Below are 115,343 nucleotides of genomic sequence, written 5' to 3' on the forward strand. Positions count from 1 at the left end.
TGTGAAGTTCGGGTGCGAATCGAGCCCGAACTTCACACGCTGGGTTGGCGGGTGCGGGGTTGTCCACAGGGCTCCAGCGCATCGGGTGGCAATCTGCCACCGTGTCGCGGTGGTCGTTTCTCCCGCACCGGACGACGAATTCGGCTGGACATGCTTCGCCCAAGCCGGCGTACTCACCATTGAACAGGCGGTCCAGTTCCTCGGCCGCGGTCGCGCCCGCGGTCGTGTCCGCGCCGGACGCTGGCGCCGGGTGTGCCGGGGCATCGTCGTCACGACGAACGGCCCGCTGCTGAGGCCCCAGCAATTGTGGGTGGCGGTGCTGGCCGCGGGCGCCGAGGCGCTGCTGGCCGGCACGACGGCGCTGACCGAGGCAGGGGTCCGCGGCCTGCGGGAGAGCGGGATTCGGATCGTGGTGCCGGCCGCGCGCAACCGGACTCAGCTTCTCCCGGCGATGCCCGCCGACATGCCCCCGATCCGGGTCACCCGCACCCGATTCCTTCCGGACGAGCATCGCCAGACCGGCAGTCCGCCGCGAGTCGTGACCGCTCGCGCGGTGGTCGACGCCGCAGCATGGGCGTCGAGCGACGCGGCCGCCCGCATCATCATCGCGATCACCTTGCAGCAGCGCCGGGTCACGGTTGACGAAGTCTTCGAGGTGCTGGCCATGCGGCGACGACTGCCCCGCTTCGGCATGATCAATAGAACCGTGCTCGACATAGCCGGTGGGGCGGAGGCGCTGTCCGAGATCGATTTCATGGATCTGTGCCGACGGTTCCGACTCCCCGCGCCGAGCCGTCAGGAGACGCGCCGGGATGCCGCGGGGCGCAAACGGTTCCTCGACGCCTACTGGAGACAGTGGCGGCTGCACGCCGAGGTCGACGGGGCCCATCACGTCGAAGTCGGCGAGTGGGAGGCGGACATGCTCCGCCAGAACGATGTGTGGATCGAGGGCGATCGGATCCTCCGCTTCCCCGCCGGCCTGATTCGCTCACGACCGGACGTGGTCGTGGGCCAGCTACGCGCAGCCCTCGAGGCAGCCGGCTGGCAACCCTGACCGTGTGAAGTTGAGGCACGGATCGAACCGCAACTTCACACGCTGGGGCGTGCGCTTGCGAGCGTGTGAAGTTGAGGCGCGGATCGAACCGCAACTTCACACGCTGGGGGTGCGCTTGCGAGCGTGTGAAGTTAGGGCGCGGATCGAACCGCAACTTCACACGGTGGGTCAGGCGGCGGGGGACATCGGGTGGGAGTTGCCGTGGACGGGGTCGACCTCGTACATGCGGGCCTCGGCCAGGTCGAAGTACATGCCCGTCAGGTGGAGGCGGCCGGCGGCCTCGGCCGCGCGGACGGTCGGGTAGGTACGGAGGTTGGCCAGCTGGCGCACCACGTTCTCAGTGACGCAGCGCTCCTCGTCGGAGACGTCGGTGAAGTGGACCCCGGAGTGCCCGAGCCACTCGCCGAGCCCGGTGCCGGGACGGGCGGCACCGGTCATCAGCGCACGGACGGCGCCGCAGCCGGAGTGGCCGCAGACCGTGATCGTGGTGACGCCGAGGACGTCCACGGCGTATTCGATCGCGGCGCCGACGGACGCGTCCTCTGCGTCGTACGCCGGCACGATGTTTCCTACGTTCCGGACGCAGAAGAGGTCTCCCGGCCCGCTGGCGGTGATCAGGTTGGGGACGAGGCGGGAGTCGGCGCACGTGATGAAGAGCTGCTCCGGGCGCTGACCGTCCCGGGCCAGGTCGGCCAGATGCGGCCGGACCAGGGGCGCGACAGTGCGTTCGAACTCCGCGATCCCGGCCTCCATCGCACCTCGCCGCTGCTGGTCCATGTCCTGCCAGCGGGACCACGAGCCGATCAGGCGGGGCGTCCGCTTGCCACCGCCGAGCCGCCCCGACGTCGCCTGGTGGAACCACGAGTCGTGCACTTCCCGGATCCGTACGCTGCCACCGGCCCGCTCGTAGCCCTCCTGCCAGTCCCGGATCGTCTCGAACGCCCCGTGGTCCAGGTAGTCCAGGTGCAGCTCGACGTCGACGTCCGCGCCGGGCGGGAGGGCGCTCAGTTCGCGGGTGAGCCGGGCCGACTCGACGAAGGCCAGCGTCCCGTTGATGGTGACCTGCCACTGGCCGAGGGCCCGCTCGACCCGGCGGATCTCGCAGCGGGTGAGCCGCCAGAGGATCATCAGGGCGGCGGTGACCATGCCGAGCGCGACGCCGGTGAGCAGGTCGATGAAGACCACGCCGAGGGCGGTGACCAGATAGGTGGGGAGTTCCCGGTGCCGGGCGTAGGTGCGGATCTGGGCGAGGCTGACCAGCCGCAGGCCGACCACGATGAGCACCGCGGCCAGCACCGCCATCGGGATCGTCTCCAGCAGGTCGGCCCAGAGCAGCACGAACGCGGCGATCCACACGCCGTGCAGGATCGCTGACGTCCGGGTGCGTGCGCCGGCCGCCACGTTGGTCGAGCTGCGCACGATCACGCCGGTCACCGGGAGCCCGCCGAGCAGGCCGGAGGCGGTGTTGGCGGCGCCCTGGGCGACCAGCTCCCGGTTGAGGTCGGCGCGCGGGCCGTCGTGCATGCGGTCCACGGCGACCGCGGAGAGCAGCGACTCCACGCTCGCCACCAGCGCGATGGTCAGCACCGCCACGGCGATCTCGCGGATCCCGGCGTCCGGCCAGACCGGGGTGATCAGTCCGGACAGCGGCTGGTCGGGCAGTTCGACCCGTTCGACGTCGGCGCCGATGGCCGCGGCCAGGGCGGTCACCGCCACGACGGCGACGAGGGCGGCGGGCAGCAGGGAGATCCGGACCAGCCGGGGCCACAGGATCAGGACGGCCACGGTGAGCGCGCCGAGCAGCGCGGCGACGCCGTGGTGGGTGGCGATCTGGCCGGGCAGGTCGCGCAGGTTGTGCCAGGCGGAGCTCTGCGGCGCGCCGCCGAGCATCACGTGCACCTGGCTGAACGCGATGACCAGGCCGATGCCGGCGAGCATGCCGTGCACGACGGCGGGTGAGAGGGCGAGGGCGACGCGGCCCAGGCGGGAGGCGCCGAGCAGGATCTGGACGAGGCCGGCGACGGCGACGATGGCCGCGGTCCCGGCGAACCCGAACTCGGCGACGGCACCCGCCACGATCACGGTGAGGCCCGCGGCGGGGCCGCTGACCTGCAGCGGGGCGCCGCCCAGGGCGCCGGCCACGATGCCGCCGACGACCGCGGCGACGAGCCCCGCGAGCAGTGGGGCGCCGGAGGCCGCGGCGATGCCGAGCGACAACGGGATGGCGATCAGGAACACGACGACGGACGCCGGCAAGTCCCGGCGCAAGGATTGCGTCAAGTCGGACATTTCATAAAAATACGGGACTGCGGTTAACGGATCGTTACGCGACGTGGCCGTCCCGGCAAAACACAGCAAGTTGCCAGCCGGGCGCGGCGACGACGAAGGCCGCGCGGCGGGTGCCACGCGGCCTTAGGAGAAACCTCTGGTCGTACGCCCGGGTCAGGCCTTCCAGAGGTCCTTGTTCGACTCGTACATGTCCTTGAGGATCATCGGGACGTCGTACTTGACCTTCCAGTCCGGGTAGTGCTCCTCGAACCGGGCGGTGCTGCTGATCCACCACTGGTGGTCGCCGATCCGGTTCTCCGGCACGTACTCGGTGCGCGCCTCGATCCCGGAGATCTCCGACGCGATCTGGAACGCCTCCAGGACGCTGCAGTTGGAGGTGCGGCCGCCGCCCATGTTGTAGATCTCGGCGACCCGAGGCGCCCGGAAGAACGCCTCGAACGAGGAGACCAGGTCGCTGGAGTGGATGGCGTCGCGGACCTGCTTGCCCTTGTAGCCGTAGATCCGGTAGAGCCGCTGCTCCATCACGCAGCGCATCACGTACGCCAGGAAGCCGTGCAGCTCGGCGGCCGAGTGGCCGGGCCCGGTCAGCGTGCCGCCGCGGAACACCGCGGTGGGCATGTCGAAGTACCGCCCGTACTCCTGGACCATCACGTCGGCCGCCACCTTCGAGGCGCCGAACACCGAGTGCAGGCTGCTGTCGATCGACATCGTCTCGTCGATGCCCTCGTACCACTTGTGGTCCTCGGGCAGCTCCCAGCGGGTCTCCTGCTCGATCAGCGGCAGCGAGTTCGGCAGGTCGCCGTAGACCTTGTTGGTCGAGGTGAAGATGAACGGCGCGTCGATCGCGTGGCGCCGGGCCGCCTCGAGCATGTTGATCGTGCCGACCGCGTTGACGTCGAAGTCGGTGAACGGCTCCTTGGCCGCCCAGTCGTGGCTCGGCTGCGCGGCGGCGTGGATGATCAGGCCGATGTTGCCGGCCAGGCCACCGAGGAGCCGGTCTAGCCCGTCCCGGTCGCGGATGTCGACGTTGTGGTGCGTGTAGCGGTCGCCGACCTCCTTGGTCAGCCGCTGCAGGTTCCACCGGGTCGAGCCGTCCGCCCCGAAGAAGTAACCGCGCATGTCGTTGTCGACGCCGACCACGTCCATGCCCAGCGCGGCGAAGTGCCGGACCGCCTCCGAGCCGATCAGGCCGGCCGAGCCGGTGATTACGACGACGCTGCTCATCAGGACCTCCGCGGGGTGTCGGTCGCCACGCGCCGAGAGTACAGAGCGCCGCCACCGCGCCCGTGGCCTGGGCCGGGTGTCGCGATCGTCATGCTTGACGAGCGACCGAAACGGGCACGACACAGATCTGCCACATCCGATCGGAAGGCTCCGGCGGATAAGGACGCTTTGCCGGAAAGGCGGTCGCGATGACGGAGTCCCTCCAGGCCCCGAACCACCAGGTTCCCGATCGGGGTGACCTCACCCTCGGCGTGGAGGAGGAGCTGCACGTGGTCGATCTGGCCACGCGCGAGCTCGTACCCCGGGCGCCGGAGATCCTGGACCGCCTGGACGGCGCGCACTTCTCGGCCGAGCTGCACCGCTCGGTCGTGGAGACCAACACACCGGTGAGCGCCACCCTGGACGATCTGCGCGAAGACGTCGCGCAGCGCCGGCGGACCGCGATCGGCGTGGCCGAGTCGCTGGGCCTGGGCCTGGTCGCCGCCGGAACCGTGCCGCTGGTCGATCTGGACTCGCTGCCGGTCACCCCCACCTCGCGGTACCAGCGGATGCTGCACGAATATCAGATGCTGGTCCGGGAGCAGCTGATCTGCGGCGCCCAGGTGCACGTCGGCGTGCCGGACCGGGACGAGGCCGTCGCGGTGGCGCAGCGGGTGGCGCCGACGCTGCCGGTGCTGCTCGCGCTCTCCACCAGCTCGCCCTACTGGCTGGGTGAGGACTCCGGTTATGCCAGTGCCCGCTCGCTGGTCTGGATGCGCTGGCCGACCGCCGGCGACAGCGGCCCGCTCGCCTCGGCCGCGGAGTACGACGCACTCGTGAGCGACCTGCTCGCGTCCGGGACGATCAGCGACCCGAAGATGGTCTACTTCGACGTCCGGCCGTCCGCGCACGTGCCCACGGTGGAGCTGCGGGTCACCGACGCCAGCCCGGACGTGGAGACCGTCGTCCTGCTGGCCGGGATCTTCCGCGCCCTGGTGCTGCGGGCACGCGAGGAGCATCGTGCCGGCCTGCTCCTGCCCGCCTCCCGCCCGCCGCTGCACCGGGCGGCGATGTGGCGGGCCGCCCGCTCCGGCCTGGAGGGTGACCTGCTCGACCTCCCCCGCTCCCCGGTCCCGATCCCGGCGCCTCTCGCCGTGGAACGGCTGATCACCGACCTGCGCCCGCAGCTGGAGGAGCTGGGCGACTGGGACCAGGTGTACGACCTCTCCCTGCAGGCGCTGAGCCGGGGCAGCTCGTCCGCCCGGCAGCGCCGGGCCCTCTCCCGCCGCGGCCGGCTCTCCGACGTGGTGGACCTGCTGGTGTCCGACACCCGGGGCGGGGTGACCAGCGCGGGACCGCCCGGGATGCCGTCGCCGGCGCTGATCGAGGCGTACGTGACCGAGGGCGACGAGGCGTTCCCCGGCGGCCGGGTCTCCCCCGCGTACGCCGGGATCCTGCCGGTGCTCACCTCGCTCGGTGCAACCGGGCTGCGGCACCGTGAGGACGCCCGGGACGACGAGCAGCGGGCCCGGGGCATCACGTTCAGCGTCGCCGGTGAGGCGGCGACCCGGCTGTTCCCGTTCGACCTCGTGCCCCGGATCGTCCCCGCCGACGACTGGCGGCAGCTGCGCGAGGGCCTGACACAGCGGATCCGGGCGCTCAACGAGTTCCTCAACGACGTCTACACCGACCGGCAGATCGTGCACGACGGCAAGATCCCGGAGTGGGTGATCAACGGGTCGCCCGAGCTGCGGGCCAGCGGCGCGCTGGTGCACCGGCGGGCGGTACGCGCCCAGGTGGCCGGTGTGGACCTGGTCCGTGACGGTGACGGCCACTGGTGCGTGCTGGAGGACAACCTGCGGGTGCCGTCCGGTATCGCGTACGCGATGCAGAACCGCCGGCTCACCTGGAGCGTCCTGCCCGAGCTGCCCCGGCCGGGCGCGCTGCTCTCGGTCGAGGACACTCCCCGGCTGCTCAAGCAGTCACTGCTGGAGGCGGCCGGCCCGGCGGCCGGCGACGAGCCCGCGATCGTGGTGCTCAGCCAGGGACCGGACGACTCGGCCTGGTTCGAGCACCGGATGCTGGCCGAGGCGATGGGCGTGCCACTGGTCCGCAGCACCCAGCTGTTCGTCGACGAGGGCCGGGTGTGGCGGCTCCAGGACGGTCACCGGAACCGGGTCGACGTGATCTATCTGCGGATGGGCGAGGACAGCCTGGTGCACTCGCCGGGCGCCGACGGCATGCCGCTGGGCCCCAGCCTGGTGGCGGCGCTGCACGCCGACACGGTCGTGCTGGCGAACGCGCTCGGCAACGGCATCGGCGACGACAAGGCGGTGTACGCCTACGTGCCCCGGATGATCGAGTACTACCTCGGCGAGAAGCCGCTGCTCGCCGACGTACCCACCTATCTGTGCGGCATCCCGGACCGGCGCGCCGAGGTGCTGTCCCGCCTCGACGAGCTGGTCTGCAAGCCGGTGGACGGCTACGGCGGCGACCGGATCGTGATCGGCCCGCACGCCTCCGCCGACGAGCTGGACGCGTTGCGGCGGCAGATCCAGACCGCGCCGCACCGCTGGGTGGCCCAGGAGCTGGTCTCACTCTCCACCCATCCGGTCTTCGACGGCCACCGGCTCGCCCCGCGCCATGTCGACCTGCGGGCGTTCGTGTTCTCCGGGACCCACTCGGTGGTCGCTCCGGCGGCCCTGACCCGGGTGGCCCCGGCCGGCAGCATGATCGTCAACTCGTCGCGCGGTGGCGGCTCGAAGGACACCTGGTTGCTCGGCTGAGGAGGAAGCTGATGTGTGGAATCGCCGGTGAACTGCGGTACGGCGACCGGCCTGCGGACGCCGAGGCGGTCCGGCGGATGCTGCCGTGCATGCAGTCCCGCGGACCGGACGGTGACGGTCTGTGGGAGCACGGCCGGATCGCGCTCGGCCATCGCCGCCTGAAGATCATCGACCTGTCCGAGAACGGGCGGCAGCCGATGACCGACGAGCAGCTCGGCCTGACCGTGGTGTTCAACGGGTGCATCTACAACTACCAGCAGCTACGGGAGGAGCTGCAGGGGTACGGGTACCGGTTCTTCTCCACCTCGGACACCGAGGTGATCCTGAAGGCGTACCACCGGTGGGGCGCCGACTGCGTCACCCGCTTCCTGGGCATGTTCGCCTTCGCGATCGCCGAGCACGCGACCGGGACGGTGACGCTGGCCCGGGACCGGCTCGGGATCAAGCCGATGTACCTCGCCGAGTCCCCGGGACGGCTGCGCTTCGCGTCGACACTGCCGGCCCTGCTCGCGGCCGGCGGCGTGGACACCACCATCGACACCGTGGCGCTGCACCACTACATGACGTTCCACTCGGTGGTGCCGGCGCCGCGCACCATCCTGAACGGGATCCGCAAGCTGCCGCCGGCCACCGTGCGGATCATCCAGGCGGACGGGACGTCGACCGAGCGGGTGTATTGGGAGGCGGACCACTCGCGGTGGCGGCACCGGCTGTCCCGCGAGGAGTGGGCCTCGGCGGTGCGGGAGAAGCTCCGGACCGCGGTCGAGCGGCGGATGGTGGCCGACGTGCCGGTGGGCGTGCTGCTCTCCGGCGGGCTGGACTCCAGCTTCATCGTGGCGCTGCTGGCCGAGCAGGGTCAGCACGGGCTGACCACGTTCAGCATCGGGTTCGACTCGGGCGGCGGTGAGAGCGGCGACGAGTTCGAGTACTCCGACCTGATCGCCAAGCAGTTCGACACCGAGCACCACCAGATCCGGATCGGCCGGGACCGGTTCCTGCCGGCCGTGGACCGCACCGTCGCGGCGATGAGCGAGCCGATGGTCAGTCACGACTGCATCGCTTTCAACCTGCTCAGCGAAGATGTTGCGAAGCAGGTCAAGGTCGTGCAATCTGGGCAGGGAGCGGACGAGATCCTCGCCGGCTACAGCTGGTATCCCCCTCTCGCCGGCGTGTCCTGGGACCAGGCCGTCGACACGTACGCGAAGGAGTTCTTCGACCGGCCGCACGCCGAGCTGGCCCGGCAACTCAACCCGCAATGGCTGGTCGACAGCGATGTCAGCCGGGAGTTCGTGGCCGCCAGCTTCGCCCGCGAGGGCACCAGCGAGCCGCTCGACGCGGCCCTGCGACTCGACTCTCAGGTGATGCTCGTCGACGACCCGGTCAAACGGGTCGACAACATGACTATGGCGTGGGGGCTGGAGGCACGCGTACCGTTCCTGGATCACGAGTTGGTGGAACTCGCGGCGGCCTGCCCGCCCGGGCTGAAACTGGCTCAGGACGGCAAGGGAGTCCTCAAGGACGCGGCCCGCGGCCTCGTTCCGGATGCGGTCATCGACCGGCCGAAGGGTTACTTCCCGGTGCCCGGGATCCGGCACCTGGAGGGCCCGATGCTGGAGAAGGTGCGCGACGCGCTGCTCGCACCGGCCGCCCGGGAACGGGCGCTGTTCCGGCCGGAGTACGTGGAGGCCCTCCTCGCCGACCCGAACACCCCGCGCACCACGCTCGGGGCCAATCAGTTGTGGCAGCTCGCGTTGCTGGAGATGTGGTTGCAGGACAAGGGGGTCTAAGCCGTATGGAGGGTCAGCTCCACCGCGTCGACGTCACGGTGCTGCCGGCCGGCTGGCGTTCCGTTCCCTCGGAGGTGGCGGGCAACTGGTCGCCCACCCTCTCCCCGGACGGGCGGCACATGGCCTACGTCTCCGACCGGGGCGGGGTGCCCGCGGTCTGGGTGCAGCCGGTCGGCAGCGAGCTGGCCTTCCGGGTCGACACCGGTCCCGAGCCGGTGTCGGCCGTGAGCTGGTCGGCCGGCGGCGGCTGGCTGGCCTGCCAGATCAGCCCCGGCGGCGCGCCCCGGCAGGAGATCTGGCTGGTCCGCCCGGACGGCTCCGACCTGCACCAGGTGGCCGGCTTCGGCGCCGACACCGCGGACAACATGCGCTGGCTGCCCGGCCGCTCGCTGCTGGCCTTCACCGAGAACCTGACGACGGCCGTGCTCTTCGACGCGGTCGGCGCGGAGCGGCGGGTGGTCGCGCAGGGCGATCTTCTCTCGCTCCTCGACGTGGACCCCGCGGGGCGTTTCGCACTCCTGCGGTACGGGCCACGCGGCGCCCGCTCCATCGTCCTGCGTGACCTGTCCAGCGGTGCCGAGAAGCCGGTCACCCGTGGTGAGCAGGCGGTGTTCAGCCCGGGCGGCGGCAACGTGTACGCACTCAGCCAGGACGGGGAGTTCCCGTGGCTGATCCGGGTGGCCGGCGACACGGTGGAGGTGCTGGCCGCGACGCCGGGTCACCCGAGCAGCAGCGAACGCCCTGTCGCGACACCGGACAACGCGAGCGGCAGCGAACGCCCCGTCGCGGCGCCGGATCACGCGTCTGGCAGTGATCCCGCCGCCGGGACCACCGACCCGGCAGGCGGCGCTTCTTCGGCCGGGACCACCAGCCGGGCCGGCGCCGCGATGCTCGGGGAGGTCGAGGATTTTGCGATCACGGCCGATGGTCGTACGGCAGCCGTGTTGTGGAACGTGCGCGGCGGCGAGTCGGAGGTCGCGCTGATCGACCTGGACCACGACGGAGATCGCGCCCCGCGACCGCTCTCGCCGCTCCCCGGCCTGGTGATCGGCGGCCTGGCGTGGAGTTTCGACGGCTCGACGCTGGCGCTGACCGCGGAGGGTCCCGGGCAGCCGCACGGCGTCTGGGTGTGGTCGGACGGCAGGCTCCAGGCGGTCTCCGCGCAGCCGGCCGAGCCCGGCGCGGTCCGGCCGGCGCTGCAGCGGTTCGCGGCGCACGACGGGCTCGAGTTGACCGGGTGGCTGTTCACGCCGCGCACGCCGGGGCCGCACCCGACGGTGCTGTGGTTCCACGGTGGCCCGGAGGCGCAGGAGAGGCCGGGGCACGGCCCGCTGTTCCAGGCGCTGGTGCAACGGGGGATCGCGGTGTTCGCCCCCAACGTGCGGGGGTCGTCGGGCTTCGGGCGGTCGTTCGTCGACGCGGACAACGTGGGCCTGCGTTACGCGGCCATCGAGGACGTCCGCTCCTGCGTGGAGCACCTGCGGTCGGCCGGGGTCGCCGGGCGTGTGGGGATCATGGGGCGGTCCTACGGGGGCTACCTGACGCTGGCCGCGCTGACCACCTTCCCCAACCTGTTCGACGTCGGGATCGACGTGTGCGGCATGTCCAATTTCAGCACGTTCTACGAGCACACGGAGCCGTGGATCGCCGCCGCGGCGGTCAGCAAGTACGGCGATCCGGTCCGGGACGAGGCGTTGCTGCGGGACCTGTCGCCGATCACCCGGATCGACCGGCTGCGCACGCCGCTGATGGTGGTGCACGGCGAGAACGACAGCAACGTTCCGGTGATCGAGGCCGAGCAGGTGGTGAGGGCGCTGGCCGCCCGCGGGGTGCCGCACCGCTATCTGCTGTTCCCCGGCGAGGGGCACGAGCTGCTGCACCGGTCGTCGCGGGCGGAATACCTGCAGGCGACGATCGAGTGGCTGGAACGCCATCTGCTGATCCCCGCGTGACCCACCGGTGGGCGGGCGGGTCGGACCGTTCCGCTCGCCGCCGGGTGACGCCGAGCACCACATGGCCGCCCGGCGCACCGGTGCACCCCGCGCTGAACGGCGCATTCGCGCACGTCACCCGTCCGGGGCAGTGAGCAGGCGCACGTTGCCGGGGCGGACGCGGGCGAGAAAGGCTTGAGCCCATGCCCAAGCCCTTACCTCCCGGTGCCCGGGCCTGGGCGGTGTGGTCCGCCGGTCTCGCCGCTTACGTCATCGCCGTCCTGCACCGCACCTCGATCGGCGTCGCCGGACTCGACGCGCAGGAGCGCTTCGACATCGGCGCCGGCACCCTGGCCACGTTCGCCGTTCTCCAACTGCTCGTCTATGCCGGCCTGCAGATCCCGGTCGGCCTGCTGCTCGACCGCTTCGGATCGCTGCGGCTGGTGCTCACCGGCGCCCTGGTCATGGCGACCGGGCAGGCCCTGATGGCGGTCACCGACGACGTCAGCGGTGCCGTCGCGGCCCGGATCCTGGTCGGCGCGGGTGACGCGATGACGTTCATCAGCGTGCTGCGCCTGGTGCCGCACTGGTTCCCGGCGAGGCGGGTGCCGGTGCTCACCCAGGTGACCGGGATCGCCGGCCAGCTGGGGCAGGTGCTCTCGGCGGTGCCGCTGGCCGCCCTGCTCGCCGGTCCCGGCTGGACCACCGCGTTCCTCGGCGCGGCCGCCGCCGGCGTGTTCGTCGCGATCGTGACGCTGGTCGCGCTGCACGACACCCCGCACACCCGGATGAGCAACGGCACCGCGCTCTCCTGGCAGCAGCTGGGCACGGACCTCAGCGGCGCGTGGCGGCACCCTGGCACCCGGCTGGGGCTGTGGACGCACTTCACCACGCAGTTCACCGGCACGGTGTTCGCGTTGATGTGGGGGGTGCCGTTCCTGATCGCGGGTGAGGGGCTGAGCCGGGGCGCGGCGAGCTCGCTGCTGCTGTTGTTCGTGCTGACCGGCATGGCGTCCGGGCCGGTGCTGGGGATGCTGACACAGCGGCATCCGCTGCGCCGCTCCTGGCTGGTGCTGGGCATCGTGACGGCGAACATGGCCGCCTGGGCCGCGGTGATCGCCTGGCCGGGCCGAGCCCCGATGGCGCTGCTCGTGGCGCTGGTGGTCGCGCTGGGCCTGGGCGGGCCGGGCTCGATGATCGGCTTCGATTACGCGCGGACCTTCAACCCGCCGAGCCGGCTCGGCACCGCGACCGGCGTGGTGAACGTCGGCGGCTTCGTGGCGTCGCTGCTCACGATCGAGCTGATCGGACTGATTCTGGACGCCCGGACCGGCGGGAGTGCGAACTATCACATCGACGATTTCCGGCTCGCCATGTCGGTGCAGTTCCTGGTGGCCGCGGTGGGCCTGGTAGGCATTCTGCGCACCCGGCGGCTCACCCGGCGACGGCTCACCGAGGAGGAGGGCATCGTGTTCCGCCCCCTTCGCGACGTGGTGGCCGGTTTAGCAATCAGCCGTCCGGTAAAGGCAAAAAGCTCGCGCTTATGAGAGGGGGCACATGACTGACCACGCGCAGAGCCGGTTCTGGTCCGGCATCGACATCCCCAAGACTGTGGCCGGCACGCTCGCGGCACTGTCCGCGGCGGTTGTCGGTTCGTTCCTGGGGCTGGCCGGCACGATCATCGGAGCTGCCCTGGCCAGCCTGATCAGCTCGATCGGCACCGAGATCTATCACAGGTCCATCGACCGGGGCACGAAGAAGCTGCAGTCCGCGTTCGTCACGGCGCCGGCTGCGGTCGGCACGCCCGAGGTGGCGGCCGCGCACACCCCACCGTCCGGCGAGGACGAGGGCGGGACGGCCGGCACGGCCGACGCTCCCCGGCGGCAGATCAACTTCAAGCGCGCCGGCCTGGTCGCCGCGGCACTCTTCGTCGTCGCCCTCGGCGCTCTCACCACCATCGAGCTCATGGCGGGCAAGACCGCCGCGGACGCGATCAACGGCCGTGACGGCGGCAGCCCGACGCTGCTGAACTTCACCGGCGGATCCCGCGACTCCGACACCACGGCCCCGGTCGCACCGGAAGAATCGCAGGCGCCGGCCGACATCGAGGAGAGCACCGCCCCGGCGACCGAACCGGCCGACCCGACCGCCCCGGCCTCGACGGACCCGCAGGCCCCGGCCCCCGCGAGCACCGGGGACACCGAGCCGACAACGGCGCCGACCGGCGAGCCGACCGAGCAGCCGACCACCGGCGACGAGCAGCCGGCCGGCGAGGAACCGGCCACCGGCGCCGACAGCGGGACCGACACCCAGCAGGAGGGCACGGACAGTGGACGCTAAGACGCTGCTGGAGGACGCCTACGGCCGCCTTCCCGAGCTGGTCACGATGGCTGTCGACGGCCTCACCCCCGAGCAGCTCCGGCAGCGGCCGCGGCCCGGCGCGAACACCATCGCCTGGCTGGTCTGGCACCTGACCCGTGTGCAGGACAGCCACATCGCCGAGCTGACCGGTGCGGACCAGGTCTATGTGACCGGCGACTGGGGGCCGCGTTTCGGCCTGAAGACGGACCCCGCGGACACCGGTTACGGCCACACCGCCGAGCAGGTCGCCGCGGTCGCCCCGGAAAGCGCACAGGCGCTGCTGGACTATTACCGCGCGGTGCACGACCACACCCTGGGCTACCTGCGTGGCCTCAGCGCCGCGGACTTCGACGAGATCGTCGACGAGAACTGGGACCCGCCGGTCACCCTGGGCGTCCGGCTGATCTCCGTCTACGACGACGACGCCCAGCACGCGGGTCAGGCGGCCTACGTCCGCGGCCTGCTCTGACCAGCCTTCCCGGTGTACGAACCGGCCCGGTCCCTGACCCCAGGGACCGGGCCGGTCCACGTCTAGGCGGAGGCCGGCTCGCTGAGCGGCAGCCGGACGAAGAACCTGGTGTTCCCCGGCTCCGAATCCACAGTGATGTCGCCGCCGTGGCCGTTGACCACGATCCGGTACGAGATGTCCAGGCCCAGCCCGGTCCCCTCGCCCACCGGTTTCGTGGTGAAGAACGGCTCGAAGACCCGCTTGCGCACCTCGGGCGGCATCCCGGGACCGGTGTCCGCCACCGAGACCACGAGACGGTCGTCCTCCGCGTACGTCCGGATGGTCAGCGTGCCGTCGCCCTCCATGGCCTGCACCGCGTTGTCGATCAGGTTGGTCCAGACCTGGTTGAGCTCGGCCGGATGCGCCGGCACCTGCGGCAGCGAGCGGTCGTAGTCCTTGACGACCCGAGTGCCGCCCAGCTTGTGGGTGAGCATGACCAGGGTGCTGTCCAGGCCGGTGTGCACGTCGATCCACTGGTGGGCGGCACGGTCCAGGTGGGAGTACTGCTTCGCGGCGTTGACCAGGTTCGACACCCGGCCGGTGGAGTCCTCGATGTCGGTCATCAGCTGCTCGGTCTCCAGCGCGTACCCGATCCAGTGGATCGCCTGGTCCAGCAGCTCCGGCGAGGCCAGCCGCGACTCGATCCGGGTGAGGCACTCGACGTCGATGCCGCCCTGCGCGAAGACCGGGGCGGCGTCCCAGGCGCTGGTCACCCCGCGCTGCTCCATCCAGTCGCCGAGCTCGTCCTCCAGGTCGGCGGTCTGCATCGCGGTCAGCGCCGGCGCCTTCGCGGCGCGCTCGATGACCTCCTCCTGGAGTTCGAGCAGCGCGGTGAGCCGGTCCGGCGCGACCTTGCCGGCCGCCAGCTTGCCGAGTTTCATCCGCATCGCGGCGACCCGCTGGCGGAGCGCGCTGGTGGCCCGGGAAGCGGCCGCGGCCGGGTTGTTCAGCTCGTGCATCAGGCCGGCCGACAGCGCGCCGAGCGCGGCCAGCCGCTGCCGCTCGCCGATCGCCGCCTGCATGCTGCGCTGCCCCAGAGTCAGGCCCTCCAGCAGATGGATGGCCATCGGGAACCACTCGCGCATCAGCCACCCGAAGTCGGCGGCGGAGAGCATCAGGAACTCGCTGTCGGAGAGCGCCCGCATCGACGCCATGTATTTGCGGGGGACGCCGTCGTCCTTCAGATAGGCGTTGGTGGCGCCCATGTAGACGCCGCGCTGCTCGGTGCGGGACGTGACCACGTCGTCGTCACCCACCCGGCGGATCAGCGAGATCGTGCCGCTGAGCAGCACGAAGAACGCCTCGGCCGGGTCGCCCTCGCGGAGCACCAGGCTGCCGGCCGGCACCCGCATGGTGCAGCCGTGCTCGGCGATCCAGGCGAGCTGCTCGTCGGTCAGCTTCTCGAACAGGAACAGCGTCCGCAGGTCGGCGGGGGTCAGCCGGCCCGGCTCGCACGGCTCCAGCCGGACTTGCTCGGTCTCAGCAGTCATGGGTTACTGCGCCTCCAGGTAACGATGGACCAGCGTGACGGCCATCGCGCCCTCGCCGACCGCCGAGGCCACCCGCTTGACGGAGTTGGCCCGGACGTCGCCGGCGGCAAAGATGCCGGGAACACTGCACTCCAGATAGAACGGATCCCGGTCCCGATCCCATCCCCGCGGGCGGTCACCGTTTGCCAGCAGGTCCGGGCCGGTGCGGATGAAACCCCGGCCGTCGCGGGCCACCACGTCGCCGAGCCAATCGGTGCGCGGCTCAGCGCCGATGAAGACGAACAGGTAACCGCACTCCACGGTCAGTTTCGTGCCGTCCTTGCTGTCACAGATGGTGAGCGCCTGGAGGTGGCCGTCGCCATGCGCCCCGACCACCTCGCACCGGGTCCGGACGTGGATGTTGGGCACCTGGGCCAGCTGCTGGATCAGGTAGTACGACATCGAGGACTCCAGCGAGTCGCCGCGGACCAGCAACGTGACGCTTCGCGCGTACCCCGAGAAGAAGAGTGCCGCCTGACCGGCGGAATTGGCGCCGCCGACGATGTAGACGTCGGTGCCGGCGCAGGCCGGCCCCTCGGTGGAGGCCGAGCCGTAATAGACGCCGGAGCCGGTCAGGTCGGCGACGCCGTCGGCCGTGAGCGGCCGGTAGGAGACGCCGGTGGCCAGCACGATCGAGTGCGCGGACACCTCACCGCCGTCGGCGAAGGTGAGCGTGCGCGCCGAGCCGTCCGCCCGCAGCCCGACCACCTCGCGGGTGTTGAGCGTCTCGGCGGAGAACTTGCCCGCCTGCCGCCGGGCCCGGTCGGTGAGCTGGGCGCCGGAGATGCCGTCCGGGAAGCCGAGATAGTTCTCGATCCGGGAGCTCTGCCCGGCCTGCCCGCCGACCGCCTGCCGCTCGACCAGCAGGGTCTTCAGCCCTTCGGAGGCGCCGTAGACGGCCGCGCCGAGACCCGCCGGGCCGCCGCCCACGATGATCAGGTCGTAGAAGTCACGGCCCGGGGCAGTGGACAGACCGGCCGCCTCAGCGACCTCCTGCACACTCGGCCGGGGCATCGCCCGCCCGTCCGCGGTCACCACCAGCGGGACCGCCTCCGGCCCGGCGTCGGCGGCCTCCAGCAGGCGGCGGCCCTCCGGCTCGTCGGCGCCGAAGTATTTGTACGGAACCAGGTTGCGCGCCAGGAAGTCGCGGATCTGGTACGACGGCTCGCTCCACCGGTGCCCGACCACCCGGATGTCCGGCAACTCCCGGTCGCCGGTGGCCTGCCACGCGTCGAGCAGCGCGTCCAGCACCGGATAGAGCTTCTCCTCCGGCGGGTCCCACGGCTTGAGCAGGTAGTGGTCGACGTCCACCACGTTGATCGCCTGGATCGCGGCGTCGGTGTCCGCGTACGCGGTGAGCAGCGCCCGCCGCGCGTTCGGGAACAGGTCCATCGCCTGCTCCAGGAACTCGATGCCGTTCATTTGCGGCATCCGGTAGTCGGCGAGGATCACGGCCACCCGGCCACCGCGCAGCTTCAGCTCGCGCAGCGCCTCCAGCGCCTCGGCGGCCGACGAGGCGCGGACGATGCGGTACCGGTCGCCGTAGTGGCGGCGCAGGTCACGTGCGATGGCGCGGGAGACGGACGGGTCGTCGTCGACCGTGAGGATCGCGGCTTGGCCCATGAGTCGTTTGTCCTCAGCTTCCGTGTTCGGGGTGACGTTCGAGGTAACCGGCGACGAACGGGCAGGTGGCGACCACCGGGGTGTTCCTCGACCGGGCGTCGGCCAGCGCCGCGGCAGCCAGCCGGCCGGCCAGCCCGCGCCCGGAGAACGCCTGGTCCACCTCGGTGTGCAGCAGCTCGATGCGGTCGTCGTGGCGGCGGTAGTGCAGCATCCCGGCCACCTCGCCGCCGAGCACCACCTCGTAGCGCTGCTGCTCGAAGCTGTCCACCACGACCGCATCCCCGGCGTTCGGGTTGCCGGCCTGCGCGCTGCCCTCGACCCGAAGCTTGCGGCGGGCCCGCTCGTAGAACGAGGTGCGCCCGAAGCGGATCACCTGGGCGGCGCCCGGCAGCGACTCGATCTCGACCCGGTCGCCGGGCTCCGCGTACCCCTCGATGATGCCGTCCACCTCGATGGCGAGCCGGCCGCTGGTCGGCAGCACCTCGAGCGCCACCTGCTCGGAGGTGTCCAGCACCAGGGAGCGGTTGAACGAGGAGTGCGCGGCGGCCGCGCTGACGATCAGGCCCTGCACGTTCGGCGACACGATCGGGCCGCCCGCCGAGAAGCTGTAGGCCGTCGAACCGGTCGGCGTGCTGATGATCACAGCGTCCGCCGAGTAGTTGACGAAGTTGCTGCCCTCCACCCGGATACCGACCGCGGCCAGGCCGTGACCGGGGACGCGTACCAGAGCGATGTCGTTGAAGGCGGTCACCGAACGCCCGTCCGGCAGCGTGGTCCGCACCGCGGTCCGGGACTCCACCGTGTAGGAGTGCTCGTCGATCGCGGTGAGCGCGTCACCGAGGTCCGGCAGGTCCACTTCGGCCAGGAACCCGAGCCGCCCCACGTTCACCCCGAGGACCGGCGTCTTGCGGCCCTCGACCAGCCGCATCGTCCGCAGCATGGTGCCGTCGCCACCGAGGCTGACCAGCAGCCCGGCCCGGTCCACCATCTCCTCGGCCGCCACCGGGACGGCGCTGCACGCGATCCGGGTGATCTCGTCGGGCAGGCCGAGCACGGTCACCCCGCGATCGTTCGCCCAGTTGACGATCGCGTCGACGGCGGAACCGCAGTCCCGCCGCGGATGCAGGACCAGACCGACGACCTTCACCATGCCCACGACTTCACCCTGCCCATGGCTGCTTCCCCGATCTCCGACGCCCCGCGCAACCCTATGCAGCCTTGCACGCCGAGCCGGAATCGGCGAACACCAGCATGTTTCTCGATTGCTACGTTCCGGGCCGCCGCGTGAGGACTCGAGGTGCGCAGCGAACCCGAAATCACCACACTCCAGGCGGCGGAACGCTGTGTGGGGATTTAAGGTGCGCAGCTGACCCGAAATCCCCACGCTGCGGGCGGCAGGGCGCTGTGTGGGGACCTGGGGTGCGGAGCTGACCGAAGTCACCACGCTGAACGCGGTGGTGGGTCAGTGGCGCTCGGCGAGCGCGAGGAAACGGGTGGGCACGTCCTCGTAGCTGCGCAACCTCCAGCCCGAACCGGCCAGCAGCGGGCCGAGCCGCTCCTCGCTGAGCGGCTCGCCCTTGCGCAGCACACGGCCGTGCCGGGCGGCCAGCTCGGCGCGGCCGGTGGGGTGGAAGACGGCCAGCGTCCCGCCGGGACGGGTCACCCGGGCCAGCTCGGCGAGCCCGGCCACCGGGTCGGGCAGGTGGTGCACCAGGCCGGCGGCGAAGATCACGTCCGCCGTGGCGTCGGCGATCGGCAGGCGACGCGCGTCGGCCAGGACGAGGGTCGCGAACTCGTCCCGGCCCGCCTTGCGCGCCGCGGTGAGCATGTCGGGCGTGAGGTCCAGCCCGAGCACCCGGCCGGTCGGCCCGGTCGCGGCGGCCAGCGCCGGAAGCGCCCGGCCGGTGCCGCACCCGACGTCGAGGACGACGTGGCCGGGCTGCACGCCGGCGAGGCGGACCGCCTCGGTGTAGCGCGGGATGTCGTCACCGAACCGGGCGTCCCAGTCGGCGGCCTTGGCGGCGAAGAAGGCGCGGCTCTCCGACAGGTACCACCTGTCGGTGTCGGCCAGGTCGGGGTGGATCTGGCGGATCACCGGCCACTCCGGGTCGCGGTGGTCGATCACCACCTGGGCGCGGCGCTCGCCGTCGCCCTCGGCGAACCGGTGCCGGGGCCCGCCGCGCAGGAACACCAGCACCCGGTCGGTGGCCGGCTCCAGCACGTTGAGCGCCGAGTCGGAGACGCTGCCGCCGGGACCGGTGAGGCCGAGGACGGCGTCCACGTTCCACGCGCGGGCGCTGGAAGGGAAGGCCGCGGCGAGGCGGGCGGCGAACTGGGCGGCCACGCCGGGATCGCCGCCGTCGACGATCACCGTGAGCGGGGCACGCGGCGCCAGCACCTCGGCGAGCAGGGCGGTGACTTCGGCGATGCGTTCCGGCACGCCCACCAGCATGACGGGGCACGTGTGACGGGCGCAACGCCCCCCAGGGCGAGCACTTTGTGCCACTTTGTCACCCAGGGGTGTGGGTGACCGTCTCGATCCTGGCACAGTGGGGCGATGAGAGCCTCTGCCGTCGTGGTGGCCGTCGTCCTGGCGCTCGGCGGCTGCGCGACTCCGAGCCCCAGCACCGGCGACGGTCCGGCGGGCGGCGGCCCGCCCGGTGACGCCGTCGAGCCGGGCGGCCAGCCCGGGCTCAGCGAGGTGCGGGTCCTCGCCGACGAGAAGCTGCGCGAGGCGTTCGGCCAGATCGAGACGCTCTACGAGGCACAGAACCCCAGCACCGAGATCGTCTTGTCGTACGGGGAGGGCATCGATCTCGCCAAGCGGATAGCCGGCGGCGAGCCCGCGGAGGTCTTCGCCACCGAGGATCCGTCCGCGATGGCCACCGTGACCGGCGCCGGCAAGTCCGCGGGCGAGGCCGAGACGTTCGCCGGCGGCCTGCTGCGGATCGTCGCAGTCGCCGAGAGCGGCGCACCCTTCGTCTCGTTCGTGCGCGAGGGCGGCGGCAGCCGGGTCCTCACCGACACCGGCGTGCTCCGCCCCTGACCGCCGGGCATCGCACGACGTCGGCGCGGCGCGGCGGAAGCATGCCCGCCCGGCGGCAGCGCGCAGCGGAAGCGGTCAGCCGCCGGCGCGGTCGGACCAGGAGCGGCCGGTGGCAAGGTTGACCGCGCCCCCGTCGAGGACGGCCCGGTGCACGGCCCGGGCCATCGGGGCGCCCCAGCGCGACCGCGGACCGCAGTACGGCGCCGGCGCCCCGTCGAGCGGGCAGAGCACGCAGACCGCGTCGGTCGCCGTCCCGGTCGCGGTCAGGCCCAGTTCGGCGAGGGCCTGGGCCTTCGCCTCGGTGGCGGTGGCGACCGCGTTGATCAGGGCGCCGTCGCCGAGGCGCTGCGGCACCCCGACGACGACGTTGACGGTGCCGGGCCGGTGCCCGAACCCGACCGCCGCCGGGTCCGCCGCGAGCAGCGGCGCCCCGAGCCCGACGGTCGCGTAGACCTGCACACCGTCGTCGTTCGCGGCCACCACGTCGGCGACGTCCACGCCGGTGAGCAGGCCGATCCCGGGGCCGGTCAGCCCGAGGCCACCGGCCAGCTCGGCCAGGTGCGCCTCGGGGTCGGGCCGGGCGTACGACATCGCGACGCTCGCGTTGATCAGCCACTCCCGGGGGCCGACCCCGCCGCCGAGGACCGCGCTGGAGACCGCGAGCAGGGGCGCCGGGAAGCGCCAGAGCAGCAGCGGCACGTCCTGGCCGCCCTCCCTGCGGTGGGTCAGCGAAGGTTCGGCGAACATCGGTGGCGTCAGGTCCAATCCGGGGCCAGGACGGCCCAGATCTCAGTGTCGCGGCGGGTGCCCTGCCAGGGGTAGGACTGGCGCTTCTGACCCTCCCGGGTCATCCCGAGGCGGCGGGCGATGTTGGAGCTGGCCACGTTGTTGGGGTCGCAGAGCCATTCGACGCGGTGCATGCCACGCGTGCGGAACGCCCAGTCGATCAGCACCCGCACCGCCCGGGTGATCAGCCCGCGACCGGTGGCGGACGGCTCCAGCCAGCAGCCGACCTCGCAGTTGCCGGACGCGGCGTCGAAGCCCACGAACATGGTGCCGCCGACCAGCGTGCCGTCGAGCCAGATGCCGAACAGCCGGCCGGTGTCGGCCGCGGCCCGGTCGGCGTAGCGCTGCAGGGTGGCGGTGGCGGTGGGCAGGTCGGTGCTGATGCTGGCCCACGGGATCCACGGGTCGACCGTGGCGCGGGCGCGGTCCATGTGCGCCAGGAACTCCGCGGCCTGCCAGGGTTCGAGGGGCCGCAGTTCGGCGCCGTCTCCTAGATCAATCGAGAACACCGTGGCAGCGTATCCGCGCCAGGGTCTTGAGTCCTTACCCGGCGGCCGGCAATTCGGGCACCATGGAGTCATGAGCAAGGACGAGGTCACGCGTGCACTGGTGCAGGCGGCGGACGCCGCCCGGTTCGCCCCGTCGATCCACAACACCCAGCCGTGGCGCTGGGTGATCCGGGGTGACCGCCTGGAGCTGTTCGGCGTCGTCGAACGGCAGCTGACCGAGCAGGACCCGGGCGGCCGGATGCTGTTGTTGAGCTGCGGCACCGCGCTGCACCACGCGCAGGTCGCGCTGACCGCCGAGGGCTGGCGGCACGAGATCGAGCGGACCGCCACCGAGCCGCTGGCCACGATCCGGGCGGTGGAGCGTGAGGCGGTGCACCCGGAGGCGACCCGGCACCTGCAGATGCTCCAGGTCCGGCGGACCGACCGGCGGACGGTCACCGATGAGAAGGTGCCGGATGAGGCTCTGCGGCACCTGGTCGAGCAGGCCGAGGCGGGCGGGGCACGGCTGCACGTGCTGGGCCGGGACCAGGTCATCGAGCTGGCGGTCGCGGTGGAGCACGCGCAGAAGGCCGAGGACACCGACGACCGGATCCGCGAGGAGATGGCCCGGTGGGTGGGCGGCGAGCGCACCGAGGGCACCGGCATCCCGGCGTCGGCGCTTCCCGAGGAGGTTCCGCTGACCACGGTCGCGGAACGCGACTTCCAGGCGAAGGGGACGCTGCGGGCGGGCGACGGCCACGACGCGGCCGCGACCTACGCGGTTCTTTACGGTACGGGTGACGACGCGGTCGACTGGCTGCGCGCCGGTGAGGCGCTGAGCCGCCTGTGGCTGGCCGCCACCGAGCAGGCCGTGAGCCTGCTGCCGCTGAGCGGCCCGGTGGAGATCGCCTCCACCCGCCACACCCTGCGCACCATGCTCGGCGGCACCGGCCACCCGTTCCTGGCCGTCCGGCTCGGCACCCTCGACCCGGCCCACTCGGCCCCACCCAAGACCCCACGCCTCCCCGCGGGCCAGGTCATCGAGGTCCTGGAAGCCGAATAACCAGTGTGTGAAGTTCGGGCTCGATTCGAACCCGAACTTCACACACCTCAGTGCTGATCCCCTTCGGGGCCGTAAGCGGCGAAGAAGCGGTCCCGGAAGGTGTCCATCCGCCAGACCGGGGCGTCCGCGGCCGGTTTGAGGCCGTCGGTCCAGCCCCATCGCTTGATCCGGTCGAGGATCTTCGGGTCCTTGGCCAGGATCGTGATCGGCACGTCGCGGGTGGCGTTCTGCCCGACCACGACCGGGGCCGGCTGGTGGTCGCCGAGCATGACCAGGACCGTGTCGTCGTCGGCGTACTCCGCCAGGTATTCCAGGAGGCTGTCGATCGAGTAGGCGATGGACCGGGCGTACTCGCTCTTGATCCGGCCGTTGTCCTTCCACACGCTCTGGGTGGGCTCGGCGGCGTCGACCACCGGGCCGTAGACGCTGCCGTCGCCGATCTCGTCCCAGTCGAGCATGGGGGGCACCGGCGTCCACGGCGTGTGGCTGGAGGTCAGCGTCACCTCGGCGAGCAGCGGGCCGCGGTTCTTCTTGGCGTACTCCAGCTTGTGGAAGGCCGACATCACGTACTGGTCGGGCATGGGTGACCAGCTGAACGCCGGGCCGTTGTAGCCGAGCGTGTGCGAGTCGTAGATCTGGTCGTACCCGTAGAACTCGCCTTCCGGCCAGGCGAACGTGATGCCCGGCTCGACGCCGACGGCCCGGTGCCCGACGGTGCCGAACGCCTTGGTGAGGGTGAGCCGGTCGGAGGCGACCAGGCTGCGGTACCGCTGCTCGTTGTCGATCCAGAGCCCGGACAGGAACGTCGCGTGCGCCAGCCAGCTGCCGCCGCCCGCGGTGGACGAGGTGAGGTACCCGCTGCGTGCGGTGAATCCGGCTTTCGCCAGCTTGTCGCCGTTGTCCGCGAGGGTCTCCAGGACCGCGCCGTTGAACTGCGGGTTCTCCAGGGCGTCCCGCCCGTAGCTCTCCACGAACGAGATGATCACGTCGTTGTTCTTGAGGGCGGTGAGCATCTGGTCGGCGGGCCGGTCCCGGTATGCGTCGACCTTGACCTCGGCGGCGAACCGCTTGCGGTCACGCAGGTCGTTGGGCAGCGCCAGGGCGGTGTGCGCGGCCAGGTCGGCCGCGGTGTGCGAGGCGACCGGGATGCCACCGATCAGCTGGAAGCCGATCGCTGTCAGGGCCGCCCAGGCGACACCCACCGCGCCCAGGCCCCGCCAGGCCCAGGCACGGTGGGCGGTCATGAGGCCGCTCAGCCGCTGGACCGCCCACGTCATCGCGACGGTCACGACCACGGCGAGGGCGACTGCGGCGAGCGCGAGCCCGATGGCGACGGGCCGGCCCAGGGAGTCGCTCATGAAGTTGAAGCCGTCGTCGAACAATGCCCAGTCGAGGACCGGGTCGAACCGGCGGGCCAGCACCGCGAAGAACCCGATGTCGACCAGCTTCACCACGGTGAGCAGGCCGAGCAGCACGCCGAGGGTCAGCACGATCGGCCGCCGGGCCCGGCCGAGGCGCCCGCTTTGCGGTAGCAGGAGCAGCAGGGCACCGACCACGGGCAGCTCGATCGGGACGCGCAGGAGCGCGGTGTGGACCGCGTTTCCGGGCGGCAGCCGGAAGATCTGGTCCGGCACGATCAGCGCCAGGAACACCAGAACCGCCGCGAATGCCGTGGTCAGGTGCCTGAGGACTCGGCGGTGGGACTTCACTTCGCTCACGCTCTGTTCATACGCCCCCGGCTCCGGTCCGGTTCGACCGCCTCCCCCAACCCGAAATTCAGTGGATGAGTGAGTGCTCGCTCATTAAGGTGGCGGGATGGAATCTCGACGCCGGCGGGTCCCGGCGATGGCACCGGAGGAGCGCCGGGCCGCCCTCATCGCGGCGACCATCCCGCTGATCCACCAGCACGGCCTCGACGTGAGCACCCGGCAGATCGCCCACGCCGCCGGCGTCGCCGAAGGGACGATCTTCGGCGTCTTCGACAGCAAGACGCAGCTGGTGGTCTGCTCGGTGGTCAAGGCACTCGACCCGCAGGAGACCCTCGACGCGCTCGCTGCCATCGACCGCTCGGCCGACCTGCGAGAGCGGGTGGCGCGCGCCGCCGAGCTGGTGCACGGCCGGTTCACCGAGCACGCGCACCTGATGCACGAGGCCCGCAAGCTGATCTTCGAGAACAAGCCCGACCCGGAGGCGCAGGCCCGGATGGCCGCCTCCCGGGAGCAACTGCACGCCGCGATCACCGACGTGTTCACGCCGGACGAGGCCCGGTTGCGGGTCTCCCCCGGCAAGGCCGCCCGGCTCCTGCTGCTGCACTGCGGCGCCGACGCGTTCGGGCCGTTCGGCGAGCCCGGCTCGTTCAGCGGCGCGGACCTGGCGACCCTGCTGCTGGACGGCATCCTCGCCGACTCCGGCCCGGTGCCGGACGTCGCCGCGATCATCCTCGACGAATTGATCAATCACACCGAACGGGGGGATCAGCCGACATGCTGATCAAACTGCTTCGTGTGCATCTGCGGCCGTACTGGACACCGATCTCCCTGGTGGTGCTCTTCCAGTTCCTGCAGACGCTCGCGACGCTCTATCTGCCGGCGCTCAACGCCGACATCATCGACAACGGCGTGATCAAGGGCGACACCGGCTACGTGCTGCGGATCGGCGGCGCCATGATCGGTGTCACGGTGCTCCAGATCGTGGCACAGGGCGTGGCGGTGTACTTCGGCGCCCGGACCGCGATGGCCGTCGGCCGGGACCTGCGCGCCTCGATCTTCGACCGGGTGCAGGAGTTCTCGGCCCGCGAGGTCGGCCAGTTCGGCGCGCCCTCGCTGATCACCCGGACCACCAACGACGTCCAGCAGATCCAGATGCTGGTGCTGCTCACGTTCACGCTGATGGTGTCGGCGCCGATCATGTGCGTCGGCGGCATCGTGCTCGCACTGCGCGAGGACGTCCCGCTCTCCGGGCTGCTGCTGGTCATCGTCCCGGTGCTGATCGGCGTGGTCGGCCTGATCATCGCCCGGATGCGGCCGCTGTTCCGCACCATGCAGGTGCGCCTCGACAAGGTCAACCAGGTGATGCGCGAGCAGATCACCGGCATCCGGGTGATCCGGGCGTTCGTCCGCGACGACCACGAGCGGAAGCGTTACGGCGTGGCGAACGACGAGCTCACCGACGTGTCGCTGCGGGTCGGCCGGGTCATGGCGTTCATGTTCCCGACCGTGATGCTGATCGTGAACATCTCCAGCGTGGCGGTGCTCTGGTTCGGTGGCCACCGGATCGACTCCGGCGGCATGCAGATCGGCTCGCTGACCGCGTTCGTCGCCTACCTCATGCAGATCCTCATGTCGATCATGATGGCCACCTTCATGTTCATGATGGTGCCGCGCGCCGAGGTCTGCGCCGAACGCATCGAGGAGGTGCTGGACACCGAGTCGAGCGTGACGCCGCCCACGGCGCCGATCACCCAACTCGAACGGCATGGTGAGCTGGAGCTTCGGGACGTCGACTTCCGCTTTCCGGGGGCGCAGGCCGCGGTTCTTTCAGGGGTACGGGTGATCGCCCGGCCCCGCGAGATCACCGCCGTCATCGGCTCCACAGGCAGCGGCAAGACCACCCTGCTCAATCTGATCCCCCGGCTCTTCGATGCGACCGGCGGCACCGTCCTCGTCGACGGTGTCGACGTCCGCGAGCTGGACCCGGCACTGTTGTCCCGCATCGTGGGCCTGGTGCCGCAGCGGCCCTACCTGTTCAGCGGCACCGTCGCCTCCAACCTGCGCTACGGCAACCCGGACGCCACCGACGACGAGCTCTGGGAGGCCCTGGAGGTCGCCCAGGCCAGGGAGTTCGTCGAGCAGATGGAGGGACAGCTCGAGGCGCCGATCGCGCAGGGCGGCACCAACGTGTCGGGCGGTCAGCGGCAGCGGCTGGCGATCGCCCGCGCCCTCGTGCACCGGCCGGAGATCTACCTGTTCGACGACTCGTTCTCGGCGCTGGACTACGCGACGGACGCGGCTCTGCGGGCGGCGCTGACCGCCTACATCGCGGACGCGACCGTGGTGATCGTGGCGCAGCGGGTCAGCACCATCCGGGACGCCGACCGGATCGTCGTGCTCGACGACGGCAAGGTCGCCGGGACCGGCACCCACGACGAGCTGATGGAGTCGAACCCGACCTATCGCGAGATCGTGCTCTCCCAGCTGACCGCGGCGGAGGCGGCGGCATGACGAACGATCACGCTCCGGTCGTACCCCCCAGGTTCCTGCTTCGTGATGGAGGATCCGCATGACCGCGCCCACCCGCCGGCCCGGACCACCGCCCGCCGGACCGCCCGCGGCCCGGATGATGATGGCCGGCGGACCGCCGGAGAAACTCCAGGACTTCAAAGGCTCGACCAAGCGACTGCTCGGCATGCTCCGACCGCAACGGATCACCGTCGCGTTCGTGCTGCTCTTCGGCGTCGGCAGCGTCTTCCTCTCGGTGCTCGGGCCCTATCTGCTCGGCCGCGCCACTGACGTGATCTTCTCCGGCGTGATCGGGCGGATGCTCCAGCCCGGCGTCACCAAGGAGGAGGCGATCGCCGGGCTCCGCGCCCGAGGCGAGAACAACCAGGCCGACCTGCTCTCCGGAGTGGACGTGATCCCGGGGCAGGGGGTGGACTTCACCCGGCTCGGCCAGATCCTCGCCTGGGTGGTGGTGATCTACCTCGGCGCCTGGGTCTTCGGCGTACTGCAGGGCCGGCTCACCGCGAAGGCCGTCCAGTCCGCCGTCCTCGACCTGCGCAACCAGGTCGAGGCGAAGCTCGGACGCCTGCCGCTGTCATATTTCGATCAGCAGTCGCGCGGTGAGGTGCTGAGCCGCGCCACCAACGACACGGACAACATCGCGCAGACCCTGCAGCAGACGTTCGCGCAGCTGGTCACCGCCCTGCTGATGATCGTCGGGGTGCTCGGCGTGATGTTCTGGATCTCGCCGCTGCTCGCGCTGATCGCACTGGTCACCGTGCCGGTCTCGATATGGCTGACCACGGTGATCGGCAAACGGTCGCAGCCGCAGTTCGTCGCACAGTGGAAGACCACCGGGAAGCTGAACGGGCACATCGAGGAGATGTTCACCGGGCACGCGCTGGTCAAGGTCTTCGGGCGCCAGCAGGAGGCCGCCGCGGTGTTCGAGGAGCACAACGACCGGCTGTACGCCTCCAGCTTCCGCGCCCAGTTCATCTCCGGCCTGATCCAGCCGGCCATGATGTTCATCTCGAACCTGAACTACGTGCTGGTGGCCGTCGTCGGCGGCCTGCGCGTGGCCTCGGGCACGCTGTCGCTGGGCGAGGTGCAGGCCTTCATCCAGTACTCCCGGCAGTTCAGCCAGCCGCTCACCCAGGTGGCCAGCATGGCGAACCTGGTGCAGTCCGGTGTCGCGTCGGCGGAACGGGTGTTCGCGCTGCTGGACGCCCCGGAGCAGTCGCCGGATCCGGCCCCGGTCGACCTGGGGACGGTGCGGGGGCGGATCGCGTTCGAGAACGTGTCGTTCCGCTACCTGCCCGACAAGCCGCTCATCGAGAACCTGTCGCTGGCTGTCGAGCCGGGGCAGACCGTGGCGATCGTCGGCCCCACCGGAGCCGGCAAGACGACGCTGGTCAACCTGCTGATGCGGTTCTACGACGTGACCTCGGGCCGGATCACGCTGGACGGGGTGGACATCGCGTCCATGCCCCGGGAACAGCTGCGCGAGCAGATCGGGATGGTGCTCCAGGACACCTGGCTGTTCGGCGGGACCATCTCGGAGAACCTCGCCTACGGCGCCGACTCCGCTTCTGCGGAGCTGATCCAGCAGGCGGCCGAGGCCGCACACGTCGACGGTTTCGTGCGGACCCTGCCGGACGGGTACGACACGAAGATCGACGAAGAGGGCTCGAACGTCAGCGCCGGCCAGAAACAGCTGATCACCATCGCGCGGGCGTTCCTCGCCGAGCCGAGCATCCTGATCCTCGACGAGGCGACCAGCTCCGTCGACACCCGGACCGAGGTGCTGATCCAGCGGGCCATGGGCAACTTGCGCACCGGCCGGACCAGCTTCGTGATCGCCCACCGGCTGTCGACGATCCGCGACGCCGACGTGATCCTGGTGATGGAGAACGGATCGATCGTCGAACAGGGCACGCACGATGAGCTGATCGCGGCGGACGGGGCGTATGCGCGGCTCTACTCGGCGCAGTTCGCGCAGGCGGTCGAGATCGACTGATCTGCCCATACGGAACGGGGGCGGCCGGCCGGCCGCCCCCGTCACGTCGCTGCTTCGACTTACTTGATGGTGATGGCCTTCTGGCCCGAGTAGCCCGGGTTGATGCCGGCGCCGGTGTTACCGGCGACGAACGCCCGCAGCGTCCACTTGGTGCCCGACTTGGCGGTGAAGGTGCCCTTCCAGCCAGTGGCCGTGGTGGTGCCCTTCCAGGCGGTGTTGACCCACTTGCCGCCGCTCAGGCGCTGCACGATGACCGACTGGCCGGCGGCCTTCGGGTTGCCGGTGACGTTCAGCGTGACCTTGCCCTTGGTGGAGCTGACCGTGAAGGCCGGGTCCTGCGTGATCTTGACGCTCCGCTCCGCGGAGTTGATCTCGTGGGACTGGACGGCGAACCGGTAGCCCGTGGAGATGGCGCGGGTGAACCGGTAGTTGCCGCCGGCGTCGGCCTTGCCGTTGACCAGCCACTTCAGCGCACCCTTGCCGGCGATCGGAGCACCCCAGAGCTCGACCTCGGCGTTCGCCGCGGCCTTGCCGGTGATGGTCGCGTTGCCGGTGCCCTTGGCCGGTCCGGTGACGCTGATGGTCGGCGTGACCGGGTTGTGCGTGTCGTCCGACTTGATCGTGACGGTGGCGTCGCCGGTGATCACCGAGGAGCCCAACGGGCCGACGTTGCCGATCCGGACCGTGAAGGTCTCGTCGCCCTCGACGTCCCAGTCGTTGATGAGCGGAACCTTGACGGTCCACTTCATGGAACCCGGCGGGATCTGGAGCGTGCCCTTGACCGCCTTGTAGTCCGAGCCCGCCTTGGCCGTGCCGTCCTGGGTCCAGAACGGGACGGTGACCGTCTGCGTGGTCGAGGTCGCCTCACCGGTGAAGGTCAGATCGATGGGAACGTCGACCGAGCCTTCCTTCTCGTTGATCCAGGCGTCCCCGATGGAGACCGCCGGCGGCAGGTCCAGCGGATCGTCGGCGATCTTGTAGGTGCCGGCGGACGGGGTGAAGCCGGTCGGCACACCGGTCGTCTCGTTGGCCGTGACGGTGAACGCCTCGGTCGGCTCGTCGATGGTGTCCTCGAGAGCGGCGAACGTCCAGGTGTAGGCGCCGTTCATGGTGGTCAGCGCACCCGTGGCCCCGCGGGCGACGCTGATCGTCGTGGTGGGCAGAGCGTCGGGCGCCTTGAAGTCGGTGCCCGGCGTGGCCGGGTTCGGAGTGCCGCCACCCACGGTCAGGCCGAGGTTGTACGGGTACTCCGAGACACCGACGATCGTGCCGGTGACCTGGGTCGACTGCCCCTCGGTCACGTTGCCGGTGGTGAAGGTCAGCGAGGGTTGGGCGTCGTCGTTGCCGATGCTGACCCGCGAGACGTGCTTGACGAAAGCCGTGTCGGTGGCGGTGACGTCGGTGCTCGCCGTGGTGATCGCGACGCTGAACTGCTGGTCCCGCTCGTAGACGGTGTCACCGTTGATCGGGATGTTCAGGTACCCGGTCGTCTCGCCGGCCTTGATGGTGGCGGTGGTGTCGGCCGGCAGGTCGTAGTCGTTGTCGCCGGCCAGGGAGCCGCCCTCGACCGCGCTGGCCGCGGTGAACGTCGAGGTGAAGACGGTGTCCGTCGGGGAGGCCCCGCTCAGCGAGATCGGGATCTTCGCCATGGTGGTGCCGGTGTTGCCCTCGGTCACCGAGACGTCGCCCACGTTGAAGACAGGCTTCTCGTCGCCCTCGGTGGCTTCGGTGAGGGTCATGGCCACGTCACCCGGGTTGCGGATGGTCGCGGTCGTGCTGGACAGGGTGACGGCGAAGCCCTCGGCCCCCTCCAGCACCTTGTCGCCCAGGACGGTGATCGGGATGTCCTGGGTCCAGGTCGCCGTGCTCGTGTTGGCCGGGATGGTGAAGCTTCCCTCACCGGCCTTGTAGTCCGAACCCGCCTTGGCGGTGCCGTCCTTGGTCTTCCAGTCGATCTTGACCGGCGTCGGGTAGGTGGCGTTCGTGACCGTCACAGCGAGCTTCCGGACGTTCTCGCCGGAGTCGCCCTCCTGGACCGTGGTCGGGGTGAGCGTGACGATCGGGCCCGCAGTCGCCGCGTCGTCGTCGTTGATGACGCCGGTGCCGATGGTCGGCGTGCCCAGCGTGGCACCGCTGGCGGCGGTAAGACGAGCCCGGACGTTCTCCGGCCCTTCGAACGTGGTGTCGGTAACCGATGTGAGATCGGCCGTCTTGGTCGTCGTGTACTGCGGGATGGTCACCCGGCCCACACCGACACCGGTGACTACCGCGGTGTAGTCGGCAGACGTGGCCGCGTTGGAGCCGGAGAGGTTGGTGCCGTCCGCGGACTCCCAGTCCACGGTGACCGTCTTCTCCGTGGGCGCGGACAGGGTGAGCGGGAACCTGACGACCGCGGCCTCGGTCGCGGCCGGGGCGTCGCCGATCTTCACGGTCGGCGCCGTGTCGTCGTCGGTGACAGCGACTTCGACCGGCGTCACGTTGGTCGCCGCGCCGAGCGGTACGCTCGCCTGCTGGACCCGGAAGTACTGGGTGTCCTCTTCGTCAAGCGCGTCGTCGAAGAGCTCGACGTCGATGCTCCCGGTGTACTGGTACGCGGGAATCACGATCGCAGCGGAAGCCGGCAGGGCCGAGAAGTCACGCAACGTACTGCCATCGGACCTGGCCTGCAAGTTGGTGGCCCGGCTGGCAGCCACTGCCGTCGCCATCGGAATGGTGACGTCGTGCGGCATCGCCGTGTCGATCGTCGCAGTGATCGTGACGCGCTTCTGGGAGGTGCCGGCGCCCGACGTGATCGCGGTCTCCGTCACCGCCTCCGTCGGACCGGTGAGGGTGTAGTTCGGGTAGGCGCTCGCCGCCCAGATCGTTCCGGTGCCCGACTTGGTGCCGTCGTCACCCGTCGCCGTCAGAAGGAAGGTCTCGTCCGCGACGTCAGCATCGGCTGCCGTGGCGACCGAGACGACCACGGTGTTGTTGCCACCGGTGCCGGGGAACGAGATGTTTCCGGCGCTCCGCTGGGTGTAGTCGCTAGCGGACGCGGCCGACGCGTCGGCGGTGGCGACGCTGTAGGTGGCCGGCAGCGAGCCCGTGTAGGTGAGGGTGAACCGAAGGGTTCCGCCCTCCCAGTTACCGGCGTCGGAGATGGTCAGATCGCTGACGTTCCCGGCCGCGTGCGCCGGAGTGGTGATCAGCATCGCGGGGACGAGACCCACAGCCGAGGCAGCGAGGCCGGCGAGAACCTTCCGCATCCGGCTGGGTCCCCAGAGCGTGAACGGCACCCGCTCTCGCGGCGCCGCTTGGATTGGTCGATGACGCATTCTCTTCCTAACTCCTTCGGCGGCTGGGCAACCTCTCCAGCGGGGAGGCCCCTGGCTTTGCGTCCCCGCCTCACGACGGGTTTGCCTGTTCGGGTACCGCACCTTGGGGCGGTGGGGGCGCCGGCCGAAACCGGCCTTCAGCAGCGCAGACACGGATCCGAAGGTCCGTGTGAGGCGACGCCTTCCGTAATCTAACTGGCGTATCGGCCTGTTACCGGCGGATCACGTTTTTCGGTATAAAAACCTTCACATGACCTGTAACGACCCCCTCGGGACGGCCGTGAAACGGGTGAAGGGCGGCCCGAACGGACCGCCCTTCACTCAGCTGATCGACTACCGAACCCGGACCTGCCGGGTCGGCGAAACGCCGGCGAGGATGCCCAGCGATGGGGTAGCGCCGACCACCGCCCGGAACGAGTAGGTGCTGCCCGTCCGCAGTCCGCGCTGGACTGTGACGAAGGTGCCCTCGGAATCGAGGCGGCCGGTGGCGACGGTCTGCCAGTCACCGCTGACCTGCCGCTGCACGGTCACGGACTGGCCCTGCCGGTCCGGGTCACCGGCGACCTTCACAGTCGCCGTGCCACGGGCGTTGGAGGCGACCGCCAGGGCCGGCTCCTGCCGGACCTGGAGCAGGCGGACCGGTGAGGTCAGCCCGTCGGCACGGACCATGAGCCGGTAACCCATGGTGAAGTTCGGCCGGAACGTGAAGTCGCCGTTGTCGTCGGCCTCAGTGGTGTAGACGACCCGCCACGTGCCGCCGGACGTTCCGGGAGCGCTGAGCATCTCGACGGTGGCGCCGGCGCCCGCCGCCCCCGTGACGGCCAGCCGCGTGGTGCCGGTGACCGAGGACGGGACGTTCAGGGTAGGCGCCTTGGCCTTGTCGTCGTCCGCGACGGTGACCGTGCCCTTCGCCCGGGTGACGGCCACGTCGGCGGGTTGCGCCGTCCCCAGCTGCACGGTGAAGGCCTGCTCCGACTCGTTGCGGTTGTCCTTGAGCAGCGGCACCGAGATGGTCGTCGCGGTGACCGGCGGCGTGAACCGGACCGTGCCGCTCGACGCGGTGAAGTCCTTGCCCGCGTCGGCGGTACCGGCGATCGTGCGCCATGGCACCGCGATGGAGCGCTCGGTTCCGGTGGTGCCGCCGGCGAAGTTCAGAGAGACGGCCAGCTCGGCCGCTCCGGCGCTCTCCCGGGTGGCCTCGTCGCTGATCGAAACGGTCGGCGAGACGTCGAGCGGGTCGTCCGCGATCCGGTACTCCACCCGGGACCCGCCGAGGCCGAGCGGGATACTCTCCGCGTTCTCATCGACGGTGTCGTCGTTCAGACGGATGGTTCCGAGGTTGACCACACTGCCGCTCGGCGTCCCGGCGGGGAGCACGTTGTCCAAGCCGGTGAGGTCATAGTCGCCGGGCTCCGCGGAGTCGTCCGCCTCGTCCTGGGCCACAGCGGCGGTGCCGCCCAGATCGAGCTCGCGTTGCGCTGTTCCGGTGACGGTTCCGCGGACCTCGATGGTCTGCCCCTCCGCGGCGGTGACAGCCACCAGGTCGAGCGTGGGCCGGGGGTCGTCGTCGACGACGGTGACGGTGGCCGACTGCGCTGCGCCACTGGCGTCCCGCTCCCCGGCAGCGAGCGCGACGGTGATCCGGGCGTTCTCGTCCCCCTCGAAGACGGTGTCCTGCCGGACCGGGATCGTCACGATCGCGCTACGGCCGCCCTTCGGGATGCGCAAGGTGGTGGCGGGCGGGTCGTAGTCGTCCCCACCGAGCCCGCTGGCCGCGTCGGTGGCGGTGCCTTCGGTGGCCACCACGGTGAGGTCGACATCGTTGGTGGCCGCGGCGTCCAGGGTCACCCCGACGGTGGCCGGACCCGAACCCTCCCCGGCCGATGCGGTGCTCGCGACCGAGAACGACGGCACGACGACGCCGTCCCCGCCTCCGCCTTCCGCCGGGGGCAGTTGGTTCACATCGTTGTCGGTGATGCTCACCGTCCCCGCGGCGGTGCCGATGGTGGCGCCCGCCGGGCTCACCTGAGTGGCGACCACCTGGAAGGTCTCGGTCGATTCGACGGCCTGGTCGTTGACGATCGGGATCTCGATCGTTCCCCCGGATGCACCACCGGCGACGACGAGCGGACTGGCCGGCGACGGCGTGCCGATGTCGGCCGAGGAGGCGGTCTCGGGGTTCACCTGGTAGGTGACCGACACGGCCTGCTCGGTGGAGGTGGCGGCGTTGCCACCACCGAAGGCGAGGGTCACCGGGACGGAAGCCGAAGGCGAGTATTCACTGACCGAGGTCGAGCCGACCGACACCGTCGGGGGCAGGTCCGCCGGGTCATCGGTGACGCGGTAGGCGGAAGTGGCGTCGGCGGTGGTCGCGGAGTCGTTCCGGGCGGTGACCTTGATGGTCTCGATCGGCTCGTCGACCGTGTCCGGGTTCAGGGCGATCGTCCCGAACGGCACCGGTGTGCTCGCGGCCGTGCCGCCGGCGATCGCGCCGGACAGCGTGGCGGTGAAGTCGCCGCCCTCGGCCGCGTTCGCTCCGCCGCCGGCGTCGCCGGCAGCGGTGACCGTGTAGTTCATGGCGCGCTGGGCGAGACCGTCCGGCGTCGCGGTGACGTTCACCGTGGCACCCTCGGCGTCCTCGACCGTGTTCAAGGTGATCGCCGGGACCGGATCGGTGTCGTTGATGGTCAGCGTGCCGTCGACCGGGCCGCCGGCCGCGTGGTCCGCGTTGTCGCGGGTGACTCGGACGAGGGCGGTCTCCGGGCCCTCGTACGCGTTGTCGTTCAGCGTCGCCACCTGCACAGTCGCGGTCCGGGCATCCTTCAGGACCGTCATCGCGGCGGTCGGGGTACTGAAGTCGTCGCCGCCTTCGGCCATGTCGCCGCGGGTAGCGGTGCCGTCCACCACGGACACGGTCAGCGGGATGTCGGCTGCCGCCGGAGTGGCCAGCTCGACCGTGACAGTGGCTGTGCCGCCCTCGTTCACGGTCTCGGCCGAGACCGTGTAGGTGGGCTTGGCGTCGGTAGTGTCCGTGACAGTGACCGGCGCATCACCGACCGGTATGGTGGCACCCCCGGTGGGCGCGGACAGGGCGACGTCGAAGGCCTCGGTCACCTCGTGCACCTGGTCGTCGAAGAGCGTCACCGGAATGTTCTCGGCGACGTCGTTCGGCTCGAACGTCACCGTGCCGCTCGTGATGGCGGTGTAGTCGCCCGGCTCCTCCGCCGTGTCGTCCACCGTGTCCACGCGGGCGGTGATCGTCTTCTCCGTCGAGGTGGCGACGTTGCCGCTGAGACCGTGCCAGCTGAGGCCGACCGGCATGGCCGCAGCACCGGCCTCCTCGGCGACCGTCGGTGCCGCCCCGAAGACGATCTCCGGCGACTTGTTGTTCGCGGCGTCGGTGAGGGTGACCGTCGTGGTGACGGGATCCTGACCGGCCAGGGTGATCGAGACCTGCGCGGTCTGGTCGTCCTCGTCGATCGTGTCGGTGGCGAGCACCAGGTTGCCGAGGTTGAGAGTGCCGGCTCCGGGGCTGAGGTTGCCGCTCAGGGTCAGACCGGCGCCGTTGACGTCGGCGGGCTGCACCGGGTTGGTCAGGCCCTCCACCGCCGTGGTGCCCTGCACGCCGGTCACCGTCGCGGTGTAGGCGATCGGCGCCTGGGCGGTTCCCGTGACAGTGGCGCTGATCGCCGGGGTGGCGCCTTCGGCGCCGGTGATCGGGGACAGCGCGAGCGTCGGCGCGTCATCGTTGTCGGTGATCGTGACGTTGCTGGTCACCGGAGCGCCGGACGCGTCCGCTTCCCCGCCGGCCAGAGCGATCGTCACCGTCGCGACCTCAGCGGCCTCGTCGGCGGTGTCATTGAGCGTCGGAATGGTCACCGTCGCCTCATCAATGCCCTGCGTGACCGAGAAGGCGACCGGCGCGCTGTAGGTGCGGTCGCTGCTGTCCGTGGTCCCGTCCACCAACGTCGCCTCGAAGTTGACAGTGGCCACCGCCGGTGCAGCCAGTTCGACCTTGAACTCGATCGAACCGCCTTCCGTCACCTCCAGCGGCGTCACCGTCGCATCAGGCGTCACCGTGAAGGCGGGCGGCGTGTCATCGTTCGTGATCGTCACCGTGCTGGTACCACCGGTGATCGAGTGGGCCGCAGGCGCCGAGGTCACATCGACGGTGAAGGTCTCCGGCAACTCGTAGGCGCTGTCGTTGGTCAGCACCACCGGAATGTTCTTGAAAGCCTCCCCCGCACCGATGGTCACCGCATCGGAGCCCACCGCGAAGTCCCCAGCCGCGGCCGAACCACTGGCGACGGTGTCGTAGTCGACCGTGATCGCCTTCTCGGTCGACGTCGCGTCGTTGCTGTTGTGGGCGAAGTTCTTCGTGACCGCGACCTGCGCCGGACCCTGATCCTCGCGCACTGACACCGTCGGCGACACCGACAGCTGCGGCGGCAGATCGTCAGCGTGGTCCGCGATCGTCACCGTCGTCGTCACCGGCGCCTGACCGGCCAGGGTCATCGAGATCTGCGCAGTCTGGTCGTTCTCGTCGATCGTGTCGGTGGCGAGCACCAGGTTGCCCAGGTTGATGGTGCCCGCACCCGGCGTGAGGCTGCCGGTCAACGTCAGGCCGGTCCCGTCCACATCCGCGTCCTGCACCGGATTCGCCAGACCGCCGACCGCCGCCGTGCCGCCCACCCCGGTCACCGTCGCCGTCCACGGGACCGACGCCTGCGACGATCCGGCCACCGTCGCGCTCAACGCCTTGGTTTGACCCTCCGTGCCGGTGACCGGCGACAACGTGACAGCCGGCGCGTCATCGTTGTCGGTGATGGTGACGTTGCTGGTCACCGGTGCACCGGACGCGTCTGTCTCTCCGCCGGCCAGAGCGATCGTCACTGTGGCGACCTCAGCGGCCTCGTCAGCGGTGTCATTGAGCGTCGGAATGCTCACCGTCGCGTCAACGGCGCCCTGCGCGATGGAGAAGGCGACCGGCGCGCTGTAGGTGCGGTCGCTGCTGTCCGTGGTCCCGTCCGCCAACGTCGCCGTGAAGTTGACAGTGGCCACCGCGGGCGTAGGCAACTCCACCTTGAACTCGGCCGGAGCACCCTCCACCACCACCAACGGTGTCACCGTCGCATCCGGCGTCACCGTGAAGGCCGGCGCCGGATCATCGTTGGTGATCGTGACCACGCTGTTGTCGGCGCCGGTGTTGACGCTGTCCGCGCCGGTCGCGCCGGTGAGGTCCAGGTTGAACGTCTCGGGCAGCTCGTACGCGTCGTCGGTCGTCAGGTTCACCGAGATGTTCTTGTTGACCTCGGTGCCGGTGAAACTCACCGTCCCGGTTCCCACCGCGAAGTCGCCCGCACTCGCCGTCCCGCCGGCAGTCGCGCTGTAGGCAACATCAACCGACTTCTCGGTCTCCGTCGCCGTGTTCGACCCGTGGCCGTAGTTCAGCGTCACCCCTACCTGCGCCGGACCGGCATTTTCCGCCACCGACGCGGTCGGCGCGATCGACACCTCAGGGCCCAGGTCGCCCGCGGAGTCCGCGATGGTCACCGTCGTCGTCACCGGCGCCTGATCACCCAGGGTGATCGACACCCGGGCCTCCTGGTCGTCCTCGTCGATCGCGTCGTCCAGCAGCACCAGGTTGCCCAGGTTCAGCGTCGGCGCGCCGGGAGCGAGGCTGCCCGACAACGTCAAGCCCGTCCCGTTCACATCCGCCGCCTGCACCGGGTTCACCAGGCCCTGCGCCGCCGCGGTGCCGCCCACGCCGGTCACCGTCGCCGTCCACGGAACCGACGCCTGCGACGAGCCGACCACGGTGGCGGTCACCGCCTCGGTATCGCCTTCAGTGCCGGTGATCGGGGCGAGCGTGAGCGCCGGGGCGGCGTCGTTGTCCGTGATGCTGATCGTGCTGACCACCGGACCGCCGGAAGCGTTGTTCTCCCCGCCGGCGCGAGCGATCGTCAGCGTGGCCGTCTCGCCGGGCTCATCCGCTGTGTCGTTGACGGTCGTGATGCTGACTGTGGCGTCGTCGCTTCCCTGCTGGATCTGGAACGCGATCGGCGTGCTGTAGGTGGTGTCGCCGCCGGACGTCGACACGTTCGCCAGCGTCGCCGTGAAGTCGACGTCCTCCAGTGCCACCTCGTCCAACGTGACAGTGAACGTCGCGGTTCCGCCCTCGGCCACCGCGTGCGGCGTCACCGTCGCATCCGGGGTCACCTGGAAGCCCGGAGCCGGATCGTCGTTCGTGATCGTCACCGTGCTGGTGTCCGCGCCGGCGTCGATGCCACCCGCCTGCGGCGCCGACGTCACCTCGACCGTGAAGTCCTCGTCGAGCTCGTAGTCGCCATCGACCGTGACGTCCACCTCGGCGTTCTTGGTCAACGGATCGTTCGGAGCGAAGGTCACCGACCCCGTGCCGACCGTGAAGTCGTCAGCGGCAGCCGTCCCTGCCGAAGCTCCGTAGTTCACCACGATCGACTTGTCGCTCGATGTCGCGTCGGTGTCGTTGGGGTCATAGGTCAGGGTCACCGGCACCTGCGCGGGACCGCTGTCCTCCAGGACCGGCTCCGCCGGATCGATGGACACCTCCGGGCCCAGATCGCTCGCGTTGTCGGTGATGGTCACGTAGTCACTGACGGTCTCGCCGTTCATCGTGACCGCGATCTGGACGGTCTCGTCGTATTCGTCGACATCGTCGGGCAGGAGGTCGATCGATACCAGGTCGATTGTCGGGTCCCCGGGCGCCAACTCACCCGAAACGTCCAGGTTGGCGTCGTCGAAGTCCGCCGGCTCCGCCGCGTTGCTTCCGTTGTCCGACGCACCGATCGCGGCTGCGGTGAACTGCAACGGGTCCTCGGCCTCACCGTCGACCGTAGCGCTGAGTGGCACGGTCAACGGCGAGACGGCACCCTCGGCCTGATCGCCCAGGCCCAGCGAGATGGTGGGGACCGTGTCGTCGTTCTCGATCGTCAACGTCCCGCTCACCGGCCCGCCGGTCGCTCCACCGCCCTGACGCGTGGCAGTGATCGTGGCAGTCTCCTCCGCCTCGTAGACCTCGTCGCCCTTGACCGTGACGTCCACCTGGCCGGTGGTCGAACCGGCCGGGATGGTGAGGGTTGCGGCGGCCAGTTCGAAGTCATCGTCGCCAGGGTTGGCGCCGGGCCCTTCGGTGGTGCCTGCGTCGCTCACGGCGACATTCAGAACGATGTTCTGTGCACTCGGGTGATCGATGCTCGCGACGAACGTCGCGGTGGTGGTCCCCGAGTCCGTTTCCAGGCGGGGGACGTTCGACAACGACAGCAGAGCCGGCGCCGCGTCGTCCTCCGGAATGGTGAACTGGCCGGTCCCCGTGACCGCCACGGTGGCCTCGGCCGGCGCCAGGCCGATGGTGAAGGTCTCCCCGCCCGCCTCATAAGTCGTGTCGCCGCGCATCGCCACGGTGATCGTCTTGGTCGTCTCGCCCGGTGCGAAGGTGAGGGTCCCCGGAGCAACCGTGTCGAAGTCGGTGCCGGCCGTGGCGCTGTTGCCGGTGACCGTGTAGTTGACCTCGGTCGCCGTCTGCCGCGCCTTGTTCAGCGTGACGGTGAATGTCTGACTGGTCGTCCCGCCGGCCCCCTCGACGATCGTCGTGTCCGACGCCACGGAGACCGCGGTGTCGATGATGCCCACCGAGGTCGTGGACACACCGCCGCCGAGGGTGGCGTTGGCCGGGCCGGAGATCGTCAGGTCCACCGACTCCCCGGATTCCGCCAGGACGTCGGCGACCGTCGGCACCGTCACGTTCGTCGTGGTCTGGCCGGCGGGGATGGTGACCGTCTGCGGCGTGGTGACGGTGTAGTCGTCGGTCAGTGCCGCCGTGCCACCGCTCGCAAAGGTTGCGGTGACCGTCACGTCACGGTTGGAGGGCGCGTCGAGTTTGACCGGGAACGTGATGGTGTCGCCCTCGGCCACGTCGGCCGGCTCTTCCAGGTAAACCTGGGGCGGGCCGTCGTTGTCGGTGATTTCCACCGTCGTCGCGGCCGGCGATCCCGCAGTGGCGTTGACCGGGGAGCCGTTGGTGTTGACGGTGAAGTCCTCGGGGCTGATCTCGTCCCGCGTGTCGTTGGCGATCGGCACCGTGATGGTCCCGGTCGGGCTCTCCGCCGGGATCACGAGCGTGCCGGTGGTCGTGGTGTAGTCCTGACCGGCGGTGGCGGAGCCCGGCACGGTTCCGTACGGGATCCGTACTTCCTTGGCCGAGAAGTTCGACAGCGTCGCGGTGATGGTCGCGTTGCCGGCGTCCTCGGCGACGGTCATCGGGCTCGGGTCGAGGGTGTAGGTCGGTGCGTTGTCGTCGTCCAGCATCGCGCCGTAGGCGATCGGGGTGACCAGCGTGTCGTCCAGGTAGCGCAGGCGCAGCGCGAACCGCTCGTCGTACTCGTCGTTCGGGTCCGTGACGCCGTTGACCACGAGTCGTTTGATCACGGTTCGGGAGCTCGCGTTGAACGTCGTCTGGCCACTGATGGCGGTGTAGTCGGTGCCCGCGGTGGCGGCCTCGAAGCCGTCACCGGCCGCCGGGATGATGTCGTACTTGATGGTGACGGAGCCGGTCGACGGGCCGAGGCGCTGCACCTCGAAGGCGAACTCGCCGCCCTCCGCGCCCTCGAGGTCGGCCTCGATGATGATGTCGCCAGGGTCGGCGTAGGCGGGTGCCGGTAGCAGGGCGACCACCGGCATCAGACCGGCAGCGGCCGCGGCCACGACTGACACGAGGGCCCGGAATCTTGCCGGGGCCCACAGCCGTACCGGCACCTGATCTACAGCTCGACTGGGCATGGTCCTGTCTCCTTCGGCGGCCGGCCCATAGGGCGAGGGAACGGCGCAGGATCCCGAAAAGCAGTGATGAGCTGCGAAGACAGAGGGCGCGCCGGAGGTAATCTAACCGCCGCGAAAGTGGCTTATGACAGGAATTCGTGTTTCGAGCGTTTAAAGCAGCCCGTGGCGCATGGCGGTGGTGACGGCGGCTGTCCGGTCAGTGACGTCGAGCTTGTTGAAGATGCGGATGAGGTGCGTCTTCACGGTGGCCTCACTGATGAACAGCTGCTTGCCGATCTCGGCGTTCGTGGACCCCGCGGCGACCAGCCGCAGCACCTCGGTCTCGCGCGCCGACAGGGCCGGCGGGGACGGGCTGCGCACCTGCCGCACCAGGGTCGAGGCGACGCTCGGCGCCAGGACCGTCTCACCGCGAGAGGCTGCCCGCACCGCCTCCGCCAGCTCCGCCGGGGTCGCGTCCTTGAGCAGATAACCGGAGGCGCCGGCCTCGATCGCCCGCAGGATGTCGCGGTCCGACTCGTACGTGGTCAGCACCATCACCCGGATGCCGGCGGAGGCGGCCAGGATCTCGGCGGTCGCGGTGACGCCGTCGCCGCCGGGCATCCGCAGGTCCATCAGCACGATGTCCGGTCGCAGGGACAGCGCCTGGGTGACGCCGTCGGCGCCGGACGAGGCCTCGCCGATCACGGTCAGGTCGGGTTCGGCGTCGAGCATGCCGCGCAGGCCCATCCGCACCACCGGGTGGTCGTCGACCAGCAGGATGCGGATCATGCGGGAATCTCCAGTTCGAGGGTGGTCCCGGCGCCCGACGACACGGTCAGCGTCCCGCCGACCTGGGCGGCCCGGGTGCGCATTCCGGACAGCCCGAATCCACCGGTCGCCGCGGGGTCGAACCCGCGGCCGTCATCGCGCACCACCAGACGCACCGACTCCGGCGTATAGCCGAGGGCGACGTCGACCGAGGAGGCCCCGGCGTGCCGGCGTACGTTCGCCAGCGACTCCTGGGCCGCCCGCAGCAGCACCACCTCGACCCGGGTGGGCAGCTCGCGCGGCGAGCCGATCACCCGCACCGAGCACGACACTCCGGACTCCTCGGCGAAACGGGAGCCCTGGCGTCGTACCGCCTCGGGCAGGGAAGCCGAGGCCAACGCCGAGGGTGAGAGGGCCGCCACCAGGGCCCGTGATTCCGCGAGGTTCTCCCGGGCCGTCCGCACCGCGAGCGCCAGCCGCTCGTCGCGCAGCGCCGGGTCGGCCGCCTGGATCAGCGTGATGATGCTGGTGAAGCCCTGCGCCAGGGTGTCGTGGATCTCCCCGGCCAGCCGGTTCCGCTCGGCCGCCACCCCGGCCTCGTGCGACAGCCGTTCCTGTTCGGCGCGGGAGGCCGAGAGTTCGGCGATCAGCTCGGCCCGTTCCTGGCTCTGCTCCAGCGTCCGCATGATCCACAGGCCCATGCAGATGCCGGCTGTCGTCGAGATCGCCGCGATGACCAGGTCGATCCCGATTCCCTCCGGCTCCCGCCGGTATTCCAGCACCACCGGCAGCGCGTTGGTCACGATGATCAGGACGATGGCCGGCCGCAGCGGGATCATCTGGAAGATCAACGGGATGACCGCGAACATCAGCCAGGTGGTGTACGGCACGAAGTAGACCGCGGTGATGAAGAGCGCGACCTGCACGAGGACCACGACCAGGGCCGCCCGGTCCTCCGCGTCCCGCATGATCAGCGACCGGCCGACCAGCAGATGCAGCAGCGTCATCGCGGCCAGCGCCGAGAGCGCCAGCACGCGCGGCAGAACCGGGAAGCCCTCCACGACGACGACCGCGGCCGCGATGGCAGCCGTGATCACCGCGAAATAGACGTCCCACAACCAGGCCGCCGGCGTGGCCTCGCCGACGGTGCTCACCGGGACCGGTCGCTCCATCGGAAGGTCGCCAGGCACAGCACCAATCCGATCACACACCAGATGCCGAGCACCACGGCGACCGTGCCGAGGTTCCAGGCGCCGCCGATCTCCTGGGCCTTGGCCTCGTCGGGCAGGAACACATAGCGGAAGCCCTGCGCCATCCAGCGCACCGGGAAGAGCGAGGCGAAGTTCTCGAGCCAGTCCGGCAGCTGGCTCATCGGCTGGATGAAGACGCCGGAGACGAACTGCAGCGCCACCACCGGCACGTTCAGGATGGCGCCGGCGTTGCGGGCGTTGCGGACCAGCGCGCTGACCGCGACGCCGAGCAGCGAGCACGCGATCACCGAGAGCAGGAAGATCCAGGAGAACGTCAGCCAGTGCGCCGCGTCCGGCATCGGCACGTCGAAGACCACGGCGCCGACCAGCAGCAGGACGGCCGCTTCGGCCACGCTCAGCGCGAGGACCAGAAGAGCCTTCCCGATCAGGTACGCGGACGCGGGCATCGGTGTGCCGCGGAGTCGCTTGAGCGTCCCGTCCTCACGATCGAGCGCCAGCCCGGCCCCCATCGTGACGAACGCGGTGTTCAGGATGCCGTACGCGATCATGCTGGCGGTGAACACCCGGCTGGCGCTGACACCCTGGGCGTTGTACTCGTCGCCGAAGATGGTGCCGAACAGCAGCAGAAGCATCGCCGGGAAGGCGAACGTGAAGACCACCGCGGTCCGGTCCCGCAGGAACTGCAGCAGTTCCACGTGACCGCGGCTCAGGCTCATGGCGGGCGTGCTCATCGGGCTGCTCCGATCAGGGTGAGGTACGTGTCCTCGAGGGTGGGCCGGGTGACGGTCAGCGTGGTCAGGTCCACCCCGCTGTCGAGCAGGCGCCGGATCAGCGCGGTCGGGTCGGTGTGGTGTTCGGTGTGCGCCACCCCGTTCTCCCGCCACGAGACGACCGCCTCGGCGGCGGAGCGGCCGCCCAGCGTCGCCGGGGTGCCTTCGGCGACCACCCGGCCGCCGGCCAGCACCGCGAGCCGGTCGGCGAGGGCTTCGGCCTCGTCCAGGTAATGGGTGGTCAGCACGATGGTGGTGCCGTCGCCGGCCAGGGTGCGGATCAGCTCCCAGAACTGGCGGCGCGCCTCCGGGTCGAAGCCGGTGGTCGGCTCGTCGAGGAAGAGCAGCTCGGGCCGGCCGACGATGCCGAGGGCCACGTCGACGCGGCGGCGCTGGCCGCCGGAGAGCGTACGGATCTTGCTGTTCCGCTTGGCGGTGAGCCCGACCAGGTCGATCACCTCGTCCGGCCGGCGCGCCGACGGATAGAAGCCGGCCAGGTGGCGGACCATCTCGTGGACGGTCAGGTCGGCGGCGTCGTCGGCGTCCTGCAGCACGATGCCGATCCGGGTCCGCCACGCCGAACCGGCGCGTTCCGGATCCTCTCCCAGCACCCGCACGTCACCGCCGGTGCGGCGCCGGTGCCCCTCCAGGATCTCCACCGTGGTGGTCTTGCCCGCGCCGTTCGGGCCGAGCAGGGCGAAGATCTCGCCGCGGGCGACCACGAGGTCGATGCCCGCGACCGCGTCCCGGCCGCGATAGGTCTTCCGGAGTCCGGTTACCTCGATGGCTTCCATGACATCGATCGTGCCCGTTCGCCCCGCCCGGCCGGGACGACCGCGCGGCTGTCACCGGTTGTCCACCGATCGATGGACAGCAACCTCACTCCCAGCGGAAACTGCGGGCGGCCGCGGTCAGCCACACCACGGCCCACAGGCTCAGGCTCAGCCAGATCGGGACCGGCACCGCGGCGCCGTGCATCAGCGTCTCCCGCAGCGCGTGCGCGTGCGCGGCCAGCGGCAACAGGAACCAGCCGAGCGTGCCGAGGTCGGGTGCGGCGAACATGATCCCGCCGACGGAGAGCATCACCACGTAGATCAGGGTGGCCGCGCCGGTGGTCGTCTCCGGTTTCAGCACGCTGGCCAGCAGCAGGGCCAGGCCGCTGTAACCGGCGACGGCCAGCACGGTGACCGCGGCGGCGGGCAGCAGCGCACCGGCTTCCGGGCGCCAGCCGACCGCGAGGCCGACCAGCGCCAGCGCCGACACCTGCAGCACGATCTGCACCAGCACCGAGGCGGTCTTGGCGAGCAGCAGGCCGGGCCGGGTGAGCGGGGAGGCGCCGAGGCGCTTGAGGACGCCGTAGCTGCGCTCGTAGCCGGTGGTGATCGCCTGGCCGGTGAAGGCCGTGGACATCACCGTCAGCGCCAGCACGCCGGGCACCACGAAACCGAGCCGGTCGTCGGTGGGCAGGTTGGTGACCTCGAACAGCCCGGCGCCGAGCAGAACCAGCAGCGGTACGCCCATGGCGAGCACCACGGCCTCGCCCCGGCGGGCGGTCAGCAGCAGCTCCATCCGCAGCTGCCGGCCGATGATCGTGCGCATCGGGGCCCGGCCGGGTGCCGGGGTGAAGGTTCCGGCGCTCACTTGGCGGCTCCAACCGGGTTCGGCGTGGTCAGGGAGAGGTAGACGTCCTCGAGCGTGCGCCGGCGACTGCTCACCGCGGTGACCTGCGCGTCGACGCCGGCGAACCAGGCCAGCACCTCGGCCAGGCCGGCGGTGTCGAGGGCGCCGGCAATCGCGTACTCCCCCGGGGAGGTCTCGGTGACGGTGCGGCCGGCCCGCAGCGTGGTCAGGTCGAGGCCCGGATCGGCGCGCACCTCGAGGAGGTCGATGCCGGCCGCCGCGGTCAGCTCGGCCGGGGTGCCGGTGACCGCCACCCGGCCGTTCCGCATGATCACCACGTCGTCGGCGAGCCGCTCCGCCTCGTCCAGCAGGTGCGTGGTGAGCAGCACGGAGACGCCGTCGGCACGCAGCTCCTCGATCAGCTGCCAGGTGGTGTGCCGGGCCTCGGTGTCCATGCCGGCGGTCGGCTCGTCGAGGAAGACCAGCTCGGGACGGCCGACCAGGGCCACCGCGAGGCTGAGCCGCTGCTGCTCGCCGCCGGAGAGCCGGCGGAACCGGGTGCGCTCGACCTTGCGCAGGCCGAGGCGGTCCAGCAGCATGTCGGGGTTTATCGGATTAGCAGCAAATGATGCGAAAAGCCGCAGAATCTCGCCGGCGGCGGCCCACGGATAGACGCCGCCGGACTGCAGCATGATCCCGAGCCGGGGCATCAGCTCGTCGTGCTGCCCGACCGGGTCGAGCCCGAGGACCCGCGCCGTGCCGGCGTCCGGCCGCCGGAAGCCCTCGCACACCTGGAGCAGGCTGGTCTTGCCGGCGCCGTTGTGGCCGAGCAGGGCGAGCACCCGGCCACGTGGCACGCACAGCGACACGCCGTCCACCGCTGTCGTGTCGCCCCAGCGCACGACCACGTCCCGCACCTCGACCGCGGCTGCGTCGCCACCCACCATGAAACCCGCCCATCACGTCCAACACGGATCCGCTCGCCCACGGCCACCTTACGGCGGCGGCCGCCCCGCCATGCCACGGCGGTGCACGGCGATGCGGTGGCTCACCCGGCGGTAGGGTGCCCGCCATGAGCGACCGGACCCGCGTGGTGGAGATCTACACCGACGGGGCGTGCGTGCCCAACCCCGGCCCCGGCGGGTGGGGCGCCGTCCTGCGTTACGGCGCCTCGGAGAAGGACCTCTGCGGCGGTGAGGCCACCTCGACCACCAACAACCGGATGGAGCTGATGGCCCCGATCCGCGCCCTGGAGACGCTGAACCGGGCACCGCTGGTGGTCGACGTCTACACCGACAGCGTCTATGTCCGGGACGGCATCACCAAGTGGCTGCCGCGCTGGCGGGCCAACGGCTGGCAGACCTCGGCGAGACAGCCGGTCAAGAACGTCGACCTGTGGCAGCGGCTGGACGCGGCGGTGCAGCGGCACGAGGTGCGCTGGCACTGGGTGAAGGGCCACGCCGGCCACCCGGAGAACGAGCGCGCCGACCGCCTCGCCGCCCGGGGGCTGCGCGAGGCGCTCGGCGAGGTCTGACGCCGCCCGCAGGCTGCGTGAGGCGCTCGGCGGGTCCTGACGCTTTCGCCCGGCTCCGGCTCAGCGCGGCGCGATCCCGCCCGCGCGGGACCGCGGTGCGTCAGCTCGTGCCCCGAGGGCGGGGCACCGGTGGGTCGTACGGCACGGTGGGCTCGCCCGTCTCCTGCGGCTCCCGGACCTTGGCGCGCGCCACCCGATCCGGCGGCAGGCGATAGGTCGCGGCCCGGACCAGTTCGTCCGGCACCAGATGCCGCCCGCGCCGCTCCTCCGGGGCGGGCTGCGGCTCGGGGTCGCTCGCCGGCCTCGGATCGGGCAGCGCGGTGTAGGTGACCCCGCCGGGCGCGGCCGGCGGCGGCAGGCCGGGCCCGGTATGCGGCGCCGGCGCCGGAAAACCGAGCTGCTGCGGCACCGGCCGGGTGGGCGTCTCCTCCTGGACCTCCGCCGGCACGGCTTCAGCCGGCAACGCCGCAGCCGGCACTGCTTCAGCCGGCACGGCCTTCGACGGCCCGGTGCCGGCCGAGGCAGACGGCACCGGCACGGTGGGTTCTTCCTTCGGGGGTACGGCCGCCGCGCCGTGCACCGAGCCGCGCCCACGCCTGCGCCCGGCCGCCCGCGCGGCCATGCTGAAAACGGTGCGGGTCGCCGAGTCGTAGCCCTCCTGATAGGCCTGTTCCCGTTCCGGGCCGTGCTGGCGTCGCTGGTGCAGCCGGCCGGCGGTGTAGCCCACGCAGGCCAAGAACGCGGCGAGGAGGACGATGAGGATCACGATGTCACCCGGGGCGCTCATACCCGGAATTCTTGCTAATCTGATAGACCGCTAGCTATACCCCGTTTGACGTACCACGATCGAATTAGCCCGTCGGCTCATCAGGCGGACGCTCGTGATCGAGGTCACCGGTCGCCGCCGGATAAGCAATGAGTTGACACCTTTGCCCGCAGAGCGCACGGTAAATCCATGCGCTTTCCACGACGGGTCGCGGCCGTCGTCGGCGTCGTCACCCTGCTCCTGGCAACGGCCGCCTGCGGCCCGGGTGACGAGGAATCCGGCGTCAGCCGGGTCGAGGTCTTCACCTGGTGGTCGGCGGGCGGCGAGAAGGCCGGACTGGACGCGCTGGTCGGCCTGTTCGCCACCGGCTGCCCCGGGCAGCAGTTCGAGAACGCGGTGGTCGCGGGCGGCGCCGGGGTCAACGCGAAGCAGGCGCTGGCCACCCGGATCCAGCGCAACGACCCGCCGGACACGTTCCAGGCGCACGCCGGGGCCGAACTCGACGACTACATCGCGGCCGGCCGGGTGCAGGACCTGACCGCCGACTACGAGGCGTGGGGCCTGCGCCGGGCGCTGCCGGCCGGCCTGGTCGACGACCTGACGGTGGACGGCAGGATCTATTCGGTGCCGGTGAACGTGCACCGCGCCAACGTGCTGTGGGCGAACCCCCGGGTGCTCGCCGGCGCCGGTGTCACCGAGCCGCCCCGCACCCTCGACGACCTCCTGCGGGTGCTGGACGTGGTGCGCGCGTCGGGGATCGAGGCGCCGCTCGCCCTGGGGCGGGATTGGACGCAGCTCATGCTGCTGGAGGCGGTCCTGATCAGCCGGCTCGGCGCGGCCCGCTTCGCCGGGCTGTTCACCGGGACGACCGACTGGGGCGGTGGCCAGGTGCGGGCGGCGCTGGACGACTACGCGGACCTGCTGTCGTTCAGCAACGCCGACCGGGACTCGCGGGACTGGCCGGAGGCGGAACGCCTGCTGATCGACGGTGACGCGGCCTATCAGCTGATGGGCGACTGGGCGGCGACCGCGGGCCTGGAACACTTCCCGTTCCCCGGCACCGAGGGTGTCTTCCAGTGGCTCGCCGATTCGTTCGTGCTGCCCACCGGCGCGGCCAACCCGGACGGCACCCGGTGCTGGCTGCGGACCGTGGCCTCGGTGGACGGCCAGCGGGCGTTCAACGTCGCGAAAGGCTCGATCCCGGCGCGGACCGACGTGGCCGGCGCCGGCTTCTCGGCGTACCAGCTGGCCGCCATGCGGGACTGGAGATCGGACACTCCGGTGCCGTCCTGTGCGCACGGCTCCGCCTGCCCGCAGGATTGGCAGAACGCGGTGAACGCCGCGCTCGGCGAGTTCTCCGTCGCCGGGAACGACACCGCCGTCCTGCAGCAGGCGCTCGCCTCCGCAGCGGCCCAATTCGTCAAGGGGTGATCATGGCCGACGAACGTGACGGCGTGCCGCTGACCAATCTGGATCAGGAGCTGTTCCCCGGCGCCGGTGCCACGAAGCGGGACCTGGTCGACTATCTGGACGCGATGGCCGGCCGCCTGGTGCCGGTGTTGCGGGACCGGCCGCTCTCGGTGATCCGGGTGCTCCGCGGCCAGGACCAGTTCATGCAGAAGAACCTGCCGAAGTACACACCGGACTGGGTGCCCCGGACCACGGTCTGGGCGGACGCGTCGCACCGCGAGGTGACGTACGCGATGGGCAACGACCGCCGCACGCTGATCTGGTTCGGCAACCAGCGGGCGGTCGAGTTCCACCCGGCGCTGATGCTCGCCGGCTCGCACCACCCGACCCACCTGATCATGGACCTGGACCCGCCGGAGGGCGGCGGCTTCGCGCTCGCGGTGCAGGGCGCCCGGCTGGTCAGGCAGGTCCTCGAGGAAGTGGGCATGCCCGGCGCGGTGAAGACCAGCGGCTCCAAGGGCGTGCACGTCTACGTGCCGCTGGCCGCGGACGCGGCCCCCGACGACGTGGCCGCCGCCCAGCGCGCCGTCGCGGCCCGGGCCGAGCGGATCGACCCGGCACTCGCCACCACCGCGTTCATCAAGGAGGACCGGCACGGCAAGGTGTTCCTGGACGCGACCCGGGCCGGCGGGGCGACGGTGGCCGCGGCGTACTCACCGCGGATCCGGCCCGGGGTGCCGGTCTCGTTCCCGGTGGCCTGGGACGACCTCGACGACGTGGCCCCGTCGGACTTCACCGTCCGGACCGCGGTGGGGCTGCTGGGTGACCGGGACCCGTGGGCGGAGGCGCTGCCCGAACCGGTGGCGCTGGACAAGGGGCTGATCGAGGAGGGGCACACCATTCCGGTGGCCCGGGTACAGGCCATGCACGAGGGCAAGCGGCGGGCCCGCGCCCGCCGCGCCGCGGAGAGCTGAGGGGAGCGGGCGGCCTTGGAAACCGGCCGGCTCTCAGGCGACCAGGGCGCTCCAGAACGGGACGGTGGGGCGGGACCCGTGCGCGGCCGGCTCACCGATCGCGAACTCCCGGTTCAGCCAGTCGGCCAGGTCGGCGCCGTACAGCACCACGTCGGTCTGATAGATCGAGAGCACCGGGTGACCGGGAATCTTCGCGGGCAGGTAACGGTGCGCGTACAGCGGGATCATCCGGGGAGCGATCATCAGGCCGGCGCGGGCGGTGGCCAGCCGGTCGCCGAAGGCGGGGCCCCAGCCCTCGTACCAGAAATCGTTCTCGGCGACGTCGAACAGCACACCCTCGACCGGCGCGAGCAGCGCGGCCCGCAGCACGGAGCGGTCGGATGACCGCCAGTCCGGCCAGCCGACGCCGGTGGGCAGGCCCGCGGCGAGGAACTCACGGTGGTCGGGGGCGAACGTGAAGGCGAACTCGGCCTCGATCCGGGAGAGTTCCGACTCGGTCAACCCGGGCGCGAGCGTGAAGCGGCCGGAAGCGGCGAGCAGTTCCGCGGCGGTCACTCGGATACCTTATCGGGCATGCGGGCGTACACCAGATGGTGTAGCTCGTACGCGGGAGGAGTCGATGAGGGTGTCCGCCCCGGGACGACGCGACAGTCCGCCCGGCGAACCTAGCGTCACCGGCATGACGAAGAACTTCACCGCGGTGACAGCCGCGCTGACCCTCGCCGGCGTGCTGGCCGGCCTCACCCTGACCGGCGGCACCGTCGAGGCGGTGCTGACCTGGAGCCTGGCGGTCGCGCTCGCCGGGATGGTTCTCGCCGCGCGCCGGTGGCCCCTGGCCGTCCTGATCACCATGCTGCTGACCGTCGCCGCGTGGCGCTCCGCCCATCTGATCGAGTCCGGCTGGGTGTGGCCGGCGACCGCGGCGTTCGTGGCCGTGGCGCTGTCCGGCCGGGCGCGCGCCGCCACGGTCGCCGGGGTGCTGGCCCTCGTCTACGGGGCGGTCTGGGACTGGACGGTCGACATGCAGTCCGCCGACTACGTGTTCGGTCGCATCGGCGGGGAGGCACTGTGGCTCGGAGCCGTGCTGGCCGGTGCTCAGGCGTACCGCAACAATCGGCGCTGGCGTGCCGAGGTCGCGCACCGGATGGCTCAGGACGAGCAGCAGCGGGAGATCGATGCCCGCCGCAGGCGGGCCGAGGAGCGGGTGGAGATCGCCCGCGACCTGCACGACGTGGTCTCGCACACGCTGGCCGTGGTCGGTGTCCACCTGAACGTGGCGATGGACTCCTTCGAGGCCGAGCCGCAGGAGGCGCGGGAGTCGCTGAAGCTCGCCCAAGAGGTGCGCACCAAGGCGATGACCGACCTGAAGGCGCTGGTCGGTGTGCTGCGCGAGGGCGAGGTGCCGGCGCTGGAAAGTTTGCACGGGCTGATCGGCCAGGTCCGCGAGGCCGGGATCGCGGTCTCCCTCAACGAGTTCGGCGACCCGGTCGAGGTGCCCGCACCGGTGGCCACCGCGGTCTACCGGGTGGTGCAGGAGTCGCTGACCAACACGGTCCGGCACGCCGGTGCCAGCCGGGCGATGGTGACGCTGCGGTACAACCGGGACAGTGTGCTGGTCGACGTGCGGGACGACGGTCGCGCCGGGCACGAGGTCGTCGACGGTCACGGCATCGCCGGCATGCGGGAACGGGTGGCGGCGCTGGGCGGCGCGCTGACCGCCGGGCCCGGCAAGGCGGGTTTCGTGGTCCGCGCCAGCATCCCGGTGGTGGCGGACCGGTGACCGTCACCGTCCTGCTCGCCGACGACCAGCACCTGGTCCGCGCCGGCTTCCGCAGCCTGCTCCGGCGCGGCCGGGACATCGAGGTGGTCGGCGAGGCGTGCACCGGCGACGAGGCGGTGCGGGCGGCCCGGACACTGCGGCCCGACGTGATCCTGATGGACATCCGGATGCCGGGCATGGACGGCATCGAGGCGACCAGGCGCATCGCCGGCTCCGGGCCGAGAATCATCATCCTGACCACGTTCGAGACCGACGAGTACGTCTTCTCCGCCCTCGCCGCCGGCGCCAGCGGTTTCCTCACCAAGGAGATCGACCCGGAAGGCCTGCGCACCGCCGTCCGGGTGGTGGCCGCCGGGGACGCGCTGCTCTCCCCCAGCGTCACCCGGCGGGTGGTAGGCGAGTTCGCGCACCGCCCGGTCCCGGCCGCCGCCACGCCGGGCCGGGACCGGCTGGCCGTGCTCACCGACCGCGAACGCGAGGTGGTGCGGCTGGTAGCGACCGGCCTCGCCAACGACGAGATCGCCCGCGAGCTGGTGATCAGCCCGTTGACCGCGAAGACCCACGTGACCCGGGCGATCGCCAAACTGGGCGTCCGGGATCGTGTGCAGCTGGTCATCGTGGCGTACGAGGACGGCCTGGTCGGCTGAGAAACTCTCAGGACTGCCGCACGCATCCCGATGACCCCGGTGACCACCCGTCCGAGGTGGGAAACCGGAGGCGCGTCGGATGCCACACCGCAAGGCAGCCCCGGACCCGGCAGCGGAACGCCGCTGGGTCCGTCTCTGCGCCGTCGTGGGCGTGCTCCTCACCGTGCTCGCCGCCCTGATCGCCACCGGGGCCGGCGGCCCTGGCACCGGCCGGGCGCTCGGCCTCGGCGCCCTGACGGCCGGTGCGGTCGCCGGTGCGGCCGCCTGCCTGTGGCGGGCGCACGGGTTCACCGGCCGGTCCCGCCGGGGCTGGTCGCTCATCGGCGCCGGAACGCTGAGCTGGGGCCTCGGCCACGTCTCCGTGCTGGCAAGTGCCGGCCCGCCGGCCGCCGCACCGCGTCTGGGCATGCTCGGCATCGTCCTGTTCGCGGCCGGACTGCTGACCCTGCCTAGCCGCCACCAGCCGCTGGTCAACCGGATCCGCAGCGTCCTGGACGGTCTGCTGATCGCCGCGTCGCTGGCGCTGATCGCCTGGGTCTTCGCGATCGGCCCGCTCGCCGGGCGGGTCACGGTGGGCGCGGACTTCTACGTCACCCTCCTCTTCCCGCTCGGCGGCGTCGTGCTCGCCACCATGGCCGTCTACATGCTGCCCCAGCAGCGGCTGCGCCACGGCTGCGGCGCGCACATGGCGTTCATCGCCGCCGCCATGATCGCTTTCGTGATCTCGGACGCGGGTCACGCGTACCTCCGGGTGGTCCCGGACGACGGCGCCGGCGGCCCGCTCACCCTCGGCTGGATTGCCGGCCTCGCGCTGATCGTGGTCGCCGCGTCCGGTCCGCGGGAGCGCCCCGGACCGCTGCTCCCGCTCTCGGCCGGCGTCAACCAGGGCGCCGTGATGCTGCCCTACGTCGCGGTGCTCGCGGCGCTCGGCTCCTCGGTGCTGTTCCACGTGCAGAGCGGCGGCAGCCACCCGTTCGTCGCGTTCACCCGCTCGCTGCTGATCCTGCTCATCGTCGGCCGGCAACTTCTCACCCAGCTGGAGAACCAGGGCCTCACTCGCACGCTGGAGCACCGCGTCGCCGACCGCACCGCCGAGCTGTACGCCCGGGAGCAGCAGTTCCACGCCCTCGTCCAGCACAGTTCCGACGTGGTGACCGTGGTCAGCCCGGAGGCCGACGTGCTCTACCAGAGCGAGTCGGTGCAGCAGGTGTTCGGCTTCCCGGCCCGCTTCCTCACCGGGCGCCGGCTGACCCAGCACCTGGACCCCTCGTCGGCACACCGGCTGGCGCAGGCGCTGCGCCAGGTCGCCGGCCGGCCGTACGCGACCACCGTCCTCGAACTGGCCGTCCCGCACCGCGACGGCAGCGTCCGCCAGGCGGAGATGACCATCACGAACCTGCTCGACGACCGGCACGTCAACGGCCTGGTGCTGAACACCCGGGACATCAGCGAGCGGATGGAGCTGCAGGAACAGCTCGTGCACGAGGCGTACCACGACTCGCTCACCCAGCTCGCCAACCGCGCGCTCTTCCGCGACCGGGCCGCCGCCGCGGTGCAGCGGGGCGTCGAGGCCACCGTCCTGCACCTCGACCTGGACGGCTTCAAACGGGTCAACGACAGCCTCGGTCACCTGGCCGGCGACCAGCTGCTGGTGCAGGTCGCCGACCGGATCCGCGCCTGCGTCCGGGAGGGCGACCTGGTCGCCCGCTTCGGCGCCGACGAGTTCGGCCTGCTCCTGCTCGAACACCCGGAACGCGCCGAGGAGGTGGCCCGGCGCATCCTCGCCGACCTGGACACGCCGGTGCGGCTCGGCGCCCGGCACATCCATGTGCGGGCCAGCATCGGCCTGGCCGGCGTGCACTCGCTCGACGAGGGCCTGCCCGCCGACGTGGCCGGCGGCGACAGCCCCGGCGAACGCGCGGAGCAGCTGATGCGCAACGCCGACCTGGCCATGCACCACGCCAAGGCGGCCGGCGGCGGCGTCTTCGCCGCGTACCGGTCACACATGCGCGACGGCCTCATCGAACGCCTCGAACTCGAGTCCGACCTGCGCACCGCCCTGGAACAGGGCGACCTGCAGCTGCACTACCAGCCCACCGTCGACCTCACCACCCAGGAGGTCGTCGGCTTCGAAGCGCTGGCCCGCTGGCCGCACCCGCAACGCGGGATGATCAACCCGCTTGACTTCATCCCGATCGCCGAGGCGACCGGCCTGATCGTCCCGCTCGGCCGCTGGGTGCTGCACGAGGCCTGCAGCCAGGCAGTCGCCTGGTCGGCGGCCGCCGGTGGCCGACCCCTCAAGATGAACGTCAACGTCTCCGTCCGCCAGTTCGACCAGCCCGACTTCGCCGAAACCGTGGCCGAGGTGCTCGCCGAGACCGGCATGCCCGCCGGCCGGCTCTGCCTGGAGATGACCGAGAGCGTGCTGATAACCGACACCGAGGCCAACCTGGAGCAGCTGGTCCGCCTCAAGGCCCTCGGCGTCATGCTCGCCATCGACGACTTCGGCACCGGGTATTCGTCGCTCGCCTATCTGCGCCGCTTCCCCGTCGACACCCTCAAGATCGACCGATCGTTCGTGGAACGGCTGGGCGTCCTCGCCGACGACACCGCCCTCGCGGACACCATCGTCCGCCTCGGCAAGAGCCTCGGCATGGCGACGGTCGCCGAGGGCATCGAGGAGTTCGGGCAGCTCGCCGCGCTGCGCGAGATGGGGTGCGGGTTCGCCCAGGGCTACTACTTCTCCCGCCCGGTCCCCGCCGGCCAGGCGGAGCGGCTCTTCCTCGAAGGCGCCACCGTCTGACATCACTTCTCCCTGGCCGATCTGAGCGCGCCCCGCACCCTTCTTTTTCTTGTACGCACGACGCAGAGTCCCGCCCGTTCCCCGCGACCCGGTCGCTGGTCGCGGCTCTGCCGCGACCGCCGGGCTGACCTGCCGGGTCAAGGCCGGCCAGTCCCGCCCCATGTCGGCCCGCCTCGGCCGGCACCCACGCATGATCCTCACGCTGTCCGGCTGCGTGGTTGCCGGCTGAGGGCGCTCGACCGGCGCTGACGCATGATCCTCGCGCCGGGAAGCTGCCTCAACGCCAGCCGCACAGCCCGAGCCGGCGCCCACGCATGATCCTTGCGGGTGGATGCTGCGTGAGCGCCGGCCGCGGTGGGTGGGGCGTAGGGTCGGGGCGGGGGTGGTGGGATGACGACACTCGAGGATGCCTGGGAGCTGAGCCGGGACGAGAGCGGCCTGGCGATCGTCTCGACGGTGCGGGCTGATCAGACCGTGCAGTCCACACTGGTCAACACCGGGATCGTGAAGCATCCGGGTGACGGGACGCCGGTGCTGGCGTTCGTGACCTACGGGGCGGTGAAGCTGCGCAACCTGCGGGAGCGCCCGCAGCTGGCGGTGGCGTTCCGGAGCGGCTGGCGATATGCGACGGTCGAGGGCCGGGCGCTGCTGGCGGGGCCCGACGACGCTCAGCCGTGGCTGGACCCCGAGCGGCTCCGGTTGCTGCTGCGCGAGATCTTCACGGCGGCCGGCGGCACCCACGACGACTGGGACGCCTATGACCGCACGATGGTCGAGCAGCGCCGGACCGCGGTGCTGGTCACGCCGACCCGGGTCTATGCGTCCTGAGGTGCGGCACCGGCACGGGTGGCGAGCCCGCGCAGGTTAGGTTCTCAGCATGCTGATCAGTTTCGGTTGTCCGGTCTCGGGGGCGTGGGCCCGGCCGGAGACGCTGGCCCGGGTGGCACGGCTGGCGGAGGAACGCGGATATCACGGGCTCTGGGCGTTCCAGCGGCTGCTGATCGGCCGGGGCCAGGAGCTGGCGCCGGTCTATCACAGCGTGCTCGATCCGATCGTGGCGCTGACCTGGGCGGCCGCGGCCACGACGCGGATCCGGCTCGGGGTCTCGGTGATCAATCTGCCGTACCTGGCGCCGGCCTACCTGGCCAAGCAGGCAGGCACGCTGGACCGGCTGTCAGGTGGCCGGTTCGACCTGGGGCTGGGCACCGGATGGTCGGAGCCGGAGTTCGTGGCGACCGGGTCCGACCCGAAACCACGGGGACGGCGGACCGAGGAATACCTGGCGGCCCTGCGCACGCACTTCACCGGGGAGGAAGGCTCGTTCGAGGGCACCCTCTACACCGTGCCGGCCAGCCGGATGCTGCCCGCGCCGGTGCAGGCCGGTGGGCCGCCGGTGCTGCTGGGCGGAACCGCGGAGATCGCTCTGCGCCGGGCCGGGCGGCTGGCGGCCGGATGGGTCAGCAGCAGCCGGGCGACGCTGGAGGAGATCACGCGCGGGGCGCGGATCGTCCGGGAGGCCGCCGAGCAAGCCGGGCGCGACCCGGCGTCGATGCGGATCGTGGTGCGCGGGGTGGTGCAGGCGGGGCGCCGGGACGAGGCGGTGCCGCTGTCCGGGTCGTGGGAGCAGATCCGGGACGGCGCCGCGCGCTATGCGGAGGCCGGCGCGACCGAGCTGTTCTACGAGCCGAACTGGGATCCGCGCATCGGTGGGCCGGACGCGGACCCGCGGAGCGCGGCTGCGCTGGGTGTGGAGATCCTCGAAGGGCTCGCGCCGGAACGCGGATAAGTGCTGGCTACTCTGGTGCGGTGGACCATGGATCGCCGACTGTCTACCGCAGCCGTTCGTGGAAGATCCGGCGCCGGGCGCTGATCGCGCTCGGCGTCGGCGCTCTCGTGATGACGGGCTATGTGATCGGGCAGTGGGGAGACCCGCCCGCCGTGCAGCCGGCGGCGGCTTCGTCGCCGGCGTCGGCCGGCTCTGCCTCGCCGGTCGAGCCTTCGACGGGGACGGAGCCCTCGGCGGAAGCTGCGGTGGAGCCCTCGGCGGAAGCCGCGCCGGCGCCTTATCCGCTGCTGCAGGCGGAGGCCGCGACCGAGCTGGCCGGGATCCAGACCGAGGGCACCCAGGACGAGGGCGGCGGCGAGAACGTCGGGTGGATCACCCGCCACGATCACCTGCGGTTCGACAACGTCGACTTCGGCGCAGTGCCGGCCACCAAGGTGCGGATCCGGGTGGCGTCGGAGGCGGCCGTCTCCGGCCGGCTCGAGATCCGGCTGGACAGCCGGGAGAGCCCGCCGATCGGTGAGCTGTCGATCAGCAACACGGGCGGGTGGCAGAGCTGGCGCACCGGCGCGGCAGCGCTTCAGCCGGTGACCGGCGTGCACACGGTGTTCGTCACGTTCACCACCACCGACGACAGCGAGTTCGTGAACCTCAACTGGTTCCAGTTCGAGCACTGACCTTCGCGCGGGGGATCCGCACGGTGCAGACGCCGTTCTCGTAACGGGCCTCGAGCCAGTCGGTGTCCAGCGTCTCGGCGAGCTGGATCCGCCGTTCCGCGACGCCGTCCGGCTTGCGCTCGGCACGCACGGACAGGTCGCCGTCGACGCTGACGTCGATCGACGCCGGGTCCGCCCCGGGCAGGCTGATGTCGATGAAAAGGGTGTCGTCCTCGCGGTGGGCGTCGAGGCGGGCGCCGGTCTCCCTGGTCGCGAAGACGCGGGCGGTGAGGTGCATGGTGGGCTCCTCAGTTGATCGAGCGTGGTTGATGCACGTGGAAGAACCGCGGCACTGATCCGCGAATTCCCTCGAACATCTGTACTAAGGTGCTGGATGTGATCCTGCATGCCGATCTCGATTCCTTCTACGCCTCGGTCGAGCAGCGCGACGATCCCGCACTGCGCGGGCGACCGGTGCTGGTCGGTGGCGGCGTCGTGCTGGCCGCCAGCTATGAGGCGAAGGCCTTCGGGGTGCGGACCCCGATGAGCCTGGGCCGCGCCAAGGCGCTCTGCCCGCACGCCGTGGTCGTGCCACCGCGGATGTCGGCGTACTCGAGGGCCAGCAAGGCGGTGTTCCGGGTTTTCGACGACACCACTCCGATCGTCGAGCCGCTCTCCATCGACGAGGCTTTCCTCGACGTCGACGGCCTGCACCGGATCCGGGGCGGCCCGGTGGAGATCGCCCACCGGCTGCGCGCCGACGTCCGGGAGCGCGTCGGCCTGCCGATCACGGTGGGGGTGGCCGGCACCAAATTCCTGGCCAAGGTGGCCAGCGGCGCCGGCAAACCGGACGGGCTGCTGGTCGTCCCGCTCGGCGAGGAGCTGGCCTTCCTGCATCCGCTGCCGGTGGAGAAGCTGTGGGGTGTCGGCCCGGTGACCGCGGCGAAACTGCGGGACAGGCACATCCACACGGTCGGGCACGTCGCCCGGATCGGCGAGGCCGCGCTGATCGCCATGCTCGGTGAGGGCGCCGGCCGGCATCTGCACGCGCTCGCGCACAACCGTGACCCGCGCCGCGTCCGCACCGGTCACCGGCGCGGCTCGATCGGCGCGCAGTGCGCCCTGGGCCGTCGTGCCCGCCCGTTCGCCGAGGTGGAGGCCACCCTCGCCGCCCTGGTCGACCGGGTCACCCACCGCATGCGCAAGGCTCACCGGGCCGGGCGCACGATCACGATCCGGCTCCGCTTCGACGACTTCACCCGCGCGACCCGCTCGCGCAGCCTCCTCAAGGCCACCATGCAGACCGGCGCGATTCTGCGGACCGCCGAGGAGTTGCTGCGCGAGGCCCGTCCTCTGATCGAGGAGAAAGGGCTGACGCTGGTCGGGGTCGCGGTCAGCAACCTGGACGGCGACGGCAACGTGCAGCTGGAGTTCCCCTTCGACGACCCCGGCAACGACGGCCTGGACGCGGCGGTCGACCAGGTCCGTGACCGTTTCGGGTCAGGCGCCCTGCGCCGGGCCGCGATGATCGGGCGCGAGCTGCACCCATCGGTGCCGATCCTGTCCGACTGACCCCGCCCATTTGAAGCCCTCAGCGGCACCGCACACCGGCCGTTCACCCCGCTATTCGGTTCGCCCCAGAGCCCGTACCAATTCATCGATCAATGCCGGATCCTCCTCCAGCATCCGTCTGATGCTTTCGCCGACCTGCTCCGGGCCGATCGCGCTCCGCACGTCCAGGTCCTCGGCCGCGGCGTTGCCCAGCACTCTCGCCTGCACCTCCTCGAACAGCCGGCCGTCCTCGCTGAGCAGTTGGGCCATCAACGCCGCGACGAAACGTTCCCGCGCGTCCACATCGCTGGTCCCGGCGCTGAAACTCTCGAGTGCCCCGACGAGCTCTCGTGACGGCTCCTCACCAACAGTCGCCGTGGCCCGGATCGGACCGTCATCCGGCGCCGGTTCGGCGGCGATGGCACCACGAGCGGTTCGTTTCCGCGACACCAGGTTCCACGTGGACCGCATGGCCGGGAGCGCCTGGTTGTTCCATGCCGACTTCACCGCCGGCGCCGCCTGCTGGGTCAACGCCGTCTTCGCAGCCGGCAGTGCCTGCTGAACCAACCACCTCTCGACGTGCGGCGCGGCCGCCACGGCGGCCCGCTTGGCGGCTTCCAGAGCCAGAGCCGTGACCAGATCCTTGAACTCCGAGGAGGCCTTCCCCGGCCCCGCCGACCCCGGCCCCGGGCCGTCCCCGTCCGGAATGAACGTGCCGTGGTCAACGAGCTTCCCGTCACTGTTGTACAGATTCTGGTGAAGTCCACCCGCTCTGGACATTCCTGGAGTCAGCCCATCGGGATACTCAAAACGGCCTCTGACGCTAGCCATCGCACACCATGAACGGCACTGTATCCAAGTCCCGTCCGCGCTCAAATCCTCCGAACGCCATTCCCCTTTCACCCATTCGGCAGGGCATTCGCAAGGTAGAGATACGCGGCGGCGGACTGCATCGCGGCCATGAACGCGGCACAATGCAACCTTGGTTGCGATCGCGGTAAAGCGATCGCGAGGAATGCGCTCGATGCCGTCCACCGCACGACTGGCGACGGGGTGGGCCGGTCCCAGCGGGATGGTCACGCTGCGGCGGGCGGGCCAGGAACTGGCGGCCGGTCAGGACCGCCGGTGCGGGACGGACCGGTCGACCCGGCCGGTCGCCACCACCGGCCCCGGCCGGGGTCGTCGCCACCCGCCCCGGGCGTGGTGCATGCCGGCGGACCAGGCAGACTCGCGGGGTGCGGAAGATCTATGTGATCGGGATCGGCGCGGGCGACCCGGACCATCTGACCCTGCAGGCGGCCAAGGCGATCGGGCGGACCGACGTCTTCTTCCTGTTGGACAAGGGTGAGACCAAGCAGAGCCTGATCGATCTGCGGGAACGGCTGATCCGGGGTTATTCGCACCCGCGCAAGAGGATCGTCGAGGGGCGGGACCCGGACCGGGACCGGACGCCCGCCGATTACACCGGCACGATCGCGGACTGGCGGCACCGGCGGTCGGTGGTCGTCGAGGAGCTGATCGCCGAGCATCTGAAGGACGGCGAGGTCGGCTCGATCCTGGTGTGGGGGGATCCGTCTCTCTACGACTCGACGATCGCCATCCTCGAGGAGATTCTCGGGCGGGGGGCGGTCGCGTTCGAGTACGAGGTGATCCCGGGGATCAGCAGCGTGTCGGCGCTGGCGGCCAAGCATCGGATCGGGCTCAACCGGGTGGGGCAGCCGTTCCAGGTGACCACCGGGCGGCGGCTCGCGGAGGGCTGGCCGGAGGGCGTGGACGACGTCGTGGTGATGCTCGACGCACATACGACATTTACTAAATATCCGGATGTGGACATCTACTGGGGTGCGTACGTCAGCACCGAAGACGAACTGCTCGCGTCCGGCCGGGTGGCGGACGTGGCCGGCGAGATCGTCACCACCCGCACCGAGGCACGCGAGCGACACGGCTGGATCATGGATACCTACCTGCTGCGGCGGCGTCAGACCCGGTCGAACGGCGAGGCATAGGCGAAGGCCCCGCGCAGCGAGGGCCGATAGGCGGTCAGCGTCCGCACCTGGAAGTGCGGCGCCCACTCCGCCACCGGCGGCGTGATCCCGACCTCGGCCGCGAGCCGGAACCCGAATCGGCAGTAGTACGCCGGGTCGCCCAGCAGCACGACCAGCGGCTCGTCCAGGGCGTCGGCAGCGCCGAGCACCGCGTGCACGAGCGCCTTGCCGACCCCGCGCCGCTGGTGGTCCGGGTGCACGCTCAGCGGTCCGAGCCCGAGCGACGGCGCGCCGCCCAGGTCCGCGCGGGTGCAGGCGACGTGGCCGACGACGGCGCCGTCCATGACCGCGACCAGTGACAGTGCGGAGATCCAGCCGGGATCGGCCCGGAGCTCATCCACCAGGTCGGCCTCGGCCGCCCGCCCGAAGGCGGCGAGCGTCACCGCATGGATCTCCGCCGCCTGTTCCGCCGTCTCCCGCTGCACGATCATCGGGCCAGCGTCGCCGCCGGGGGTGAGGGCACGCAACCGATTTCAGGCGGTGCCGTCCTCCAGATCGCCTTCGGTCTCCAGGTAGAGCTCCTGCAGCGCGCTCAGCGTCTCGGGCGCCGGCGAGTCCCACAGTTTCCGGTCGGCGGCCTCCAGCAGGCGCTCGGCGATGCCGTGCAGCGCCCACGGGTTCGACTGGCGCATGAACTCCTGGTTCTCCAGGTCGAGCACGTAGCTCGCGGCGAGCTGCTCGTACATCCAGTCGGTGACCACGCCGGCCGTCGCGTCGTACCCGAAGAGGTAGTCGACCGTCGCGGCCAGCTCGAACGCTCCCTTGTAGCCGTGCCGCCGCATGGCGGCGATCCAGCGCGGGTTGATCACCCGGGCCCGGAAGATCCGCGCGGTCTCCTCGGTCAGGCTGCGGGTGCGTGTCTGGTCCGGGTTGGTGGAGTCACCGATGTACGCCGCCGGAGCCTTACCGGTCAGGGCGCGAACCGTGGCGATCATGCCGCCGTGGTACTGGAAGTAGTCGTCGGAGTCGGCGATGTCGTGCTCGCGGGTGTCGATGTTCTTGGCCGCGACGTCGATCCGCCGGTACGCGTTCTCCATGTCCGGCCGCGCCGGCACCCCGTCCAGGCCCCGGCCGTATGCGAAGCCGCCCCACACCGCGTAGACCTCGGCCAGGTCGGCGTCGTCCCGCCAGTTCCGGCTGTCGATCAGCGGCAGGATGCCCGCGCCGTACGCCCCCGGCCGCGACCCGAAGATCCGCATGGTCGCGCGCCGCCAGTCGCCGTGCTGGTCCTGATCGCGCAGCGCGTGCTCACGGACGTAGTTCTCCGGCTCGTCGAGTGCGGCGATCATCGTGAACGCGTCGTCGAGCATCGCCACCACGTGCGGGAACGCGTCCCGGAAGAATCCGGAGATGCGAACCGTGACGTCGACGCGCGGCCGGCCCAGCTCCTCGCGGGGGATCGGCTCCAGGCCGGTGACGCGGCGGGAGGCCGGGTCCCAGACCGGGCGGACGCCGATCAGCGCGAGGATCTCAGCGATGTCGTCGCCGGCGGTCCGCATGGCGCTGGTGCCCCAGGCGGAGAGGCCGACCGAGCGGGGCCAGTCGCCGTAGTCGGCGCGGTACCGGGTGAGCAGCGAGTCGGCCATCGCCTGGCCGGTCTCCCAGGCGAGCGAGCTGGGGATGGCCTTGGGGTCGACCGAGTAGAAGTTGCGGCCGGTGGGCAGCACGTTGATCAGCCCGCGGAGCGGGGAGCCGGACGGGCCGGCCGGGACGTACCCGCCGTCCAGCGCGTGCAGCACGTTGGTGAGTTCGTCGGTGGTCCGGGCGAGACGGGGTACGACCTCGGCGGCGGCGAACTCCAGCACCCGGTTGACGTCCGGATCGTCGGAGAGATCCACAGAGGTGGGCCAGCCCGCGGCCTCCATCTTGACGATCAGCTCACGGGCCTCGGCCTCCACCCGATCGGTTTCGGCCGTCGACGCGTCCTCGGCCAGACCCAGCGCCTCCCGCAGGCCGGGGAGAGCGGCCACCTGCCCGGCCCACATCTGCCGGGCGCGCAGCATGGCCAGAACCAGGTTGATCCGCGCCTCGCCGGCCGGCGCCGCCCCAAGGACGTGCAGGCCGTCCCGGATCTGCACGTCCTTGACCTCACACAGCCATCCGTCGATGTGCATGATGAAGTCGTCGAACTCTTCGTCGTCCGGGCGGTGCGCCTGCCCCAGGTCGTGGTCCATCTTGGCCGCCTGGATCAGCGTCCAGATCTGCGCCCGGATCGCCGGCAGCTTCGCCGGGTCCAGCGCCGCGATGTTGGCGTGCTCGTCGAGCAGCTGCTCCAGCCGGGCGATGTCGCCGTACGACTCGGCCCGGGCCATCGGCGGGATCAGGTGGTCGACGAGCGTCGCGTGCGCCCGCCGCTTCGCCTGGGTCCCCTCCCCCGGGTCGTTCACCAGGAACGGGTAGATCAACGGCAGGTCGCCCAGCGCCGCGTCGGTGCCGTCCGAGGCCGACATCCCGACGTTCTTGCCCGGCAGCCACTCCAGGTTGCCGTGCTTGCCGACGTGCACCACCGCGTGCGCGCCGAAGTCGTCGGCCAGCCACCGGTAAGCGGCCAGGTAGTGGTGGCTCGGCGGCAGGTCGGGGTCGTGGTAGATGGCCACCGGGTTGGCCCCGAAGCCGCGCGGCGGCTGCACCATCACCACGATGTTCTCGTCGCGCAGCGCCGCCAGTACGATGTCGCCGCCGTCCACGTAGAGCTCACCCGGCGCCGGGCCCCAGTGCTGCTCCACGCTCTGCCGGAAGTCGGCCGGCAGGCCTGAGAACCACTGCCGGTAACGGTCGCCGGAGATCCGCACCGGGTTCGTCGCCAGCTGCTCCTCGGTGAGCCAGTCCGGGTCCTGCCCGCCGGCCGCGATGAGCGTGTGCATCAGCCCGTCGCCGTCGTAGGAGCCGAAGTTCCCGATCCGGTAACCCCGGCCGGCGAGGGCGGCCAGCAACGCGACCGTCGAGGCAGGGGTGTCGAGACCGACCGCGTTGCCGATCCGCGAGTGCTTCGTCGGGTAGGCCGACAGCATCAGCGCGATTCGGCGGTCGGCGGGCGGCACGTGCCGCAGCCGGGCGTGCGCCAGCGCGATGCCGGCCACCCGGGCGGCCCGTTCCGGGTCGGCCACGTAGACCGACAGACCGTCCGGGTCGATCTCCTTGAACGAGAACGGCACCGTGATGATCCGCCCGTCGAACTCGGGGATCGCCACCTGGGTGGCCGCGTCCAGCGGCGACAGCCCGTCGTCGCTGGCCTCCCACGTCGCCCGCGAGCTGGTCAGGCACAGCCCCTGCAGGATCGGCACGTCCAGGTCGGCGAGCACCCCGACGTCCCACGCCTCGTCGTCGCCACCGGCCGAGGCGGTCGCCGGTTTCGTCCCGCCGGCCGCCAGCACCGTCACCACCAGAGCGTCCGCCTTGCGCAGCTCGGCGAGCAGGTCGTCCGGCGCGGTCCGCAGCGAGGCCGTGTAGATCGGCAGCGCCCGGCCGCCCTTCGCCTCGATCGCCTGGCAGAGGGCCTCGACGAACGCGGTGTTCCCGGCCATGTGGTGAGCGCGGTAATAGAGGACCGCGACCGTCGGTGAGCCCTCCCCCGACTTCCGCGGCAGGACGCCCCACTGCGGCGCGGCTTCGGCGGGCGCGAACCCGTTGCCGGTCAGCAGCACCGTGTCGGAGAGGAAGTCGTGCAACGCGGCCAGGTTGGCGGAGCCGCCCTGCGCCAGGTACACGTGGGCGTCCGCCGCTACACCGGCCGGCACCGTGGAGAGCTTCATCAGATCGGCGTCCGGCGCCTGCTCACCGCCGAGCACGACCACCGGGGTCTCGCCGCCGAGCAGCGTGTCCAGGCCCTCTTCCCAGGCCCGGCGCCCGCCCAGGATCCGCACCACGACCAGCGAGACCCCGTCGAGCAGGGCGGGCAGGTCGTCCACCGAGGTCCGGGCCGGGTTCGCCAGCCGCCAGGCCGAGCCGCTGGCCCGGGCGCTGAGCAGGTCGGTGTCGGACGTCGACAGCAGCAGAAACACGCGTGCGCTCCCCTCGGGGTCCGCGCCCCGGGTAGTAGAGATCACGGCGACCGGAGTTCCTGGCTCCCGGGCGAGACGCCCGGTGACAGTGGCGGGACCGCGCCGGAATCGCACCGGCTTCCTCCGCGGCGTCGCCGCCGTTCTCAGACACGCTACTCGATGCCGGTGACAGCTCCGGCTGTGATGCTGCCGACCCGAGGATGCACCCGGCACGGTGACCGGTCGTAGTATCCGCACGGTGACCTCCCCCCGCTCCTCCGACGTCGACGCCTGCCCGGGCGCGCTGCGGCTGCACGCCGCCGCCGACGGGCTGCTGGCGCGCGTCCGGCTGCCCGGGGGCGAGGTGACCGGCGCTCAGCTGGGCACTCTGCGGGCGCTGGCCGAGGAGTTCGGCGACGGCTGCCTGGAGGTGACCTCACGGGCGAACCTCCAGCTCAGAGCACTTCGAGCGGGGGACACAGAGGTCTTGGCGGCGGGCTTGCGGGAGGCGGGGCTGCTGCCTTCGCCGGCCCACGACGCGGTACGCAACATAGCGGCGCCCCCGTTGGCCGGCGCGCGAGAACGGCACCTGGTCCGGGCGCTCGACGCAGCGATCCTCGCCGATCCCGAGCTGGCCCGCCTGCCCGGGAAGTTCCTGTTCGCGATCGGTCACGTGCCGCTCGCCGCCGACGTCGCCGCCGTCTGGTCGGGCGACTGCTTCGCGATCCGGTTCGCCGGTCACGACACCGGTCTGCGGGTCACTGCCGAGCGGGTCGCACCGACGCTGGTGACCGCCGCGCACGCGTTCCTGGCCGAGCGGGAGGCGCAGCGCGGTGCCGGCCCGGCGGCGTGGCGGCTGCGGGAGCTCGGCGACGGCCCGGCCCGGGTCTCGCAGCGGGTGGCCGCCGCGCTCGGGCTGACTGCCGGCGCTGTGCGGGCGGCGGCACCGGCCGCCGGGCCGGCGCCGGGTGACCTGCTCGGCCTGCTGGAGCAGCCGGACGGACGGTCCGCGGTCGGCGCTCTGGTGCCGTTGGGACGGCTGTCGCCCGTACCCCTGAAGGTTCTGGAGAAGGCCGAACGGCTGGTCGTCACGCCCTGGCGTGGGGTGATCGTGGCCGATCTGGCAGCAGGCGCGGCACCCGGCTGGGCCGATCGCCTGATCGCGTCCGGGCTGCCGGTCGCGGCAGACTCCCGGTGGGTCGGGGTGACCTCGTGCGCGGGCCGTCCCGGCTGCGCGAAGTCGCTGGCCGACGTCCGCGCCGACGCCACCGCGGCATCGACGTTCGTCGACGGCCTGCCGGTCCACTGGGTCGGCTGCGACCGGGCCTGCGGCAGCCCGGCCGGCCGGCACGTCCAGGTCCGGGCGACCAGCGCCGGTTACCTGGTGACCCGTTCCCCCGACGAGGCCTCGCCCGGTGTCCCCGAGTCGCTCGGGGACGCGGTGGCGGCGGCGAGGAGACCCTGATGGAGTACGTGCGCGACGGCGCGGAGATCTACCGGCGTTCGTTCGCCACCATCCGGGCCGAGGCGGATCTCGCCGGGCTGCCCGCCGACGTCGCCCGGGTGGTGGTCCGGATGATCCACGCCTGCGGGATGGTCGACCTGGTGGAGGACGTCCGGTTCAGCCCCGGCGTGGTGACCGCGGCCCGCGGGGCCCTGCTGGCCGGCGCCCCGATCCTGTGCGACGCCGAGATGGTCGCGTCCGGGGTGACCCGCAGCCGCCTGCCGGCCGGCAACGAGGTGCTCTGCACGCTGCGCGACCCGGCCGTGCCGGCGCTCGCCGAGAGGATCGGCAACACCCGCAGCGCGGCCGCGCTCGACCTCTGGGGCGACCGGCTGGGCGGCGCCGTGGTGGCGATCGGCAACGCGCCGACCGCGCTGTTCCGGCTGCTCGAGATGGTCGAGGCCGGCGCACCGAAACCGGCCGCGGTGCTCGGCATCCCGGTCGGTTTCATCGGCGCGGCCGAGTCCAAGGACGCGCTCGCCGCCTCCGGGCTGGAATACCTGATCGTGCGCGGCCGCCGTGGTGGCAGCGCGATGACCGCGGCCGCGGTGAACGCGTGCGCATCGGAAGCGGAATAGGTTGATGACTGACGACACGAACCGGACCGGGCGGCTCTACGGTGTGGGGCTCGGCCCCGGCGACCCCGAGCTGGTGACGGTGAAGGCGGCCCGGCTGATCGGCGCCGCCGACGTGGTGGCGTACCACGCGGCCCGGCACGGGCGCAGCAACGCCCGCGCGATCGCCGCCGGTTACCTGCGCGAGGGGCAGATCGAGGAACCGCTGATCTACCCGGTCACCACCGAGACGACCGACCACCCCGGCGGCTACCAGGGCGCCATCGACGAGTTCTACGCCGAGTCCGCGGCCCGGCTCGCCGCACACCTGGACGCGGGCCGCGACGTGGTGGTGCTCGCCGAGGGCGACCCGTTCTTCTACGGCTCCTACATGCACATGCACAAGCGGCTCGCCGACCGGTACGAGGCGACCGTCGTGCCCGGCGTCACCTCGGTGAGCGCCGCGGCTGCCGTGCTCGGCCGCCCGCTGATGGAGCGCGACGAGGTGCTCACCGTGCTGCCCGGCACGCTCACCACCGACGAGCTGACCGCCTGGCTGGCGAAGACCGACTCGGCCGCCGTGATGAAGCTCGGCCGCACGTTCGAGAACGTCCGGGCGGCCTTCGACCGGGCCGGCCGTCTCGACGACGCCTGGTACGTCGAGCGCGCCACCACCGATCGGGAGCGGTCCGTCCCGCTGCGTGACGTCGACCCCGAGTCGGTGCCGTACTTCTCGCTCGCCCTGCTGCCCAGTCCGGCGGCGAGCGAGTTCGTCCGCCCCCAGAGCCCCGCCGGCCCGGCCGGCATGGTGAGCCTCGAGGGCGCCGACATGGCCCGGGCCCCGGGCGTGGGCAGTGTCACCGTGGTCGGGCTGGGCCCCGGGTCCCGGGACTGGCTGACCCCAGAGGCGCAGGCCGCGCTCATCGCGGCTGACGACCTGGTCGGCTACGGGCCGTACGTGGACCGCGTGCCGCCGAACCCCCGGCAGCGCCGGCACTCCTCGGACAACCGGGTCGAGGCCGAGCGGGCCGCCTTCGCGCTGGACCTGGCGAAGAACGGGCGGCGGGTGGCGGTGGTGTCCTCCGGTGACCCCGGCGTGTTCGCGATGGCCGCCGCCGTGCTCGAGGTGGCCGAGGAGCCGGAGTGGAAGGACGTGCCGGTACGCATCGTGCCCGGTCTGACCGCGGCGCAGGCGGTGGCGAGCCGGGCCGGCGCTCCGCTCGGGCACGACTTCTGCATCCTCTCGCTCTCCGACCGGCTCAAGCCGTGGTCGGCCGTGGAGAGCCGGCTGGCGGCGGCCGCCGCCGCCGACCTGGTGATCGCGATCTACAACCCGGCCTCGAAGTCCCGCCGCGACCAGCTGATCCGGGCTCTGGAGCTGTTGCGCGAGCACCGTGCCGCCGGCACACCTGTGGTGGTCGGCCGGGACGTCGGCGGTCCCGGGGAGTCGGTCCGGGTCACCACGCTGGCCGGGCTCGACCCGGCGACCGTGGACATGCGCACGCTGCTGATCATCGGCTCGTCGCAGACCCGCGCGGTCACCCGCGGTGACGGCACCACTGCCGTCTACACGCCGCGTCACTACCCGGGCTGAGCACCATCGGCGGCGGGCGGAGAAATGAAGCGGGCGCTGCGGTCCGCTCCCGCCCCGCAACCGGACTGCATCGAGGCGAACCCTGTCCCTTGGGCACCGATCAACCGAATGGAGGGGCCACTGAAAAAGAAGACCTTTTGAAAAGGGCCGACCCCCGTGAATAGTGCACGCACCCGGGCCGCGATCGTGGCCTCCTCGCTCCTGCTCGCCGTTGCCCTTCCCGCGGGCGAGACCCTCGCCGCACCGAAGGTCACCCCGACTCCGAAGGCTGCGGCCCCCACGACCCCCACGAAGGCGCCCGCCCCGGCCAAGACCACCGCGACGCCCGTCGCCAAGGTCCAGAATGGGACGGTGGCGACGCTGAACAGCCGGCTGGACGCGGTCCTCTCGGCCCGGACGATCAACTACTACCCGTCGAACGCCGGGTGGTCGGCGATGTGGACGTCCTTCGACGCGACGAAGATCGACGCGGACATGGCGAAAGCCGCCGCGCTGGGCGCCGACAACGTCCGCATCATCGTCTTCCCGCAGCAGTTCGGCTTCCCCACGCCGAAGGCCGAGTACACCGAGCGGCTCCGCAAGTTCGTCAGCATCGCCGGCGCGCACGGGATGACCGTCAAGCTGACGCTCTTCGACTGGTGGGCCGGCTACGCCGACGCCGCCGGCAGCGCCGCCTGGGCGAAATCGGTCATCGCACCGTACGCGACCGACCCGCGGGTGCTCTCGGTGGAGCTGAAGAACGAGTTCTCGCCGGCCGACACGGCCGCCGTCGCGTGGGTGCGCAAGCTGATCCCCGCCGTCCGGCAGGCCGCGCCCACCATGCCGCTGACCCTCTCGGTCGACGCGCAGAGCGGCGCCGCCGGCATGGCAAAGATCAAATCAGCGCTGACCGGCACCCCGCTCGACTACTACGACTTCCACTTCTACGGCGCCTCCGAGCGGGCCCTCGCCGAGATCGACCGGGCCAAGGCCGCGGTCAGCCCGGACCCGATCGTGATCGGGGAGACCGGCCTGAGCACCGCGGTCAGCAGCGAGGGCGACCAGGCCGCGTTCCTGGCCCGGGTGTTCCAGGCCGCCAGGTCCGCCGGCGTGCGGTCGGTGGCGCCGTGGACGCTGTACGACTTCGCCACCGGCGCGATCCCGTCCAACTCGCAGGTCTCCAAGGTCCCGGCGCAGTACAAGTTCGGCCTGCACCGCGCGGACGGCACCGCCAAGCCCGGCGCGGCCGTGGTGCGCACCGCGTGGACCGGCGGGACGCTGACCAACAGCATCCTGGACCTCGGCTTCGAGGCCGCCCCGGGCGCCTCGCCGTGGCGGCCGTACCTGGCCGACGCCGGAGCCGGCGTGCGCGCCAACGACGCGGCCCGCAGCGGCACCTGGTCGGTGCGCTTCACCAACACCGCGCGCAGCGGCAGCAACGTGCCGTCGATCCGCACCTCGCCGATCGTCCCGGTGCGGGCCGGCCGCGCCTGGCACGCCGAGGCGTGGGCCCGCGGCGTGAACGTGACCGGCACCAACGAGATCGCGCTGAGCTGGTTCGACATCAACGACAAGTGGCTCGGCCAGAGCGTGTCGAAGCAGGTCGCCAAGGGCACCAGCGGCTGGACCCGGCTGACCGTCGACGCGGTCGCCCCGGCCGGGGCCACCAGCGTCCAACTTCACCTCAAGTCGGGCGACAACAAGGGCTCGGTCTGGTACGACGACGTGGCGCTCACCGACTGAACCCCGATCCTGGCCAGCAGCCGGTCGTACGCGTCGACCGTGCGCTGCCAGGAGGACGGATCGCAGTGCCGCCGGCCGGACAGGCCGGCGGCACGCTGGATCGCCGCCCGCAGCTCCCCCGGCACGCCGGGCTGCACGAACACCGTCCCGCTGTAATCCTCGGCCGCCTCGACCAGGCCGCCGACCGCGGTGACCACCACCGGCAGGCCGTGGCTCATCGCGATGTGCAGCGGCCCGCTGGCCGAGCTCCGCCGGTACGGCAGCACCACCACGTCCGCGCTCGCGAAGTACTCGTTCACCTCGGCGTCGGCGACGTAACGGTTGACGAACGTGATCCGGTCCCGGGCCCCGGAGGCGGCGATCAGCTCGCCGGGCAGCGTCCAGCCCTCCCAGGTCTCCCCCACCACGGTCAGGTGATATCCCGGCCCGAGCGCGGCGAACGCCTCGACCAGATCCTCGAGCCCCTTGTACGGCCGGATCGTGCCGAAGAACAGCAGCCGGCACACACCGGGCGGCGCCGGCGTCCGGTCCACCGCGTGGTGGTCGAACGGGCCGTGCAGTGCCACCTCGGCCGGGAGGTCGCCGAGGTCGTACGCCGCGTCCAGGGCCGCCAGGTCGAACCGGGAGTGCACGATCACCCCGTCGGTGCGCCGCAGCAGCGGCCGGATGCACGACCGCACGTACCTCGCCGCCCAGCGGTGCCGGGCCTCGCCGGTGTCCTGCACCTCGTGGAACTCCACCACCACCCGGATGCCCAGCGAGCGCGCGGCGAGACACAGCACCAGGTACGAGTGCAGCACCGCGCCGGTCCACCACTGCAGCACCAGCACGTCGGGCCGGAGCTCGCGGAGGAAGGCCACCGCACGGGCCAGGCTCGGCACCGCCCACCAGTCGACGCCGTCGAAGACGCGTACCCCCTCGGCGTAGCGCAGCTCGGTGAGCGACCGGCCGACCCGCTCCCGTCCCGGGTAGAGCCGCGCCGGCAGCAGCCGGCGCATCAGGATCGTGCCCACCTCGAAGCGCTCGGCGAGCGCGTTGCTGAGCCGGCAGGTGTAGTAGCTGATCCCGGAGAGGAATCGCCACCCCGACCCGACGACCAGGACCCTAGTGTTCGGCTGCGATGCAGGCACGGTAGACCTCCTCGATCTGCGGTACGACACGGGCCGCGGTGAAGTCGAGCCCGCGCTGTCGACCGGCCGTGCGCAGCCGCGCCGCCAGGCCGGGGTCGGTGAGCACGCGCAGCAGCGCGGTGAACAGCCCGTCCGGGTCGCGGGGCGGCACCAGCAGGCCGTTCACCCCGTCCTGCACGACGTCAAGCAGGCCGCCCGAGGCGGAGGCGACCAGCGGGGCGCCGGCCAGCATCGCCTCCACCGCCACCTGGCCCATCCCCTCCAGCAGCGACGGCACCACCCCGGCGGCGGCGCCGCGCCAGGCCGCCATCACCTGCGCGTGCGGCACGTCGTGCCGGACCAGCACACCGGGCGGGATCGGCGGGGTGTCGTCGCGCTGCGCGCCCAGGCAGACCAGCGCCGGTGCCGGACCCGGGCCCGGCCAGCTCGCCGCCAGCCTCCGATAGGCGGTGAACAGCACGTCGATGCCCTTGTGTGGGCCGAGCTGCCCGACGAACAGCAGATAGGGGCGGTCCGGCAGCCAGTCCGGGCGCGGGGTGACCCGGGCCAGCTCGTCCAGACCGTCCGGGACCAGGCTGGAGAGCACCCGCACCGGCAGGTCGCCGGGAAGCCGGGCCTGCTCCAGGGCGGCGGCGACCGACGACGAGATCGCGGTGAGACAGTCGATGCCCCGGTGCCGCTGCGCGCGCAGGCCGGCGGTGAGCACCGCGGAGCGGGGCCGGCCGTACTGCGTCGACGCGCAGGGCAGGCACCGGGCCAGGCCCGGGCCGGGACAGCGCCGGCCGTTGCGGTGATAGGTCTTGCGGACGCACGTCAGCCCGAAGTCGTGCGCGGTGTGCACGTGCGGCAGGCCGACCGGGCCGAAGTGCAGCGGCAGATAGCTGTACATCAGCCAGTCGTGGCTGTGCACCAGGTCGAAACGATGGTCGCGGAGCACGCGCGCGATGGCGAGGGTGGTCAGCGGGTCGGGAACCGTCGGGTGGAACGGCTTGCCCGGGTCGCTGTTGAGGCCGGGCAGCAGGGTGTTCGCGACACTGCGGACACGCAGGACCCGTACCCCGTTGATCACCTCGTCGTCCGGCGCGGCCGGCGTCGCCAGCGTGAGCACGGTGACCTCGTGCCCCCGCCGGACCATCTCCTCGCCGCTGGTGGCGATGCTGCGCTCCAGGCCACCGATGACCGGCGCGTAGAGGTTGGACAGGTGCAGGATCTTCATCGGGTCCTCCGGGTTGCCGGTTCGCCGCCGGCTTGTCGCCGATCAAAAGCCTCTGCTGGTACGACCGCACGCCCGCCGTGCCCGGCTCCCGGCGCTGCCGCGAGGCCGCCGGTCGTGTGCCGGTCCCGCAGCACGACGAGCGCGACGAGCAGGGCGCTCGCGGTCTGCCCGGCCAGCCAGGAGATCCCGGCGCCGGCCACTCCCGAAGCGGGCAGCAGCCCCCAGGTCAGCACCAGGCACGCGCCGGCCCGGACCGCGTTGAGGCGCCGGCACCTGCGGAACTCGCCCCGCGAGCGCCAGTGCGCCACCGCGAGGTTGGTGACCGCGTCCGGGAACGCGGCGATCACCAGGATGGTGAGCAGGAGTCCGCCGGCTTCCGCGTACCCGGGGCTGAACAGGCCGAGGATCCCCTCGCCCGCGACCAGCAGCACCACGGCCGGCAGCCCGACGACGGCGCCCACCACCAGCGCGGCGCGGCGCACGCTGACTCCTGCGGCGCTGGACCGGGCGGCATGGATCGCGCCACGGGATCGGGCGGCATGGGTTGCGGCGCTGGACCGGGCGGCGCCGGCCGCGGAGGCGTTGGAGCGCTCGGCGTAGAGCGCGGACGCGACCGCCGGGGAGACCATGAACAGCATCGACGCGGTCATCCAGGCCAGGTAGAAGTGCGCGGTCGCGTCCGCGCCGAGCCGGGCGGTGACCAGCACCGGGAGCAGCGCCGCCGGCCCGGCCTGGGTCAGGTTGATCAGGTGGTGACCGGTCAGCGAGGCCCGCAGGTGCGGCAGCTCGGCGGCCACCCCGGTGACACCCAGCCGGGCGCCGGGCCGCAACCGGCGGAAGCCCCGAGCCATCGTGACCGCGCTGACCAGCAGAATCGGTAGCGTCCAGGAGATCAGGACGGCGCCGGCGCCGAGCGTGGCACCGGGACCCTGCGCGGCGGCGAGCACCGCCAGGGTGACGATCTTCCCGGTGGCCAGGGCCAGGTTGCGCAGCAGCATGCGGTGCCCGGCCCGATGCGCGACGTAGACGTTGTCCAGCAGTGTCGTCAGAGTGATGGCCACGGCCGTGCCGATCAGCGCGGTCACGCCGGTGAAGCCGGCGAGGAAGCCGAAGTTGCCGGCCACCGCGGGCGCGACCAGCGCGACCACGGTGGCGGCGGTCGCGGTCGCGGCGGCGCCGAAGACCAGCCCGCCGCTGACGATCCGGGACCACGAGCCGCTGCCGGCGCCGGGCAGGCGCTGGATGAACATGTGCCCGGCGCCCAGGTTGGTGATCAGGCTGACCGCGGTCGCGGCGGAGATGAGCGCGGTGGCGGCGCCGATCGCGGACTGCGGAGCGGACCTGGCGGCCAGCATCCAGTACCCGTAACCGAGTCCGCCATTGATCACCGTGGTGGCCATCAGAAGGAGACTGTTGCGGGCCAGCGAGTCCCGCGTCAGACGGCGGGCCGCGGTGATCAGCATGTGGCACGCCCCGGCGCCGCCGGCCGGTGGGCATAAAATCCGGTGCTGGCCCTGTCCACGCTGATGCTGATCGCGCGCAGGCAACCGTCGGCGGGTGGCGCCGGCACACGTACTTTCAGGGTGCTTGCGGTGTCCGCGGCGACCGTCACCGGCCGGGATGCGATCAGCAGCCCGCCGACGCTCACTCGCAGCAGCGTTGTTGTCGGGCCCAGACCGGAACTGACCACTCGAACCGGCACGGTCAGCCCGCGCGCCGGCACCGCGACCGGCCGATCGATCCGGGCCGCCCAGCCGCCCAGCGCCACGCTGAGGTAGCCCGGCTGGGCGGGGCGCGGCGCGGCCAGATAGGCGCGGACCGCGATCCCGCCGATCGCGAGCACCAGCACGGCCGGCACGGTCACCGCCGGCGCGATCCGGGCGGGCGCGGAAGCCGGCGATCCGGTGCCACCGGTTCGCTGGGCAGGGAGCCGGCGCCTCGCCAGGCTTTCGCGGACCAACGCGGCCGCACCCAGCACGGTCACCACCACCGCGCCACCGATCGTCAGCGGCAGCGGCCGGACCGGTGCGCCGGCGGCGTGCAGGCCGAGAGCGATCAGCGGCAGCGTCGCCAGCCCGGCCACCGAGGCGAAGCCGAGCCGGGCGACCGGCAGCCCGCGCTCGACCGGCAGCCCGGCCGAGGCGCGCAGCCACAACTCCCCGGTGGCCAGCAACGCGATCATGCAGAGCGGCAGGGCGAGCCAGGCGCGCCGGTCCGCCGCCAGGACGAGACCGAGGCAGAGGTACGCGCAGAGCACCAACCGGACAGCCATCACAGTCCCCCACGGATGACGCGCCCGAGGCTGCTGAAGTCGAACCGGTAGATCGCGACGTGCGGACCGTCGTACATCTTGATCAGCCAGGGCAGGTGGTCGAACTTGGTCAGCTGGGCCCGGCTGAACGCGGGCTTGCCGTCGTGCGGGATCGGCTCGTTCGTCTCGAAGTAGATCCGGATGTCCGGCACCTGCTCGGACATCCGCCGGTCCACGATCAGGAACTCGAACCGCCAGCTCCGCAACTGCTCCAGCAGCGCCGCCGGGACGGGCCGGCCGGGCTGGGTGAGGTAGAGGTCGTACGCCGGAAAGGTCTCTGAGCCGGTGGTCGGCTCCTGCTCGCCGTAGGAGCCGAAGATCAGGCCGGAGTAGCGGTCGGCGACCAGCCGGGCCTCGCGTCCCTGGGTCTCCCGCAGCCATGCCGCGGCGGCCAGCACCTCGGGGGTGGCCGCCCGGGTGTCCGACCCGAACACCGGCGGGCCGGGGAAGCGGTAGGAGGGGTTCATCCCGGCCGCGTTGTTGCCGACCAGCATCAGCGCGCACGTCGCCAGCAGCGCCGCACCGACCCCCAGCGACCGCGCCCGTCGGCCCGGGCTGTGGCCGGCGGAAGTGTCCGAACCGGATCGGCCGATCCGGCGGTGTGCCCGGTCCAGCAATGCGATGATCAACGGGGCGACCACCACGGCGATGCCGAGGTAGCTGAACGCCCACGACCGCCGTGCGCCCTCCGCCCCGGACGGGGTGAGGATCAACAGCGTCGCCGGGAAGTACAGCGCGGCTACCAGCAGCATCGCGCCGCATCCGGCCCGGGTGAGCGGCTCCGCGCGGTGCCGGCGGCGCCACCACAGGGCCGCCGCCGCGGTGGTGAAGAGCAACGCGACGCCCGGCGCCGCGAACGCCGACTGCTGCTCCCACCACGGTGCGATCGACTGGTTGAACAGCGTGCGGCTGCCGGAGCTGCCGCCCGCCATGCCGCCGAACTGGTCCAGGGCCCGCCCGAGGTACGGGTTGAGGTAGTTGTCGGTGCGCGGCGAGACGGCGCCCATCCAGACCGCCACGATCAGGCCGGCGCCACCGGTCAGCGCCCAGGCCATCCGGGCGGGCCCGGCCAGAGTTCGGTCGCGGAGAGCACCGGCGGTGCAGGTCAGGGCGAGCAGGCCGAGCACACCGATCAGCCAGAGCGCGGTGAGGTGGTGGGTCGCGATGATCGCGACGGCCAGCACCAGGGCGACTCCCGCCCATCCGGCCCGCACCCCGGCCGTCGCCGCCTGCATCGCGCGCAGCGCCGCGACCAAGGCCCAGACGAGCACCGCGATGGCCAGTGACTCGTAGCCGAGCTGGGTGTCGAAGAACAGGAACGAGCTGTTCAGGCTGTAGACGACGGCGGCCGCCGCGCCGATCCGCGGGTCCGGCCACAGCTGCCCGGCCAGGGCGGCGACGCCGAGGACCAGCAGGAGGTGGGCCAGGATCAGCGCGATCAGGGCGGCGTGCCAGACGGTGAGCCCGGTCAGCGAGGCGAGCGACGCCACGGTGGCGTGCAGCCCGGGATAGTCGCCGATCACCCGGACGATCGCGTTCTGTTCGAAGAGCCGGCCGTCGAGGAGGATGTCGTGGCTCTGGCCCCAGTGCGCGTACTCGTCGTGGTAGAGCGGGCCGGCCGGGTTGCGCAGCAGCTTGGGCAGGTAGGTGAAGCAGGCGTAACCGGCCAGCACCGCGAGCCGCAGCCGGGCCCCGGTGCCGCGGCGGACCGCCCAACAGGCGGCCGGCAGCGTGAACACCAGCATCCCGGCCCAGAACCAGCCGAACTGGCCGCTCTGCTCCCACTCGGCGCGCCGGTACGCGACGACCAGGGCGGCAGCGCCGGCAGCCGCGGCGGCGGTCAGGGTCACGGCGCATCCGGCCGCCGCGGCCCAGGTCCGCCCCGCGGGTTCGGCACGCCGGCCGGCGGACCGGCCGGTGACGGGCTCGGCCGTCGTGGCTGTCATCGAGCGACGGCCTCCGCGGGCGCCGGCCGGCCGGCCACGGCGGCGTAGACCTCGCGTGTCGCGCCGACCACGTCGGCCCAGCTGGGCAGCGTGGCGGGGCGGGCGCGCCCGGCCGCCGCGGCGGCGCTCAGGGCCGCGGCCAGCGCCTGCTCGTCCTCCGGGTCGGCGAAGAACAGCCGGATGCCGCTGTCGTGCGACAGTGACGGGCCGTGCGACGACGGGCCGTGCGACGACGACGGGCCGTGCGACGGGGCCGGGGCCGACGGGTGGTGCGGCTGCCCGGTGGCCAGCGCGGCCACCTCGGCGTGCGCCGGCAGTGGGGAGGCGACGGTGGGCAGGCCGGCGGCGAGCGCGTCGGCCACCGCCATCCCGAACGCCTCGTGCGCGGAGGCGGAGACAGCCGCGGAGGCCTGCGCGAGGCAGGCGCTGAAGGCGGCGTCGTCGAGGCGCCCGTGGAACACCACCTGGCCGGCGAGCCCGAGCCGGGCGGCGAGCTGGCGCAGCTGCGCAGCCACCGGTCCGGTGCCGACCACGTCGAGCCGGTGGTCCGGGCTGAGGTGCGCCATCGCCCGGATCACCCGGTCCACCCGCTTGTACTGCTCGAGCCGGCCGACACAGAGGATGCGGCGTACCGGGGACCGGGGCGCCGGCGTGCTCGGCCGTGCGTCGGTCCCGTTCGGGATGACCACCGCGCGCTCGCCGACCTCGGGGAAGTCCCGCCGGACCAGCTCGCGTTCGGCCGCCGTGACGCAGACGACCGCTCCGGCACGGGCCATGATGGTCCGCCCGAGCGGCCGGTAGACCGGGTGCAGGGCGGCACGGAACCGGCTGTGCCCGGTGCCGTGGTAGTGCGGGGTGAAGACCAGCGGCGCCCGGTTGCCCAGCGCGGCGCAGAGCGCGGCGAGGGCGTGGTAACTGTGCGCGTGCAGGACGTCGTACTCCTCGGCGTGCGCGCTGAGCCAGCGCCAGAGCGGCACCGAGAGCCGGTAGTTGCCGGCCGGGACGGTCAGCGGGAAGCGGCGGACCAGCACGCCCTCGACGACCTCCTCGGACCGGGTCGCGTGCTGGGTGATCACCTCGACGTCGTCGCCGGCCGCGGCCAGCCCCGCGCAGAGCCGCCGCACGTGCGTCTCCACCCCGCCGATGTCCGGGTGGTATGCGTTCGAGACGACAGCGATCCTCATCGCACCTGCCGTTCCGGCATCCGCCGGGCGCCGGTGGACCGGCGGGGCCGCCATTCGCGGGCGATGGTCCGCAGCACCCGCAGGCCGTCGGTGAACGCGTTCAGGTTGCTGACCCCGTGGATGCGGGAGTGCTCGAAGCTCGCGACCTCGACGATCTCCAGCCGGGCCCGCGCGGCACGCAGGTTCAGCAGGGTCTCGATCTCGAAGCCGTCGCCCCACAGCCGCCCGTCGGCGGTGTCCGGAGCCGGCGAGGTGCTGTCCAGCTGGAAGATGTCCAGGTGCCGGGCCCAGAACGCGTTGTAGCCGTAGCAGAGGTCGCTGTATCGGGTGCCGAAGAGCATGTTGACCAGCACGCTGAGGAACTTGTTCCCGGCCCGGCGCAGCCGGGTGATGTCGGCGCTGCCGCCGGACGGCCGGAACCGGGAGCCCTTGGCGAAGTCGGCGCCGGAGCGCAGGGTCTCCACGAAGCTCGGGATCTCCAGCGGGTCGGTCGAGCCGTCCGCGTCGATCATGACGATGATGTCGCCGGTGGCCGCGGCGAACCCGCAGGCCAGCGCGTTGCCCTTGCCCCGGCGGTTCTGGTGCACCACCTTGATGTCGGGGCGCAGCCGGCAGGCGACCGCCACGGTGTCGTCGGTGGAGCCACCGTCCACCAGCACCACCTCGTCCACCTGGGGCAGCCGCGCGAAGACGTGCGGCAGGTTCTGGGCCTCGTTCAGCGCCGGGACGATGACACTGACCGTGGGTTCGTACGGTCCGCCGGGAACCGGTGGTGCGGTGACGATCCGTTCGACGCCGGTCTGGCCGGGAAGCACACGGTCGACCGTGGGCATGTCTTTCTCCGATCGGGCAGGGTGGAGCCGGCCCGGTCCGGGCCGGAAACCTGGGTGCGGAAATCAGAAACGGGATGCCGGATCGGGCTCCCGGAAGGTGTGGCACCGGCGCCGGGGCGCCGGCGCCGGTGGTGCCGGCTCAGGAGAGCGGCGCGTCGACCGTCCAGTCGTAGACGTCCTGGCGCGCGGTGACCTCGCCGGTGGCGGCGGTGAAGCCGATCCAGGCGTTCTCGGTGCCGGCGCCCTCGGCCAGGTCGACCTTCTTCTCGAGCAGCAGCTTCTCGGTCGCGCCGGCGGACAGCGCCCGGACGTAGACCTTGAGGTTCGTGGTGTCCGCGTCGTAGCGCACCCGGGCCTGGAACGGCTTGCCGAACAGCGGGATCGACGACGGCGCGGTGGCCGAGTGGCGGTCCGGGTTGCCGCCGAGCACCACGGCGAGGTGGTTGCTGCTCGGGTCCGGCGTGTTCTGGTAGGTGTCGAACTCGACCGCGACGCTCTTCTTGATGCCGCGGTAGCCGAGACCGCCGCCCCAGCCGCCGAGCGCGCGGGGACCGGCGCCCTGTGCCAGGAAGGCGACGCCGTCCGCGCCGGGCTCGCCGTGGTGCAGGTACGCCTTGAACGACGTCTCGAACGACTCGGTCAGGTCGATCCGCTGCGTGGACCAGGCCGAGCCCGCCTGCTTGTAGCTGCCGTTGGTCAGCTCGATGACGCGCCGGTCGCCCCGCTGCGAGGTGACCGCGGCCGTGCCGTTGAGGGCGAGCGACTCCGCGTACCCGGCGTCGATCGGCCGCAGCGTCGAGGCGTCGCCGTCGGCGGCGAGGGCGTGGCCCGCGTGCACCGAAGCGAATATCGAGAGCAGGGCGGAGGCCAGGAGGCCGCCTCGCGCCAGTCTGAATGAACGCACGACATGCTCCATTTCAGTGGTTTTGCCCGACTAAGACCTGGCCAAAGGTAGGGCAGACCATGGAGCCGCGTGCGGGAGTCTTCGTTAATTACCCCCGATGGTTGTGACCGCGGGTCACCGCGCGAACCGGCGGGGACGGAACAGGCCGATCTGGTGCGCGGTGGTCCCGGTGAGCGCCAGATCGGCGAGGATCTCACCGATCACCGGGACGAATTTGAAGCCGTGACCGGAGAATCCACAGGCCACGGTGACCGCCTCGGCCGCCGGGTGGCGGCCGACGACGAAGTGTTCGTCGGGCGACGTGCTGTACAGACACGGTTCGCCGCGCAGCCACCGGCCCGGCAGGCCGGGCAGGATCCGGGCGGCGCCCCGGGCCATCTCGGCGATCTCGTCCGGATGCACGGTGGTGTCCAGGCCCTCCGGGGTGGTCTCCGTGCCGCGCCGGAAGAACGCGATCTTCACGCCGCCGTCCGGGCCGTCGATGGCCGGGAAGCCGTACATCTGGGCGCCGCCGGCAGGTTCCCAGATGTAGACCGGATGCCGCCCGGGCCGGAACGGCGCCACCCCGCCGCGCGGCTGGAACCAGTGCTGGACCTGCCGCTCCACGCGGATCGGCACGCCCAGATCGGCCAGCAGCCGCGGCGCCCACGGACCCGGGGTGATCACCAGGTGCCCGGCGGTGTGCACGCCGGACGCGGTCCGCACCCGCACCCCGCCACCGGCCGGCTCCCAGGACTCCATCGGCTCGTGGAAGCGCAGGTCGGCGCCGTGCCGGGCGGCCAGGTCGAGCTGCGCCAGCACGGTCCGCTCGGGCCGGACGAACCCGGCCCTGGCCTCGTAGAGCGCCACCTCGTCCGGTTCCGGCGCCATGGTGGGGAAACGCCTGCGCAGCTCGGTGGCGTCGAGCAGCTCGTGCTCCAGCCCCCAGTGCCGGGCGCTGGCCAGGGCGCCGGAGACGGTCCGGCTCTCCGGCCGCCCCACCATCACACCACCGGTCAACGTGATCACGTCCCGGCCGGAATCCACCGCCAGCCGGTCGAACAGCTCGTACGACCGCAGCAGCAGCGGAACGTACTCCGGGCCCTCGAAATAGGACTGCCGGGTGATCCGGGAGCCGCCGTGACTCGCGCCCCGGTCGTGACCCGGACCGAACCGCTCCAGCCCCAGCACCCGCTGCCCCCGCGCGGCGAGGTGATGCACGGCGGCGCTGCCCATGCCCCCGAGCCCGACCACGACCACATCGAACGGCACGCTGCTCCTCACCGCCGGAGACGCTCCGGTCCCTGATCCGTCAGCGGCTCGGCCGTCACCGTGGCGAGCAGCCGCCGGTCGAAGTAGCCGATCTCCACCTGGGTGCCGGCGACGCAGAGGGCCGACGGGAGCCAGGCGTACGCGGCCACGGCGGCGACGCTCAGCGCGTACCCCGTGGAGGTGACATGGCCGACCGCGAAGCCGCCGGCGTACACCGGCTCACGACCCACCGGGACGTCCCCGCCCGCCGCGAGCACCAGGCAGGCCAGCTGCCGGTCCGGCGGCGCAGCCGGCCGGGCCGCCGGGTCCACCGCCGCGCTCAGCCCGGCCTGGAACGGATCGTCCTCCGAGGTCACGTCGACGCCCCAGGCCCGCAGGCCACGCTCCAGCCGCAGGCTGTCGTACGCGATCCGCCCGGCCGCGATCAGCCCAGTCTCCGGGCCCGCCGCCCAGAGCGTGTCCCAGAGCCGCAGCCCGTACTCGGCAGCGGTCTGGATCTCCCAGCCGGCCTCGCCCACGCCCGGGATCCGCAGCACGGTCACCGGCACCATGCCCAGATAACCGCGCACCACCCGCATCGGCCCGTCCGCCACGAGGTCGAGGTCGGTGAGCGGGCCGACCAGGTCGGCGGCGCGCGGCCCCCAGACCCCGAGCGCGCAGGTGCCACCGGTGAGATCGCGGACCGTCACCCCGGCCGGCGCCCGGCGCAGCAACCGGTCCAGCGCCGGCGGCCCGATGCCGCCGATCAGGAAACGATCCGCCGCCAGCCGGGCCACCGTGATGTCGCCGCACACGCCGCCGGCCGTGTCGAGCAGCAGCGTATGCGTCACCACGCCCACCGGTGTGTCGACGTCGCCGCTGGTCAGCGTGTTGAGGAAGGAGACCGGGCCGATCACTTCGAGCCGGGCCGACGGGGTCGTGTCGAAGAGGGCGACACGCCGCCGGGTGAGCCGGGCCTCGGTCTCCGCAATCGGGGACCAGTGCCGGGCGGACCACTCGTCGCGCGGCCGGAGCTCCTCGGGTGGCGGGTTCGTCGCGTACCAGAGGGGTCGTTCCCAGCCCGCCACCTCGCCGAACGCCGCGCCCAGCTCGGCCTGACGGGGGTGGAACGGGCTGAGCCGCAGGTTGCGCACCGCCGGCGGATCGTGCGGGTGGACGATGTCGTAGACCTCGGCGAACGCGCGGATCGCCCGCTTGCGCACGTACGCCGGGGCCAGCTGGGCCTGGTCGAACCGGCTCAGGTGGCACTCGCGCAGGTCGATCCCGGGCCGGCCGTCGACCATCCACCCGGCCAGGGCCTTCGCGGCGCCGGCCGCATGGGTGACCCGGACCGCCTCGGCCACCCAGAAGCCGCTCAGGTCACGGGCCTCGCCGAGCAGCGGGAAGCCGTCCGCGGTGAAGGACAGGACGCCGTTGAAGGCCTCGTCGAGCGTGGTGCCGCGCAGAGCCGGAATCAGCTCGATCGCCGCGGACCAGGACTGCCGGAAGGTGTCCGGGGTGAACGGCAGCATCGACGGGTGCGCGTCGCCGGGCAGGTCGTCGAGGTCGACCGGCATCGGGTCGTGCAGATAGGAGCCGATGCCCAGCCGGTCGCCGTGCGCCCGCACATAGAGGTCCCGGTCGGGGTGACGCAGGATCGGCAGGTCGTCGCCGGCGCCGGCCGGGGTGCTGCGGACGTACTGGTGGGCCATCGGCAGCAGCGGGATCGGCACGCCGGCCAGCTCGCCGACCGCCGGCCCCCATAAACCCGCGCAGCTCACGACCACGTCAGCCGGGAAGGTGTCCTCGGCGGTGGCGACTCCGGTCACCCGGTCGCCGTCACGCAGGATCCGCGTCACGCGGCTGTTGCCGAGGAACCGCGCACCCCGCGCGATCGCCCGCCGCGCCTGGGCCTCGGCAGCCCGGACCGGCGACGCCAGACCGTCTCCCGGCACGTGCAGCCCGCCCAGGACCAGGGAGCTGTCCAGCAGCGGGAACAGGGCGGCGCAGACCGCCGGGTCCACGACCGACGACGCCACACCCCACGACTGGCCGAACCCGAACCGCCGGTGCAGCTCGGCGAGCCGCTCCGGGGTGGTCGCCACCTCCAGGCTGCCCACCGGCGCGAAGCAGCCGAGCTCGGTGTACCTCTCCGCCGTGTACCGCGCGAGCCGGGTCATGGTGCGCGACGGGTCGATCTGGAAGAGCAGACCGGGCGCGTGCGACGTGGAGCCGCCGGTCACCGGCAGCGGACCCTGGTCGAGCACGGTCAGGCCGGTCCACCCCCGAGCGGTCAGCTCGTCGGCCAGGGCACACCCGACGACACCGGCACCGATGACGACGACCCTGGGTGCCTGCATGCCGCCTACCGGCAGCGACTCGAGCAGCGCGGGACGAGCCGCAACAGGGCACTCCGGCGTGTGCCGAACCTGCGGGTCACGAGCCGCCGGTTCACTGTGCTCCGCCGCACCGAACCGTGCAGCACCCCGATCGCCTGAACAGTCATCTCCGTAACCTCGCCCGATCCTTCCGCGGCACGCTGTGGGAACAGGATCTTCACCAGTGCGGCGGTGGTCAATGGGCCGATCCGTCTTTTACTGATGCGCAACAAACCCCGGCATACTGCTGGCGTGGATCATCCGTACCTCGACGCGCCACAGCCACTGGCCTTCGCCCATCGCGGCGGGGCAGCGGCCGGTGACGAGAACACCACGGCGGCCTTCGAACGGGCCGTCAAACTCGGTTACCAATACGTGGAGACCGACGTGCACGCCACGTCGGACGGTGTGCCCGTGGTGATCCACGATCCGGCCCTGGACCGGGTGGCCGGCCGCGCCGGCCGGGTGGCGTCGCTGACCTGGGCGGAGCTCGCCACGGTGCGGGTCGGCGGAGCGGCCGCGGTGCCCCGTCTCGAAGAGATCCTCGACGCCTGGCCGGACGTGCGGTTCAACGTCGACGTGAAGGACGACCGGGTGGTCGCACCCGCCGTGGAGGCGGTGCGCCGGGCCGGCGCCGAGGACCGGGTGCTGCTCGCCTCGTTCAGCGACGCCCGGCTGTCCCGGGTCCGCGAGCTGGCCGGTCCCCGGGTGGCGACCTCGCTGGGGATCCGCGCGGTCACCCGGCTGTGGCTGGCGTCGCAGGCCGGCATCCGCCTGCGACTGCCGGAGTCGGTGGTCGCCGCCCAGATCCCGGTGCGGCAGGGCCGGCTGACCGTGCTCACCCCGCGGTTCCTGCGTTATCTGCACCGCCTCGGACTGGCCGTGCACATCTGGACGATAGACGATCCGGATGAAATGAATAGTCTTTTGGACACGGGGGTGGACGGCATCATGACGGACCGTATAGAAGTGCTGCGAGACGTTTATGCCGCGCGCGGCCTCTGGCCGGCCTGAGCCCTACCGCCGCGGTAGGCGTTAGGCTGACCTCCCTGGTCAGAGAATTTTGTGCCCGATCGCTTGAACCCCGGACATCATCCGTTCGGAGGATGCCGGGGGTTCAAGAATCGGTCCATATTTTTTTCTTAAGTTGCGTATAAGAATCCTTCTTGTTTCGCCCTGGAATTGATTTCTGTGAGCCCGCCCCTTAACGTCTGGGCGATCGGTGCGCCGACCGGCAACCGAGGTCCTGCAATTCGGGGAAAAGAAGGTCACGTGATGCGAAGCTCGGGTCACCGCCGAACCCGGCTCTTGGCCGCCGGCGCCGTCCTCACCGCCGTGGGTGCCGTCATCGGGTTCACCCAGTTCGCCAACGCCGCCGACAACAGCACCAAGGCGGCGACGGAGAGCGGCGCGGGCAAGGTCGTCGGCAACAACCTGACGATCCTCACCGACACCTGCATCGACAGCCGGCTCGAGGCGCACGACGGTTTCCAGAAGGGCGACCGCTGCGTCTCCACCGAGTTCGGCGAGGTCGGCTCCGCGGCGAACAACCCGACGCTGCTGATCACCCAGGCGCCGCGCGACGTCACCGTCGCCACCCCGTTCACCCTCCAGATCAGCACCCGCAACCTGATCCGGGACCGCTTCCTCGCGGCCGGCCAGGGTGGGTACTACGTGGAGAGCAGCGTTCTGCAGAACGGCCTGGTCCGCGGTCACTTCCACACCGCGTGCCGGATGCTGACCAGCACCGACGAGGCGCCCGACCCGGCGCCCGTCCCCGCCTTCTTCGTCGCCACCGAGGACAGCCGTGGCGGCGCCGAGCCGGACACGGTGAGCATCCAGGTGCCCGGCATGCCCGAGGAGGGCACCGCCCAGTGCTCGTCGTGGGCCGGTGACGGTTCGCACCGCACCCCGATGATGGAGCGCGCCAACCAGACGCCGGCCGTCGACTCCGTCCGCATCACCGTCCGCGCCGGTGGCCAGAACGGCGGCGGTGACGACGGCGGCCAGAACGGTGGCGGCGACGACGGCGGCCAGAACGGCGGCGGCGGGAACAACGGTGGCGGCCAGAACGGTGGCGGCGACAACGGCGATGGCGGCCAGAACGGCGGCGGCCAGAACGGCGGCGGGAACGACACCAACAGCGGTGGCGTCAAGCCGACCAAGCCCGCCGCGACCAACCCCGCGACCCGCCCCCCGGCCACGTCCCAGCCGACCACCAAGGCGACCACCAAGGCGACGACCGCACCGCCGCGGACCAACGCGACGACCCGTTCGTCCGACGACGAGCAGTCCGAGGGCAACAACAACGGCGGCAGCAACAACGACAGCGGCCAGAACGACTCGGCGCAACAGAACGAGTCGGCCCAGCAGAACGACTCCGCTCAGGAGAACGACTCGGCCCGGCAGAACGAGGACGCCGAGCCGGCTCGCGAGCAGGCCGAGCCGAAGAAGACCGAGAAGGCCACCGAGCCGGAGTTCGACGAGCCCGCGGCCGACCCGACCGACGGACCGGCCCTGGCCGGCGGCGACAACGGCGCTCCGGACGACTACCAATACGACTCCGGCGCCGGCAACGACGACAAGCAGCTGGCCGAGCCGCCCGCCGAGCAGAGCGGACCGTTCGCGCTGATCAGCAACAACATCGCCTGGGTCGGCGGTGGAGCGGTCTTCCTGCTGGTGATCCTGATCGTGGCGGCGTTCATGCGGAGCCGCCCCCGCAGCTGGCGCTGACCCCGCCACCAGCACCGAGGACGGGCCGGACCCTTCGGGGCCCGGCCCGTCCGTTCATCTGCCCACGCCGCTCATCAGGTGGGAGATTCCGCGGGACGGATGAGGTGGACAGGCAGAAAGCCATCAATAAGGGTAGCCTTACCTGCCGAGATCGTCCCCCGGCAGTGAGGTGCAGTCATGGCGAACCGCCCGGCGCGACCGGCCCACGAGGGCGTGGTGACCCGAGTCGAGCAGCTGACCCCGCACATGGTGCGTGTGGTGATCGGCGGTGATGCCATCGCCGGCATCGAGGCCGGGCAATTCACCGACCACTACATCAAGGTGCTGTTCCCGCAGGCGGGCGTGGACTATCCGGAGCCGTTCAACCTGAGCGCGATCCGCGAGACGATGCCGCGCGACACCTGGCCGATGGTGCGCACCTACACGGTGCGCAAGTGGCTGCCGGAGTCCGCCGAGATGTGGGTCGACTTCGTGGTGCACGGCGACCAGGGCATCGCCGGCCCGTGGGCGGCCCGGGCGCGGCCCGGCGACGCCTTCCGCTTCATGGGCCCCGGCGGGGCCTACACGCCGAGTGCCGACGCCGGCTGGCACCTGCTCGCCGGCGACGAGAGCTGCCTGCCCGCGATCAGCGCCACGCTGGAGCGGATGCCCGCGGGCGCGCCGGTGCGGGCGTTCATCGAGGTCTCCGGGCCCGACGAGGAGCAGAAACTGGAGTGCCCGGCGGACGCCGAGATCACCTGGCTGCACCGCGGCGCACGGCCGGTCGGCGAGCTGCTGGTCGACACGGTCCGCGGGACGGAGTTCCGGACCGGCCGGGTGCAGGCGTTCGTGCACGGTGAGGCGGCGTTCGTCCGCGACCTGCGCGGTTACCTGCGGCGCGACCGCGGCTGCGCGATGGACCAGCTGTCGATCTCCGGTTACTGGCGGCGCGGGATGAACGAGGACGGCTGGCAGTCCAGCAAGAGCGAGTGGAACGCCCAGGTCGAGCGCGAGCAGGAGACCGCCGCCCCGGTGTAAGTGGTGGTCCCCCGCTGTGACCGTACACACGCGGGCGTGTGACCAGGTCGGAAGAGGGCCATGATGGGCCCGTGGCGATCCGGGAGAAGCAGGCGGTCAGCCGCCGCCAGGGGCACCTCTTCACGCTGGTGGCGCTGGTCCTGGCCGCGGTGAACCTGCGGCTCGCGGTGACCAGCGTCGGCCCGGTGCTGACCGAGATCCGGGCCGGGCTCGGCATGAGCGGTGCGGTGGCCGGCCTGCTCACGTCCGTGCCCGTGCTGTGTTTCGCCTCGATCGGCCTGGCCGCGCCCCGCCTGGCCCGCCGTTTCGGCCCGTCGCGGGTGATCGCCGGTGGCCTCGCGCTGCTCGCCGTCGGCCTCGCAGTCCGGCCCCTGGCCGGCGGCCCGGCGCTGTTCCTGCTGCTGAGCGCGGTCGCGCTGGCCGGGATCGCGCTGGTCAACGTGCTGCTGCCGTCGATCGTGAAGGACAAGTTCCCGGACCGGGTCGGCGCCGTCACCGGTCTCTACACGATCGCCCTGAACGTCGGCGCGACCACGGCCGCTGCCGCGACCGTGCCCTTGACCGGCGGCTTCGGCGGCGACTGGCGGCTCGGCCTGGCCTGCTGGGCGCTGGCCGCGCTGGTCGCGCTGCCGCCGTGGTTGCTGCTGGCGCGTGACCGCGGCGCCGCGGGTGGTCCGGCTGCCACCCCGGATCTGGTACGCGTCAGCCGGCACCCGGTCGCCTGGGCCCTCGCGGTGTACTTCGGCATGCAGTCCACCTCGGCATACGTGATCATCGGGTGGCTACCGCAGATCTACCGCGACGCCGGCGTCGCGGCGGAGATGGCCGGCCTGCTCTTCGCGGTCACGTCGTTCCTCGGCGTCCCGCTCACGTTCGGGCTCTCCGCGCTCGCCGGCCGGACCCGCAGCCAGAGCGGCATCGCCCTGGCGCTCGGCCTGTTCGGCATCGCCGGGTGGGCCGGGCTGTGGGCCTCGCCGGCCGCCGCGCCCTGGCTGTGGGCCTTCCTCCTGGGCGTGGTCAACACAGCCTTCCCGCTGGTCCTCACCATGATCGCGCTGCGTGGCAGCAGCCCGGCGGTGGTGGTCCGGCTCTCCGCGTTCGCGCAGGGCGTCGGCTATCTGATCGCCATCCCGGGGCCGATCCTGATCGGCATGCTGCACGACGCCACCGGCGGCTGGCGGGCGCCGCTGGCAGTCATGACCGTCCTGATGGTCCCGCAGATCATCGCCGGCATGGCCGCCGGCCGAGACCGCCAGGTCTGACACCGCCCCGGCACGCCACAGTGTGTGAACTTCGGGCTCGTATGCGGGCCGAACTTCACACACTTAGAGTTCACCCATGGTGGTCTGGGAGTCCGGTACGGCCTACGAGGTCTATGTCGGCCGGTGGAGCCGCAAGGTCGCGCAGACCTTCGTGTCCTGGCTCGACGTGCCACCCGGCCGCCGCTGGCTCGACGTCGGCTGCGGAACCGGTGCCCTGACCGGGCAGATCCTCGCCACGGGCGGCCCCCGCCGTGTTACCGGCGTCGACCGCTCCACCGGCTTCCTGACCGCGAGCGCCGCGGACGCGACTCCCCTCTGTGCGGGCGACGCCACCGCCCTTCCCTTCGCCGATCGGTCCTTCGACGCGGTGGTCAGCGGACTCGTCCTGAACTTTGTCGAGCCGCCCGGCGACGCGGTGCGCGAACTCGCCCGGGTCGCGGCGCCGGGCGCGACGGTCGGCGCCTACGTGTGGGACTACGCGGGCGGCATGGAGATGATGGCCCACTTCTGGGCGGCCGCCGGCGAACTCGACCCGGCCGCCACCGCCCTCGCCGAGAGCCTCCGCTTCGGCTTCTGCCGCGACGACGTGCTCGCGGACCGCTGGACCGCGGCCGGCCTGCGTGACGTCTCGACCCGCCGGATCGAGATCGCGACCCGGTTCGCCGACTTCGACGACTACTGGCAACCGTTCCTGGGCGGGCAGGGCCCGGCGCCCGGTTATCTCGCCACCCTTGCGGCGGTGGATCGGGAAGCGCTCCGCGACCTGCTCCGCGCCCGTCTGCCCGTCCGCTCCGACGGTTCCATCCCGCTGACCGCCGCGGCCTGGGCCGTCCGCGGCACCGCTTGACCGACCGGGACACGAGCCGACTCAGGTCGTACGCCGGCGGGCCGGGGTGATGCCGCATCGCCGTCACCGGCCCACCCAGACCGCCGTGACCACCAGATCGCGCTCGATCAGGAAGCGGCCGCGCAGAGTGACGAGCGGCGGACCACCGTCGGTCCGGGCGCCGTCGATGCCGATCCGGCCGGTGAAGGCCCGGTCCACCCGGTCGATGTCGAGGCTGGCGTCGTCGAAGCCCAGCCAGCGCCCGGTCAGCGGGAACCAAGCCTTGTAGACGGCCTCCTTGGCGCTGAACAGCAGCCGGTCCCAGTGCACACCAGGTTCGGCCCGGGACAGCTCGGCCAGGTGCTCGACGTCGCCCTCGGCGGTCACCGAGCGGATCACCCGGGGCGGCAGCGGCGCGTGCGGCTCGGCGTCGATGCCCACACTCGCCACCTCGGCGGTACGCGCCACCGCCGCACCCCGGTAACCGGCGCAGTGGGTGATGCTCCCGGTCAGCCCGGCCGGCCAGAGGGGTTCCCGGCTGGGTCCGGGCCGGATCGGCACGGGCGGGTGCCCGAGCCCGGCCAGCGCCTCCCGGGCGCACCGCCGCGCGGTGACGAACTCCCGCCGCCGGCCCGGTGCGGCCCGCGCGATCAGGTCCTCCTCGCCGGGGAAACACTCCTCCCCCTCGACGTCGCCGAACGCCTCGGCGGTGACCACGGTCGACGGCAGCAGGGAGTCGAGCATGAGCGGATTTTAGGCGCGGCGTTTGTGCACGCTGATCAGCAGCGGCCACATCGCGGTGTGGTCGCCGTGCTCGGCCATGGCCCGGTCCATCTCGGCCGGCCACTGGTCCCGCTGCCGTTCGGTGACCACGCCGAGTGACACCGCGGCCGGCGCCACGCTGCGGTAGGTGGCGGCGAGCATCCCGCCGGCCCGGGCCATCGGCTCCATCCGGCCGGTCACCTCGCACCCGTCGGGTTCGCCGATGCCCGCCTCGGCGAACAACGCCGGCAGCCGGTGCCCGATCCGGATGTCCCGGCCGGCCGCCGCTAACGTGCCGAGGAAGACCCGCCGCCACTCGTCGACCACCGGCAGCTCCGGGTGGATGCCGACGGTACGCAGGTCGTAGTCCTGGACCACCAGGTGACCGCCGGGCGCCGTCCACTCCCACATCCGCCGCAGCATGGTCACCGGATCCGCCAGGTGGAGCAGCAGCAGCCGGGCGAAGACGAGGTCGAACCGCTCGGCCGCCGGGAACGCCAGGGCGTCACCCGCCACGAACGTGCACTGCTCGTGGCCCGCCGCGTGCAGCATGTCCACCGCGGCGGCGCCGAGCCCGGCGTCGAGGTCGAGGCCGACGACCGCGCCGTCCGGCCCGACCCGCTCGGCCATCAGCCGCATCGTCTCGCCCGGCCCGCACCCCACGTCCAGGCAGCGGGCGCCGGGCTTGAGGCCGGCCCGGTCGAGCATCGCCGCGGCCGGTTGTTCCCAGACCCTCGCCTGGTCCCGCAGACGCAGGTATTCCGCGCTGGTTCGTCCCATCACGTACATCGTGGCCCTCCCGGCTGTCGTGTTGTGTCGCCAGACTGGCCGCCGGCCCGGGCCCCGGACATCGTGGAGGCCGTACTGAGGTTTCGCCGGAACGGTCCGGAGGTGGGCATGGATCACGAGCTTTCCACGCTGGTGGCGGGCATGGCGGCGGCCGGCGCCGGCGCCGGCCGGCTCGTGGTGGTCGAGGGACCGGCCGGCATCGGGAAGACGACGCTGCTGGAGGCCGCGGCCGCCGCCGGGCGGGACCGCGGCATGGCCGTGCTCCAGGCCCGGGGCAGCCCGCTGGAACGGGAGTTCCCGTTCGGCATCGCCCGGCAGACCTTCGCCACCGCGCCGGACGACCCGGCCTGGAACCGGATCTGCCAGGGCCCGGCCGCGCTCGCCGGGCGGGTGCTCGACCCCGGGCCGCCGGATCCCGGGCCCGGGGCCGAGGCGATGCACGCCGCGGCGCACGGGCTGTTCTGGCTCACCGCGCGGTACGCCGCCGAGCGACCGGCGCTGCTCTGCGTGGACGACGTGCACTGGGCCGATCCGCCGTCGCTGCGCTGGCTGGCCGGGCTGGCCCGGGCGATCGGCGGGCTGCCGCTCGCGCTCGTCGTCGCCGCGCGACCGGACGCCGCGGCCGACGACGCGCTCGCCGAGCTACTCGCGACCGGCGAGCCGCTGCGGCTGAACCCGCTGTCCGAGGCAGCGGCCTCCGTGCTGGTCCACGCGGCTATCCCGGACGCGACCGCCACCCTCGCCGGCGCCTGCCATCGGGCCTCCGGCGGCAACCCCTTCCTGCTGACCGCCCTGCTCTCCGAGCTGGCGGCGCAGCCTCAGGACGCGGCCGCGGTCGACCGGCTCGGGCCGTACCGGGTGACCCGCTGGGTGGAGCACCTCCTGAGCCGGTTGCCGGACGGCGCCACCGCACTGGCCCGGGCGCTCGCGGTGCTCGGGCCCGGCGCGACACTGCGGGAGGCGGCGACGCTGGCCGGCCTCGACGGCGCGCGGGCGGCGACGCTCTCCGACGCCATGCGCCTCGCCGGTCTGCTCACTCCGGCCGCCGCGCCGACGCTGGCCCACCCGGTCGTGGCGACCGCGCTGCACGAAGGCATGGGCCCGGGCGCCCGCGAACTGTGGCACGCCCGCGCGGCCCGGCTGCCGTCGGCCGATCCGGAGCGGGCCGCCCTCCACCTGATGCGCACCGAACCCGCCGCCGAGCCGTTCGTGGTGGACCGGCTCCGCGCGGCGGCCGCGCACGCCACCGCCCGCGGCGCGCCCGGCATCGCCGCGACCTTCCTGCGCCGGGCCCTCGCCGAACCGCCCGGCGATCCGGCAGTCGACACCGCGGTCCGGCTCGATCTGGCGCTGGCCCTGTCGGCCGGGCGCGAGGCCGGGCCGGCCGGGCTGGCCCGGGAGGTGGTGGCCTCGATCCGCGAGCCGCAGGTCCGGGCCGAGTCGGCGCTGCGGTGCGGGCGGGCGCTCGCGCTGGCCGGTGAGCAGACGGCCGCCGCCGACCTGTACCGGCTCGTCCTTGACGACCCCGCCGGGGTGTCGCCCGCCGGGCTGGCCCGGGTCGAGGCCGAGTTCACCGCGAACGCCTGGACCGACAGCCGCACCCGGCCGGCCGCGGCGACACTGCTCGCCCGGTCCCGGGCCGCCGGGGTGGCGCCCGGGCTGTGGCGGGTGAACGCGATGGCCGAGGCGACCCTGGCCGGGCGCCCGGCGGCCGAGTGCCTCCGGCTGGTCGTCCCGCTCCTGGACTCCGGCGCGCTGGAGCGGGAGACCGACTCGCTGCTCCCCTCGGTCGCCGGCATCATGCTCGTCTTCGCCGAGGAGCCGGACCGGACCCGGGCCCTCGCGGACACCGTGATCACCCACGCCCGGGCCCGAGGGTGGCCCAGCACGGTGGCGCACGGGCAGTTCCTCCGTGCCCTGGCCGAACTGCCGGCGGCGAACGTGGACGCCGCCGCCGACGACGCGCGGGCCGCGCTCGACTTCAAGCTGCGCACCGGCACCACGCCGCCGGCCGCTCTGCTCTGGGCGCTGTACCCGCTGGTGGACGCGCTCGTCGAAGCAGACCGGGTGGCCGACGCCGAGGCCCTGGCCGATCTCGCCGAGCCACCCGAGCACGCGCTGACGTCACCACTGTTCCTGCAGAGCCGGGCACGGCTGCGGCTGGCGCTGGGCCGCCCGGCCGAGGCGCTGGCCGACCTGCTCGACGCCGGGCGCCGATGGGAGGCCCTGCGGGTGCGGCATCCGGGGGTGGCCGGGTGGCGGGCCGACGCGGTCCGGGCACACCTGGCGCTGGGCCGGTCCGCGGAGGCCGCGGCGGTGGCCGGTGCACACCTGGCGGCAGCCCGGCGCACCGGCGCACCGGGCGCTCTGGCGACGGCCCTGCGGGCGGCCGCTCTGCTCGGGGCGGGACCGCAACGAATCGAGCTGCTCCGGGAGGCGGTCCAGGTGTCGTCGGGCGGCCCGGCCCGGCTGGCTCACGCGTACGCGCTGCACGATCTGGGCGCGGCCCTGCGCCGGGCCAACCGGCGGACGGAGGCCCGGGAACCGCTGCGCGCCGCCTTGGAGATCGCCGCCGCCGGCGGCGCGAACCGGCTCGCCGGGCGCGCTCTGACGGAGCTGCACGCGGCCGGCGCCCGGCCCCGGCGGACCGCCCGGCACGGCATGGACGCGCTCACCGACGCGGAACGCGAGGTGGTGCTGCTGGCCGGGAACGGCCTGACGAATCGGCAGATCTCCGAACGTCTGACGCTGAGCCGGCGCACGGTGGAGACCCATCTGGCGAACGCCTACCGCAAGCTCGATATCCATTCCCGCAGCGAACTGCGGTCATCAGTAACGTGAAGGCGGCACAATGGGGCGCATGGATCTTCGCCAAGGGATCGGGCTGCGACGGCTGGGCAGGACCCCCGAGGACTTTCAGCAGGACCTGCTGAGCAACCTCTTCTACCGGCGGGGCACCACCGTCGAGTCGGCGAGCCCCCGCGACGCGTACGAGACGTTGTCCCTCACCGTCCGCGACCACCTCGCCGAACGCCGGGCCCGCACCGCGGCCGCGCACTACGCCAGCAATCCACGGTGGGTCTACTACCTCTCCGCGGAATACCTGTTCGGCGCCCAGCTCGAACAGAACCTCCTCTACTCCGGCACCGGCGACCTCGCGAAACAGGCGGTCAAGGCGCTCGGCTGCACCCTGGAGGAGATCGAGGGCCTGGACGTCGAACCCGGGCTCGGCAACGGCGGCCTGGGCCGGCTCGCCGCCTGCCTGGTCGACGCGATGGCCACCCGGGACATCCCGGCGGTCGGCTACGGCATCCGCTACGACTTCGGCATCTTCAAGCAGTCGCTGGCCGACGGCGCGCAGGCCGAGGGCCCCGACGACTGGGCGTTCCAGGGCAACCCGTGGGAATTCCCAGCGCCCGACGACCGGCAGACCGTCGGCTTCTACGGCCACACCGAGCCGATCCCCGGCTCGCCGACCCGCCGCCGCTGGGTGCCCGGCGAGGTGGTGCTCGGCGAGCCCAGCCACATGCTGGTGCCCGGCTACGGCACCGAGACGGTCAACATCGTCCGGCTGTGGCGGGCCCGGGGCAGCGAGGCGTCCTTCGACCTGAGCCGCTTCTCCGCCGGGCAGTACGCGGAGGCCGTGCAGGAAGCGGTCCGCGCCGAGAACATCAGCAAGGTGCTCTATCCCGACGACAGCACCGAGCTGGGCCGGGAGCTGCGCCTCAAGCAGCAGTACTTCCTCGTCTCCTGCTCGCTGCGGGACATCATCCGGCGGTTCCGGCTGCGCAACGCCGACTGGAACGACTTCGCCGACAAGACCGTCATCCAGCTCAACGACACCCACCCCACGATCGCCATCCCCGAGCTGATGCGGCTGCTCCTCGACGAGTACGAGCTGACCTGGGACCAGGCCTGGTCGATCACCCGGCGGGTCTTCGCGTACACCTGCCACACCCTGCTGCCGGAGGCCCTGGAGACCTGGCCGGTGCACCAGTTCGAGCGGCTGCTCCCCCGCCACCTGGAGATCATCTACCTGATCAACATGCACTTCCTGCGCGAGATCGAGTCCCGCTTCCCGGGCGACCACGACCGGCTGCGCCGGATGTCGATCATCGGCGAGGAGCCGGAGCGGCGGGTCCGGATGGCGCACCTCGCGGTGGTCGGCACCGAGGCCGTCAACGGCGTCGCCGAGCTGCACTCCAAACTGCTGCGCGAGACCGTCCTGAACGACTTCGCCGACCTGTGGCCGGCCAAGTTCCAGAACGTCACCAACGGCGTCTCGCCGCGCCGCTTCATCAAGCTCGCCAACCCCCGCCTCTCCGACCTGATCAGCGAGGCCCTGAACGGCGACGGCTGGCTCAACGACCTGGAACGCCTGGCCGAGCTCGAGGCGTTCGCCGACGACCCGTCGTTCGTGCAGCGCTGGCGCGAGATCAAGCGGGCCAACAAGGTCGACCTGGCAGCCGGCCACCCGGACTCGCTCACCGACGTGATGATCAAGCGCTTCCACGAGTACAAGCGGCAGCAGCTCAAACTGCTGCACATCATCACGCTCTACCACCGGATCCGGCAGGACCCGGGCGCCGACTGGGTGCCGCGCACCGTGCTCTTCGCCGGCAAGGCCGCACCGGCGTACCACGCCGCCAAGGACATCATCCGGCTGATCAACGCGGTCGGCGCCACCATCGCCGCCGACCCGGTCGTCTCGCCGCTGCTCAAGGTGGTCTTCGCCGAGAACTACAACGTCACCCTCGCCGAGCGCATCATCCCCGCCGCCGACCTCAGCGAACAGATCTCGCTGGCCGGCAAGGAGGCCTCCGGCACCGGCAACATGAAACTCGCCCTCAACGGCGCGATCACCATCGGCACCCTGGACGGCGCCAACATCGAGATCCGCGCCCGGGTCGGCGCCGAGAACTTCTTCCTCTTCGGCCTGGACGCCTTCCAGGCCGCCGAGATGCGCATGCGCGGTTACCGCCCGCGCGACTACTACGAACACGACGCGGAGCTGCGCGCCGCCCTCGACGCCGTCCAGGCGGGCGCTTTCGGCGGCGTCGGGTACGAGGTGGCGGGCGGCCTCCTCGGCTGGGACGAATACCTCACGCTCGCCGATTATCGCGGCTACATCGAAGCCCAGGACGAGGTCGAGCGCGTCTGGCGCGACCAGCAGCGATGGACCCGCATGTCGATCATGAACACCGCACACAGCGGCTTCTTCTCCGCCGATCGCACGGTAGCCGACTACGCGGCGCGCATCTGGCGCGTCTCGCCGGTGCCGGTCCCTCGCGAAGAATAATCATTTTGTACGCGTAATCGAAAGGCTCTCGAGAGTCACCGCGACCTCACTGCGACTCCGGACTGTGCAGCGACCGCCGGGCTGAGCTCGGCGGTCGCCCTTTTCCGCTCCCGCCACATCGACAGCCCCGCACGTCTCCCGCCTCCACCGCAGCTCACTCTCCGCACGTCATCCGCGCTGGCCGCGCCTCACCCCGCCTCGCCTCGCCACACGTCACCGTGTTCCCCACGGCGCCGGCCGGCCGGCTGGCACTCACGCACGTAAAGCGGCCCGGGATCATGCGTGAGCGCCAGCCGGCCGACCCGAGCCGGCAGTGCCGACCCGAGCCGGCAGTGACCGGCCGGGCCGGCGCTGACCGGCGCAAGCCGGCGGGTCGGCGCGGGCGGGACGACACGAGGCCGGACGGAGTGGGCCTGGACGGCACGAGGTCGGGCAGAGCGCGGTCGGGCAGGCCGGTTCGGGCAGGGGCGGTGCGGTGCGGCGGAGGTCAGCTCACGGTGACGGATCCGTCGGGGTGGCGCCGGCAGGTCAGCTGGCGGGCGGCGGCCACCGCCGCGCCGGTGAGGCACTCGGCGAGCACACCGTGCCCGGCCGCGTTCGGGTGCCAGGACTCCTGGCAGGTCTGGTAGTACGTGACGCACGTGTTCGCGAACCGCTGGATGGCCAGCTTGTCGTAGCCACCGAGGTCGCCGACGAAGATACCGCTGGTGCCGTCCTGCACCCGGATCGGGGTGGCCAGCGTGGTCGCCGGGTCGGTGCTCGCCTCGCAGAGCCGGGCGCCGTCGAAGGCCCGCTGCACGTTGAGGTGCACCAGCTGCGGGAACTCGTCGCGCAGCGACCGGTGGACCGAGCCGACCAGGGTGCCGAGCGCCGCCGAGAAGGTGTGCCCGGCCGGCAGGCTGGCCCGGTGGATCGGGCAGCCGGCCCGGTACCGTTCCGCGCCGAGGTCACGGAACTTGTCCCGGTCGTCCTGGCGGCCGTCCTCCTCGACGAGGCTCGGCAGCACGTCGGGGGCGAGCGGGTTGGTGTAGTCCTGCAGCACCACCCGGTGCTGGCCGTCGGCGTCGATCTCGTCCAGCACGGTGAGCAGTGAACGCACCGCCGTGGTGGTCTCCGCCGTGGCCGCCTGCAGCTGTGCCGCCGTGGCCAGGTCGTCCGCGGCGCACGGCTGCTGCGGCACCGGGCCGTTGATGTACGCCCAGAACTCCCACCACCCGGTCCAGGCGTCCGCGATGAACCGGTTCGCGCACTTGATCGCCACGTCGCCGAAGGTGAAGGAGCTGTTGTTGGAGCCGATCCCGAGCAGCACGACGTCGATGTCGTGGGTCTGCGCGACCACGCGCAGCTGGTCGATCTGGGCGGCCACCTGCCGCCCACCGGTCCGGGTGTTCGACGCCGAGGCGAGGTCGTACGGCCGGCCGCCGGAGCAGGCCAGGTTGATCCGGGTCGCGATGCCGGGCAGGGCGGCCCGGAAGATCGAGGCGTTCGCCGACCGGTGGCAGAAGTAGGCGTTGGCGTTCGCGGCGGACCAGCCGGGGAAGTCCTGTGCGGCGCCGTCGATGTCGGTGACCGCCTGGTACGTCCCGGCGCCTTCACCGCTGATGAAGCTGTCACCCAGTGCCACCGCAGCGGTCGGCAGCGCGGCCCGGGCCGGAACGGCCGGGGCGATCACGAGAAGGAGTGCCGTCAGGACATGGACGACCAACGATTTCCGTGCCATGAACCATGTGATCACCAACCGCGACGCTCGTCAATATCGCCGATCGGCGGGGTAGGCGATTCGCCGGTAACGCGAATGATATCCACGTCTCACCCTGTCGAACGACCCTTGCCGCGGGCCGGTCACGATCTCTAACGTCGTGCGGTCTGACCGAAGGCCGGGGGTGTCGATGCGCGACGAAGCGTTCCGTGCGTACTTCGAGCGGCATCACGCCTCGCTGTCCCGCCTGGCCTACCTGATGACCGGCGAGCACGAGGTCGCCGACGACCTGGCCGCCGACGCGCTGACCGAGGTGTGGCGGCACTGGGACCGGGTGACCGCCGCCGACGACCCGGGCGCGTACGGCCACGGCATCGTGATGAACCTGGCCCGCAACTGGGTCCGGCGCCGTGGCCGGGAACGCCTGCTCACGCTGGAGCCGCTGCGCCGGAACCGGGACACTGACGTGCCCGCGGTGCTGGACGTCCGCCACGCCCTGCGTAAGCTGCCGCATCGCCGCCGTGCCTGCGTCGTGCTGCGGTATGCCTTCGACATGCCGGAGAAGGAGGTCGCCGGGATCCTGGGGATCTCGGTGGGCGCCGTGAAGAGCGCGACCTCGCGCGGCGCGAAGCAACTGGCCGACCTGCTCGGCGACACTCGGATGGGCCGGATCGACGGATGGGAGGCGGCGCGATGAGGGACGACGAATCCGGCGCCGCGGACCGGGGCGGCGCGATGCGGGACGACGGATCTGGCGGCGCGATGAGGGACGACGAGCTGCGTGCCGCGTTGCGGGCCGAGGCGGCGGCCCACCAGCCGGACCGGGAGGCGATGCTCACCCGGATCACCACGGCCGCGATGAGCCCCGACGGCGCCGCGCCCCGGCGGCCCACGTCCCGCGGCGGCCCCCGGGTCCGGATCGCCGCGGCGGCGGCTGCCGTGACCGCCCTGCTGGCCGGCGGCGGTGTCGTCAACTGGGCGCTCGCCGGTGACGCCGACCAGGACGACGCGGCCCCCACCCCGGCGGTCACCACCACGGCGCCGACCGCGTCCCCGTCGAGCGCCGCACCGGCCTCGAAGCCGGCCACCGGGCCGACGTCCCGGCCGGCGGAGACGCCGACGAGGACGCCGTCGAAGACAGCGGTGGAGACGCCGACAGAGACGAGCGGGCCCACGACGACGACCCCCACCCCCGACAGGAACGATCCGGCAGTGCGGGGGCCTCTCCGGTCGGCCGGCTCGGTCGACAGCGGCGACTCGCAGGGCGCGAACGTGGTCACCCTGCGCACCTCCGAGCGACTCACCCGGCTGGAAGTGGTCATCCGGGTCGCGCGCACGGACGGGCTGTCCTCGCGCGGCGGCACCAAGCAGACCCCGGGCGCCAGCGTGACCACCACCGTCACCGAGGAGCCGGACACGCTGGTCTACCGGTTCGTGATGTCGGCGGCGGACGTCCTGGAGCCGGGGACGTACTCGTTCACCGCCCGGTACAGGCATCCGGCCGGTGGGCGGGACGCGGGCGGCGACACCTACCGGGCGACGGCGGCCACGGCCGGGGACGCGGCGCTGGACGTGCACGGCGACTTCGATCCCGCTTGATGACGAGACCGCCGCGGGTGACCGGGCGCTTCAGCCCGGCGGCCGCGCTGCGGCCCGGACCCGGCAAGCAGGTCGCGGTGTGGCCACGCCGGCCCCTGGCCGTGGAGGGACGCCTGGCTCGTACAAGAAAAGATTGGGCGGCAGCCGGAAGTCCTGGCTGCCGCCCATGGTGTCAGCGGATCACTTCTCGTTGACGTTGGTGATCGGGAAGAACTCGTCGACGTTCGGCGGGGCGTTCCACTTCTGCAACTCGGAGCTGTTGCAGGTGGATACCAGGATCTTGCTGGTGCCGTCGCTGTGGGTGTCCTTCTTGGCGGCGTTCAGGTCGGTCGGCTGCAGGCACAGCGGGGATTTGTCGGGACCGATCTCGATCCGGTAGCTGGTGGCATAGATGCCGGTGTTGTGGAAGACGGTCCACTTGAAGCTGGCCGGCAACGCGTCGGGGTTGGTGTAGTTGGCGGGACACGCCACCGCCGTCACATAACCGGTGGCGTTGTTGTCCGGCGCCTTCAGGCAGTACTTGACGTTGCTCTTCGTGACGACGATGGCGCCCGTCTTGGACGTGGTGCCCTTGTCCGGCGTCGGGTGCTCCCAGATCTGGTTCCAGTCGACGGCGCCCTTCGGGCTCTGCTTGCAGAACCAGGCGATCATGTACTTCTGGTTCACGTCCTGGTTCGTCACGTCCAGGCACCGGCTGAACTGGGCGAAGTTGACCAGCTGGTGGGTCGCGTCACCGGCCATGCCGGCGCCGACACCGTAGTCGGACCGCCAGATGTTCAGCGAGTTGTTGACGGTGCAGGAGCCGATCAGCACCGGGGTGCCGACCGTGTTCGCGGTCTTCAGGGTGACGCAGAAGTTCTCGGTGTTCTGCTTCGAGTCGGTGGAGTGGAAGCGGCTGCTGCCGTCGAGGCTCCACTGGTACAGCGGCGATATCGTCTCTTCCGGGCACTGCTGGAAGACCACGGCGCCGTTGTTGGTGTGGGTGGTGCCGGCGTGCAGGCACATGCCGACATTCTTGTTGGCCGGCGCCTCGGAGTTGATCAGCTTGAGGTACAGCTCCTTGGTGTAGGCGAACTGTTGCGTGCTGCTGCCGTTGCAGAGCTTCATCACGAGCGGCGTGCCGGCCACCGGCGTCTTCAATTCGGCGTCCATGCACAGGTTGCCGACCGTGGACGAGGCGATCTTGATGGTGCCGCCGTCGATGTTGTTGTTGGCCGTCTGGAACGTGTATTTGCCGGTGAGCGTGCGCGGCGCGGTGCTGTCCGAGACTCCGGAGCCGGTCGACGTCAGATCGGCCGTGGTGGGAACCTTGGTGAGCGGGCAGGTGAGGGGATCGCCGTTCTGATCCTTGTACTCGATCTTGACCTCGTACCGCAGCTTCTCCCCGGTGCCGGGCACGCCGACGTCGCCGCTGACAGTGCACTTGGGCAGCTCCTCGAGCAGGCCCTGCTTCGCCCCGTCGACCACCACCCCGGCGGCGCGGACCCGTGCCATCACCACGTCCATGCCGACCTGGGCGCCGTTGAGCGCGGTGTTACGGTCCACGAAGTTCCGCGTGGTGGTCACCTGCCGGACGAGCAGCGGCAGGAGCATCGCGGACATGACCATCCCGATGGTGATCACCATCATGGCCATCGGCAGTGAGCCGCGGTCGTCGATAGGAGCTCGAAGCGCCTTCATCACGGCCTTCCGTTCTTGCAGTCGTTGTCCTTCTCGGCGGCTTTCAAGTTGATGTTCAACGAGGTGAAAACGCTGTCGAAGGGCAGCGTCACCCTGCCGGCCTGGAGGTCGAACTTGATCCGCACCTGCTGGAACCCGGGCTTGTAATCGGCGCTCACGCCGACCGGGGCGGACGGTGCCGCGTTCGGGGCGTTGATGATGTAGGGCGACCCCCCGCCGGGGACCGTCACCCCGACGGCGAGGGTGGTCGGCGGGTCGACCGGCTTCGGATCGGGCAGGTTCCACGCGGCCAGCGTCAGCTCGCCACCGCTGAATACGAGTTGCCGGCAGGAGTAGACGGTCTCGTTCGTAACCTTGTCCTTGACCGGCGGCAACGCGTACTCCAGGTACCACTTGCCGTCCTTCTGCCCGGGCTTGCTGGTCCAGATCGCGTACCGCAGCTCCCGGTCCAGCCTGCGGAAACTGATGTCCAGCTGGTCGCGGGCGGCCGACGTCTGGTCGATCCGGTTGGTGCCGGCGTAGATCTGGATGGTGGCGGTCAGCACCACCGCCAGGACCACCGACATGATCCCGGCCGCGAGCATCACCTCGATCAGGGAGAAGCCCTGGTCGTCGGCGTCGGGCCGGCGGCGCTCGAACTGTCGCACTCGGGTCTCCCTTCCGTTCGGTCTCGGCTCATACATCGGTCAGGACACCGTCCAGATGAAGGTGAACAGCGCGGTCGACACCGGCAGCACACTGGTCGCGGTCATGGTGACCAGATAGGTGCCGGGCACGGTCGGCGTGCCGATGATGGCGTCCTGACCGTTGTTGAACTTCGTGCCCGGCGGGAGCCCGACCGCGACGATCTTGGTGCCCTTGGCGCCCACCGCGTCGGCGTTCGTGGCGACCGGGAGATTCACCGGCTGCCCGGCGGTCGACGTGACTTCCTGGCCGGTGGCCGGCGAGGTGAAGTTCAGCGCCGTCTTGGTGGTGAGGAGTAGCTCGAAGGAGTCGCTCACCGCGGTGCCGAGGCCGTCCTTGACGCTGACCGTGGGCAGGTACCGGCCCGGCACCAGCGGCAGACCGCCCATGACACCCGTGGCCGGGTTGATCGTCACGCCGGCCGGCAGGCCGGTGGCGCTGTACGTGTACTTCCCGTCCCCGCCCGCCGCGACCGCGGTGACGTTGACCGGCGAGCCGAGCTCGAACGCCACGTTCGGCACGTCGCCGATGGTCAGCGGCGCGACCACGGTGTGGGTGTAGCTGACCTGCGTCTTGACCCGGTTGGAATCCTCGATCTCCAGGACGGCCGTGTAGCCGGCAGTCCCGACCGTGCCGGTGATGGTGCCGGCCGTGGGGCTGGTCGGGGTGAGCTTCAGCGTCTCGGGCAGGCCCGACTTGACCGTGACGGTGTACGGCCCGACGCCGTCGCTGAACGCCAGCGCCAAGTTCACCGCCGCCTCAGGGAGGCTCGTCGGCGCGGCCGGAGTCACCTTGATCGTCGGCGGGTTGATCACCGTGAAGTCGACGGTCCGGGTGTCGAAGCGGGCGATGTCGCCGGGGTTGGCGAGGCTCTCGGTGACCCGCACGGTGCTGCTCTGCACGCCGAGCTTCGTCGGCGTGCCGGAGACCGTGCCGTCCTGGGCCATCGCGAGACCGGCCGGCAGGCCGGTGGCCGTCCAGGTGTTCGGGAGCACGCCACCGGTCGCCTTGAACTGATAGCTGACGTCGCTGCGGCCGAGGTAGTACACCTGCTCCTCGGGGTCCCGGATCGACGGCGCGGCCCGCTTGAAGTCGAACTGCGGGTCACCCGAGACCCGGGAGATCAGGGTGGAGGCGATGTAGCCGCACTGGCCCGCGGCGCAACTCTTGTGCTGCCAGGACACCAGCACGACGACGCGGAAGTACTGGAGGATCTCGGTCGCGTCCTTCGGCTTCTTGGTGGCCGTCACCGGGTTCACGCAGCTGTCGGTCCACAGGTAGTAGACGTCGCACTCGCCCACATAGACCCTCTGCTGAAAGGCCACCCCGCTGTGGGCGATCTGCTGCGGCTCGGTGGAGACGGGCGCGTTCGCCCCGTCGGTCCCGGCGACGCTGGGACGGCTGTCGTACGCCTCGGTGTTCATGCTGTCCAGATACGGCGCCAGCCGGTCCTTGAACGGGCTCTGCGTCCGCGCGTACTGCACCTGCGCGGCGACCGCGTCCTTGCCCCGGCCCTGCGTCAGCGCGCTGCCCTGCAGGGCGCGCACCTGCTCGATCGCGCTGCCGGCGACCTGGGACGCCTGCCGGTGGTCGCGCTGCTGCGTGACCGCCTGCGAGCCGTTGATGAAGAAGGAGCCGATGCCCGCCATGGCAATGCTCAGTACGGCCAGCGCCACCATCACCTCGATGAGGGTGAAGCCCTCGTCACTGCGCGGTTCGCCCGGTTGGCTGCGCATCTCACTCCCGGCTGGTTCGTCTGGAGGCGGCAGGGATCTGCCGTAGCCACCATCGGCAGCCGGACGGCCGACTCGAGGATTTGCCGGGCCGGGAAAGGTTGATCTCGCTGAGCGGCCCGCGGGCGGGCAGAATCCGGGGTATGGCTGACAACGACCCGCTCGACCTGCTCGACATCGCCGGCCTGCTCAGCGACGAGGAGCGGCAGATCCAGGAGACGGTGGGCCGGTTCGTGGCCGACCGGGTGCGCCCGCACGTGGCCGGCTGGTTCGAGGAGGGCACGTTCCCCCGCGAGCTGGCGCCCGAGCTGGGCAAACTCGGCCTGCTCGGCATGCACCTGGAGGGCTACGGCTGCGCCGGGACGAGCGCGGTGGCGTACGGCCTGGCCTGCCTGGAGCTGGAGGCCGGCGACTCCGGCCTGCGCAGTTTCGTCTCGGTCCAGGGCTCACTGGCGATGTTCTCGATCTGGCGCTTCGGCTCCGAGGAGCAGAAGCAGGAGTGGCTGCCGCGGATGGCGGCCGGCGAGGCGATCGGCTGTTTCGGGCTGACCGAGCCGGACTTCGGCAGCGACCCGGCCAACATGCGCACCCGGGCGGTTCGGGACGGCGACGACTGGGTCCTCACCGGCACCAAGATGTGGATCACCAACGGCAGCATCGCGGACGTCGCCACCGTGTGGGCGCAGACCGAGGACGGCATCCGCGGCTTCCTGGTGCCCAAGGGCACGCCGGGCTTCACCACCCGCACCATCAAGCAGAAACTGTCACTGCGCGCCTCGATCACCGGCGAGCTCATCCTCGACGAGGTGCGCCTGCCGGACTCCGCCCGGTTTCCCGAGGCCCGCGGTCTGGGCGCCCCGCTGAGCTGCCTGGGCGAGGCCCGGTTCGGCATCGTCTTCGGCGCCACCGGGGCGGCCCGCGACAGCCTGCGCGCCGCCCTCGACTACGCCGGGACCCGCATCCAGTTCGGCAAGCCGATCGCCGCGTTCCAGATGACCCAGGAGAAGCTGGCGAACATGGCGGTGGATCTGAACACCGCCATGCTCCTCGCCCTGCACCTGGGCCGACTCAAGGACGCCGGCGCGGTCCGGCCGCACCAGATCAGCGTCGGCAAGCTGAACAACGTGCGGACCGCCCTGGCCATCGCCCGGGAGTGCCGCACCGTCCTGGGCGGCAGCGGCATCACGCTGGAGTACTCGCCGCTGCGCCACGCCAACAACCTCGAGTCGGTCCTCACCTACGAGGGCACGTCCGAGATCCACACGCTGGTGATCGGCCAGACCCTGACCGGGTTGCCGGCCTATCGCTGACCGGCCTACTCACCGCGCTCCCGGGCGCGGCGACGCTCGGCCAGCTCCCAGTTGATGATGTACTGCCGGATCATCCGGGCCACCACTTCCTCGACCCTGAAGATCAGGATCAGCTGCTGGCCGGCGCCCTCGGGGTCGTCGTGCACGGTGTGCACCCGGCCGGTCAGCTCCACCTCACCGGTGCCCAGCCACACCACGGCCCGCATCTCGTCGCCGACGCGGACCGGCAGCGCCTGGCTGATCCGGCAGCGCAGCCCGCCCTCGCTGATGTCGACGAGCGTGCCGTCCGCCTCGCTGGCGCGCTCCTCCTCGGCGGCGGTCAGGCGCACCGCGGCGCCGCCACCGCCGCGCACGAACTCGCGCCGGTTGCTCACCTTCGGCGGGCCGACCGGCTCCAGCCGCCACCGGAACGGCGTGGTGTCGGTGATCTCGACCAGCCGGACCGGCAGCACGATGCGGGTGCGCGGCGGCACCCAGAAGATCTGGAACTCGTGCCCGGGCCGGAGCGCCGCCGGGCCGGCCGTCTCCAACGGCGCGGAGACGCTGAAGGTCCGGCCGTCGACGGACTCCAGCCGCGAGCGGAAGTTGGCGCCCTCACCGAGGGCCAGGAAGACCGGGGTGCCGGCTTCCGGGAGGTCCGCCGCCTGCTCGGCGCTGGAAGGCATTACGGCGCTGGCTTTCCCGCTCATCCTCACCACTCATCTCATGCCGGTCTCGGACCGGGTTCTCCGGCCAGTGATGCATGTCGGCGGCGATCCGCCCGACGTGAGGCCTTTCCCCAAGATCAAAACTTCGGTGGGGTACGCGCCAGGCACTCCCGGCGACGGCCACTCCTCCCGTGGCTGTCCCCGCGACGACCTGCAACACCGGCCTCTGCCACGACCGCCGGGCGGAGCTCGGTGGCCGAGCACCAAACCAGCGTGTGAAGTTGGGGTCGCTATGTGGGCGCAACTTCACACACTCAGCCGCCGAACCCAGCGTGTGAAGTTGGGGTCGCAATGTGGGCGCAACTTCACACACTCAGCCGCCGAACCCAGCGTGTGAAGTTGGGGTCGCTATGTGGGCGCAACTTCACACGCTGGGGTGGCTCGGCGGAGGTGGCGGAGGGTGTGGCCGGTGAGCCGTTTGCACAGATATTCGGCTCGTTCGTAGGACAGGCGCCGCCGTCCGGTCTCGGGGCAGAGGTCGGCCTCGGCGGGACGGCGCCCCGGTCCCGGACGGCGCTCGGAGAGGAACAGCGGTCCACGGGCCCGGCCCCCGATCAGCTGCGGGAGCAGGCGCGCCGTCCCGGAGCGCCACACCACCAGCCCGTCCCGGGCGCTGCGGTCGTCGAGGTCGAGATCCTGCACGTCGAGTCCCAGAATCACGCCGATCGGCGCACCGGACTCCGCCAGCAGACACCAGAGCGTTCGTTCCCGCAGGCCGGCGTCCGGCGGCTCGGGCCGGGTCGCGTCCGGCGCAGAGCCGGCCAGTTGTCCGCCGGCCCGCACCCGGACCCCGCGCTCGGCGGACACGGCGACAGCCCGGACCTCGCGCTCGGCGGAAACGTCCACAGCCCGGATCCGGAGCTGGGCGGACACGTCCACGACGTCCGCCCAGGCCGCGAAGGAACGGACCGCGGCGACATGCCTGTTCCAGCTTCGCGGGGCCACCGCGGGCCAGGCCGTCGCGCACACCTCGGCCACGCGCCCGGCAGTCAGGGCTACCAGCGGTGTGCGGTCGCCGAGCACCCGGGCGACCCGGCGCAGGGTCTGGCCGTAGGCACGGGCGGTGGCCGGGCCCAGACCCGCCAGGAACTCGTCGACCGCGGAACCGAGCAACGGACCCGTTCCGGCCGGCAGCTCGGCCGCCCGGCGCAGGAGAAAGGCGCGTTCAGCCGCGTTGCGGGTCAGGGACGCGGCGCGTTCCAGCTCGAGCCGGGCCTCGGCCGGCCGGCCCAGCCGGATCAGCAGATCGCCGCGGACACCGGGCAGCAGGTGGTACTCCGCGAGTCTCGGATCGGCACGTATCCCGTCGAGCAGGTCGAGCCCGGCCTGTGGCCCGCCGGCGAAGCCGACCGCCACGGCCCGGTTGAGCCGCACCACCGGCGTCGGCAGCAGCCGTTCCAGGGCTTCGTAGAGTGCGGAGATCCGGGCCCAGTCGGTCTCCTCGGCGGCGCGGGCCTGCGCGTGGCAGACGGCGATGGCCGCCTGGAGGAGGTATGGCCCGGCTGGCCCGCCGGCCTCCCGCGCCCGCAGCATCGCGGCGAACCCCCGGTTGATCAGCAAGCGGTCCCAGCGGCCGCGGTTCTGCTCGTGCAACGGGATCGGCTCGCCGTCCGGGCCGGTACGCGCACCCGCCCGCGACTGCTGGATCTCCATGAGCGCGACCAGCGCGTGCACCTCGGCCTGGTCCGGGGCCAGGGCGGCGAGCAGCCGCCCCAGTCGCAGCGCCTCGAGACAGAGGTCGGCGCGGATCAGATCGGCGCCCGCCGACGCCGAGTAGCCCTCATTGAAGATCAGGTAGACGACTTCCAGGACGGACGACAGCTCCACCTCGGCCGGTGCGGCGTAGGCGACCCCGGCCTCCGCGAGGGCCCGCTTGGCCGCCGCGATCCGCTGTACTGTCACCGCCTCACCGGTCAGGAAGGCGCGGCCGATCTCCGCCGGGGAAAGGCCGGCCACCACGCGCAGGGTGAGCGCCACCCGGGCCTCGGTCGGCAGCACCGGGTGGCAGGAGATGAACATCAGCCGCAGCACGTCGTCGCCGGCCGGTTCCCGGTCCTCGGTGAGGCCGGGCAGGTCGGTGGATCCGAGTCCCCGCACCCGCGCCGACCGCCTGAGGTGGTCGATCGCCCGCCGCTTGGCGGTCGTCGTCAGCCAGGCTCCGGGGTTGTCCGGCAGCCCGGACACCGGCCACTGCTCCAGCGCCGCGACCAGCGCGTCCTGGGCCAGTTCCTCGGCCAGGCCGACGTCGTGCACGATCCGCAGGAGCCCGGCGACGATGCGCGCGGACTCCTGCTTCCAGACGACGCCGACCGTGGCGGAGAGGTCGCCCATCAGCGGGTCAGCCGTAGACCTGGTGGATCAGGCTCTCCCCGTCACCGACGATCTTGCGGAAGCGCCGGCACAGCTCGATCGCCTCGTCGCGGGAGCGCACCTCGATCAGGGCGAAGCCGGCGATCGCCTCCTTGGCCTCGGTGAACGGCCCGTCGGTCACGGTGATCTCGTCGCCGGCGGAGGTCATCTTGACGCCGGCCGGGTCGAGGCCACCGGTGGCGAGCAGGACACCCGAGGCGGTCAGCTCCTCGACGAAGGCGGCCATGTCGGCGTAGAGCTTCTCGTCCGGGGCGGCGCCCTGGGCCTTCTGCATCATCAGGTAACGCATGGTGTCTCTCCGTTCGTCGGCGGTGCTTGTCACCCGAGCGTCGAACCAGCTGATGTGACAGGTAATCAGATCATTACCTGTCACTTCGGCGGAACGACGTCTGGGTGACACCACGACGAAGGAGCCGACATGACCACGACCGTTGTCACCCGTACCCCCGCTGTCCGCGCAGCCCGCGTGGCACTCGCCGCAGCCGGGCCGCTCTGGGTGGCCGTCTCGTTCGCCCAGGCCTTCACCCGGGACGGTTTCGATCTCACCCGGCACCCGCTGAGCCTGCTCAGCACCGGCTCGCTCGGCCGGCTGCAGATCGCCAACTTCGTGGTGGCCGGCGTGCTTCTGCTCATCGGCGCAACGAGCCTGGCCGGCCGGTGGGCACCGCGGCTGGCCCGGATCGCCGGAGCCGGCATGATCGCCGCCGGGGTGCTGGTGATGGACCCCGGCGGCGGCTTCCCGGCCGGCACCCCGGACACGGTGCCGACCACGATGAGCTGGCACGCGGTCGGGCACATGGCGGCCGGGACGATCACGTTCACCGCGCTGATCATGGCCTGTTACGTGCTGGCCCGGCGGTACGCAGCCGGCGGCGCCCGGGGCACCGCGGTGCTCGCGGCGTTCTCCGGAACCGCGCTGCTGGCCGGCAACCTGTGGGCGATGTCCGGCGGGGTGGCCGGCAGCCTGACGCTGGCGATCGGCGCCAGCGCCGCGATGTGCTTCCTCTCCCTGGCCAGGTAGCAACGAGCGTGGTGATCTCGGGTGCGTACCGCACCCGAAATCACCACGCATCGCCGGTTAGAGGCGCTGCAGCTGGGTGACCACCATCGCGATCGCGAAGAAGCCGTAGAACCCGATCGCCACCACCATTCCGCCGAGCCGCCAGCCCCGCAGCCGGATCTCCCCCGGCAGGTCCCGGGTGTTCAGCTTGATGAGCAGCATCGAGTACAGCAGCGTCACCACCGACGCCGCGCACGTCGACACGATCAGCAACCCGAGCGGCTGGGTGAAGCCGGCCAGCAGGATCGCCGACCCCAGCACGATCTCGCCCCAGACCACCGCGAAATAGATGCGCGGCTCGGTCCAGCGGGCCGACCCGGCCAGATAGGTGCGGCTCAAGAAGTCGGACACCACCCGGCCGATGATGTCGAGCAGGCCCATCGCCGCCGCCCACAGCGAGACCGCCGCGACTGCCAGGAACAGCAGCTTGAGCCAGGTGCCCACCTCGCCCTCGAACAGGTCACCCTGGATCCGCAGGAACGACGGGTCGTTCTTGAGGTCGTCGCGGCCGAACAGGGTCTCGTACGCGAGCAGGCTCATCACACCGATGGTCACGAAGCAGACCGCCACGAACGTGATCAGGTGCTCCACGTTGGCCCGCTTCCACCACACCTTCCAGCGGCTCATCGAGGCCTCGTCGATCGGGAACGAGTACCGGCCGGTGCCGGCCGCCTCCTCCTGACCGGTGATCGGGGAGATCAGACGGGGCACGTGGGCGCCCATCCCGTACCGCTTGTCCCGGATCCAGTTGCTCAGCACCAGGTTGTGCACGCCGCCGGCGCCGGCCGCGCCGATCGCGCTGAGGATCAGCGTGAACGTGATGCCGTCCGGGATCTGCCCGAACTCGGTGACCGTGGACCTGGCGCCCTCGCCCCAGGTGCTCAGCGAGATCACGAAGATGACGACGACTGCCAGGAAGAACAGGGTGAGGGCGACCTTGAGCGTCTCCACCCGTTCGACGGTCTTGTAGACCACCTTGGACAGCGACAGCAGCACACCCACGATCACCAGGCTGGCGACGGTGATCCAGACCGGGTCGCCGCCGCCGATCAGATAGGTGAAGACGGTGGATCCGCTGGTCGCCCAGCCCGGCCAGACGTACTGGAAGGCGCCGGCCAGGCAGATGATGATGCCCCAGCCCTTCCACCAGCGGGAGAAGCCGGCCACCACGGTCTGCCCGGTGGCCAGCGTGTAGCGCTCGATCTCCATGTTGATGACGAACTGCACGGCGAGGGTGGAGAAGGCGAGCCAGAGCAGGCCGAGGCCGCCGATCGCGGTCAGGTACGGCCACAGGATGATCTCGCCGGCTGCCATGCCGATGCCGACGGCCACGATGCCGGGGCCGACCATCCGGCGCAGCGGTAGGGGTTCGGGAAGTTCACGGGTGGTTGTCTCGGTGTCGAGCATGTCGTGCTCCAGGATTTCGGGAGGGGTCACGCGAGGAGCACGTCGAGGTGACGCAACATCCGCGCGGTGTCGGGGGTACGCCCGGTGAAGTGCTGAAACGCGGCGGCGGCCTGGTAGGCGCACATCGCCGTGCCGCCGACCGCGCGCACGCCGGCGGCACGGGCGGCGCGCAGCAGCTCCGTCTCGACCGGCATGTAGACGATGTCGACGGCCCACAGATCGCGGTGGAGCAGCTCTGCGGGCAGCGGCATTCCGGGGTGGGACCGCATGCCGATCGGGCTGGTGTTGACCAGTCCGTCGGCGTCCGCGAGCACCGCCGGCAGCTCGTGCGGAGCGGCCGCAGCGACGCGGGTGTCGTGCAGGTGGGCGGCGAGCGACTCGCGCCGTCCGGTGTCCGGGTCGACGATCGTCAACTGCTCGACCCCCATGCTGAGCTGGGCGTACGCGCAGGCGGCACCGGCACCGCCGGCGCCCAGTTGCACGACGTGCCGGGTCCGCGCGCCGGGCAGGGTGGCCCGGAACGCCTCGGTGAACCCGTATGCGTCGGTGTTGTGGCCGTGCCGCTCCCCGTCGCGGAAGACCACCGTGTTGACCGCGCCGATGGCCCGGGCCTGCGGGGACAGGTGGTCCAGGAACTCGATCACCTGCTGCTTGAAGGGATGGGTGATGTTGAGGCCGGCGAAACCGTCCCGTTCGGCCTGGTCGAGCAGCTTGTCGAGGCCGCCGTCCACATCGAACAGCGTGTAGCTGAGGTCGAGGCCCTGACTGCGCGCCTCGGCCTCGTGCAGTGCCGGTGACAGCGACGCGCCGATCCCCGTTCCGATCAACCCGCACCGGCACTCAGACATCTGTGGAACACCCCTCGATCGCTAATGTACGAACTGGTACGTTAGTTATCGGCTGTGACGGCCGACACTGTCAAGCCCCACGGCAGACTTGGTTCCATGAAGCAGGAGAAGGCGATGCTGGCACCGGCGGGAGAGCGGCGGCGTGACGCCGGGCGCACCCGCACCGAGATCATCGACGTGGCCACCGACGAGTTCGCCGAGCGCGGCTACAGCGGTGCCCGGGTCGATGAGATCGCCGCCCGCACCCGCACCACGAAGCGGATGATCTACTACTACTTCGGCGGCAAGGAGCAGCTCTACCTGGCGGTACTCGAGAAGGCGTACGCGGAGATCCGGGCCGCCGAACGCACCGTCGACGTCGACCACCTGGACCCGCCGGCTGCCCTGCGCAAGCTCGCCGAGGTCACCTTCGACCACCACGAGGCGCACCCCACGTTCATCAAGCTGGTCGGGGTGGAGAACGCCCAGCAGGCCAAGCACATGAGCCACGTCGCCGGGCTCGTCGACCTCAACAGCTCCGCCGTCGCCCTGCTCGACGACGTGCTGAAGCGTGGGCGGGCGGAAGGCGCCTTCCGCGCCGGGGTGGACGCCCTGGACGTCCACATGCTGATCAGTTCGTTCTGTTTCTTCCGGGTCGCCAACCGGCACACGTTCGGCGCGCTCTTCGACCGGGACCTGTTGGACCCGGAACGCCGCGAGCACTACCGCACCATGCTCGGCGACCTGGTCACCGGATATCTGAAAGGGCCATGACATGCGCCGCTCGATCGCCACGGTCTGCGTTTCCGGCACCCTGGACGACAAGCTCACCGCGGCCGCCGCGGCCGGTTTCGACGGCATCGAGCTGTTCGAGAACGACCTGATCGTCTCGCCGTGGTCGCCCGCGGAGATCCGGGCCAGATGCGCCGATCGGGGCTTGAGCATCGACCTCTACCAGCCGTTCCGTGACTTCGAAGCGGTGCCGCCGGCGATGTTCCGCCGCAACCTCGACCGGGCCGAGCGCAAGTTCGACGTGATGGCCGAACTCGGCGTCGACACGATCCTGGTGTGCTCGTCGGTCTCCCCCGAAGCCGTCGACGACGACGACCTCGCGGCTTCACACCTGGCCGCCCTCGCCGACCGGGCCCAGACCCGCGGCATCCGGATCGCCTACGAGGCCCTCGCCTGGGGCCGGCACGTCTCCACCTGGGACCACTCGTGGCGCATCGTGCAGCGCGCCGACCATCCCGCCCTCGGCCTCTGCCTCGACTCCTTCCACGTGCTCTCCCGCGAGGTCAGCCCGAAAGGGATCGCCGACATCACGTCCGGCAAGATCTTCTTCCTGCAGCTCGCCGATGCGCCCTACCTGCACATGGACGTCTTGCAGTGGAGCCGCCACCATCGGCTCTTCCCCGGCCAGGGCGCCTTCGACCTGCCCGGATTCGTCGGCCTGGTGCTCGCCGCCGGATACACCGGCCCGCTCTCGCTCGAAGTTTTCAACGACGTCTTCCGCCAGTCCGACCCCGCCCGGACGGCAGTCGACGCGATGCGCTCCCTGATCGCCCTGGAGGACCGTCTCGAACCCCCGGCGCGCCGCCTTCCCACCGCCCCCGGCCTCACCGGCACCGCCTTCACCGAGTTCGCCGTCGACGGCCGCTCCGGCCCCGAGCTGCGCGCCGCCCTGCGCGGCCTCGGCTTCGCCCACACCGGCCAGCACCGCACCAAACCGGTCGAGTTGTGGGAGCAGTCCGACTGCCGCATCGTGCTGAACAGCGCGGTCACCCGCCCCCAGGCACCCGGCACCGCCACGATCAGCGCCTTCGCCGTGACCTCCGCCGATCCGCAACGGTCACTGCAGCGCGCCGAGGCCCTCGCCGCACCGGCTCACCCGAACGTCCGCGAGCCCGGCGAGGCCGAACTCGCCGCGATCACCGCCCCCGACGGGACCAGCGTCTTCGTCACCCGCCCCGACAACGACTGGCGCTCCGACTTCCTGCCCACCGGCCGGCCCACCAGCTCCGGCGCCGGCCTGCTGCGCACCGACCACCTCGGACTCGCGCAGCCCTTCGACCACTTCGACGAGGCCGGCCTCTTCTATCACTCGGTGCTCGGGCTCGACCATCTGGCCACCGAGGAATATGCCGCCCCGTTCGGCCTGATGCGCTCCCGAGCGGTGATCAATCCTGGACGCGAGATCAGGCTGGCCCTGACCGTAGCCCTCCTCCGCCGCGGCGAATGGGCCCCCGCCGTCGCCGACCCGCAATACGTCGCCTTCAGCACCGGCGACATCATCGCCACCGCCGCCGCGCTGAGCCTGCCCCGGCTGCCGGTCCCGGACAACTACTACGCCGACCTGGCCGCCCGGTTCGCCCTCCCCGACGACCTCCTGGCCACCCTTCGCCGGCACGGCATCCTCTACGACCGCGATCCGTCCGGCGGCGAACTCCTGCACCTCTACACCCCGGTGCTCGGCGGCCGCGTCTTCTTCGAGATCGTCGAACGCCGCAACGGCTACGACCGCTTCGGCGAGCCCAACGCCCCGGTCCGGATGGCCGCCCACCGCCACCAGCGCCTGAGTTCAACCGAATAATCCCCAGATAGTACGACCTACCAAACGGTCCCCACCTATCCCGCGATCTTCCTGCGGGGCAGGCCTTTGCCGCGGGCGCCGGGCGGAGCTGCCCACTCAGGCCCAGCGCTTGTCGCGGAGCTGCCTACCTCGGCCAGGGGGCCTTCTGACCAGCCCATTCCGTGACGAGTTTGCTCCGCCGGGTGCAACATGTCGCCGACGCCCGGACGACCGACGCGTGCAACTCGTCCACGCCCGGCGTCGATCACTGACGGGAGGACGTCGGCATGAGGCCGGATCACGTTGACGCGAGTCTCCGGCATCAATGCGGCGTGCCGCAGCCACTTCCAGTGGCGTGCCGGGTCGGCAGATCCCCCGCCGTAAGATTCGGCGCCCAGCAAGGTGGCGCCGGTCGTCGTCGTGACTGTGGACTGATCGCCCGACTAAACCGACCGTGGTCCGACCCGAAGCTGGATGGCGAAGCTGCCGTCGCCGGCATGCTGGCGCAGTGCCTTGCCAAGACGGCTGTCGCTGCTCGCCGACACGTTCGGCGCCATGACGGCGGCGTGGTCGCGCAGATCGCCGGATCGGCGCGTGGCGGGGCGGACGTCAGGCGGCCATGGCGGCGATTCGTAAATGCTGATGTCTTTCCCGTCCTCGGGCCGGATCTCCAAACGAGTCGGATCCACGTCCAACCGCCACGCCACGCGAAGGAATTGCCAGATGGCCCGCTGTCGGCGGTGTCGAGCTGGCTCCGCCAGAGCAGTGCCTGTCGACGCCATTTCTCCACCACCGGTTCCCGACGAGTTCCGCCGTGTCGACAGGCTGGTGGGTCAGCAACACCACCAAACAAACCAGATTGGCGGAGAAGGCCGCGTGCCGAGCGGCGACCGGTGATTGTCGCGGATCGTAGTCACCCCGCGTCCACGTCGGGTGCGCGTACCCGGCATCCGGCAGCAATTCCAGCGCCAGTTCCCGGCAAAGCCCTCGTTGTCGTGTATCCAGCCGGGCCAGGAGTCCTCGGCAGAAGTCCCACAACGGCGTCCGCCGAGTGATCGTCACCGAGCTCATCGCCCAGCACGACGTCGAGGGCTTTGAAAAACGAAGTGACCACAACGATCGAATGTGCGGCGACGAGTCGCTGGGTCCGGTCGAATCGACGGATTCCGGTCACCCGCTCCTGCAAGTTGATGGCTACCGTATTGCCCCACCGGATCGCCTCGGCTCTCAGGGCGAAGATGTCGTTACCGCCGAGGCTGCCGATGTTGACCGCTGCGGCAGCCAGCCCGCTGACCGAGCTGAATGCCTTGACAAGCGGGTTGTCCGGCACGCCGAGCAGTCGTGTCGCGTCGCGGTAGCTGAGAGGGCGAGAACCCACATGCGCACGGTATGCCGCCGGGAAAAGACG

86 protein-coding genes and 2 riboswitches (1 of these 88 running past the window's edge) are annotated in these 115,343 nt (G+C 71.6%); of the genes, 40 read left to right on the top strand and 46 right to left on the bottom strand.

Annotated features, from left to right (window positions below; all coding sequences use genetic code 11):
- A protein-coding gene (locus AC0NH5_RS00270) for a hypothetical protein (RefSeq protein ID WP_474398439.1) crosses the window boundary here: on the top strand, positions 1–1,054 show its 3' portion. The gene continues 29 nt to the left of window position 1, outside the view; the window shows 1,054 of its 1,083 coding nt (coding positions 30–1,083); the start codon falls outside the window, past its left edge; the stop codon is at positions 1,052–1,054.
- 168 nt (positions 1,055–1,222) lie between these two features.
- On the opposite strand, the gene AC0NH5_RS00275 is transcribed toward AC0NH5_RS00270, so the two are convergent.
- Together AC0NH5_RS00275 and AC0NH5_RS00280 are read right to left on the bottom strand one after the other, a co-directional pair.
- A complete protein-coding gene (locus AC0NH5_RS00275) occupies positions 1,223–3,343 on the bottom strand; it encodes a SulP family inorganic anion transporter (RefSeq protein ID WP_474398440.1) in 2,121 nt (706 codons plus the stop codon).
- Between the two features lie 153 nt (positions 3,344–3,496).
- Entirely contained in the window at positions 3,497–4,567 is a 1,071-nt protein-coding gene (locus tag AC0NH5_RS00280; protein WP_474398442.1) for an NAD-dependent epimerase/dehydratase family protein, read from the bottom strand.
- Between the two features lie 188 nt (positions 4,568–4,755).
- Here AC0NH5_RS00280 and AC0NH5_RS00285 point away from each other — a divergent pair, with 188 nt between their 5' ends.
- The 6 genes from AC0NH5_RS00285 to AC0NH5_RS00310 all read left to right on the top strand — a co-directional run bounded on the left by AC0NH5_RS00285 (position 4,756) and on the right by AC0NH5_RS00310 (position 13,880).
- Positions 4,756–7,332: a glutamate--cysteine ligase gene (locus tag AC0NH5_RS00285; RefSeq protein ID WP_474398445.1), complete on the top strand. Its 2,577-nt coding sequence runs from the start codon at positions 4,756–4,758 to the stop codon at positions 7,330–7,332.
- 11 nt (positions 7,333–7,343) lie between these two features.
- On the top strand, positions 7,344–9,119 hold the full coding sequence (locus AC0NH5_RS00290; RefSeq protein WP_474398447.1) for an N-acetylglutaminylglutamine amidotransferase: 1,776 nt from the start codon (positions 7,344–7,346) through the stop codon (positions 9,117–9,119).
- A 5-nt stretch (positions 9,120–9,124) separates the two neighbouring features.
- Positions 9,125–11,071 (top strand): S9 family peptidase, encoded by a 1,947-nt coding sequence (locus AC0NH5_RS00295; protein WP_474398450.1) that lies wholly within the window; start codon positions 9,125–9,127, stop codon positions 11,069–11,071.
- A 182-nt stretch (positions 11,072–11,253) separates the two neighbouring features.
- Positions 11,254–12,597 carry an MFS transporter gene (locus AC0NH5_RS00300; protein WP_474398452.1) on the top strand — a complete coding sequence of 448 codons (1,344 nt, stop codon included), beginning with the start codon at positions 11,254–11,256 and terminating at the stop codon, positions 12,595–12,597.
- Positions 12,598–12,607: 10 nt separating this feature from the next.
- Positions 12,608–13,390, top strand: coding sequence for a hypothetical protein (locus AC0NH5_RS00305; protein ID WP_474398454.1), 783 nt, complete (start codon positions 12,608–12,610; stop codon positions 13,388–13,390).
- Positions 13,380–13,880 carry a mycothiol transferase gene (locus AC0NH5_RS00310; RefSeq protein ID WP_474398456.1) on the top strand — a complete coding sequence of 167 codons (501 nt, stop codon included), beginning with the start codon at positions 13,380–13,382 and terminating at the stop codon, positions 13,878–13,880. The genes AC0NH5_RS00305 and AC0NH5_RS00310 overlap by 11 nt, the downstream gene beginning before the upstream one ends.
- 62 nt (positions 13,881–13,942) lie before the next feature.
- On the opposite strand, the gene AC0NH5_RS00315 is transcribed toward AC0NH5_RS00310, so the two are convergent.
- The 4 genes from AC0NH5_RS00315 to AC0NH5_RS00330 all read right to left on the bottom strand — a co-directional run bounded on the left by AC0NH5_RS00315 (position 13,943) and on the right by AC0NH5_RS00330 (position 19,511).
- Entirely contained in the window at positions 13,943–15,409 is a 1,467-nt protein-coding gene (locus AC0NH5_RS00315; RefSeq protein WP_474398458.1) for an ATP-binding protein, read from the bottom strand.
- 3 nt (positions 15,410–15,412) lie between these two features.
- Positions 15,413–17,071 (bottom strand): NAD(P)/FAD-dependent oxidoreductase, encoded by a 1,659-nt coding sequence (locus AC0NH5_RS00320; protein ID WP_474398460.1) that lies wholly within the window; start codon positions 17,069–17,071, stop codon positions 15,413–15,415.
- A 13-nt stretch (positions 17,072–17,084) separates the two neighbouring features.
- Positions 17,085–18,221 (bottom strand): GNAT family N-acetyltransferase, encoded by a 1,137-nt coding sequence (locus AC0NH5_RS00325; RefSeq protein WP_474400290.1) that lies wholly within the window; start codon positions 18,219–18,221, stop codon positions 17,085–17,087.
- Positions 18,222–18,533: 312 nt separating this feature from the next.
- Positions 18,534–19,511, bottom strand: coding sequence for a class I SAM-dependent methyltransferase (locus AC0NH5_RS00330; protein ID WP_474398462.1), 978 nt, complete (start codon positions 19,509–19,511; stop codon positions 18,534–18,536).
- Positions 19,512–19,628: 117 nt separating this feature from the next.
- On the opposite strand from AC0NH5_RS00330, the gene AC0NH5_RS00335 reads away from it, so the two are divergent.
- Positions 19,629–20,117: a molybdate ABC transporter substrate-binding protein gene (locus AC0NH5_RS00335; RefSeq protein ID WP_474398464.1), complete on the top strand. Its 489-nt coding sequence runs from the start codon at positions 19,629–19,631 to the stop codon at positions 20,115–20,117.
- A gap of 75 nt (positions 20,118–20,192) precedes the next feature.
- On the opposite strand, the gene AC0NH5_RS00340 is transcribed toward AC0NH5_RS00335, so the two are convergent.
- On the bottom strand, positions 20,193–20,864 hold the full coding sequence (locus tag AC0NH5_RS00340) for an adenosylcobinamide amidohydrolase (protein WP_474398466.1): 672 nt from the start codon (positions 20,862–20,864) through the stop codon (positions 20,193–20,195).
- Positions 20,865–20,872: 8 nt separating this feature from the next.
- On the bottom strand, positions 20,873–21,412 hold the full coding sequence (locus AC0NH5_RS00345; protein ID WP_474398468.1) for a GNAT family N-acetyltransferase: 540 nt from the start codon (positions 21,410–21,412) through the stop codon (positions 20,873–20,875).
- A gap of 70 nt (positions 21,413–21,482) precedes the next feature.
- Between AC0NH5_RS00345 and AC0NH5_RS00350 the strand changes: the two genes are divergently transcribed.
- Complete coding sequence (locus tag AC0NH5_RS00350) at positions 21,483–22,454, top strand: Acg family FMN-binding oxidoreductase (protein ID WP_474398470.1); 972 nt, start codon at positions 21,483–21,485, stop codon at positions 22,452–22,454.
- Positions 22,455–22,501: 47 nt separating this feature from the next.
- On the opposite strand, the gene AC0NH5_RS00355 is transcribed toward AC0NH5_RS00350, so the two are convergent.
- Positions 22,502–24,172: an alkaline phosphatase family protein gene (locus tag AC0NH5_RS00355; protein WP_474398472.1), complete on the bottom strand. Its 1,671-nt coding sequence runs from the start codon at positions 24,170–24,172 to the stop codon at positions 22,502–22,504.
- Positions 24,173–24,269: 97 nt separating this feature from the next.
- Between AC0NH5_RS00355 and AC0NH5_RS00360 the strand changes: the two genes are divergently transcribed.
- From AC0NH5_RS00360 to AC0NH5_RS00370, 3 genes are read left to right on the top strand one after another with little or no spacing between them, the layout of a single operon-like run.
- The gene (locus tag AC0NH5_RS00360; protein ID WP_474398475.1) at positions 24,270–24,944 is read left to right on the top strand and encodes a TetR/AcrR family transcriptional regulator; all 675 of its coding nucleotides are present in this window, start codon (positions 24,270–24,272) and stop codon (positions 24,942–24,944) included.
- On the top strand, positions 24,938–26,674 hold the full coding sequence (locus AC0NH5_RS00365; RefSeq protein ID WP_474398477.1) for an ABC transporter ATP-binding protein: 1,737 nt from the start codon (positions 24,938–24,940) through the stop codon (positions 26,672–26,674). Before AC0NH5_RS00360 ends, AC0NH5_RS00365 begins: the two co-directional genes overlap by 7 nt.
- 58 nt (positions 26,675–26,732) lie before the next feature.
- The gene (locus tag AC0NH5_RS00370) at positions 26,733–28,688 is read left to right on the top strand and encodes an ABC transporter ATP-binding protein (protein WP_474398480.1); all 1,956 of its coding nucleotides are present in this window, start codon (positions 26,733–26,735) and stop codon (positions 28,686–28,688) included.
- Between the two features lie 59 nt (positions 28,689–28,747).
- Here AC0NH5_RS00370 and AC0NH5_RS00375 read toward each other — a convergent pair whose 3' ends face one another.
- The 8 genes from AC0NH5_RS00375 to AC0NH5_RS00410 form a co-directional block, all read right to left on the bottom strand.
- A complete protein-coding gene (locus tag AC0NH5_RS00375) occupies positions 28,748–32,002 on the bottom strand; it encodes a Calx-beta domain-containing protein (protein WP_474398482.1) in 3,255 nt (1,084 codons plus the stop codon).
- A gap of 15 nt (positions 32,003–32,017) precedes the next feature.
- Positions 32,018–32,098, bottom strand: a riboswitch (cyclic di-GMP riboswitch).
- Positions 32,099–32,335: 237 nt separating this feature from the next.
- Positions 32,336–40,753 carry a Calx-beta domain-containing protein gene (locus AC0NH5_RS00380; protein WP_474398484.1) on the bottom strand — a complete coding sequence of 2,806 codons (8,418 nt, stop codon included), beginning with the start codon at positions 40,751–40,753 and terminating at the stop codon, positions 32,336–32,338.
- A gap of 216 nt (positions 40,754–40,969) precedes the next feature.
- Positions 40,970–41,587, bottom strand: a complete 618-nt coding sequence (locus AC0NH5_RS00385; RefSeq protein WP_474398487.1) for a response regulator — start codon at positions 41,585–41,587, stop codon at positions 40,970–40,972.
- Positions 41,584–42,738, bottom strand: a complete 1,155-nt coding sequence (locus AC0NH5_RS00390; protein WP_474398490.1) for a sensor histidine kinase — start codon at positions 42,736–42,738, stop codon at positions 41,584–41,586. The genes AC0NH5_RS00385 and AC0NH5_RS00390 overlap by 4 nt, the downstream gene beginning before the upstream one ends.
- Entirely contained in the window at positions 42,717–43,508 is a 792-nt protein-coding gene (locus tag AC0NH5_RS00395) for an ABC transporter permease (RefSeq protein ID WP_474398492.1), read from the bottom strand. The genes AC0NH5_RS00390 and AC0NH5_RS00395 overlap by 22 nt, the downstream gene beginning before the upstream one ends.
- Complete coding sequence (locus tag AC0NH5_RS00400) at positions 43,505–44,341, bottom strand: ABC transporter ATP-binding protein (protein WP_474398494.1); 837 nt, start codon at positions 44,339–44,341, stop codon at positions 43,505–43,507. The genes AC0NH5_RS00395 and AC0NH5_RS00400 overlap by 4 nt, the downstream gene beginning before the upstream one ends.
- 85 nt (positions 44,342–44,426) lie before the next feature.
- Positions 44,427–45,188 carry an ABC transporter permease gene (locus AC0NH5_RS00405; RefSeq protein ID WP_474398495.1) on the bottom strand — a complete coding sequence of 254 codons (762 nt, stop codon included), beginning with the start codon at positions 45,186–45,188 and terminating at the stop codon, positions 44,427–44,429.
- Positions 45,185–46,114 carry an ABC transporter ATP-binding protein gene (locus AC0NH5_RS00410; protein ID WP_474398498.1) on the bottom strand — a complete coding sequence of 310 codons (930 nt, stop codon included), beginning with the start codon at positions 46,112–46,114 and terminating at the stop codon, positions 45,185–45,187. Before AC0NH5_RS00410 ends, AC0NH5_RS00405 begins: the two co-directional genes overlap by 4 nt.
- Positions 46,115–46,239: 125 nt before the next feature.
- Here AC0NH5_RS00410 and rnhA point away from each other — a divergent pair, with 125 nt between their 5' ends.
- Entirely contained in the window at positions 46,240–46,701 is a 462-nt protein-coding gene (gene rnhA, locus AC0NH5_RS00415) for a ribonuclease HI (protein ID WP_474398501.1), read from the top strand.
- A 100-nt stretch (positions 46,702–46,801) separates the two neighbouring features.
- Here the strand turns inward: rnhA and AC0NH5_RS00420 are convergent, their stop codons facing one another.
- The gene (locus tag AC0NH5_RS00420) at positions 46,802–47,488 is read right to left on the bottom strand and encodes a hypothetical protein (protein ID WP_474398504.1); all 687 of its coding nucleotides are present in this window, start codon (positions 47,486–47,488) and stop codon (positions 46,802–46,804) included.
- Positions 47,489–47,656: 168 nt separating this feature from the next.
- On the opposite strand from AC0NH5_RS00420, the gene AC0NH5_RS00425 reads away from it, so the two are divergent.
- Both AC0NH5_RS00425 and AC0NH5_RS00430 read left to right on the top strand, forming a co-directional pair.
- Positions 47,657–48,898: an ABC transporter substrate-binding protein gene (locus AC0NH5_RS00425; RefSeq protein WP_474398506.1), complete on the top strand. Its 1,242-nt coding sequence runs from the start codon at positions 47,657–47,659 to the stop codon at positions 48,896–48,898.
- Between the two features lie 2 nt (positions 48,899–48,900).
- Positions 48,901–49,851, top strand: coding sequence for a DNA polymerase domain-containing protein (locus AC0NH5_RS00430; protein ID WP_474398509.1), 951 nt, complete (start codon positions 48,901–48,903; stop codon positions 49,849–49,851).
- Positions 49,852–49,884: 33 nt separating this feature from the next.
- Here AC0NH5_RS00430 and AC0NH5_RS00435 read toward each other — a convergent pair whose 3' ends face one another.
- Complete coding sequence (locus AC0NH5_RS00435) at positions 49,885–50,406, bottom strand: hypothetical protein (protein ID WP_474398512.1); 522 nt, start codon at positions 50,404–50,406, stop codon at positions 49,885–49,887.
- A gap of 124 nt (positions 50,407–50,530) precedes the next feature.
- Between AC0NH5_RS00435 and AC0NH5_RS00440 the strand changes: the two genes are divergently transcribed.
- The 6 genes from AC0NH5_RS00440 (at position 50,531) to AC0NH5_RS00465 (ending at position 57,541) form a co-directional block, all read left to right on the top strand.
- The gene (locus AC0NH5_RS00440; protein WP_474398515.1) at positions 50,531–51,631 is read left to right on the top strand and encodes a sensor histidine kinase; all 1,101 of its coding nucleotides are present in this window, start codon (positions 50,531–50,533) and stop codon (positions 51,629–51,631) included.
- Complete coding sequence (locus AC0NH5_RS00445) at positions 51,628–52,278, top strand: response regulator (protein ID WP_474398516.1); 651 nt, start codon at positions 51,628–51,630, stop codon at positions 52,276–52,278. Before AC0NH5_RS00440 ends, AC0NH5_RS00445 begins: the two co-directional genes overlap by 4 nt.
- 79 nt (positions 52,279–52,357) lie before the next feature.
- The gene (locus AC0NH5_RS00450; RefSeq protein WP_474398519.1) at positions 52,358–55,081 is read left to right on the top strand and encodes a putative bifunctional diguanylate cyclase/phosphodiesterase; all 2,724 of its coding nucleotides are present in this window, start codon (positions 52,358–52,360) and stop codon (positions 55,079–55,081) included.
- A gap of 390 nt (positions 55,082–55,471) precedes the next feature.
- Positions 55,472–55,909 (top strand): TIGR03618 family F420-dependent PPOX class oxidoreductase, encoded by a 438-nt coding sequence (locus AC0NH5_RS00455; protein ID WP_474398521.1) that lies wholly within the window; start codon positions 55,472–55,474, stop codon positions 55,907–55,909.
- Between the two features lie 49 nt (positions 55,910–55,958).
- Positions 55,959–56,867: a TIGR03619 family F420-dependent LLM class oxidoreductase gene (locus tag AC0NH5_RS00460; RefSeq protein WP_474398523.1), complete on the top strand. Its 909-nt coding sequence runs from the start codon at positions 55,959–55,961 to the stop codon at positions 56,865–56,867.
- A gap of 20 nt (positions 56,868–56,887) precedes the next feature.
- Complete coding sequence (locus AC0NH5_RS00465) at positions 56,888–57,541, top strand: carbohydrate-binding protein (protein ID WP_474398526.1); 654 nt, start codon at positions 56,888–56,890, stop codon at positions 57,539–57,541.
- Here the strand turns inward: AC0NH5_RS00465 and AC0NH5_RS00470 are convergent.
- The gene (locus tag AC0NH5_RS00470; RefSeq protein ID WP_474398528.1) at positions 57,516–57,818 is read right to left on the bottom strand and encodes an Hsp20/alpha crystallin family protein; all 303 of its coding nucleotides are present in this window, start codon (positions 57,816–57,818) and stop codon (positions 57,516–57,518) included. The genes AC0NH5_RS00465 and AC0NH5_RS00470 overlap by 26 nt on opposite strands.
- 98 nt (positions 57,819–57,916) lie before the next feature.
- On the opposite strand from AC0NH5_RS00470, the gene dinB reads away from it, so the two are divergent.
- A complete protein-coding gene (gene dinB / locus AC0NH5_RS00475) occupies positions 57,917–59,092 on the top strand; it encodes a DNA polymerase IV (protein WP_474398530.1) in 1,176 nt (391 codons plus the stop codon).
- Positions 59,093–59,143: 51 nt separating this feature from the next.
- Here dinB and AC0NH5_RS00480 read toward each other — a convergent pair whose 3' ends face one another.
- Positions 59,144–60,106, bottom strand: a complete 963-nt coding sequence (locus AC0NH5_RS00480; protein ID WP_474398532.1) for a hypothetical protein — start codon at positions 60,104–60,106, stop codon at positions 59,144–59,146.
- A gap of 200 nt (positions 60,107–60,306) precedes the next feature.
- Between AC0NH5_RS00480 and cobF the strand changes: the two genes are divergently transcribed.
- Positions 60,307–61,077 (top strand): precorrin-6A synthase (deacetylating), encoded by a 771-nt coding sequence (gene cobF, locus AC0NH5_RS00485; RefSeq protein ID WP_474398535.1) that lies wholly within the window; start codon positions 60,307–60,309, stop codon positions 61,075–61,077.
- Here cobF and AC0NH5_RS00490 read toward each other — a convergent pair.
- Positions 61,050–61,547 (bottom strand): GNAT family N-acetyltransferase, encoded by a 498-nt coding sequence (locus AC0NH5_RS00490; RefSeq protein ID WP_474398538.1) that lies wholly within the window; start codon positions 61,545–61,547, stop codon positions 61,050–61,052. The two genes, cobF and AC0NH5_RS00490, sit on opposite strands and share 28 nt — an antisense overlap.
- A 42-nt stretch (positions 61,548–61,589) precedes the next feature.
- Positions 61,590–65,117, bottom strand: a complete 3,528-nt coding sequence (gene cobN, locus AC0NH5_RS00495) for a cobaltochelatase subunit CobN (RefSeq protein ID WP_474398540.1) — start codon at positions 65,115–65,117, stop codon at positions 61,590–61,592.
- A gap of 34 nt (positions 65,118–65,151) precedes the next feature.
- Positions 65,152–65,275: riboswitch (cobalamin riboswitch) on the bottom strand.
- Positions 65,276–65,355: 80 nt separating this feature from the next.
- Between cobN and AC0NH5_RS00500 the strand changes: the two genes are divergently transcribed.
- From AC0NH5_RS00500 to AC0NH5_RS00515, 4 genes are all read left to right on the top strand, one after another.
- A complete protein-coding gene (locus AC0NH5_RS00500; protein WP_474398542.1) occupies positions 65,356–66,561 on the top strand; it encodes a precorrin-3B synthase in 1,206 nt (401 codons plus the stop codon).
- Positions 66,561–67,178, top strand: coding sequence for a precorrin-8X methylmutase (locus AC0NH5_RS00505; RefSeq protein ID WP_474398544.1), 618 nt, complete (start codon positions 66,561–66,563; stop codon positions 67,176–67,178). Before AC0NH5_RS00500 ends, AC0NH5_RS00505 begins: the two co-directional genes overlap by 1 nt.
- 4 nt (positions 67,179–67,182) lie before the next feature.
- Entirely contained in the window at positions 67,183–68,748 is a 1,566-nt protein-coding gene (locus tag AC0NH5_RS00510) for a precorrin-2 C(20)-methyltransferase (protein WP_474398546.1), read from the top strand.
- A gap of 156 nt (positions 68,749–68,904) precedes the next feature.
- A complete protein-coding gene (locus AC0NH5_RS00515; protein ID WP_474398548.1) occupies positions 68,905–70,470 on the top strand; it encodes a cellulase family glycosylhydrolase in 1,566 nt (521 codons plus the stop codon).
- Here the strand turns inward: AC0NH5_RS00515 and AC0NH5_RS00520 are convergent.
- The 10 genes from AC0NH5_RS00520 to AC0NH5_RS00565 all read right to left on the bottom strand — a co-directional run bounded on the left by AC0NH5_RS00520 (position 70,407) and on the right by AC0NH5_RS00565 (position 83,584).
- A complete protein-coding gene (locus AC0NH5_RS00520; protein ID WP_474398550.1) occupies positions 70,407–71,600 on the bottom strand; it encodes a glycosyltransferase family 4 protein in 1,194 nt (397 codons plus the stop codon). The genes AC0NH5_RS00515 and AC0NH5_RS00520 overlap by 64 nt on opposite strands.
- Positions 71,575–72,816, bottom strand: a complete 1,242-nt coding sequence (locus AC0NH5_RS00525) for a glycosyltransferase family 4 protein (RefSeq protein ID WP_474398553.1) — start codon at positions 72,814–72,816, stop codon at positions 71,575–71,577. The genes AC0NH5_RS00520 and AC0NH5_RS00525 overlap by 26 nt, the downstream gene beginning before the upstream one ends.
- A complete protein-coding gene (locus AC0NH5_RS00530; protein ID WP_474398555.1) occupies positions 72,813–74,279 on the bottom strand; it encodes a lipopolysaccharide biosynthesis protein in 1,467 nt (488 codons plus the stop codon). The genes AC0NH5_RS00525 and AC0NH5_RS00530 overlap by 4 nt, the downstream gene beginning before the upstream one ends.
- Complete coding sequence (locus AC0NH5_RS00535) at positions 74,273–75,088, bottom strand: hypothetical protein (protein ID WP_474398557.1); 816 nt, start codon at positions 75,086–75,088, stop codon at positions 74,273–74,275. Before AC0NH5_RS00535 ends, AC0NH5_RS00530 begins: the two co-directional genes overlap by 7 nt.
- Positions 75,088–77,073: a DUF6541 family protein gene (locus AC0NH5_RS00540; RefSeq protein WP_474398559.1), complete on the bottom strand. Its 1,986-nt coding sequence runs from the start codon at positions 77,071–77,073 to the stop codon at positions 75,088–75,090. Before AC0NH5_RS00540 ends, AC0NH5_RS00535 begins: the two co-directional genes overlap by 1 nt.
- Complete coding sequence (locus tag AC0NH5_RS00545; RefSeq protein WP_474398560.1) at positions 77,070–78,257, bottom strand: glycosyltransferase family 4 protein; 1,188 nt, start codon at positions 78,255–78,257, stop codon at positions 77,070–77,072. The genes AC0NH5_RS00540 and AC0NH5_RS00545 overlap by 4 nt, the downstream gene beginning before the upstream one ends.
- The gene (locus tag AC0NH5_RS00550) at positions 78,254–79,090 is read right to left on the bottom strand and encodes a glycosyltransferase family 2 protein (RefSeq protein ID WP_474398563.1); all 837 of its coding nucleotides are present in this window, start codon (positions 79,088–79,090) and stop codon (positions 78,254–78,256) included. The genes AC0NH5_RS00545 and AC0NH5_RS00550 overlap by 4 nt, the downstream gene beginning before the upstream one ends.
- A gap of 139 nt (positions 79,091–79,229) precedes the next feature.
- Complete coding sequence (locus tag AC0NH5_RS00555) at positions 79,230–79,994, bottom strand: L-type lectin-domain containing protein (RefSeq protein WP_474398566.1); 765 nt, start codon at positions 79,992–79,994, stop codon at positions 79,230–79,232.
- Between the two features lie 114 nt (positions 79,995–80,108).
- Positions 80,109–81,245: an N-methyl-L-tryptophan oxidase gene (solA, locus tag AC0NH5_RS00560; protein WP_474398568.1), complete on the bottom strand. Its 1,137-nt coding sequence runs from the start codon at positions 81,243–81,245 to the stop codon at positions 80,109–80,111.
- An 8-nt stretch (positions 81,246–81,253) separates the two neighbouring features.
- Entirely contained in the window at positions 81,254–83,584 is a 2,331-nt protein-coding gene (locus tag AC0NH5_RS00565) for a GcvT family protein (RefSeq protein WP_474398569.1), read from the bottom strand.
- A 240-nt stretch (positions 83,585–83,824) separates the two neighbouring features.
- On the opposite strand from AC0NH5_RS00565, the gene AC0NH5_RS00570 reads away from it, so the two are divergent.
- From AC0NH5_RS00570 to AC0NH5_RS00590, 5 genes are all read left to right on the top strand, one after another.
- Positions 83,825–84,616 carry a glycerophosphodiester phosphodiesterase family protein gene (locus AC0NH5_RS00570; RefSeq protein ID WP_474398571.1) on the top strand — a complete coding sequence of 264 codons (792 nt, stop codon included), beginning with the start codon at positions 83,825–83,827 and terminating at the stop codon, positions 84,614–84,616.
- 261 nt (positions 84,617–84,877) lie between these two features.
- Positions 84,878–86,335 carry a hypothetical protein gene (locus tag AC0NH5_RS00575; protein ID WP_474398573.1) on the top strand — a complete coding sequence of 486 codons (1,458 nt, stop codon included), beginning with the start codon at positions 84,878–84,880 and terminating at the stop codon, positions 86,333–86,335.
- Between the two features lie 177 nt (positions 86,336–86,512).
- Positions 86,513–87,352, top strand: coding sequence for a siderophore-interacting protein (locus AC0NH5_RS00580; protein ID WP_474398574.1), 840 nt, complete (start codon positions 86,513–86,515; stop codon positions 87,350–87,352).
- 71 nt (positions 87,353–87,423) lie between these two features.
- Entirely contained in the window at positions 87,424–88,614 is a 1,191-nt protein-coding gene (locus AC0NH5_RS00585) for a CynX/NimT family MFS transporter (RefSeq protein WP_474398576.1), read from the top strand.
- 76 nt (positions 88,615–88,690) lie between these two features.
- A complete protein-coding gene (locus AC0NH5_RS00590; protein ID WP_474398577.1) occupies positions 88,691–89,461 on the top strand; it encodes a class I SAM-dependent methyltransferase in 771 nt (256 codons plus the stop codon).
- Positions 89,462–89,524: 63 nt separating this feature from the next.
- Here the strand turns inward: AC0NH5_RS00590 and AC0NH5_RS00595 are convergent, their stop codons facing one another.
- Both AC0NH5_RS00595 and AC0NH5_RS00600 read right to left on the bottom strand, forming a co-directional pair.
- The gene (locus tag AC0NH5_RS00595; protein WP_474398579.1) at positions 89,525–90,184 is read right to left on the bottom strand and encodes a 4'-phosphopantetheinyl transferase family protein; all 660 of its coding nucleotides are present in this window, start codon (positions 90,182–90,184) and stop codon (positions 89,525–89,527) included.
- A gap of 9 nt (positions 90,185–90,193) precedes the next feature.
- On the bottom strand, positions 90,194–90,982 hold the full coding sequence (locus AC0NH5_RS00600) for a methyltransferase domain-containing protein (protein ID WP_474398582.1): 789 nt from the start codon (positions 90,980–90,982) through the stop codon (positions 90,194–90,196).
- A 117-nt stretch (positions 90,983–91,099) separates the two neighbouring features.
- Between AC0NH5_RS00600 and AC0NH5_RS00605 the strand changes: the two genes are divergently transcribed.
- Both AC0NH5_RS00605 and AC0NH5_RS00610 read left to right on the top strand, forming a co-directional pair.
- A complete protein-coding gene (locus AC0NH5_RS00605) occupies positions 91,100–93,832 on the top strand; it encodes an ATP-binding protein (RefSeq protein ID WP_474398584.1) in 2,733 nt (910 codons plus the stop codon).
- A 19-nt stretch (positions 93,833–93,851) separates the two neighbouring features.
- On the top strand, positions 93,852–96,290 hold the full coding sequence (locus tag AC0NH5_RS00610; RefSeq protein ID WP_474398586.1) for a glycogen/starch/alpha-glucan phosphorylase: 2,439 nt from the start codon (positions 93,852–93,854) through the stop codon (positions 96,288–96,290).
- 487 nt (positions 96,291–96,777) lie between these two features.
- Here the strand turns inward: AC0NH5_RS00610 and AC0NH5_RS00615 are convergent, their stop codons facing one another.
- Positions 96,778–98,010 (bottom strand): SGNH/GDSL hydrolase family protein, encoded by a 1,233-nt coding sequence (locus AC0NH5_RS00615; RefSeq protein WP_474398588.1) that lies wholly within the window; start codon positions 98,008–98,010, stop codon positions 96,778–96,780.
- Between the two features lie 169 nt (positions 98,011–98,179).
- On the opposite strand from AC0NH5_RS00615, the gene AC0NH5_RS00620 reads away from it, so the two are divergent.
- Entirely contained in the window at positions 98,180–98,686 is a 507-nt protein-coding gene (locus AC0NH5_RS00620) for a SigE family RNA polymerase sigma factor (protein WP_474398590.1), read from the top strand.
- On the top strand, positions 98,683–99,588 hold the full coding sequence (locus AC0NH5_RS00625; protein WP_474398592.1) for a hypothetical protein: 906 nt from the start codon (positions 98,683–98,685) through the stop codon (positions 99,586–99,588). Before AC0NH5_RS00620 ends, AC0NH5_RS00625 begins: the two co-directional genes overlap by 4 nt.
- A gap of 180 nt (positions 99,589–99,768) precedes the next feature.
- On the opposite strand, the gene AC0NH5_RS00630 is transcribed toward AC0NH5_RS00625, so the two are convergent.
- From AC0NH5_RS00630 to AC0NH5_RS00640, 3 genes are read right to left on the bottom strand one after another with little or no spacing between them, the layout of a single operon-like run.
- Positions 99,769–101,268 carry a ricin-type beta-trefoil lectin domain protein gene (locus tag AC0NH5_RS00630; RefSeq protein WP_474398593.1) on the bottom strand — a complete coding sequence of 500 codons (1,500 nt, stop codon included), beginning with the start codon at positions 101,266–101,268 and terminating at the stop codon, positions 99,769–99,771.
- A complete protein-coding gene (locus AC0NH5_RS00635; protein WP_474398594.1) occupies positions 101,268–101,915 on the bottom strand; it encodes a prepilin-type N-terminal cleavage/methylation domain-containing protein in 648 nt (215 codons plus the stop codon). Before AC0NH5_RS00635 ends, AC0NH5_RS00630 begins: the two co-directional genes overlap by 1 nt.
- Before the next feature lie 39 nt (positions 101,916–101,954).
- Complete coding sequence (locus tag AC0NH5_RS00640) at positions 101,955–103,688, bottom strand: putative Ig domain-containing protein (protein WP_474398595.1); 1,734 nt, start codon at positions 103,686–103,688, stop codon at positions 101,955–101,957.
- Between the two features lie 140 nt (positions 103,689–103,828).
- On the opposite strand from AC0NH5_RS00640, the gene AC0NH5_RS00645 reads away from it, so the two are divergent.
- The gene (locus tag AC0NH5_RS00645; RefSeq protein WP_474398598.1) at positions 103,829–104,995 is read left to right on the top strand and encodes an acyl-CoA dehydrogenase family protein; all 1,167 of its coding nucleotides are present in this window, start codon (positions 103,829–103,831) and stop codon (positions 104,993–104,995) included.
- A gap of 5 nt (positions 104,996–105,000) precedes the next feature.
- On the opposite strand, the gene AC0NH5_RS00650 is transcribed toward AC0NH5_RS00645, so the two are convergent.
- From AC0NH5_RS00650 to AC0NH5_RS00660, 3 genes are all read right to left on the bottom strand, one after another.
- Positions 105,001–105,684: a PilZ domain-containing protein gene (locus AC0NH5_RS00650; protein WP_474398601.1), complete on the bottom strand. Its 684-nt coding sequence runs from the start codon at positions 105,682–105,684 to the stop codon at positions 105,001–105,003.
- 366 nt (positions 105,685–106,050) lie between these two features.
- Positions 106,051–108,033: a DUF6596 domain-containing protein gene (locus tag AC0NH5_RS00655; RefSeq protein WP_474398604.1), complete on the bottom strand. Its 1,983-nt coding sequence runs from the start codon at positions 108,031–108,033 to the stop codon at positions 106,051–106,053.
- A gap of 7 nt (positions 108,034–108,040) precedes the next feature.
- Complete coding sequence (locus AC0NH5_RS00660) at positions 108,041–108,361, bottom strand: YciI family protein (protein WP_474398607.1); 321 nt, start codon at positions 108,359–108,361, stop codon at positions 108,041–108,043.
- A 129-nt stretch (positions 108,362–108,490) separates the two neighbouring features.
- Here AC0NH5_RS00660 and AC0NH5_RS00665 point away from each other — a divergent pair, with 129 nt between their 5' ends.
- A complete protein-coding gene (locus tag AC0NH5_RS00665; RefSeq protein ID WP_474398610.1) occupies positions 108,491–109,093 on the top strand; it encodes a DUF998 domain-containing protein in 603 nt (200 codons plus the stop codon).
- A gap of 57 nt (positions 109,094–109,150) precedes the next feature.
- Here AC0NH5_RS00665 and AC0NH5_RS00670 read toward each other — a convergent pair whose 3' ends face one another.
- Together AC0NH5_RS00670 and AC0NH5_RS00675 are read right to left on the bottom strand one after the other, a co-directional pair.
- Positions 109,151–110,569: an Nramp family divalent metal transporter gene (locus tag AC0NH5_RS00670; protein ID WP_474398613.1), complete on the bottom strand. Its 1,419-nt coding sequence runs from the start codon at positions 110,567–110,569 to the stop codon at positions 109,151–109,153.
- A complete protein-coding gene (locus tag AC0NH5_RS00675) occupies positions 110,566–111,387 on the bottom strand; it encodes a shikimate dehydrogenase (RefSeq protein WP_474398615.1) in 822 nt (273 codons plus the stop codon). The genes AC0NH5_RS00670 and AC0NH5_RS00675 overlap by 4 nt, the downstream gene beginning before the upstream one ends.
- Positions 111,388–111,483: 96 nt before the next feature.
- Between AC0NH5_RS00675 and AC0NH5_RS00680 the strand changes: the two genes are divergently transcribed.
- Positions 111,484–112,140, top strand: coding sequence for a TetR/AcrR family transcriptional regulator (locus AC0NH5_RS00680; protein WP_474398618.1), 657 nt, complete (start codon positions 111,484–111,486; stop codon positions 112,138–112,140).
- Position 112,141: 1 nt separating this feature from the next.
- Positions 112,142–113,956: a bifunctional sugar phosphate isomerase/epimerase/4-hydroxyphenylpyruvate dioxygenase family protein gene (locus AC0NH5_RS00685; RefSeq protein WP_474398620.1), complete on the top strand. Its 1,815-nt coding sequence runs from the start codon at positions 112,142–112,144 to the stop codon at positions 113,954–113,956.
- Positions 113,957–114,378: 422 nt separating this feature from the next.
- Here AC0NH5_RS00685 and AC0NH5_RS00690 read toward each other — a convergent pair whose 3' ends face one another.
- Together AC0NH5_RS00690 and AC0NH5_RS00695 are read right to left on the bottom strand one after the other, a co-directional pair.
- A complete protein-coding gene (locus AC0NH5_RS00690) occupies positions 114,379–114,624 on the bottom strand; it encodes a hypothetical protein (RefSeq protein ID WP_474398623.1) in 246 nt (81 codons plus the stop codon).
- A 224-nt stretch (positions 114,625–114,848) separates the two neighbouring features.
- Positions 114,849–115,313, bottom strand: coding sequence for an NACHT N-terminal helical domain 7-containing protein (locus AC0NH5_RS00695; protein ID WP_474398626.1), 465 nt, complete (start codon positions 115,311–115,313; stop codon positions 114,849–114,851).
- Between the last annotated feature and the right edge of the window lie 30 nt (positions 115,314–115,343).

This window comes from Actinoplanes sp. 13, from assembly GCF_056134165.1.

What these genes read in the sequence shown, in the direction of transcription:
- AC0NH5_RS00450 (WP_474398519.1), top strand. Translation starts at nt 52,358, where the DNA reads ATGCCACACCGCAAGGCAGCCCCGGACCCGGCAGCGGAACGCCGCTGG.
- AC0NH5_RS00650 (WP_474398601.1), bottom strand. Translation starts at nt 105,684, where the DNA reads ATGAGCGGGAAAGCCAGCGCCGTAATGCCTTCCAGCGCCGAGCAGGCG.
- AC0NH5_RS00545 (WP_474398560.1), bottom strand. Translation starts at nt 78,257, where the DNA reads ATGAGGATCGCTGTCGTCTCGAACGCATACCACCCGGACATCGGCGGG.
- AC0NH5_RS00640 (WP_474398595.1), bottom strand. Translation starts at nt 103,688, where the DNA reads ATGCGCAGCCAACCGGGCGAACCGCGCAGTGACGAGGGCTTCACCCTC.
- AC0NH5_RS00570 (WP_474398571.1), top strand. Translation starts at nt 83,825, where the DNA reads ATGCGCAACAAACCCCGGCATACTGCTGGCGTGGATCATCCGTACCTC.
- AC0NH5_RS00340 (WP_474398466.1), bottom strand. Translation starts at nt 20,864, where the DNA reads ATGTTCGCCGAACCTTCGCTGACCCACCGCAGGGAGGGCGGCCAGGAC.
- AC0NH5_RS00305 (WP_474398454.1), top strand. Translation starts at nt 12,608, where the DNA reads ATGACTGACCACGCGCAGAGCCGGTTCTGGTCCGGCATCGACATCCCC.
- AC0NH5_RS00580 (WP_474398574.1), top strand. Translation starts at nt 86,513, where the DNA reads ATGGCGAACCGCCCGGCGCGACCGGCCCACGAGGGCGTGGTGACCCGA.
- AC0NH5_RS00600 (WP_474398582.1), bottom strand. Translation starts at nt 90,982, where the DNA reads ATGGGACGAACCAGCGCGGAATACCTGCGTCTGCGGGACCAGGCGAGG.
- AC0NH5_RS00530 (WP_474398555.1), bottom strand. Translation starts at nt 74,279, where the DNA reads ATGCTGATCACCGCGGCCCGCCGTCTGACGCGGGACTCGCTGGCCCGC.
- AC0NH5_RS00630 (WP_474398593.1), bottom strand. Translation starts at nt 101,268, where the DNA reads ATGAAGGCGCTTCGAGCTCCTATCGACGACCGCGGCTCACTGCCGATG.
- AC0NH5_RS00400 (WP_474398494.1), bottom strand. Translation starts at nt 44,341, where the DNA reads ATGGAAGCCATCGAGGTAACCGGACTCCGGAAGACCTATCGCGGCCGG.
- AC0NH5_RS00295 (WP_474398450.1), top strand. Translation starts at nt 9,125, where the DNA reads ATGGAGGGTCAGCTCCACCGCGTCGACGTCACGGTGCTGCCGGCCGGC.
- AC0NH5_RS00550 (WP_474398563.1), bottom strand. Translation starts at nt 79,090, where the DNA reads ATGCCCACGGTCGACCGTGTGCTTCCCGGCCAGACCGGCGTCGAACGG.
- AC0NH5_RS00655 (WP_474398604.1), bottom strand. Translation starts at nt 108,033, where the DNA reads ATGGGCGACCTCTCCGCCACGGTCGGCGTCGTCTGGAAGCAGGAGTCC.
- AC0NH5_RS00285 (WP_474398445.1), top strand. Translation starts at nt 4,756, where the DNA reads ATGACGGAGTCCCTCCAGGCCCCGAACCACCAGGTTCCCGATCGGGGT.
- AC0NH5_RS00490 (WP_474398538.1), bottom strand. Translation starts at nt 61,547, where the DNA reads ATGATCGTGCAGCGGGAGACGGCGGAACAGGCGGCGGAGATCCATGCG.
- AC0NH5_RS00620 (WP_474398590.1), top strand. Translation starts at nt 98,180, where the DNA reads ATGCGCGACGAAGCGTTCCGTGCGTACTTCGAGCGGCATCACGCCTCG.
- AC0NH5_RS00320 (WP_474398460.1), bottom strand. Translation starts at nt 17,071, where the DNA reads ATGGGCCAAGCCGCGATCCTCACGGTCGACGACGACCCGTCCGTCTCC.
- AC0NH5_RS00280 (WP_474398442.1), bottom strand. Translation starts at nt 4,567, where the DNA reads ATGAGCAGCGTCGTCGTAATCACCGGCTCGGCCGGCCTGATCGGCTCG.
- AC0NH5_RS00625 (WP_474398592.1), top strand. Translation starts at nt 98,683, where the DNA reads ATGAGGGACGACGAATCCGGCGCCGCGGACCGGGGCGGCGCGATGCGG.
- AC0NH5_RS00685 (WP_474398620.1), top strand. Translation starts at nt 112,142, where the DNA reads ATGCGCCGCTCGATCGCCACGGTCTGCGTTTCCGGCACCCTGGACGAC.
- AC0NH5_RS00275 (WP_474398440.1), bottom strand. Translation starts at nt 3,343, where the DNA reads ATGTCCGACTTGACGCAATCCTTGCGCCGGGACTTGCCGGCGTCCGTC.
- AC0NH5_RS00615 (WP_474398588.1), bottom strand. Translation starts at nt 98,010, where the DNA reads ATGGCACGGAAATCGTTGGTCGTCCATGTCCTGACGGCACTCCTTCTC.
- AC0NH5_RS00680 (WP_474398618.1), top strand. Translation starts at nt 111,484, where the DNA reads ATGAAGCAGGAGAAGGCGATGCTGGCACCGGCGGGAGAGCGGCGGCGT.
- AC0NH5_RS00290 (WP_474398447.1), top strand. Translation starts at nt 7,344, where the DNA reads ATGTGTGGAATCGCCGGTGAACTGCGGTACGGCGACCGGCCTGCGGAC.
- AC0NH5_RS00390 (WP_474398490.1), bottom strand. Translation starts at nt 42,738, where the DNA reads ATGGAGCGACCGGTCCCGGTGAGCACCGTCGGCGAGGCCACGCCGGCG.
- AC0NH5_RS00425 (WP_474398506.1), top strand. Translation starts at nt 47,657, where the DNA reads ATGCGCTTTCCACGACGGGTCGCGGCCGTCGTCGGCGTCGTCACCCTG.
- AC0NH5_RS00505 (WP_474398544.1), top strand. Translation starts at nt 66,561, where the DNA reads ATGGAGTACGTGCGCGACGGCGCGGAGATCTACCGGCGTTCGTTCGCC.
- AC0NH5_RS00605 (WP_474398584.1), top strand. Translation starts at nt 91,100, where the DNA reads ATGGATCACGAGCTTTCCACGCTGGTGGCGGGCATGGCGGCGGCCGGC.
- AC0NH5_RS00575 (WP_474398573.1), top strand. Translation starts at nt 84,878, where the DNA reads ATGCGAAGCTCGGGTCACCGCCGAACCCGGCTCTTGGCCGCCGGCGCC.
- AC0NH5_RS00525 (WP_474398553.1), bottom strand. Translation starts at nt 72,816, where the DNA reads ATGAAGATCCTGCACCTGTCCAACCTCTACGCGCCGGTCATCGGTGGC.
- AC0NH5_RS00565 (WP_474398569.1), bottom strand. Translation starts at nt 83,584, where the DNA reads ATGCAGGCACCCAGGGTCGTCGTCATCGGTGCCGGTGTCGTCGGGTGT.
- AC0NH5_RS00300 (WP_474398452.1), top strand. Translation starts at nt 11,254, where the DNA reads ATGCCCAAGCCCTTACCTCCCGGTGCCCGGGCCTGGGCGGTGTGGTCC.
- AC0NH5_RS00660 (WP_474398607.1), bottom strand. Translation starts at nt 108,361, where the DNA reads ATGCGTTACCTGATGATGCAGAAGGCCCAGGGCGCCGCCCCGGACGAG.
- AC0NH5_RS00645 (WP_474398598.1), top strand. Translation starts at nt 103,829, where the DNA reads ATGGCTGACAACGACCCGCTCGACCTGCTCGACATCGCCGGCCTGCTC.
- AC0NH5_RS00595 (WP_474398579.1), bottom strand. Translation starts at nt 90,184, where the DNA reads ATGCTCGACTCCCTGCTGCCGTCGACCGTGGTCACCGCCGAGGCGTTC.
- AC0NH5_RS00665 (WP_474398610.1), top strand. Translation starts at nt 108,491, where the DNA reads ATGACCACGACCGTTGTCACCCGTACCCCCGCTGTCCGCGCAGCCCGC.
- AC0NH5_RS00470 (WP_474398528.1), bottom strand. Translation starts at nt 57,818, where the DNA reads ATGCACCTCACCGCCCGCGTCTTCGCGACCAGGGAGACCGGCGCCCGC.
- AC0NH5_RS00430 (WP_474398509.1), top strand. Translation starts at nt 48,901, where the DNA reads ATGGCCGACGAACGTGACGGCGTGCCGCTGACCAATCTGGATCAGGAG.
- AC0NH5_RS00510 (WP_474398546.1), top strand. Translation starts at nt 67,183, where the DNA reads ATGACTGACGACACGAACCGGACCGGGCGGCTCTACGGTGTGGGGCTC.
- AC0NH5_RS00590 (WP_474398577.1), top strand. Translation starts at nt 88,691, where the DNA reads ATGGTGGTCTGGGAGTCCGGTACGGCCTACGAGGTCTATGTCGGCCGG.
- AC0NH5_RS00440 (WP_474398515.1), top strand. Translation starts at nt 50,531, where the DNA reads ATGACGAAGAACTTCACCGCGGTGACAGCCGCGCTGACCCTCGCCGGC.
- AC0NH5_RS00455 (WP_474398521.1), top strand. Translation starts at nt 55,472, where the DNA reads ATGACGACACTCGAGGATGCCTGGGAGCTGAGCCGGGACGAGAGCGGC.
- AC0NH5_RS00675 (WP_474398615.1), bottom strand. Translation starts at nt 111,387, where the DNA reads ATGTCTGAGTGCCGGTGCGGGTTGATCGGAACGGGGATCGGCGCGTCG.
- rnhA (WP_474398501.1), top strand. Translation starts at nt 46,240, where the DNA reads ATGAGCGACCGGACCCGCGTGGTGGAGATCTACACCGACGGGGCGTGC.
- AC0NH5_RS00535 (WP_474398557.1), bottom strand. Translation starts at nt 75,088, where the DNA reads ATGGCTGTCCGGTTGGTGCTCTGCGCGTACCTCTGCCTCGGTCTCGTC.
- AC0NH5_RS00370 (WP_474398480.1), top strand. Translation starts at nt 26,733, where the DNA reads ATGACCGCGCCCACCCGCCGGCCCGGACCACCGCCCGCCGGACCGCCC.
- AC0NH5_RS00335 (WP_474398464.1), top strand. Translation starts at nt 19,629, where the DNA reads ATGAGAGCCTCTGCCGTCGTGGTGGCCGTCGTCCTGGCGCTCGGCGGC.
- AC0NH5_RS00360 (WP_474398475.1), top strand. Translation starts at nt 24,270, where the DNA reads ATGGAATCTCGACGCCGGCGGGTCCCGGCGATGGCACCGGAGGAGCGC.
- AC0NH5_RS00460 (WP_474398523.1), top strand. Translation starts at nt 55,959, where the DNA reads ATGCTGATCAGTTTCGGTTGTCCGGTCTCGGGGGCGTGGGCCCGGCCG.
- AC0NH5_RS00410 (WP_474398498.1), bottom strand. Translation starts at nt 46,114, where the DNA reads ATGGTGGGTGGCGACGCAGCCGCGGTCGAGGTGCGGGACGTGGTCGTG.
- AC0NH5_RS00395 (WP_474398492.1), bottom strand. Translation starts at nt 43,508, where the DNA reads ATGAGCACGCCCGCCATGAGCCTGAGCCGCGGTCACGTGGAACTGCTG.
- AC0NH5_RS00385 (WP_474398487.1), bottom strand. Translation starts at nt 41,587, where the DNA reads ATGATCCGCATCCTGCTGGTCGACGACCACCCGGTGGTGCGGATGGGC.
- AC0NH5_RS00540 (WP_474398559.1), bottom strand. Translation starts at nt 77,073, where the DNA reads ATGACAGCCACGACGGCCGAGCCCGTCACCGGCCGGTCCGCCGGCCGG.
- AC0NH5_RS00610 (WP_474398586.1), top strand. Translation starts at nt 93,852, where the DNA reads ATGGATCTTCGCCAAGGGATCGGGCTGCGACGGCTGGGCAGGACCCCC.
- AC0NH5_RS00315 (WP_474398458.1), bottom strand. Translation starts at nt 15,409, where the DNA reads ATGACTGCTGAGACCGAGCAAGTCCGGCTGGAGCCGTGCGAGCCGGGC.
- AC0NH5_RS00375 (WP_474398482.1), bottom strand. Translation starts at nt 32,002, where the DNA reads ATGCGTCATCGACCAATCCAAGCGGCGCCGCGAGAGCGGGTGCCGTTC.
- AC0NH5_RS00325 (WP_474400290.1), bottom strand. Translation starts at nt 18,221, where the DNA reads ATGGTGAAGGTCGTCGGTCTGGTCCTGCATCCGCGGCGGGACTGCGGT.
- AC0NH5_RS00420 (WP_474398504.1), bottom strand. Translation starts at nt 47,488, where the DNA reads ATGAGCGCCCCGGGTGACATCGTGATCCTCATCGTCCTCCTCGCCGCG.
- AC0NH5_RS00350 (WP_474398470.1), top strand. Translation starts at nt 21,483, where the DNA reads ATGAGCAAGGACGAGGTCACGCGTGCACTGGTGCAGGCGGCGGACGCC.
- AC0NH5_RS00365 (WP_474398477.1), top strand. Translation starts at nt 24,938, where the DNA reads ATGCTGATCAAACTGCTTCGTGTGCATCTGCGGCCGTACTGGACACCG.